At 32.2% G+C, this 115,343-nt stretch carries 113 protein-coding genes and 3 tRNA genes (1 of these 116 running past the window's edge); 51 read left to right on the forward strand and 65 right to left on the reverse strand.

Features of this window, described 5'->3' with window-relative positions; genetic code table 11:
* The 3 genes from Q4517_RS07035 to Q4517_RS07045 all read left to right on the forward strand — a co-directional run.
* Nucleotides 1–2,163, forward strand: a 2,163-nt coding sequence (locus tag Q4517_RS07035; RefSeq protein ID WP_303507825.1) for a gliding motility-associated C-terminal domain-containing protein, incomplete at its 5' end; no start/stop codon positions are given.
* 10 nt (nucleotides 2,164–2,173) lie between these two features.
* Nucleotides 2,174–3,094: a type IX secretion system membrane protein PorP/SprF gene (locus tag Q4517_RS07040; protein ID WP_303507828.1), complete on the forward strand. Its 921-nt coding sequence runs from the start codon at nucleotides 2,174–2,176 to the stop codon at nucleotides 3,092–3,094.
* A 13-nt stretch (nucleotides 3,095–3,107) separates the two neighbouring features.
* On the forward strand, nucleotides 3,108–5,015 hold the full coding sequence (locus Q4517_RS07045) for an OmpA family protein (protein WP_303507830.1): 1,908 nt from the start codon (nucleotides 3,108–3,110) through the stop codon (nucleotides 5,013–5,015).
* Nucleotides 5,016–5,070: 55 nt separating this feature from the next.
* Here Q4517_RS07045 and Q4517_RS07050 read toward each other — a convergent pair.
* Together Q4517_RS07050 and Q4517_RS07055 are read right to left on the reverse strand one after the other, a co-directional pair.
* Nucleotides 5,071–5,143: transfer RNA gene (locus Q4517_RS07050), tRNA-Met, on the reverse strand.
* A gap of 511 nt (nucleotides 5,144–5,654) precedes the next feature.
* Nucleotides 5,655–5,727, reverse strand: a tRNA-Met gene (locus Q4517_RS07055).
* A 139-nt stretch (nucleotides 5,728–5,866) separates the two neighbouring features.
* Between Q4517_RS07055 and era the strand changes: the two genes are divergently transcribed.
* Nucleotides 5,867–6,748, forward strand: coding sequence for a GTPase Era (gene era, locus Q4517_RS07060; RefSeq protein WP_303507832.1), 882 nt, complete (start codon nucleotides 5,867–5,869; stop codon nucleotides 6,746–6,748).
* On the opposite strand, the gene Q4517_RS07065 is transcribed toward era, so the two are convergent.
* On the reverse strand, nucleotides 6,745–7,257 hold the full coding sequence (locus Q4517_RS07065) for a GTP-binding protein (protein WP_303507834.1): 513 nt from the start codon (nucleotides 7,255–7,257) through the stop codon (nucleotides 6,745–6,747). The genes era and Q4517_RS07065 overlap by 4 nt on opposite strands.
* A 106-nt stretch (nucleotides 7,258–7,363) precedes the next feature.
* On the opposite strand from Q4517_RS07065, the gene der reads away from it, so the two are divergent.
* From der to Q4517_RS07080, 3 genes are all read left to right on the forward strand, one after another.
* Nucleotides 7,364–8,671, forward strand: a complete 1,308-nt coding sequence (gene der / locus Q4517_RS07070; RefSeq protein ID WP_303507836.1) for a ribosome biogenesis GTPase Der — start codon at nucleotides 7,364–7,366, stop codon at nucleotides 8,669–8,671.
* A 79-nt stretch (nucleotides 8,672–8,750) separates the two neighbouring features.
* Complete coding sequence (locus Q4517_RS07075) at nucleotides 8,751–11,525, forward strand: outer membrane beta-barrel protein (protein WP_303507838.1); 2,775 nt, start codon at nucleotides 8,751–8,753, stop codon at nucleotides 11,523–11,525.
* A 258-nt stretch (nucleotides 11,526–11,783) separates the two neighbouring features.
* A complete protein-coding gene (locus tag Q4517_RS07080; protein WP_303507840.1) occupies nucleotides 11,784–14,168 on the forward strand; it encodes a GAF domain-containing protein in 2,385 nt (794 codons plus the stop codon).
* 7 nt (nucleotides 14,169–14,175) lie between these two features.
* Here the strand turns inward: Q4517_RS07080 and Q4517_RS07085 are convergent, their stop codons facing one another.
* Nucleotides 14,176–15,402 carry a Pycsar system effector family protein gene (locus Q4517_RS07085; protein WP_303507842.1) on the reverse strand — a complete coding sequence of 409 codons (1,227 nt, stop codon included), beginning with the start codon at nucleotides 15,400–15,402 and terminating at the stop codon, nucleotides 14,176–14,178.
* Between the two features lie 97 nt (nucleotides 15,403–15,499).
* On the opposite strand from Q4517_RS07085, the gene Q4517_RS07090 reads away from it, so the two are divergent.
* From Q4517_RS07090 to Q4517_RS07105, 4 genes are read left to right on the forward strand one after another with little or no spacing between them, the layout of a single operon-like run.
* The gene (locus Q4517_RS07090; RefSeq protein WP_303507844.1) at nucleotides 15,500–16,519 is read left to right on the forward strand and encodes an XdhC family protein; all 1,020 of its coding nucleotides are present in this window, start codon (nucleotides 15,500–15,502) and stop codon (nucleotides 16,517–16,519) included.
* A 4-nt stretch (nucleotides 16,520–16,523) separates the two neighbouring features.
* Nucleotides 16,524–17,108, forward strand: coding sequence for a nucleotidyltransferase family protein (locus Q4517_RS07095; RefSeq protein ID WP_303507846.1), 585 nt, complete (start codon nucleotides 16,524–16,526; stop codon nucleotides 17,106–17,108).
* 45 nt (nucleotides 17,109–17,153) lie between these two features.
* A complete protein-coding gene (locus Q4517_RS07100) occupies nucleotides 17,154–20,813 on the forward strand; it encodes a ShlB/FhaC/HecB family hemolysin secretion/activation protein (protein ID WP_303507847.1) in 3,660 nt (1,219 codons plus the stop codon).
* A 12-nt stretch (nucleotides 20,814–20,825) separates the two neighbouring features.
* A complete protein-coding gene (locus Q4517_RS07105; RefSeq protein ID WP_303507848.1) occupies nucleotides 20,826–21,209 on the forward strand; it encodes a DUF423 domain-containing protein in 384 nt (127 codons plus the stop codon).
* 42 nt (nucleotides 21,210–21,251) lie between these two features.
* Here the strand turns inward: Q4517_RS07105 and Q4517_RS07110 are convergent, their stop codons facing one another.
* The 6 genes from Q4517_RS07110 to Q4517_RS07135 all read right to left on the reverse strand — a co-directional run bounded on the left by Q4517_RS07110 (nucleotide 21,252) and on the right by Q4517_RS07135 (nucleotide 27,712).
* Entirely contained in the window at nucleotides 21,252–22,742 is a 1,491-nt protein-coding gene (locus tag Q4517_RS07110; RefSeq protein WP_303507849.1) for a M48 family metallopeptidase, read from the reverse strand.
* An 11-nt stretch (nucleotides 22,743–22,753) separates the two neighbouring features.
* Nucleotides 22,754–23,914 (reverse strand): DUF6882 domain-containing protein, encoded by a 1,161-nt coding sequence (locus Q4517_RS07115; protein WP_303507850.1) that lies wholly within the window; start codon nucleotides 23,912–23,914, stop codon nucleotides 22,754–22,756.
* A gap of 19 nt (nucleotides 23,915–23,933) precedes the next feature.
* Nucleotides 23,934–24,575, reverse strand: a complete 642-nt coding sequence (locus Q4517_RS07120; RefSeq protein WP_303507851.1) for a hypothetical protein — start codon at nucleotides 24,573–24,575, stop codon at nucleotides 23,934–23,936.
* A gap of 27 nt (nucleotides 24,576–24,602) precedes the next feature.
* Nucleotides 24,603–25,013 carry a hypothetical protein gene (locus tag Q4517_RS07125; RefSeq protein WP_303507852.1) on the reverse strand — a complete coding sequence of 137 codons (411 nt, stop codon included), beginning with the start codon at nucleotides 25,011–25,013 and terminating at the stop codon, nucleotides 24,603–24,605.
* 91 nt (nucleotides 25,014–25,104) lie between these two features.
* The gene (locus Q4517_RS07130; protein WP_303507853.1) at nucleotides 25,105–25,854 is read right to left on the reverse strand and encodes a LytTR family DNA-binding domain-containing protein; all 750 of its coding nucleotides are present in this window, start codon (nucleotides 25,852–25,854) and stop codon (nucleotides 25,105–25,107) included.
* Nucleotide 25,855: 1 nt separating this feature from the next.
* The gene (locus tag Q4517_RS07135) at nucleotides 25,856–27,712 is read right to left on the reverse strand and encodes a histidine kinase (RefSeq protein ID WP_303507854.1); all 1,857 of its coding nucleotides are present in this window, start codon (nucleotides 27,710–27,712) and stop codon (nucleotides 25,856–25,858) included.
* Between the two features lie 141 nt (nucleotides 27,713–27,853).
* Here Q4517_RS07135 and Q4517_RS07140 point away from each other — a divergent pair, with 141 nt between their 5' ends.
* Nucleotides 27,854–28,306, forward strand: a complete 453-nt coding sequence (locus Q4517_RS07140; protein WP_303507855.1) for a hypothetical protein — start codon at nucleotides 27,854–27,856, stop codon at nucleotides 28,304–28,306.
* A gap of 74 nt (nucleotides 28,307–28,380) precedes the next feature.
* Here Q4517_RS07140 and Q4517_RS07145 read toward each other — a convergent pair whose 3' ends face one another.
* Nucleotides 28,381–29,235 carry a hypothetical protein gene (locus tag Q4517_RS07145; RefSeq protein ID WP_303507856.1) on the reverse strand — a complete coding sequence of 285 codons (855 nt, stop codon included), beginning with the start codon at nucleotides 29,233–29,235 and terminating at the stop codon, nucleotides 28,381–28,383.
* A 326-nt stretch (nucleotides 29,236–29,561) separates the two neighbouring features.
* Between Q4517_RS07145 and Q4517_RS07150 the strand changes: the two genes are divergently transcribed.
* On the forward strand, nucleotides 29,562–32,921 hold the full coding sequence (locus tag Q4517_RS07150; protein WP_303507857.1) for a toxin VasX: 3,360 nt from the start codon (nucleotides 29,562–29,564) through the stop codon (nucleotides 32,919–32,921).
* A complete protein-coding gene (locus Q4517_RS07155) occupies nucleotides 32,921–33,613 on the forward strand; it encodes a hypothetical protein (protein WP_303507858.1) in 693 nt (230 codons plus the stop codon). Before Q4517_RS07150 ends, Q4517_RS07155 begins: the two co-directional genes overlap by 1 nt.
* 235 nt (nucleotides 33,614–33,848) lie before the next feature.
* Here Q4517_RS07155 and Q4517_RS07160 read toward each other — a convergent pair whose 3' ends face one another.
* The 5 genes from Q4517_RS07160 to Q4517_RS07180 all read right to left on the reverse strand — a co-directional run bounded on the left by Q4517_RS07160 (nucleotide 33,849) and on the right by Q4517_RS07180 (nucleotide 36,728).
* On the reverse strand, nucleotides 33,849–33,998 hold the full coding sequence (locus tag Q4517_RS07160; protein ID WP_303507859.1) for a hypothetical protein: 150 nt from the start codon (nucleotides 33,996–33,998) through the stop codon (nucleotides 33,849–33,851).
* Between the two features lie 79 nt (nucleotides 33,999–34,077).
* On the reverse strand, nucleotides 34,078–34,512 hold the full coding sequence (locus Q4517_RS07165) for a hypothetical protein (RefSeq protein WP_303507860.1): 435 nt from the start codon (nucleotides 34,510–34,512) through the stop codon (nucleotides 34,078–34,080).
* A complete protein-coding gene (locus Q4517_RS07170) occupies nucleotides 34,466–34,609 on the reverse strand; it encodes a hypothetical protein (RefSeq protein ID WP_303507861.1) in 144 nt (47 codons plus the stop codon). The genes Q4517_RS07165 and Q4517_RS07170 overlap by 47 nt, the downstream gene beginning before the upstream one ends.
* A gap of 78 nt (nucleotides 34,610–34,687) precedes the next feature.
* Entirely contained in the window at nucleotides 34,688–35,104 is a 417-nt protein-coding gene (locus Q4517_RS07175; RefSeq protein ID WP_303507862.1) for a hypothetical protein, read from the reverse strand.
* Entirely contained in the window at nucleotides 35,058–36,728 is a 1,671-nt protein-coding gene (locus tag Q4517_RS07180; protein ID WP_303507863.1) for a hypothetical protein, read from the reverse strand. Before Q4517_RS07180 ends, Q4517_RS07175 begins: the two co-directional genes overlap by 47 nt.
* Nucleotides 36,729–37,449: 721 nt before the next feature.
* Here Q4517_RS07180 and Q4517_RS07185 point away from each other — a divergent pair.
* On the forward strand, nucleotides 37,450–38,175 hold the full coding sequence (locus Q4517_RS07185) for a DUF6261 family protein (protein ID WP_303507864.1): 726 nt from the start codon (nucleotides 37,450–37,452) through the stop codon (nucleotides 38,173–38,175).
* A 275-nt stretch (nucleotides 38,176–38,450) separates the two neighbouring features.
* On the opposite strand, the gene Q4517_RS07190 is transcribed toward Q4517_RS07185, so the two are convergent.
* The 6 genes from Q4517_RS07190 to Q4517_RS07215 form a co-directional block, all read right to left on the reverse strand.
* Nucleotides 38,451–40,154 (reverse strand): alkaline phosphatase, encoded by a 1,704-nt coding sequence (locus tag Q4517_RS07190; protein ID WP_303507865.1) that lies wholly within the window; start codon nucleotides 40,152–40,154, stop codon nucleotides 38,451–38,453.
* Between the two features lie 86 nt (nucleotides 40,155–40,240).
* Nucleotides 40,241–41,086, reverse strand: coding sequence for a YgcG family protein (locus tag Q4517_RS07195; protein ID WP_303507866.1), 846 nt, complete (start codon nucleotides 41,084–41,086; stop codon nucleotides 40,241–40,243).
* A 22-nt stretch (nucleotides 41,087–41,108) separates the two neighbouring features.
* The gene (locus tag Q4517_RS07200; protein ID WP_303507867.1) at nucleotides 41,109–41,546 is read right to left on the reverse strand and encodes a TPM domain-containing protein; all 438 of its coding nucleotides are present in this window, start codon (nucleotides 41,544–41,546) and stop codon (nucleotides 41,109–41,111) included.
* 6 nt (nucleotides 41,547–41,552) lie between these two features.
* Nucleotides 41,553–42,149, reverse strand: a complete 597-nt coding sequence (locus tag Q4517_RS07205; RefSeq protein WP_303507868.1) for a LemA family protein — start codon at nucleotides 42,147–42,149, stop codon at nucleotides 41,553–41,555.
* Nucleotides 42,150–42,168: 19 nt separating this feature from the next.
* Nucleotides 42,169–42,498, reverse strand: coding sequence for a MerR family transcriptional regulator (locus tag Q4517_RS07210; RefSeq protein WP_115900005.1), 330 nt, complete (start codon nucleotides 42,496–42,498; stop codon nucleotides 42,169–42,171).
* 21 nt (nucleotides 42,499–42,519) lie between these two features.
* Nucleotides 42,520–43,488 (reverse strand): M23 family metallopeptidase, encoded by a 969-nt coding sequence (locus Q4517_RS07215; RefSeq protein WP_303507869.1) that lies wholly within the window; start codon nucleotides 43,486–43,488, stop codon nucleotides 42,520–42,522.
* A gap of 153 nt (nucleotides 43,489–43,641) precedes the next feature.
* Here Q4517_RS07215 and alaS point away from each other — a divergent pair, with 153 nt between their 5' ends.
* A complete protein-coding gene (gene alaS, locus Q4517_RS07220) occupies nucleotides 43,642–46,257 on the forward strand; it encodes an alanine--tRNA ligase (protein ID WP_303507870.1) in 2,616 nt (871 codons plus the stop codon).
* A gap of 37 nt (nucleotides 46,258–46,294) precedes the next feature.
* On the opposite strand, the gene Q4517_RS07225 is transcribed toward alaS, so the two are convergent.
* The 17 genes from Q4517_RS07225 to Q4517_RS07305 form a co-directional block, all read right to left on the reverse strand.
* Nucleotides 46,295–47,581 carry a deoxyribodipyrimidine photo-lyase gene (locus Q4517_RS07225; protein WP_303507871.1) on the reverse strand — a complete coding sequence of 429 codons (1,287 nt, stop codon included), beginning with the start codon at nucleotides 47,579–47,581 and terminating at the stop codon, nucleotides 46,295–46,297.
* On the reverse strand, nucleotides 47,571–48,056 hold the full coding sequence (locus tag Q4517_RS07230) for an SRPBCC family protein (RefSeq protein WP_303507872.1): 486 nt from the start codon (nucleotides 48,054–48,056) through the stop codon (nucleotides 47,571–47,573). Before Q4517_RS07230 ends, Q4517_RS07225 begins: the two co-directional genes overlap by 11 nt.
* A complete protein-coding gene (locus Q4517_RS07235; RefSeq protein WP_408034051.1) occupies nucleotides 48,056–48,598 on the reverse strand; it encodes a glutathione peroxidase in 543 nt (180 codons plus the stop codon). Before Q4517_RS07235 ends, Q4517_RS07230 begins: the two co-directional genes overlap by 1 nt.
* A gap of 1 nt (nucleotide 48,599) precedes the next feature.
* The gene (locus Q4517_RS07240) at nucleotides 48,600–49,124 is read right to left on the reverse strand and encodes a CIA30 family protein (RefSeq protein ID WP_303507873.1); all 525 of its coding nucleotides are present in this window, start codon (nucleotides 49,122–49,124) and stop codon (nucleotides 48,600–48,602) included.
* Nucleotides 49,125–49,135: 11 nt separating this feature from the next.
* Nucleotides 49,136–49,813, reverse strand: a complete 678-nt coding sequence (locus Q4517_RS07245; protein WP_303507874.1) for an SDR family NAD(P)-dependent oxidoreductase — start codon at nucleotides 49,811–49,813, stop codon at nucleotides 49,136–49,138.
* Nucleotides 49,814–49,815: 2 nt separating this feature from the next.
* Nucleotides 49,816–51,234: an SDR family oxidoreductase gene (locus Q4517_RS07250; protein ID WP_303507875.1), complete on the reverse strand. Its 1,419-nt coding sequence runs from the start codon at nucleotides 51,232–51,234 to the stop codon at nucleotides 49,816–49,818.
* The gene (locus Q4517_RS07255) at nucleotides 51,231–51,845 is read right to left on the reverse strand and encodes a flavin reductase family protein (protein WP_303507876.1); all 615 of its coding nucleotides are present in this window, start codon (nucleotides 51,843–51,845) and stop codon (nucleotides 51,231–51,233) included. Before Q4517_RS07255 ends, Q4517_RS07250 begins: the two co-directional genes overlap by 4 nt.
* Nucleotides 51,845–53,155 (reverse strand): AarF/ABC1/UbiB kinase family protein, encoded by a 1,311-nt coding sequence (locus tag Q4517_RS07260; protein WP_303507877.1) that lies wholly within the window; start codon nucleotides 53,153–53,155, stop codon nucleotides 51,845–51,847. Before Q4517_RS07260 ends, Q4517_RS07255 begins: the two co-directional genes overlap by 1 nt.
* Nucleotides 53,152–53,805, reverse strand: coding sequence for a TetR family transcriptional regulator C-terminal domain-containing protein (locus tag Q4517_RS07265; RefSeq protein WP_303507878.1), 654 nt, complete (start codon nucleotides 53,803–53,805; stop codon nucleotides 53,152–53,154). Before Q4517_RS07265 ends, Q4517_RS07260 begins: the two co-directional genes overlap by 4 nt.
* 3 nt (nucleotides 53,806–53,808) lie before the next feature.
* Nucleotides 53,809–54,282: a TspO/MBR family protein gene (locus Q4517_RS07270; RefSeq protein ID WP_303507879.1), complete on the reverse strand. Its 474-nt coding sequence runs from the start codon at nucleotides 54,280–54,282 to the stop codon at nucleotides 53,809–53,811.
* On the reverse strand, nucleotides 54,269–54,970 hold the full coding sequence (locus Q4517_RS07275) for a lycopene cyclase domain-containing protein (protein WP_303507880.1): 702 nt from the start codon (nucleotides 54,968–54,970) through the stop codon (nucleotides 54,269–54,271). Before Q4517_RS07275 ends, Q4517_RS07270 begins: the two co-directional genes overlap by 14 nt.
* A complete protein-coding gene (locus Q4517_RS07280; RefSeq protein ID WP_303507881.1) occupies nucleotides 54,967–55,422 on the reverse strand; it encodes a sterol desaturase family protein in 456 nt (151 codons plus the stop codon). The genes Q4517_RS07275 and Q4517_RS07280 overlap by 4 nt, the downstream gene beginning before the upstream one ends.
* Complete coding sequence (locus Q4517_RS07285; RefSeq protein ID WP_303507882.1) at nucleotides 55,419–55,865, reverse strand: hypothetical protein; 447 nt, start codon at nucleotides 55,863–55,865, stop codon at nucleotides 55,419–55,421. The genes Q4517_RS07280 and Q4517_RS07285 overlap by 4 nt, the downstream gene beginning before the upstream one ends.
* On the reverse strand, nucleotides 55,862–56,704 hold the full coding sequence (locus Q4517_RS07290; protein ID WP_303507883.1) for a phytoene/squalene synthase family protein: 843 nt from the start codon (nucleotides 56,702–56,704) through the stop codon (nucleotides 55,862–55,864). The genes Q4517_RS07285 and Q4517_RS07290 overlap by 4 nt, the downstream gene beginning before the upstream one ends.
* Nucleotides 56,688–58,169, reverse strand: a complete 1,482-nt coding sequence (locus Q4517_RS07295) for an NAD(P)/FAD-dependent oxidoreductase (protein ID WP_303507884.1) — start codon at nucleotides 58,167–58,169, stop codon at nucleotides 56,688–56,690. The genes Q4517_RS07290 and Q4517_RS07295 overlap by 17 nt, the downstream gene beginning before the upstream one ends.
* A gap of 79 nt (nucleotides 58,170–58,248) precedes the next feature.
* Entirely contained in the window at nucleotides 58,249–59,208 is a 960-nt protein-coding gene (locus Q4517_RS07300; RefSeq protein ID WP_303507885.1) for a fasciclin domain-containing protein, read from the reverse strand.
* A gap of 214 nt (nucleotides 59,209–59,422) precedes the next feature.
* A complete protein-coding gene (locus tag Q4517_RS07305; RefSeq protein WP_303507886.1) occupies nucleotides 59,423–60,316 on the reverse strand; it encodes a MerR family transcriptional regulator in 894 nt (297 codons plus the stop codon).
* 111 nt (nucleotides 60,317–60,427) lie between these two features.
* Between Q4517_RS07305 and Q4517_RS07310 the strand changes: the two genes are divergently transcribed.
* Entirely contained in the window at nucleotides 60,428–61,378 is a 951-nt protein-coding gene (locus tag Q4517_RS07310) for a GSCFA domain-containing protein (RefSeq protein WP_303507887.1), read from the forward strand.
* Nucleotides 61,379–61,389: 11 nt separating this feature from the next.
* Here Q4517_RS07310 and Q4517_RS07315 read toward each other — a convergent pair whose 3' ends face one another.
* Both Q4517_RS07315 and Q4517_RS07320 read right to left on the reverse strand, forming a co-directional pair.
* Nucleotides 61,390–61,671, reverse strand: coding sequence for a rhodanese-like domain-containing protein (locus Q4517_RS07315; RefSeq protein ID WP_303507888.1), 282 nt, complete (start codon nucleotides 61,669–61,671; stop codon nucleotides 61,390–61,392).
* Between the two features lie 34 nt (nucleotides 61,672–61,705).
* The gene (locus Q4517_RS07320; RefSeq protein ID WP_303507889.1) at nucleotides 61,706–63,463 is read right to left on the reverse strand and encodes an aromatic amino acid hydroxylase; all 1,758 of its coding nucleotides are present in this window, start codon (nucleotides 63,461–63,463) and stop codon (nucleotides 61,706–61,708) included.
* 115 nt (nucleotides 63,464–63,578) lie between these two features.
* Between Q4517_RS07320 and Q4517_RS07325 the strand changes: the two genes are divergently transcribed.
* From Q4517_RS07325 to Q4517_RS07355, 7 genes are all read left to right on the forward strand, one after another.
* Complete coding sequence (locus tag Q4517_RS07325) at nucleotides 63,579–64,346, forward strand: M48 family metalloprotease (protein ID WP_303507890.1); 768 nt, start codon at nucleotides 63,579–63,581, stop codon at nucleotides 64,344–64,346.
* Nucleotides 64,347–64,424: 78 nt separating this feature from the next.
* Nucleotides 64,425–64,682 (forward strand): hypothetical protein, encoded by a 258-nt coding sequence (locus Q4517_RS07330; RefSeq protein WP_303507891.1) that lies wholly within the window; start codon nucleotides 64,425–64,427, stop codon nucleotides 64,680–64,682.
* A 10-nt stretch (nucleotides 64,683–64,692) separates the two neighbouring features.
* Entirely contained in the window at nucleotides 64,693–64,962 is a 270-nt protein-coding gene (locus Q4517_RS07335) for a hypothetical protein (RefSeq protein ID WP_303507892.1), read from the forward strand.
* A gap of 48 nt (nucleotides 64,963–65,010) precedes the next feature.
* Nucleotides 65,011–66,528: a 2,3-bisphosphoglycerate-independent phosphoglycerate mutase gene (gene gpmI, locus Q4517_RS07340; RefSeq protein WP_303507893.1), complete on the forward strand. Its 1,518-nt coding sequence runs from the start codon at nucleotides 65,011–65,013 to the stop codon at nucleotides 66,526–66,528.
* A 16-nt stretch (nucleotides 66,529–66,544) separates the two neighbouring features.
* A complete protein-coding gene (locus tag Q4517_RS07345; RefSeq protein WP_303507894.1) occupies nucleotides 66,545–67,075 on the forward strand; it encodes a thioredoxin family protein in 531 nt (176 codons plus the stop codon).
* A 29-nt stretch (nucleotides 67,076–67,104) separates the two neighbouring features.
* Nucleotides 67,105–67,923: a type I methionyl aminopeptidase gene (map, locus tag Q4517_RS07350; protein WP_303507895.1), complete on the forward strand. Its 819-nt coding sequence runs from the start codon at nucleotides 67,105–67,107 to the stop codon at nucleotides 67,921–67,923.
* 3 nt (nucleotides 67,924–67,926) lie between these two features.
* The gene (locus tag Q4517_RS07355) at nucleotides 67,927–68,697 is read left to right on the forward strand and encodes a class I SAM-dependent methyltransferase (protein ID WP_303507896.1); all 771 of its coding nucleotides are present in this window, start codon (nucleotides 67,927–67,929) and stop codon (nucleotides 68,695–68,697) included.
* Here Q4517_RS07355 and Q4517_RS07360 read toward each other — a convergent pair.
* Nucleotides 68,694–69,665 (reverse strand): FAD:protein FMN transferase, encoded by a 972-nt coding sequence (locus tag Q4517_RS07360; protein ID WP_303507897.1) that lies wholly within the window; start codon nucleotides 69,663–69,665, stop codon nucleotides 68,694–68,696. The genes Q4517_RS07355 and Q4517_RS07360 overlap by 4 nt on opposite strands.
* Before the next feature lie 131 nt (nucleotides 69,666–69,796).
* On the opposite strand from Q4517_RS07360, the gene Q4517_RS07365 reads away from it, so the two are divergent.
* From Q4517_RS07365 to Q4517_RS07415, 11 genes are all read left to right on the forward strand, one after another.
* A complete protein-coding gene (locus Q4517_RS07365; protein WP_303507898.1) occupies nucleotides 69,797–70,645 on the forward strand; it encodes an OmpA family protein in 849 nt (282 codons plus the stop codon).
* Nucleotides 70,646–70,837: 192 nt separating this feature from the next.
* Nucleotides 70,838–71,293, forward strand: a complete 456-nt coding sequence (gene rplM / locus Q4517_RS07370; protein WP_303507899.1) for a 50S ribosomal protein L13 — start codon at nucleotides 70,838–70,840, stop codon at nucleotides 71,291–71,293.
* 2 nt (nucleotides 71,294–71,295) lie between these two features.
* The gene (gene rpsI / locus Q4517_RS07375) at nucleotides 71,296–71,682 is read left to right on the forward strand and encodes a 30S ribosomal protein S9 (protein WP_115899978.1); all 387 of its coding nucleotides are present in this window, start codon (nucleotides 71,296–71,298) and stop codon (nucleotides 71,680–71,682) included.
* Nucleotides 71,683–71,826: 144 nt separating this feature from the next.
* The gene (gene rpsB, locus Q4517_RS07380) at nucleotides 71,827–72,579 is read left to right on the forward strand and encodes a 30S ribosomal protein S2 (RefSeq protein WP_115899977.1); all 753 of its coding nucleotides are present in this window, start codon (nucleotides 71,827–71,829) and stop codon (nucleotides 72,577–72,579) included.
* A 91-nt stretch (nucleotides 72,580–72,670) separates the two neighbouring features.
* Nucleotides 72,671–73,639 (forward strand): translation elongation factor Ts, encoded by a 969-nt coding sequence (tsf, locus tag Q4517_RS07385; RefSeq protein ID WP_303507900.1) that lies wholly within the window; start codon nucleotides 72,671–72,673, stop codon nucleotides 73,637–73,639.
* Between the two features lie 111 nt (nucleotides 73,640–73,750).
* A complete protein-coding gene (gene pyrH, locus Q4517_RS07390) occupies nucleotides 73,751–74,461 on the forward strand; it encodes a UMP kinase (RefSeq protein WP_303507901.1) in 711 nt (236 codons plus the stop codon).
* A gap of 47 nt (nucleotides 74,462–74,508) precedes the next feature.
* The gene (gene frr, locus Q4517_RS07395) at nucleotides 74,509–75,063 is read left to right on the forward strand and encodes a ribosome recycling factor (protein WP_303507902.1); all 555 of its coding nucleotides are present in this window, start codon (nucleotides 74,509–74,511) and stop codon (nucleotides 75,061–75,063) included.
* A 98-nt stretch (nucleotides 75,064–75,161) separates the two neighbouring features.
* Nucleotides 75,162–77,525 carry an RND family transporter gene (locus Q4517_RS07400; protein ID WP_303507903.1) on the forward strand — a complete coding sequence of 788 codons (2,364 nt, stop codon included), beginning with the start codon at nucleotides 75,162–75,164 and terminating at the stop codon, nucleotides 77,523–77,525.
* A 154-nt stretch (nucleotides 77,526–77,679) separates the two neighbouring features.
* Nucleotides 77,680–79,113, forward strand: coding sequence for an asparagine--tRNA ligase (gene asnS, locus Q4517_RS07405; RefSeq protein ID WP_303507904.1), 1,434 nt, complete (start codon nucleotides 77,680–77,682; stop codon nucleotides 79,111–79,113).
* An 83-nt stretch (nucleotides 79,114–79,196) separates the two neighbouring features.
* Complete coding sequence (gene rpoN / locus Q4517_RS07410; RefSeq protein ID WP_303507905.1) at nucleotides 79,197–80,660, forward strand: RNA polymerase factor sigma-54; 1,464 nt, start codon at nucleotides 79,197–79,199, stop codon at nucleotides 80,658–80,660.
* Nucleotides 80,660–81,259, forward strand: a complete 600-nt coding sequence (locus Q4517_RS07415; protein WP_303507906.1) for a hypothetical protein — start codon at nucleotides 80,660–80,662, stop codon at nucleotides 81,257–81,259. Before rpoN ends, Q4517_RS07415 begins: the two co-directional genes overlap by 1 nt.
* Here the strand turns inward: Q4517_RS07415 and Q4517_RS07420 are convergent.
* From Q4517_RS07420 to Q4517_RS07445, 6 genes are all read right to left on the reverse strand, one after another.
* Nucleotides 81,254–81,922 (reverse strand): porin family protein, encoded by a 669-nt coding sequence (locus Q4517_RS07420; protein ID WP_303507907.1) that lies wholly within the window; start codon nucleotides 81,920–81,922, stop codon nucleotides 81,254–81,256. The genes Q4517_RS07415 and Q4517_RS07420 overlap by 6 nt on opposite strands.
* Nucleotides 81,923–82,008: 86 nt before the next feature.
* Nucleotides 82,009–82,479 (reverse strand): biopolymer transporter ExbD, encoded by a 471-nt coding sequence (locus Q4517_RS07425; protein WP_115899968.1) that lies wholly within the window; start codon nucleotides 82,477–82,479, stop codon nucleotides 82,009–82,011.
* A 17-nt stretch (nucleotides 82,480–82,496) separates the two neighbouring features.
* Nucleotides 82,497–83,123: a biopolymer transporter ExbD gene (locus tag Q4517_RS07430; protein WP_115899967.1), complete on the reverse strand. Its 627-nt coding sequence runs from the start codon at nucleotides 83,121–83,123 to the stop codon at nucleotides 82,497–82,499.
* Nucleotides 83,124–83,129: 6 nt separating this feature from the next.
* Entirely contained in the window at nucleotides 83,130–83,567 is a 438-nt protein-coding gene (locus Q4517_RS07435; RefSeq protein WP_303507908.1) for a hypothetical protein, read from the reverse strand.
* Nucleotides 83,568–83,576: 9 nt separating this feature from the next.
* On the reverse strand, nucleotides 83,577–84,290 hold the full coding sequence (locus tag Q4517_RS07440; RefSeq protein ID WP_115899965.1) for a MotA/TolQ/ExbB proton channel family protein: 714 nt from the start codon (nucleotides 84,288–84,290) through the stop codon (nucleotides 83,577–83,579).
* 253 nt (nucleotides 84,291–84,543) lie between these two features.
* Nucleotides 84,544–85,575, reverse strand: coding sequence for an asparaginase (locus Q4517_RS07445; RefSeq protein WP_303507909.1), 1,032 nt, complete (start codon nucleotides 85,573–85,575; stop codon nucleotides 84,544–84,546).
* A 94-nt stretch (nucleotides 85,576–85,669) separates the two neighbouring features.
* On the opposite strand from Q4517_RS07445, the gene Q4517_RS07450 reads away from it, so the two are divergent.
* The gene (locus Q4517_RS07450) at nucleotides 85,670–86,368 is read left to right on the forward strand and encodes a zinc metallopeptidase (protein WP_303507910.1); all 699 of its coding nucleotides are present in this window, start codon (nucleotides 85,670–85,672) and stop codon (nucleotides 86,366–86,368) included.
* Between the two features lie 158 nt (nucleotides 86,369–86,526).
* Entirely contained in the window at nucleotides 86,527–86,796 is a 270-nt protein-coding gene (locus Q4517_RS07455) for a hypothetical protein (RefSeq protein WP_303507911.1), read from the forward strand.
* A gap of 94 nt (nucleotides 86,797–86,890) precedes the next feature.
* Here the strand turns inward: Q4517_RS07455 and lepA are convergent, their stop codons facing one another.
* The 4 genes from lepA to Q4517_RS07475 all read right to left on the reverse strand — a co-directional run bounded on the left by lepA (nucleotide 86,891) and on the right by Q4517_RS07475 (nucleotide 91,194).
* Nucleotides 86,891–88,687 (reverse strand): translation elongation factor 4, encoded by a 1,797-nt coding sequence (lepA, locus tag Q4517_RS07460; protein WP_303507912.1) that lies wholly within the window; start codon nucleotides 88,685–88,687, stop codon nucleotides 86,891–86,893.
* Between the two features lie 175 nt (nucleotides 88,688–88,862).
* The gene (locus tag Q4517_RS07465) at nucleotides 88,863–89,060 is read right to left on the reverse strand and encodes a hypothetical protein (protein WP_303507913.1); all 198 of its coding nucleotides are present in this window, start codon (nucleotides 89,058–89,060) and stop codon (nucleotides 88,863–88,865) included.
* Between the two features lie 9 nt (nucleotides 89,061–89,069).
* Nucleotides 89,070–90,461, reverse strand: a complete 1,392-nt coding sequence (locus Q4517_RS07470; protein WP_303507914.1) for a radical SAM protein — start codon at nucleotides 90,459–90,461, stop codon at nucleotides 89,070–89,072.
* Nucleotides 90,442–91,194: a prolipoprotein diacylglyceryl transferase gene (locus Q4517_RS07475; RefSeq protein ID WP_303507915.1), complete on the reverse strand. Its 753-nt coding sequence runs from the start codon at nucleotides 91,192–91,194 to the stop codon at nucleotides 90,442–90,444. The genes Q4517_RS07470 and Q4517_RS07475 overlap by 20 nt, the downstream gene beginning before the upstream one ends.
* 65 nt (nucleotides 91,195–91,259) lie before the next feature.
* Here Q4517_RS07475 and dusB point away from each other — a divergent pair, with 65 nt between their 5' ends.
* Nucleotides 91,260–92,261, forward strand: a complete 1,002-nt coding sequence (dusB, locus tag Q4517_RS07480) for a tRNA dihydrouridine synthase DusB (protein ID WP_303507916.1) — start codon at nucleotides 91,260–91,262, stop codon at nucleotides 92,259–92,261.
* A 5-nt stretch (nucleotides 92,262–92,266) separates the two neighbouring features.
* Here dusB and Q4517_RS07485 read toward each other — a convergent pair whose 3' ends face one another.
* The 5 genes from Q4517_RS07485 to Q4517_RS07505 form a co-directional block, all read right to left on the reverse strand.
* The gene (locus tag Q4517_RS07485) at nucleotides 92,267–93,469 is read right to left on the reverse strand and encodes an ABC transporter permease (protein WP_303507917.1); all 1,203 of its coding nucleotides are present in this window, start codon (nucleotides 93,467–93,469) and stop codon (nucleotides 92,267–92,269) included.
* A gap of 38 nt (nucleotides 93,470–93,507) precedes the next feature.
* Nucleotides 93,508–93,903 carry a 30S ribosome-binding factor RbfA gene (rbfA, locus tag Q4517_RS07490; protein ID WP_115899957.1) on the reverse strand — a complete coding sequence of 132 codons (396 nt, stop codon included), beginning with the start codon at nucleotides 93,901–93,903 and terminating at the stop codon, nucleotides 93,508–93,510.
* Nucleotides 93,904–93,924: 21 nt separating this feature from the next.
* Nucleotides 93,925–94,569 carry a response regulator transcription factor gene (locus Q4517_RS07495; RefSeq protein WP_320243541.1) on the reverse strand — a complete coding sequence of 215 codons (645 nt, stop codon included), beginning with the start codon at nucleotides 94,567–94,569 and terminating at the stop codon, nucleotides 93,925–93,927.
* Between the two features lie 55 nt (nucleotides 94,570–94,624).
* Nucleotides 94,625–95,374 (reverse strand): sensor histidine kinase, encoded by a 750-nt coding sequence (locus Q4517_RS07500; RefSeq protein WP_303507918.1) that lies wholly within the window; start codon nucleotides 95,372–95,374, stop codon nucleotides 94,625–94,627.
* Between the two features lie 606 nt (nucleotides 95,375–95,980).
* Nucleotides 95,981–96,673 (reverse strand): hypothetical protein, encoded by a 693-nt coding sequence (locus tag Q4517_RS07505; RefSeq protein WP_303507919.1) that lies wholly within the window; start codon nucleotides 96,671–96,673, stop codon nucleotides 95,981–95,983.
* Between the two features lie 400 nt (nucleotides 96,674–97,073).
* Here Q4517_RS07505 and Q4517_RS07510 point away from each other — a divergent pair, with 400 nt between their 5' ends.
* The 9 genes from Q4517_RS07510 to Q4517_RS07550 all read left to right on the forward strand — a co-directional run bounded on the left by Q4517_RS07510 (nucleotide 97,074) and on the right by Q4517_RS07550 (nucleotide 102,629).
* Nucleotides 97,074–97,667, forward strand: a complete 594-nt coding sequence (locus Q4517_RS07510) for a DUF2589 domain-containing protein (RefSeq protein ID WP_303507920.1) — start codon at nucleotides 97,074–97,076, stop codon at nucleotides 97,665–97,667.
* A 62-nt stretch (nucleotides 97,668–97,729) separates the two neighbouring features.
* Nucleotides 97,730–98,401: a hypothetical protein gene (locus Q4517_RS07515; RefSeq protein ID WP_303507921.1), complete on the forward strand. Its 672-nt coding sequence runs from the start codon at nucleotides 97,730–97,732 to the stop codon at nucleotides 98,399–98,401.
* A gap of 2 nt (nucleotides 98,402–98,403) precedes the next feature.
* On the forward strand, nucleotides 98,404–98,946 hold the full coding sequence (locus Q4517_RS07520) for a hypothetical protein (protein ID WP_073182101.1): 543 nt from the start codon (nucleotides 98,404–98,406) through the stop codon (nucleotides 98,944–98,946).
* A 30-nt stretch (nucleotides 98,947–98,976) separates the two neighbouring features.
* The gene (gene mce, locus Q4517_RS07525; protein ID WP_125065953.1) at nucleotides 98,977–99,381 is read left to right on the forward strand and encodes a methylmalonyl-CoA epimerase; all 405 of its coding nucleotides are present in this window, start codon (nucleotides 98,977–98,979) and stop codon (nucleotides 99,379–99,381) included.
* A 58-nt stretch (nucleotides 99,382–99,439) separates the two neighbouring features.
* Complete coding sequence (locus Q4517_RS07530; RefSeq protein ID WP_303507922.1) at nucleotides 99,440–100,318, forward strand: ABC transporter permease; 879 nt, start codon at nucleotides 99,440–99,442, stop codon at nucleotides 100,316–100,318.
* Nucleotides 100,319–100,325: 7 nt separating this feature from the next.
* Nucleotides 100,326–100,568 (forward strand): DUF3098 domain-containing protein, encoded by a 243-nt coding sequence (locus tag Q4517_RS07535; RefSeq protein WP_303507923.1) that lies wholly within the window; start codon nucleotides 100,326–100,328, stop codon nucleotides 100,566–100,568.
* A gap of 2 nt (nucleotides 100,569–100,570) precedes the next feature.
* Nucleotides 100,571–101,365 carry an undecaprenyl-diphosphate phosphatase gene (locus Q4517_RS07540; RefSeq protein ID WP_303507924.1) on the forward strand — a complete coding sequence of 265 codons (795 nt, stop codon included), beginning with the start codon at nucleotides 100,571–100,573 and terminating at the stop codon, nucleotides 101,363–101,365.
* Nucleotides 101,366–102,058, forward strand: a complete 693-nt coding sequence (gene truB, locus Q4517_RS07545; RefSeq protein WP_303507925.1) for a tRNA pseudouridine(55) synthase TruB — start codon at nucleotides 101,366–101,368, stop codon at nucleotides 102,056–102,058.
* Between the two features lie 34 nt (nucleotides 102,059–102,092).
* Complete coding sequence (locus tag Q4517_RS07550; protein WP_303507926.1) at nucleotides 102,093–102,629, forward strand: hypothetical protein; 537 nt, start codon at nucleotides 102,093–102,095, stop codon at nucleotides 102,627–102,629.
* Nucleotides 102,630–102,634: 5 nt separating this feature from the next.
* Here Q4517_RS07550 and Q4517_RS07555 read toward each other — a convergent pair whose 3' ends face one another.
* The 3 genes from Q4517_RS07555 to Q4517_RS07565 all read right to left on the reverse strand — a co-directional run bounded on the left by Q4517_RS07555 (nucleotide 102,635) and on the right by Q4517_RS07565 (nucleotide 104,876).
* On the reverse strand, nucleotides 102,635–103,117 hold the full coding sequence (locus Q4517_RS07555) for an ABC transporter ATPase (RefSeq protein ID WP_303507927.1): 483 nt from the start codon (nucleotides 103,115–103,117) through the stop codon (nucleotides 102,635–102,637).
* A 91-nt stretch (nucleotides 103,118–103,208) separates the two neighbouring features.
* On the reverse strand, nucleotides 103,209–103,799 hold the full coding sequence (locus tag Q4517_RS07560) for a thioredoxin family protein (RefSeq protein ID WP_303507928.1): 591 nt from the start codon (nucleotides 103,797–103,799) through the stop codon (nucleotides 103,209–103,211).
* Nucleotides 103,800–103,910: 111 nt separating this feature from the next.
* Entirely contained in the window at nucleotides 103,911–104,876 is a 966-nt protein-coding gene (locus Q4517_RS07565; RefSeq protein WP_303507929.1) for an NAD-dependent epimerase/dehydratase family protein, read from the reverse strand.
* A gap of 183 nt (nucleotides 104,877–105,059) precedes the next feature.
* On the opposite strand from Q4517_RS07565, the gene Q4517_RS07570 reads away from it, so the two are divergent.
* Complete coding sequence (locus Q4517_RS07570) at nucleotides 105,060–105,584, forward strand: hypothetical protein (protein ID WP_303507930.1); 525 nt, start codon at nucleotides 105,060–105,062, stop codon at nucleotides 105,582–105,584.
* On the opposite strand, the gene Q4517_RS07575 is transcribed toward Q4517_RS07570, so the two are convergent.
* From Q4517_RS07575 to Q4517_RS07595, 5 genes are all read right to left on the reverse strand, one after another.
* On the reverse strand, nucleotides 105,571–106,041 hold the full coding sequence (locus Q4517_RS07575) for a regulatory protein RecX (RefSeq protein WP_303507931.1): 471 nt from the start codon (nucleotides 106,039–106,041) through the stop codon (nucleotides 105,571–105,573). The genes Q4517_RS07570 and Q4517_RS07575 overlap by 14 nt on opposite strands.
* Nucleotides 106,042–106,111: 70 nt before the next feature.
* The gene (locus Q4517_RS07580) at nucleotides 106,112–109,576 is read right to left on the reverse strand and encodes an efflux RND transporter permease subunit (RefSeq protein WP_303507932.1); all 3,465 of its coding nucleotides are present in this window, start codon (nucleotides 109,574–109,576) and stop codon (nucleotides 106,112–106,114) included.
* A 22-nt stretch (nucleotides 109,577–109,598) separates the two neighbouring features.
* Complete coding sequence (locus Q4517_RS07585) at nucleotides 109,599–110,783, reverse strand: efflux RND transporter periplasmic adaptor subunit (protein ID WP_303507933.1); 1,185 nt, start codon at nucleotides 110,781–110,783, stop codon at nucleotides 109,599–109,601.
* A gap of 11 nt (nucleotides 110,784–110,794) precedes the next feature.
* Nucleotides 110,795–112,126 carry a TolC family protein gene (locus Q4517_RS07590; protein WP_303507934.1) on the reverse strand — a complete coding sequence of 444 codons (1,332 nt, stop codon included), beginning with the start codon at nucleotides 112,124–112,126 and terminating at the stop codon, nucleotides 110,795–110,797.
* A gap of 5 nt (nucleotides 112,127–112,131) precedes the next feature.
* Nucleotides 112,132–112,740 (reverse strand): TetR/AcrR family transcriptional regulator, encoded by a 609-nt coding sequence (locus Q4517_RS07595; protein ID WP_303507935.1) that lies wholly within the window; start codon nucleotides 112,738–112,740, stop codon nucleotides 112,132–112,134.
* Between the two features lie 126 nt (nucleotides 112,741–112,866).
* Here Q4517_RS07595 and Q4517_RS07600 point away from each other — a divergent pair, with 126 nt between their 5' ends.
* The 3 genes from Q4517_RS07600 to Q4517_RS07610 all read left to right on the forward strand — a co-directional run.
* Complete coding sequence (locus Q4517_RS07600; RefSeq protein WP_303507936.1) at nucleotides 112,867–113,838, forward strand: polyprenyl synthetase family protein; 972 nt, start codon at nucleotides 112,867–112,869, stop codon at nucleotides 113,836–113,838.
* A gap of 53 nt (nucleotides 113,839–113,891) precedes the next feature.
* A tRNA-Ile gene (locus tag Q4517_RS07605) sits at nucleotides 113,892–113,965 on the forward strand.
* 302 nt (nucleotides 113,966–114,267) lie between these two features.
* Nucleotides 114,268–115,343, forward strand: partial view of a hypothetical protein gene (locus Q4517_RS07610; protein WP_303507937.1) — the 5' portion only. 82 nt of this gene lie beyond the right edge of the window; 1,076 of the gene's 1,158 nt are visible here — the first part of the coding sequence; it begins with the start codon at nucleotides 114,268–114,270; its stop codon lies off the right edge, out of view.

The following is a 115,343-nucleotide window of genomic DNA, read 5'->3' on the forward strand; positions in this document are numbered from 1 at the left end:
AATATCATCCGCTGGGAGAGTTCTACCGATAACTTTACCACCGATACCGATATCGCCAATACCACTACTACTTTAACGGCTACAAACCTAACAACTACCACGCAATACCGTGCGGTCGTACAAAGTGGGGCGTGTGCGGAAGCGACTTCGGCTACGGCGACCATTACCGTAGGAGGAGTAGTTAACTTAACTATAAATGATATTACGGCAGACAACATTGTGAATGCCTCAGAAGCAGGAAGTACTATTCCAGTAACCGGAACCGTAGGCGGTGACTTCAATACAGGAGACACGGTAACTTTAACAATCAACGGAAACACCTATACAGGTACAGTAGATGCTAGTGGAAACTACAGCATTGATGTCCCTGGCTCAGACTTAGCAGCTGACCCAAACACCACTGTAGAAGCAAGTTTCCTGTCATATGCAACTTGCTCTGCCAACACGAATCATGTTTATAATCTAGACACGACGGCTCCAGTACCTACCATTAGTGTAGACAACATTACGGCAGACAACATTGTCAATGCCTCAGAAGCAGGAACAACCATTCCAATAACCGGAACCGTAGGTGGTGACTTTAACACAGGAGACACCGTAACTTTAACAATCAACGGAAACACCTATACAGGTACAGTAGATGCTAGTGGAAACTACAGCATTGATGTCCCAGGTTCAGAACTAGCAGCCGATCCAGATACCACTGTAGACGCCAGTGTTACTACGACTGATACTGCTGGAAATACCGCTTCTGCCACTGATACGCACCCATACAATGTAGGCACCACTGTCCCTACACTTTTTATTGTTATTGATGACATCACTCCAGACAATATCATTGACGCAACAGAAGCAGGAACTAATATCTCTGTGTCTGGAACTGTAACTGGTGATTTTAATACGGGTGATACTGTAACCTTGGTAATCAATGGAAACACCTACACAGGAATGGTAGACACTAGTGGAAACTACAGTATTGATGTCCCAGGTTCAGAATTAGCTGCCGACCCAGACACCACTGTAGACGCTAGTGTTACTACAACTGATAGTGCTGGAAATACCGCTTCTGCCACTGATACGCACCCATACAATGTAGTTACCACACCTCCTACCCTTTCTATTGTTATTGATGACATCACTCCAGACAATATCATTAACGCAGTAGAGGCAGGAACTAATATCCCTGTGACTGGAACTGTAACTGGTGATTTTAATACGGGTGATACTGTAACCTTGGTAATCAACGGAAACACCTACACAGGAACGGTAGACGCTAGTGGAAACTACAGCATTGATGTCCCAGGCTCAGACTTAGCAGCAGACCCAGATACAACAGTAGACGCTAGTGTTACTACGACTGATACTGCTGGAAATACCGCTTCTGCCACTGATACTCATTTATACAGTTTACTAGACTCTGATAATGATGGAGTTCCTGATATTACCGATATTGATGATGATAATGATGGAATTTTAGATACCGATGAAGGAGATGGTAACATAGATACTGATGAAGACGGAATTCCTGATAGCCTTGATACTGATAGTGATAATGATGGAGTCCCAGATGTTGTTGAAGGAAATGATGATAATAGTGATGGAATACCTGATAGTCTTCCTTCTGGTAATGACTCAGATGGAGATGGTTTGGATGATACTTATGATACAGATAATGGAGGTACTCCTGTAGATATTCCTGATAATGATGGAGATGGTATTCCTGACTTTCAAGATATTGATGATGACAACGATGGTATTATCACTTCAGATGAAAATCCTGGTAATCCTGACCCAACAATTAACGATGCTCTTGACACCGATGATAATGGTATTCCTGACTATCTAGACCCTAATACAAAACCATGTGGTACTCCCTATAATATCATGACTCCTGGTAGTGATGGTGATAATGATATTTTCTTCATCTCTTGTATAGACAGACCCGAATATAGTAATAATACTGTTGAGATTTTTAATAGATGGGGTAACACTGTATACAAAGCTTCTGGCTATAACAATAAAGACGTTGTTTTTAACGGAACTTCTAATGGAAGAACAACAATTAATGTTGATGAGAAATTACCTTCAGGCACCTATTTCTATGTTATCGATTTAGGTGATGGATCAAAACCAAAAGTAGGCTGGTTATACATTAATAGATAAAAAAAATAATATGAAATTAAAACACTTATACACATTAATATTCTTAATACAAATATTAATAAATGTAAATGCTCAACAAGATCCTCAATATACCCAATACATGTATAACACTATGAGTGTAAACCCTGCATATGCTGGGTCTAGTGGCCACACTATAATAAATGCTCTTGCCAGAACTCAATGGGTTGGTATTGAAGGAGCTCCTGACACTCAAACGCTAAGTTTCGATACTCCTCTAGGCTTTAGCGGTGTTGGATTAGGTATTAACCTTACTAACGATAGAATAGGCCCTGCCAATGAGATTTTTCTGGATATCAATGCTTCTTATACAGTTCGTACCAGTAATGAAGGAAATTTGGCTTTTGGGTTGAAACTTGGAGCAAGACATTTATATGTTGATTGGAACAAAGGTCTTGTTAAAGATAGAGACGATAAAAGTTTAACTGGAAACATTAATAGATTTTTACCAACTATCGGAGCCGGTATTTATTACTACACTTCTAACTGGTATTTGGGAGCAGCTATTCCTAACTTCATTAACACAGATCATTATGATGACTCTAATAATGGAGGTGATATCGCAAAAGAACGAATGCACTTATTTTTAATTGGTGGGTATGTATTTAATTTAAACGAAAATATTAAGTTCAAACCCGCATTTTTAACAAAAATTGTAAATGGTGCACCTTTATCCTTAGATGTATCGGCTAATTTTCTTTTCAATGAAAAATTTACAGCAGGTATAGCTTGGAGATGGGATGATTCTATTAGTGCTCTGATAGGACTTCAAGCTTCTAGAAATTTACATATAGGATTAGCATACGACCTCACTACTTCTAATTACAGCAACTACAATTCTGGAACCTATGAACTAATGATTAAATGGGAAATATTCAAAGAACTAGCAATGAAATCTCCTAGATTCTTTTAAATTATAAAATGAAATGAAAAAAGCAATACATTTTTTACTTATAATAGTATTTATACCAACCACCATTAACAGCCAACGAAAGTATGCTGCCAACAGATATTTTGAAGAGTTTTCTTACAAAAAATCTGCTGAATTATATCAGTCCATATACAACAAAGGAGATAATTCTTATACTGTATTAAGTAGACTAGGAGACTCTTATTACTTTAACTTTAAATATGTTATGGCAGAAAAAAACTATCAAGAATTAATGAAATTATACGAAAATTCTGCTGAACCTAAGCATATATTTAGGTACGCACAAGTTTTAAAAACTAATGGTAAAATAAAAGAATCTGATAAGTGGTTATTAAAATTAAATAAAAACGATAGTCGTGTGAAGGCGTTAGAAGAAAACACTAATTATTTTGTTGAATACTCTAATCGAGAAAAGACATATATAAACATCCACAACCTATCTAGCAACACTTCTTATTCAGACTTTGGTGGATACATTTATGATAATCATTTATATTTTTCTTCTACCCAACCCAAAACAGAAAAAGACAAAAAACTCTATCGATGGAATAAGCAACCATATTTAAACATTTATAAAGCAAAACAAAGTAACGATTCAATTTTAGATGTAGGTAAACCTGTCATTCTTGAAGGGTTGAGCTCTAAATATCACGAATCAAACATTGTTATTTCTAAAGATGGAAAAACAGCTTATTTCACCAGAGATAACTTTGACGGTAAGCGATTAATAGGGGATGAAAATAATATTTCTCATCTTAAAATTTATAAAGCTTCTAAAAAAGGAAACTTTTGGGGAGATATAAAAGAACTGCCTTTTAATAGTAATAGTTTTTCTTGCGGACACCCTGCTCTTAGCCCTGACGAAAAAACACTTTATTTTGTTTCTGATATGCCAAATGGCTACGGAGATACCGATATTTATAAAATAGCAATTTTAGAAAACAACACCTATGGAAAACCAGAAAACCTGGGTAAGACTATTAATACAGAAAGCAAAGAAATGTTTCCTTTTATAGGGAATGATAATGTTTTGTATTTTTCTTCTGATGGGCATATTGGCTTAGGAGGTTTAGATATTTTTGAGGTAAAAATCACGAGTAACTCTTATACAAAACCAGTAAATTTAGGAAGTCCTGTAAATAGTTCTTTTGATGATTTTGCTTTTATTATTAACGACAAACATACTCAAGGTTACTTTTCTTCTAACAGGAAAGAAGGTAAGGGAGATGATGATATTTATAGTTTTAGAATATACGATTGTAAAGAAAATATTAAAGGGGTTATATCTGACTCAAAAACAGGCAACCCTATTCCCAATGCTACCGTTCAGCTTATAAACAAGCAAGGAGAGCCTATTTTTACTAAAACAACCAATAAAGATGGTAGTTATTTATTTGAAAAAATAGATTGCGAAAAGAGCTTTGTAGTCATCGCTTCAAAAAAAGATTATCGAAACTCTCAAAAAAACACAAAAACACTTGACATTAACAAAAGGTTAATTACTGAGAACATCCAACTTGAATCTTTAATAGTAGATGATCAAATCATTATAAATCCTATTTACTTTGATTTTGACCTATATAATATTCGTGAAGACGCCGAATACGAGTTAGAGCATATCGTTTCTGTTTTGAAAGACAATCCTAATATTAACATAAGAATCGAATCTCATACCGACAGCAGAGGCTCAAAAGCATATAACAAACTACTTTCTAATAAAAGAGCTAAATCTACTAAAGACTACATTCTATCAAGAGGTATTTCATCAAAAAGGATTAAAAGTGCTATTGGTTACGGAGAAGAACAGTTATTAAACAACTGTAATGATCTAAATCAAAATAAGTGTACCGAACAAGAACATCAACAAAATAGAAGATCTTATTTTTATATCGAAAAAAAGTAATCTACACTAATAAAAAAACAAAAGGCTTTCAATTAAATTGAAAGCCTTTGCTTAGTAGCGGGAACTGGACTCGAACCAGTGACCTTCGGGTTATGAGCCCGACGAGCTACCTACTGCTCTATCCCGCGATTTGCGATTGCAAAGATAGTTTTTTTCTTTGTTCTATCCAAATAAAAAGCTAATAATTCTTACTTTGATTCTAAAGGTGGGATTCCTCCCTAACAAACTAAATAAAAAACAACATTAACCCGAAAACACAAGACATCAATCTAAGTGTAAAGGAACATTAGCTCTAAAAAACATCAAGGAACTATAATTCTGGAATAAAAACAGGTCTCTTTGAAATATGATAAAGTATATTTATGACTAGGTTATACTCAAACCACAGAAGAAAAAGTCAATGCTAGTACTAATACAATTATTCAACAGGAATGTAACCAAACGAGAACAAATATAGGTATATTTAAGCTTTCTAGTATTGAAATAAAACTCATAAGAAATATGTTTAAACACTAAAACATATCTACAATGAATTTCTAATTACAAAATATACATACAGTCTTTGTAATCAAAAACTATGATTCTATATCTATTACAAAAAAAGGCTTTCAATTAAATTGAAAGCCTTTTCTTTACTAGTAGCGGGAACTGGACTCGAACCAGTGACCTTCGGGTTATGAGCCCGACGAGCTACCTACTGCTCTATCCCGCGATTTGCGGTTGCAAATATACACTCTTTTTCTTGTTCTACCCAAATAAAAATAATTTATTTTTCATATAAGTATATTTACCTAGATAACAAGTCTATAAAAAATAAATACTTCTTACATAAAACAACCTATCTTTGCATCATGACACATAAAGCAGGATTTGTAAATATTATTGGAAACCCAAACGTTGGAAAGTCTACCTTGATGAACGCCCTAGTTGGAGAAAAGCTATCAATCATTACTTCGAAAGCACAAACTACTAGGCACCGTATTTTAGGTATTGTTAATGAAGAGGATTATCAAATTGTTTTTTCTGATACTCCAGGGATTATAAAACCTGCTTATGAGTTACAAGAATCTATGATGGATTTTGTTAAATCTGCTTTTGAAGACGCCGATGTACTTATTTATATGGTAGAGGTGGGTGAAAAGGAATTAAAAAACGAAGCCTTCTTTAATAAAATTATTCATAGTAAAATTCCAGTAATTTTACTACTGAATAAAGTTGACAAATCCAACCAAGAAGAAGTTGAGGCTAAAATCGAGTATTGGAAAAAGAAAGTTCCTAACTCGTTCGTATATGTTATTTCTGCTTTAGAGAAATTCAATGTAGATACCGTTTTTTACAAAATCATTGAACTACTTCCTGATGCTCCTCCTTTTTATCCAAAAGATCAGTTAACAGATAAACCTGAACGTTTTTTTGTGAACGAAAAAATTCGCGAAAAAATCCTTCAGCATTATAAAAAAGAAATTCCTTATTCAGTAGAAGTAGAAACTGAAAGTTTTGTTGAAGAAGACAATATTATTAAAATTCGTTCTGTAATCATGGTAGAACGTGATACCCAAAAAGGAATTATTATTGGGCACAAAGGAAGTGCCATTAAACGTGTAGGAACAGAGGCTCGTAAAGACTTACAACAATTCTTTGATAAAAAAGTTTTTTTAGACTTATATGTAAAAATCAATAAAAACTGGCGTTCTAATGACCGTCAATTAAAACGATTCGGATACAAAGATTAATCTCTTTTAATTGTTTGCAGCAATTGTTTGGTATATTCTTTCAACTCATCCATTTGTTTTTTTCCTGCTGATTTACCTAAACTACCAACCAAATATAACGTAACCCAGACAATGGGTAAAACAACTAACATCACCACTGGCAGCATTGTTATTTTTTTTAACGACCAGTTGCTATATGCTATAATGGCAAAAATTATAAAAGCTGTACCTACCAAAAAGTGCAAAAACATAAAAAAAGTCCAAACTTGTGGTTTTGGACCAAACAATCCTTTAATCTTTGACGAAGTATCTGATACTTCTTCTATTTCTATATGTAATTGAGGTGACCATAAATGAGCTTCTTTTTCCGGCACATCAATCACTACATGATTATCTACAACCTTCATTTTATACTTAGAAACATCGTTTAAGTGCTTCTTTACCTCTTCTAATAAAACCTGAGAGCTTATTTCATATTCTAATTGAAAACGAGGTTTTAAAAAAATCTGATTGTACAATCTATCATCCATTAAAATAACATATTAAAAGCCAACAATATAGCAAAAACTATATACTATCTAAAATTCATCATAAATCACCTACTAATATTGTATCTTTGCACAAATTTTTTGCAAAATGAGTATTATTGCGATTGTAGGAAGACCAAATGTAGGTAAATCCACTTTATTTAACCGACTAGTAAAACGTCGTGAAGCCATTGTTGATTCTGTTAGCGGAGTTACAAGAGACCGCCATTATGGAAAATCGGAATGGAACGGGAAAGAATTTTCTGTAATTGATACAGGTGGTTATATCGTTGGTTCTGATGATATTTTTGAAGGAGAAATACGTAAACAAGTTCAGCTAGCTATTGACGAAGCTGATATTATTGTTTTTGTAGTTGATGTTGAGCAAGGTATTACACCTATGGATGCTGAAGTTGCCAAAATTTTACGTCAGGTTGAAAAACCTTTATTCATGGCGGTTAACAAGGTTGACAATGCAATGCGTGATGCCGATGCTGTAGAGTTTTATAACCTTGGTTTAGGAGATTACTACACTATCTCTTCTATCAATGGAAGTGGAACAGGAGAATTATTAGATGCCATAGCACTAGAAATCCCTAAGCCTGATGAAGATGAGGATAAGGAAGATGAATTACCTCGTTTTGCTGTAGTTGGTCGACCTAATGCAGGAAAATCATCGTTTATCAATGCTCTAATTGGTGAAGACAGAAACATTGTTACCAATATTGCAGGAACTACTCGAGACTCTATCGACACAAAATATAACCGTTTTGGATTTGAATTCAATTTAGTTGATACAGCTGGTATTAGAAAAAAATCGAAAGTAAAAGAAGATTTAGAATTCTACTCAGTAATGAGAGCTGTTCGTGCAGTTGAACATTGTGATGTAGCTATATTAGTAATTGATGCTACTCGTGACTTTGAAGGACAAGACGAAAAAATATTTTGGTTAGCAGAGAAAAACCGAAAAGGAGTTATTATTTTAGTAAACAAATGGGATTTAGTTGAAAAAGAAACCAATACCATGCGTGATTTTGAAGCCAAGGTTCGTCAAGCAATTGCTCCTTTTACCGATGTTCCAATCGTATTTATTTCTGCATTAACTAAACAACGTATTTTTAAAGCTATTGAAACTGCTGTTGAAGTTTTTGAAAATAGAAAACGTCGTATTCAAACAAGTAAGTTAAACGAAACTATGTTGGAGATTATGGAACATAATCCGCCTCCAGCAACAAAGGGTAAATTCATAAAAATAAAATACTGTATGCAATTACCAACGCATACACCTCAGTTTGCTTTCTTTGCTAATTTACCTCAGTATATTAGAGACCCTTATAAGCGTTATATCGAAAATCAGTTACGCGAACATTATAACTTTAACGGGGTGCCAATTAGTATTTATTTCAGACAGAAATAAGTTTAACAATATTTAACTTTTAGAACGTAGTTTTTTCTCTTTATTTGTAGCTCTTTGAAAATCATTTTTGCTATAAATAATGAAAAAACTACTTTTTATTTTTGCCCTATTATTTACCAGTTCAATTTTTGCTCAATCTTATCAGTTTAAAATCACAGGTACGATTAACTCAGAAAAAGATAAAACTGCTATAGATGCAGCAACAATTCATCTAGAAAAAGCTAAAGATAGTTCTATTGTTACCTATACTATTTCGAACGACAAAGGAAAATTTTCTCTAGAAGGAAAATCTTTCAGCAAAGATGTAAAACTCTTTATTTCTTATGTTGGAATGGATAGCTACTCCAAATCAATACAACTAAACAAAATTTCTAACCTTGATTTAGGTACAATTTTATTAAAAGAGGAAAGTAACTTACTTAGCGAAGTAGTTATTCAGTCACGAGCTCCAATCACTGTTAAAAAAGACACTTTGGAATTTAATGTAAAATCTTTTAAAACTAAGAAAGATGCTAACGTTGAAGATCTTTTAAAAAAACTACCTGGTGTTGAAGTGGATGAAGATGGTAAAATTACGGTAAACGGAAAAGAAGTTAATAAAATTTTGGTTAACGGTAAACCTTTCTTCGGAAACGACCCAAGCATTACCACTAAAAACCTGACAAAAGATATTATTGAAAAAATTCAAATTACAGATACTAAATCTAAATCAGAAGCTTTTACTGGTGAAAAAGGAGACGCTAACAATAAAACCATCAACCTAACCATTAAAAAAGAAAATAATAAAGGTTGGTTTGGTAGAGTGTCTGGTGGTACAGGCACCGATAAACGCTTTGAAGGTGCCGCAATGGTTAACCGATTTGACAACAATCAACGATTTAGTGTATTAGCCAGTACTAACAATGTCAATTCTCCAGGGTTTAGCTTTGGAGAAATTCAAAAAATGTTTGGAGGGGGCGGTAACATTTGGATAGGTGGAAACGGTGGTTTTAATATTAATGGAAGAAGTTTTGGAGGTGGTAGCGGTATTATAAAATCAAAAACCGCTGGAGCAACGTATGCTGATGAATTTGGTAAGGGATTAGATGTAAATGCCAACTATTTTTACTCTGGAAGTACTTCAAACAACGAATCAAAAAGTAACAGAGAATATACGCTTCCCGATAGAAAATATTTTTCTAATTCAACTACTATTTCAGATGATGAAAATCACAATCATAGTTTTGATACTGATTTTGACATTGAAATAGATTCTACATTTTTAATCAACATTAAACCCAGTTTTGTATTTAATAAAAGAGAAGGAAGCAGTCGTAGACAAGAAGAGTCTTTAGATGAAGACAATACACTTACCAATAGTTACATGAGTTCTGCTTACTCTAAATCGGAAGCAAACAATTTTCAAAATAGATTAGATATTACTAAAAAATTAGGAGCTAAAGGTTCGTTTATTAAAGCCTCTGTAACCAATCATATAGACAAAGCAGATACTGAAGAGGTTAATAAATCTACAATTGAAACTTTTGGAAGCAACCCTAATATCGAAAATAGAGATCAAAAGAGTACTATTGAAAACAACTTAATGGGACTCACCACACACTTAACCTATCGTTTTCCTTTAATTGCTAAAAAATTCTTTTTAGATACCAAATATCGTTACCAACGTGATGAACGAAAAAACAAAGAAAACACCTTTGATTTCAACTCAACAACACAGCAATATAGTAGTTTTAACACTGATTTAAGTTCTGATTTCACATACAACGACATCACTAAGACTCCATCGTTAGAACTGATATATAGAACCAAAAAGTGGCGATTAAATTTTGGGACTGGTTTTGTAAATAGAACCATAGAAAACAATGACAAATTACGTCCTGAGTTAAGCTTAAAAAAAGAATATAACAATTTGGATTTAGATGCTAGTTTCAGATATAGATTTGACTCTAAAGCTTCTGTTTATTTTGACTATCGTTTAAATAACAATGCACCTAGTATTAACCAAATTCAACCTTTTTCTGATGTAACCAATCCTTCTAATATTGTTACTGGTAATCCAAATTTAAAACCAGCTCAAAATCACAGAGTATATATTAACTTTAACAAATTTAACTGGCAGGCTCGTACTGGATTTTGGTTTTATATAAGTGGTACTCTTTATGAAAATCAAGTAATAACAAATACCTCTATTGACGACGATTTAGTTAGAAAAACCTCTTACGAAAACAATGATGGTGGTTATGATTTATGGGGTGGTGGTAGTTATACAAAAAAAGTAAGGCTAGACTCTATTGCTAGTATTAAATTTAGAGCAGGTGGAAACATTAGTTCCAGTAAAAACTTTAATATTTTAAACAACATAAAGGAAGGAGCTAAAACAACTTCCTTAACCCCAAATTTTGGAATCATTTTAGAATGGGATAAACTGGCTTCTATAGAAACACAGTATCGTATTTCTTTTTCAAACACGAAGTATGATGTTAACCAAAATCAAAACCAAGACTTCACTAGACATTCTGTTAATATAAGAACTAAAACAAATATTCCTAAAAAGTTAGAATGGAGAAATGACATTCGTTATACATATAATCCCAATGTGATTGGGTTTAACAAAGCTGCTTGGTTTTGGAATGCTACTCTCGCCTACTCTATTTTAAAAGATCAAGGTACTATTAGCTTAAAAGCGTATGATTTACTGAATCAAAACACCAACGCCCAACGTAGAGCTACTTCAAACTATATAGAAGACTCTGAAAGCACTGTATTACAACAATATTTTATGCTTGGGTTTAGTTGGAAGTTTAATAGTTTAGGTAAAAAAGGAAAAGTTCGAGAGTACGGTTTAGCTTTCTAATAACACCAGTAGTTATAAACATCTTTCTTATTTCTTTATCTTTAAAAATGCAAGGAACACCTATAATAACCTCAATTATGGTATTAGGAAATCTTTATTTGCTTATTTGGCATTATAAAAACTATAAAACATTATTTATAAAGCCTATAATTAGCTTTTAATATTCTAAGAATTACTGTTTTTTGAAAGGGAGTAGTAATAAAAACGACTGATTACTTACAATTTTGTAAATTTGTATTGATTCATTTTTTTTACTCTATGAACATAAGACGAACAAAAGACATTCAAAATCTAGAGCTTCCTTTTAAACTTAAAATAAGTTTTGAGAAGATTGTTGCTTTATTTCAAAAATATGCAGCTAAAGAGTATGAAAACCACCCCTACCATGAATCTTCTATTAACATAGTTAGAGAAGCAAAAAAAGCTCATGAGTTAATTGATGGTTTTTCTGATGAATCTGTATTAGAAAAACACAGAAATACTATTGAATTATTACTAGAGCCCTTATTTCCTGAATTATTATTAGAAAATGAAATTAAAGCGGTAAGTATCCCCTTTACTTTTACATCTTTCAAATTCACAAGTCGATTTGAAAAAATTTTACAAAACGCTGGTGATGAATACGAATTAAAAGTTCGAAATTTTGAAAGTGACTTAATGTATAAATATGCTTGTAGTATTATATTAACTGATGTCTACAACTATTCTATCGACATAAAGCGTCCCTTTTATTTTGATATTCCTGATAAAACAACTAACACTATAAAAAAATATCGTGCGGCTTTTAATGCTGATTTTATGGAGATTTATCCAACCGAAAATGCTCCTAAAATCACAGAAGAAGACATTACATTTTTACTCGATAATTTTGAAGATATAAATATTTGGAAAGAAAAATTCCCTCCTGAATCTTATATTTTTAAAGGATTTGGAATTATGAACTTGTTTGACGTTACAACAGATGAAATTATTTCAGAAATAAGAACTAGCCTTATAAAAAAAGATGATAATTTAGTTCATACTTTAGAAGGCATCTTTCAAAGGTTTTTTGGAATTCCAGACTTATCTTTAGGATTTTCTATTTTTGAAACAGATTCTAATAACTTTTCTTCTTCACATATAAATAAAGAAGAAAGTTTAGTATTAAATTACGATAAAGATGCTTCTTGTGATTCTATTTTTTGTAACTACACTTTAGAAAAACTTTTCATAAACAATGAAACTCTTGCTATTTCTAATGTAGAAAAGTATGGAAATCAAGCTGAAAATAAAAACCTTTACCAACGTTTAAAAGACAAAAATATTGGCAGTATAATTTTGGTTCCTATACAAGCATCAACAAAAAACAGTATAGCTATTATTGAGTTTGCTTCTCCAAGACCTTTTGAACTAAACTCTATTAATCAAAATAAATTACAAGACTTAATTCCACTGTTTAAAATTGCGGTAGATCGTTTTTCAGAAGAGCATCAAAACGTATTGGAAGCTACAATTCAAGAAAATTACACTTCCATTCACCCTACTGTAAAGTGGCGTTTTTATGAAGCTGCTGAAAGGTTTCACAGAGAATCATTTGAGGCAAAAGAGAAGGTTAAAATTGAGGATATCATTTTTCCTGATATACACCCTTTGTATGGTCAATCTGATATTAAAGGTTCATCTATTGCCAGAAACACCGCTATTAAAGAAGACTTAACTACTCAACTTTCTTTAGCTATTTCTGTATTATTGGAAGCATGCAAAATAGAAACCCTTCCTATTTATAAAGAATTACGATTTAGGGTTGAAGAATATTTATTAGAAGTTAAAAAAGGATTAAAAGCTGGTGATGAAATAGCTATTTTAGACTTTTTAAAACGTGAAATTTATCCTGTTTTTAATCATATAAAATTGGTTAACGACGACTTAAACTCCTTAGTAGAATCATATATTAATCGTTTAGACCCTAACTTACAAGTAGTATACGAAAAACGAAAAACTTATGAAGATAGTGTTACTTTACTAAACGATAAACTAGCTTCTTTTATAGATATTAGACAAGAAGAAGCACAAAAGATGTTTCCTCATTATTTTGAACGCTACAAAACAGATGGTGTTGAGTATAATATGTACATAGGACAATCTTTAACAAAAGAAAAAAAATATGACGACTTATATTTATACAACCTTAGGTTATGGCAACTACAGGTGATGTGTGAAATGGAAAATATAGCTTTAAAAGCTGCTGAAAAAATGGAGCATAAACTTAGAGTAGCTTCTTTAATTTTAGTTCATAGCAATCCTTTAGCTATAAAATTTAGAATGGATGAAAAACAGTTTGACGTTGATGGTTCTTATAATATTCGTTACGAAATTATTAAGAAACGTATTGATAAGGCTCATATAAAAGGAACTGAAGAACGATTAACAGTCCCTGGTAAAATAGCAATTGTATATTCTCAAGACAAAGATGCCGAAGAGTATTACAAGTACATTAAATACTTACAATCTAAAAAGTTACTAGGTAACGTAGAAAAGTTAGATATTGAAGATTTACAAGGTGTTTCTGGATTAAAAGCTTTGCGTGTAGAAGTCATTTACCACAAAAACTTTAATACCCAAAAAACAATGACCATTGATGAGCTTATCCAAGAATTTAAGTAAACTACTATTACAATACTGAAACTATATCTCCTACTTTAGATGCTTGTTCTTGCATATAAAATGCAATTGCAAAAGCTATTACACTTACTAAAATACCAATCATAAAAACGGTATAGGTGACTCGTAATAATTTGTATTTTCTATTTAAAACCAATCCTAAGAAATATAAATCTTTGGTAAGTGAACCATATAAATAATCACGATCTTGCATCATCTCACTCATTCCCCATTCAAAATCTGGCAACTTCATTTGATGAAAGTTTCCAAAGAACAATAGGTTTACTTTTTTATTAGCCACATCTTCTTTTGTAAACTTTCCTTCGGTAACGTTTGGTCTAGTTGCTAAAATCGATAGTACAATTGATATTACTGTAAAAAGCACAAAAATTATGGTCGGGGTTATTAAGTAATGATTTGATGGGTTATCCAACTTTGGAATTAATGTTGACAATGTCATCGAAATAATAATTGCGTTTACAGATAGCAGAATATTTGCCTTTGTATCTGCAATATCGCTTAACGTAATATGATTACGAAGTGCCACACGAAACATTGTTTCAATACCTCTCTCAGGTAATTCAATCTTGTTTTTTTTATATGCTAACTCTTCTTTTTTCTGTTTTAGTTTAGCGGTTTCTTGTACCTCTTTTTGTTTTCTCTTTAAAAGTTGAGCTATATTTTTACTTTTTTGTTTTTCCCAAAGCTTAGACGCTTTGCTTGTATAAAAACGATGCATTGTTAAAAACTCAAGATTAGCATCATCCCATTCAACAGTTTTAATTTTTTTATTACATACTAGTTCTCTTTCCTTACGTAATAATTCATTAAAATCTGCATAATTTTTACTTCCTACATGAGAACAATCAGCATCCTTCAAAACCTTTTCTAATTCTGTTTGAGGTTTTGCTCCCATTTTAGTTGAAGCTATTAACCTAGACACTTCATCAATAACACTTCCTGATGCTTCTTTAGATTTTAAAAACTCTGTTGCTATTTTTATACTCTCCTCTTCATGATTTTCAGGATTAACTGTATATCCAACATCATGAAACCATGCTGCTAATGTTAAAATTTGTTGCTGCTCTTCTGAAAAACTCTCTCCTTCAATTAACTCAAGTGACTTCTCAACCACCCTTTGGGTGTGAGCTATATTATGATATACAAAGTTTTTATCTAAATTCTCATTTAATAAATCAATTACAAACTGCTCTGTTTCTTGTATCAAACTGTTCATGAAAAAGGTTTTTGCTAAAATAATAAATTATTAACCAGTATTAATTTTTAATAAAGTGATAAAAAAGCGTACTTTTAAAAGAGTATTTTTACACGAAATGACACACGAATTTAAAGAAATAATACAACAAACCTCTATAAATCAACAACAAGGCATACAAAATGTGTTAGCAACAGTTGTAGATTTAGACGGCTCTTCTTACAGAAAACCAGGAGTTAGAATGTTATTCTCTTCTGATGGAAGAATAATCGGTGCTATTAGCGGTGGTTGTGTTGAAAAAGAAATACAACGGAGAGCACAATCTGTTTTTGAAAACAACAAACCAAAAATAGTGACCTACGATGGTCGTTACCGTTTAGGTTGTGAGGGAATATTATATGTTCTTTTAGAACCCTTTTATCTTTCAACTGAATTTATTGATGCTTTTTCTAAAAATAGCAAAAAAAGAAAACCGTATAACATCACATCTTTCTTTCTAAAAGAAGATGAAACACATGGAAATTTCGGTTCTATAATTCAGTTTAACAATCAACAAATATTTACTTTCAACAAAGAATTTGATACTGAAAAATCAACTCATTTAATTTCTTTTAAACAAACTTTACAACCGCTGTTTCGCTTACTTATTATTGGGGGTGAACACGACGCTGTAAAGCTTTGCACACAAGCAACCCAATTAGGTTGGGAAGTTGATGTAGTTACCTCTATAAAAGACCCAAAAGAATTAACTGACTTTCCTGGAGCTAAGTCGGTAGTAGTACAAACCCCTGAAGTAATTCAACTATCACATGTAAACAACAACACTGCCGTTGTTATTATGAATCACAATTTCACATACGACTTACGTTGGTTGATTAAATTACAAGAACAAAACCCTGCTTACATAGGTATTTTAGGAGCTGCTAAACGACGAGAAAAACTATTTAACGAACTGTTTGAATTTTCACCCGATATTACTGATGAATTTTTAGATAAAATTCATACTCCTGCTGGATTAAATATTGGAGCAGAAACCCCAGAAGAAATTGCCTTATCAATCCTAGCAGAAATATTATCAGTTATTCGAAACAAGGAAGTGTTTTCTCTAAAAAAGATTACTGGACGAATCCATGACTAATACGATGCAAAAAACAGCAATTCTCATTTTAGCTGCAGGGAATGCTTCCCGAATGGGAAAAATAAAACAATTACTTTCTTACAAAAACACTACGTTACTAGAATGGACAATTGAGCAAGCCCAAAAATCAGTAATAAAAAATGTATTTTGTGTATTGGGAGCTAATAAAGAAACTATTGAAAAGGAGCTTACAACGAATGCTATTGAAATCATTTACAATCCAAATTATAAAAACGGATTAAGTACTAGTATAGTAATTGGAATTGATTTCTTACAAAAACATAACTTTGACAGTGCTTTAATAATGCTCGCAGATCAACCTCATATTACTTCTGAATATTTAAACTCCTTAATTGAAGTTTCAAAAAACAATCCTTCTAAAATAATTACTTCCAGTTACCAAGGCAGCCTTGGAGTTCCTACCGTATTTCCGAAAGGATATTTTAGTGATTTATTAAATTTAAAAGGAGATAAGGGTGCAAAGAATTTTCTATTAGAAAACAACAACAATATTATTAAAATAAATTCTTCTCAAAACTTACTAGACATTGATACTCCTGAAGATTATCAGTATTTATTAAAACAGTAGTTTTACTCTAAAAAGCCTTATTTTTACATAACTAAAAAATAAGACATGAACTTTACCAAGTTTTGCATGTATCTAACTATAATTATTGTAGTTAGTGCTTGTGCATCCTATAAAGCTAAGTACGCAGATAAGACTTCTCCAAAAACAATTCAAACAAATAAAGAATTGTTACACTCTTTTTATTTAATTGGAGACGCTGGTAATGCCGAAATGGGACAAACAACTCCTACCTTAACTTATTTTCAAAAAGAATTAACCAAAGCTCCTGAAAAATCAACTACCTTATTTTTAGGAGATAATATTTATCCTTACGGAATACCAAGTAAAGAACACAAAGATAGAGCCTTGGCAGAGCACCGTTTACAAACACAAATTGATGCTCTGAAAGACTTTAAAGGAAATACAATTTTTATTCCTGGAAATCACGACTGGTATAATGGTGTTGATGGCTTAAAAGAGCAGGAGCGATTGGTTGAAAAAGCTTTAGGTAAAAACTCTTTTTTACCTGAAGGTGGTTGTGGACTAGACAAAGTAAAAATTAACGATGACCTTACTTTAATTCTTATTGATAGTCGTTGGTTTATTATGAACTGGGATAAAGAGCCAAAAATGAACGATAACTGCGACATTAAAACTCGTGAACACTTTATTCAAGAGCTTTCTAGTTTATTTAAAAAGAATAGATCTAAAAATGTTGTAGTAGCTGTACACCATCCTTTATATAGTAATGGACCACATGGAGGAAGCTTTTCTGTAAAAGACCACATGAGTCCACTACCTGTTCTAGGCACTTTAAAAAATGCGTTACGTTCACATGTAGGTATACAAACCGATATTTTTAATAAAAGCTATAGTGACTTTGTTACTCAAATACAAACAGTATCTAATGATTTCACAGACAATGTTGTATTCGTTTCTGGTCACGATCACAACTTACAATACATAGAACAAGACGGGTTTAAACAAGTAATTAGTGGTTCGGGTTCAAAGCAATCAGCTGCTTTAGTTAGTTATGGAGCTCAATTTACCTACGGTAATCATGGATATGCTAAATTAAATTACTACAAAGATGGTTCAGCAATTATTGAATATTATGCTGCCAATACCAAAGATGGTCACAAACTTTTATTCAGTAAAGAAATTGTAAAACCAAAACAAACAAAAAACTATACTAGCTTTCCTGAATACGAAGAACATAAGAAGTTTGTAGAAACCTCTATTTATCCTCCAGAATCCACAGAGGTTAGTGGTATTCATGAATTTATGTGGGGAGATTTAAACAGAGACAAGTACGGTAAAACCGTTAAAGTTCCTGTACTAGAATTAGAGAATATCTATGGAGGTTTAACTCCTATCAGAAGAGGTGGTGGTAACCAAACCAATTCGTTACGATTAGAAAATCCTAATGGTAAACAATACGTGTTACGCTCAATGGTAAAAGACGGAAGTCGAATTATGGGTGGTATTTTAAAAGGCACTTTTTTAGTTGATGTGGTTCAAGATATTTTTACCATGTCGCACCCATACGCAGCTTTTGTTCTTCCTGATATGGCAGAATCCGTAAATATTTACCATACCAACCCAAAACTTTATTACATGCCTAAGCAACCCGCTTTAGGTAAACATAACGACATTTTTGGCGGACAGTTATACTTGTTAGAAGAACGACCTGCTGGCGACCGAAGTGAACTAGACAACTTTGGAAATTCAGACGATATTATTAGCACATTTGATGTGTTAGAAAAAATTAGAAAAAACGGTAAGCACTCTATCGACCAAGAATGGGTAATTCGCTCTCGCTTATTTGATATGGTTATTGGTGACTGGGATAGACATGAAGATCAATGGCGATGGGCTTCTTTTAAAACCAAAGATGGTAAAAAGTATTATCGCCCAATTCCAAGAGATAGAGACCAACCTTTTTCTAAGTTTGATGGAGTTATGATTCCGCTTTTTCAACAGTTCGCACCCTTAGTAAGAAATATGCAAACTTTTGACAACGATATCAAAAACATGAAATGGTACAACAATTATGCTCGCTTTTTTGATGCTGCTTTTTTAAATGAATTAACACTCAATGAATGGTATCAACAAGCTGAGTACATTCAACAATATTTAACTGATGAAGTAATTGAAAAATCAATCCAACAATTACCAAAGGTTATTTATGATATTGATGGAAAAGAAACCATAGCTAAAATTAAAGCTCGAAGAGATAAATTAAAAGAAATTGCTAAACGTTATTACACCAAACTAAACAAAGTGGTACATGTAGTTGGTACAGATAAAGATGATAAATTTATCATTGAACGTTTAAATGATGAGGAAACTAGCGTTACCATTTTTAGAAAAGAAAACAAGATTTATAACCGTGTTTTCAAAACAAAAGAAACCAAAGAAATACAAATTTATGGTTTAAATGGGGATGATGAGTTTTTAATTTCTGGTAATGTGCACGATGGAATTTTACTTCGAATTATAGGGGGGCAAAATCACGATGTATATACTGATAAATCATCCGTTGCTGGCTGGGGTAAGAAAACAAAAATCTATGATTTTAAATCAAAGAAAAACACCATAAACCCTAGTTCTGAAACTGCGGATTTACGTTCAAATAGTTACTTTAAAAACACCTATGATGCGCATGACATTAACAACAATACTACTGTTGTTTATCCGAGCTTAGGTAGCAATCCAGATGACGGTTTCTTTTTTGGTGCTTCGGTTACACATACACAACAAGGCTTTAAAAAACAACCCTTCGCTAGCCAACACACATTAGCGGCAAACTACTATTCTTCAACTAGTGGCTACGATTTAGAATACAATGGTGAATTTACAGAGTTAATTGGCAATTGGAGCTTACACTTACGTGCCAAAGCTACTAGCGATAACTATTCCTTTAATTTCTTTGGATGGGGAAATGAAAGTATTTACGACCAAAGTTTCAATTTGGATCATTATCGTGTTAAAAAAGAAGAAATTAGCTTTTCCCCTTCTTTATTAAAGCGCTTACGAGGCGGAAGTATCTTTAAAATTTCAGGTCTTTTTGAAGCTATTGAAATTGAAGACACACCTGGTAGATTTATTAATAATTTTGACAATCAGCCTACGGCTATTTTTGACACTAATTATTTTTGGGGAGGTGAGTTAAACTTTAATCACAATCGAGTAGACAATAGTAGTTTCCCTACCAAAGGTATGAACTTCGATTTAGCTGTTGGGGCTAAAGCCAACTTAGACGATTTCGACAGACGCTTTGGTTATATTAAAAGTTCTTTAGCTATGTATCAAAACCTAGTGTTCAACCGTTCATTAGTTTTTGCTTCTGAAGTGGGAACTCAAATTAATGTAGGAAACCGCTTTGAAATTTACCAAGCAGCTACTTTAGGCGGTGACCGTAGTTTACGTGGTTTTAACAGAGAACGTTTTTCTGGAACCGAAAGTTTTTATCATAGTAACGATTTACGTTTGCGTTTTGGGCGTATTCGTACAGGAATTATTCCTATAAAAGTTGGTATTACTGGTGGGTTTGATTACGGTCGAGTATGGTCTCCGTATTCTCAAAATTCAAAGAAATGGCATACTAGTTATGGTGGTTCTTTTTGGCTAAGTGGAATCGACTTATTCACAGCTAATATTTCATACTTTAGGGGAACTTCTCAAGAAGACAGAGTAGCTTTTAGTATTGGTTTTTCTTTTTAATTCTTAAAAAACATGACACAACAAATTGTATTAATTACAGGAGCTTTATTTGGTATGCTTGCTGTAACATTTGGTGCTTTTGGAGCACATGCCTTACAAAAAATTTTAACTGAAGAACAATTAAAATCATTTGAAACGGGTGTAAAATATCAAATGTATCATGCACTCGTTTTATTATTCGTTGGAAGTTATTTTGACGCACCTAGTTCAGCAATATATTACGCTTTTGTAATTGGAGTTATACTGTTTTCCTTTAGCATTTATGGTTTAGTATTATCAGACGCTAAAGGTAAAAAAATGACCTTTTTAGGTCCTATTACTCCTTTAGGTGGTCTACTACTAATTGTTGGATGGGGTCTTTTAATATATAACATAAGCCAAACCATACACAGTTAAATATGTATAGTTTGGCTAGCATGGTAAACAAAAATTATGTTATTAATCAACGCCTTGTGCGTCACTGATAATTCTATCAATAAATTCAGTTTTTATATATAGTTGCTTTGCTAAGTTATATAGCACCTCAACTTCTGAAGCATCTATGCTTCCATCAGCATACGAAATAATAGATAAATCTCTTAGAATATTTAGTTTTTGCATCACAGAAATTACGATATCTAATTCTTTAGCCAAAGCTATAATTTCATCAATAATATCTTGCTCTGTTAATCCTTTAATCGTTAACATACACTGAGCAAAAACCGACGGAGACACCACACTACTCAACGCCTGTATTTCAGAATCATCCACAACTCCATCTGCCTTTGAAATCATATAACCACCTAAGAACATAAAACGTTGAATTTTTTCTGAATGTTCAGTTTCGTTTCCTAAGTCTTCTGGTTCCATTAACGACATAATTCGTTGTATTTCTAGCTCCATCGCTTCCTCTGTTATTTCTCCATTAACTTCAGGATTGAATAACTCATATGTTTTACTCTTATTGAATAACTCTAACGCTTTAATACGAAGCGGACTAAACGGGTGACTGCTATACCAATCTGACGGATCGTGTGTCTCGTCATTTAAAACTTCTTCTAAATCTGAAAACTGATTGATATACTCGTTTAGTTTAAAATCTAAAGAATCAGAAGTTACTCCCGATGATAGTTTAAAAAATGTTCTTGCTGCCGCCTCAAAACTCTTACAACATAATAAACCAGCTCTATCTGCACTAATTTCAGCATTACGATTCCATGCATATAACTTCATCGCATGAATCGGCGCTAAATCATTTGCACCTTCGTCTAAAATATGTTTTACTGGATAATTAAAGTGTTCAAACAATACATGCCCTATTTCATGACCAATGACAAAAGCTAACTCGTCTTTTGTAAAACGTTCTAAAATTCCAGAGGTTAAAATAATGTATAATTTATCTTCATCTGGCGGATAACATGACGCATTGAATTTATCGTTCTGATACACAAAAAACTCAATATCAGCTTTCAATTTTAAAACCTCTTTACAATGCTCTCCAATTTCGTGAAGCACTGGAGCTAACATTTTTGTTAATCGCAAACTTGATTTTAACAAATGTCTTCTCGATTTAAAAACTGGATTGTTTTCTTTTATTCTTTCTAAGGTTTTTTGAATTAACTCATCTTCTTGAAACTCTAAAACGTAATCTCGATCACCGTCATACACCAATGCATTTAAGTCAATATCTGCTCTAGAGTTATCATACACCTCTTGAATGTTTTCTGTTACATTTTTAAGGTTTAACTCGTTAATTTCCTCAATACGTTTAGTGTATTGTTCTGCTAATTCTTTAGCTACGTTTTGAAAATGAACACTTGCCTGATGAATTAAATCGTTATCGCCATTCTGTTGTGCAAGATTTAAATCTTCCATCATCTTATTTTGCGCCTGAGTTAATGCATCTTGATGTTCTTTTTCTAGTTCTGATAATGTGGTTGATTGGTACATAGTTTTCTTTTTTAAGCTCCTACTGAAACTTTTGAATTAGATAATTTTAGTAATCTTCCTTTTAGGTCAAAAATCCCTAAAATTTGATCTTCTCCTTTTTTAGCAACGATATTATTTCCTGATACCTCAACTTCATATCCTTTTTGAACTAAATAGCAAAACAATGCATGCTTGTGTTCAAAATCCATTCGAGTAATTGTTTTTGAGAAGTGTGAACAAATTAAAGCCGGAATGTTTATCTCTTTTTCATCAACCATATCCGTATATAATAAAACATACACAGTAAGTCCTTTAAAAGGTAATGGTGCGTAACAACTTGCCTGATTTACTCCTGTTGCTACGAAAGAAAAATAATGACCAGGGTCGTGTTCTGTTTCTATTTTTGAGGAAAGTAAATCTTCTATTCCATGACGTTCTCCTAAAGCTTTCATTTGTAATGAAGCTTCTAAAAATTGTTCTGGAATACCGCTTTGTTTATTTGCCCAAGCCCATAACCATGATTGTTCGTTGTGAGAATAGGTTCCTAATACCTGCATTTTAAAGGTTAAATCACCGTAGGTTACCGTTCCTTGAAGCATATCACAAGTCCAAGGTAAATCTTCAACAACATCTGCTAAATTATCTTGCTTTTCAAAAGCTAAAGCTACATATTGGTTGTGCAGTTGAGGTAAACTTAATTTTATAGTGTTATCTACCTTTCCTCCTACAATATTATTTGGGTTTTCTGTACTTTCAACACTAGCTTCACTTCCTGCAAATTCTTCTAAGTGATTTTCTAAAAGGTGTACAATTCTTTCTGTTTTTTCTTCCACCTTATCTGCATTCATAATTGGGCTGTGATTAATGGTTAACACCCCATCTACAAAAGTGATTGCTCTTTCTAAATTGTGCTCGTTATTTTCATTAACAATTTTTACTTCTTTTAATCCATTTTTTAGCAATTCTTCACCTATTTTATCAATGTTTACAGCTTTGATTGCTTCAATTAACGGCTGAAAATATATTTTTGGAAAGGTATCGTTGTAAAGGTGAGAAAACTTATCTTCTACCAACGTATCCCATGCTATGTTTAATGATACATTAAACCCTGCTTTATTGTTTATTTCCGCTTCTAATGTTGGAAATGATTCGTTTTTAAATGTTTGAACTGCTCTCTTTTCTTTAAGACCCATTTTTAATAATTTTAGTATTCTACAATATTTCTTCTATCTTTTCTATAAAAAGACTATCTAACTCTTTTGGCAGTGCTTTAGTAATTTCAATACCAATTTTTAATACATTTCCTTCTTTACTTACCTGCAATTTTTCTGTGTTAGAAATAGCAACAGTTTTTACTTCTTTCCATGCAGCTAATCCCATTTCATCCTCTATTATTAATTGTTTCACTTTTAACAAACTTGTAATAACATCTTTACAATTTAATCGAGCATTCGCTTCTTGTAATACTGATTTTTCGAATGATAAGTTGATTGTTGCTTCTAGCAACGATTCTTGCTCTACAATCCATCTTTTTAACTGTAGAGTAGTTATGGACTCCTCTCCTAACGGACGACTGATACTTCCTTTAGATAAAGAAACAGCTATTTTTTTAGGGTGTTTAATTCGTAAAACGGATACTTCTTGGAGGTCGAAAAACAACACTTCTTGTTCTTCGGTTCTCATACATACAAATGTTTGGTATTCTTTTTTGGTAACATCAACCACAAACCCTTCTATATAAATTCCATTTTTTAATGACAAAGCAACTTTTAGTTGTTGCTTCTCATTAAACATATTTTGAATTATAACTGCTGGCGATTGTGCTTTAAACTGATTGATATAATCTGTTTCCATAGCAATTTTTTGTTATAGATTACTAGACTATAAGTTGTTTTCTAACAAATCAACAAGTACATCTGTTCTATTTTGAACTTGATCTGCGTTTAAAATCGGGCTATGGTTTACTTGTAAAACTCCTTCTTCAAAGGTGTAAGCACGTGAAGGATTATGATGATCGTCTTTATTGGTAATCACTACTTTCTTTAACGATTCTGCTAATGCTTCTTTACCCATATCATCTGCTGCAATGGCTGCAAAAGCATTGATAAGTGGTTGGAAGTAAATTTTAGGATAACTATCATCGTATAAGTGTAAAAACTTATCTTCAAACATGGTATCCCATTCTACATCTATTGTTACGTCAAAACCAGCTGCATTGTTTATTTGTTCTTTTAATGCAGGGTATTTTTCTTCTTGAAAAGTTTTCGTAAATCTTTTTTCTTTAAGTCCCATGTCGTTATATTTTTAAGGTTTTTTAAATTATTTACCTCAAAACTATAGGGAACTTATATACACTTTTAATAAGTTTTGTATGTGTTACTTTTTATTTTGTATTCGCATTAAAATTCTCTAAGAACTGTTTTAAATACGTTTTTTTTCTTGATGATAAGGGCACATTTTCTCCACTCGACAATCTAATTGTATTGGCACTTACCGAGGCTAAATATTTAATGTTTATTAAGTGAGATTGGTGTACTCTAGCAAAGGCATGTGTGCTTAAAATATTTTCGTAATACTTTAAATTTCGGGCACTCATTATTTTTTTATCAGTTGTATAAAAAACGGTATAACTTCCATCAGACTGGCAGCGTACAATATCATCTACATGCAAAAAGTATTGCTCTTCTGTAGTTTTTATAAGTAATGTTTTTTGTGCCTCTTTTTTATCTAATTCACTTATTTTATGTAGTGCTTGTGTATATTTTTCATCTTTTTCAAATTCGGTTCTAAAACGACCTACACAAGCATTTAACTCATCAGTATCTATAGGCTTTAATAAATAATCTACCGTATCAAACTTAATTGCTTTTATAGCAAACTCATCGTAAGCTGTGGTAAAAATCATTTTAAAGTTTATGGTTTCTAAAGCCTCTAATATTTGAAAAGCATTTCCTCCAATTAACTCAATATCTATAAACACCAAGTCTAAATTATTGTTACTCAAAAAATCTATAGCCTCATCTACATTATCAATTTTAGCTACAATTTCTATATCCTTTTGTGTGTATTGTAACAACTTTGTTAAGGTGTTTAGCGCATTAAACTCATCTTCTATTATAGCCGCTCTTATCATTTTATAACTTTAATTTAAATACAACTTTTGTTCCTGACGAATTTCCCTCTTTATCGTGTAAATCTTCTATTGTAAAAGATTTTTCTTCCCCTTTATTTCTTATCTGTAATCTTTCAATAAAAATATCGGTAGCGTGTAGATCTTTTGCTATTTTTTCTTGACTCTTTTTTTGCTTTCTTCCCACTCCATTATCTTCAATTCCAAAAAATAATTCTTGGTTTTTTTTATAAATACTTAAGCTTAACGTTCCTCCTGATTTCTTTTCTTTTAACCCATATTCAATAGCATTTTCAACAAAAGGCTGTAACAACATAGGAGGTACTTTTACTTGTTTTGTGTCACAATTTTCAGAAATATGTATGTGATAACTAAAACTATTGTTGAAACGTAATTGCTGTGTATCTATATAGTTAGAAATCATAGCTAGTTCTTCTTCTAAACTAATTTCTTCTTTCCGAACATAATCAAAATTTTGTCTAATCAGTTTTGAAAACTTAGCTATATAATTTGATGATTTTACCGGGTTTCCTTCTAACGTTATGTTTTGTATCGCCGCTAAGGTGTTGAATATAAAATGCGGATTCATTTGAGCTCTAAGCAATCGCTGTTCTAATTTAGATGCTTTGTTGGCTGCTCTTAATTTATTATTATATCCAATAAACAATGCTATAATTAAAATAAGTACCAACGAAACAATTACACTAATTCCTAACCACCAATTTTGTTTATTTATTTCTTTTTGATGTGTTAACGCTATTTCTTTTTCTTTTATTTTATAGTTTACATTGGCAAAATGAAGTAGTTTTTTATTTTGTTTTTGATTCTTTACCACCTCTATACTATCTCGTATAATTTGATGGTTAAGTGCTACTTCATACTGTTTTTTAAGTATGGCTATTGATATTAATTTATCTCGTATTTCTAATTCTTCTAAAAGGTTATTTTTACTCTTGTAAATTGACATCGCTTTGTTGTAATTTACCGCTGCCGAATCTAGCTTATTGGTTACTAAAAAAAGAGTTCCTAAACCTTTGTATGGAGCTCCGTTAATTGTTTTAATTTTTTGATTAAGCTTTGCTGCTCCTCGTAAAAACTTCTCCGATTCTTCAAAACGTTTTGCTTCCAAATACGTGTATCCAATATTATTAAGAACACTTACAATGGTTTTTGGATCTTTTGCTGATTTTCCTAAAGCCAATGCTTCTGAAAATTGTTTTAAAGCTTTGTTGTATTGTTTTAATTTTAAATAAACACCTGCTATATTACTTTTTATAGCAATTATAGAATTTGGATCGTTCGAATCGGTAAATAATTCTTCAGACCTTTTTATGTAAAACAATGCCTGTTCGTAGTCTTTTAATATAAAATGAAGATTAAATAGCTGATTATTTGCCTTGGCTTGTAATCTTGTATTTTTTATTTTCTCTCCTATTTCTATAGCTTCTAACGCATACTTCTGAGCCTCCTCTAGCTCATTTAATTTCATACAAGTAGCACTTAATGTTATTAAGCTTCTTCCTTTATTATAGTAGTCTTTTTGTTTTGTAAATAGTTTATAGGTTTCTAAGTGTATATTTTTAGCTTCAATTAACTTATCGTTCAGGTAAAATAATTCTCCTTTACTAAATAATAATAGCGCTTCGTTTTTAGAATTTTGTTTCTTTTCTAATAAACTATCAATTTTTCTTAACCCTTCTTTTGGTTTTTGCTGAGAAATGCTATCAATAGCATATAAATATTCTTGTAAATTTTCATCTACTTTATTTTTTGTACATGCTGTAAAAACAAGACAGACACCTATAATATATAAAAAGTAAGCTCTTGTAAACAAAGGTATTTTCTGTAAAAATTTAGGCAACTAAAGTAATTATATATTTTTACTCTGCCTCCATATCCTCCACTTTAACAAAACGTTTACAAAACAATTATACACGGTTATAAAACACCTAAAAGTAAAACACTAATTTCTAAGATATTTGACTAAAATAAAATGATAAAAATGAGTACAGTTGAAACTATAGAAAAAGTTATTAAAACAGGATCTTGTGATTTAACAAGTTTTGAAAAGATTGAAGAAATTTCTAAACCAAAGGTTAGTATTGATGGTGCCTATTTATTAATTTATAATTGGCCAGATGATCCTAGTGGTGCTAATACTACTATTCACGTTGACCTTACTTATTTGTTTATACATAACAACCAGAAATACAAAGCTATTACAAGAACTAAGTTTTATGATTTTGATGTTGCTAAATTTGAAAACCTACCTAAAAAATACTTTATAACCGAGTATCACAAATTGGTAGAGCAAGCTTTGACATTATCTAAACAAACAATAGAAGAGAAACTTGAAGAACCTTTAAGCTCTGTTATTCCGTTTAGTTTTAGCAGAGAAGATTCTATATTATTAGCTATAAATGCAGGTTATTCTAGGCAAATAGATTACGTATAAACACTTAAAATACATACCTAATTCCCCTCCCCTTTTTCAGTTATCATTGCACATAGCTTTGGTAACTGATTTTTTTAATCCTTTATTACAAATTCATATAGCTTGCTGTTTCCTCCTTTAGCGGCTTCATCAGTTATATAAAGCGTTGTATTATTTTTAAAAGTAACCCCTTCTTTTTGAGAAACATGATTAAATGAATGCTCTTTAACATCTCCGCTAAAAAAGTCATCTCCTTTAAAATTGGTATATACTAATACGGATTTATGTGTTAACAAAACCACTTTTTGTTTATCTGGCGATATTGCTGCCGCTGTAATTGCGCAATGTATAGCATCGCAATTTGTATACTCAGAGATATACTTGGCTATGTACTCTCCTTTTGTTGCTGGAACTTTATACAGCATTGTTTTTCCTTGCTTACTCTTAACCCTACTTTTGGTAAAAATGTACAGAAACCCATCTTTATAAATTAAGGATTCTGCATCAAAAAAACGGTCTTTCTTTTTGGGCGGAAACTTGGCTTGATTAGGGTACGAAAACTGTATTTTTTCCACCCCAACATTGTCTCCATTTAACAAGTTTTCTTGTTTAACTTTAAGAATTACCAAGTTCTTTCTTTTATTATTATTGTTACCAAAATCGGCGATGTATATGTTTCCTTCGTTATCAGAAGTTATGTCTTCCCAATCGTGATTTTTTACCGCTAATGCTCTTTTTTGTAAAATTTTTCCTTGCGTACTAACTTTAAATAATTCCGCTGCATTACCACTATCGTTATGCATCCATAGTACATTTAAGTCGTTACTTTTCTCTACTCCAGAAACTTCTTTTAAATCTTCCGATAAGTACGACACTAGCTTCAGTTGCCCATAATTGGTACAACTAGTAATTAATAAAGTGGTTAATAATAAGAGAACTAGCTTTTTCATATTATAAGTTTTATAGCTGTAAAAATAAAAAGATTTATGTTAAGATTCCCTCTTCAACCAGAAACATCTCATCTCTTTATAACACATGAATTCCTTTAACAAAACAACGCTATTTAGAAAAAAAATAAACTTTTTTTGATTAATAAACTTTCTATCTATACATTTGAAACATCAAAAGAGTACTTATTTAAAAAATTGCTAACGTGCTTTTTTGAAAAATTGTAATCCAAAAAAAATATTCTCCCCCTGTGCTATGCTGTAGCTATTATTGCTATGGTTGTGTTTTTGCTATACAAAAACATGAAAAAAAAAGAAAATAATAAATCATGAAAGAAAACATTGCATTAGAAAAAACGCAACAAAAAGACTCCTGTCAAAAAATTACTACTTACAGTTTTACTGCTCATTACAATGAAATTAGTAGTAAAGAACAACCCTCAATTATAACGGAACCACAAGGTGTTAGATTACACTTTTTACGTTTTGGTTTGTTTGACTATAATGTAGACCATAAAACATCTACCTACCATTCACCTGACACACAAGAGTTTTATAATAGTATCTTTTTAGATCAAAATAAAAAACCTGCCATTGGTAAGGTTGTTAAGGAAAAAGAAGCTAACAATACAACAAAAAACGACAACACTCAAAAAGTTACAATTCCTTTAGATGAGGTAATTCTTGAAAACACAATTAACCTACCTAAACTTGAGAATTTTTACATAGCTAGAACCCCATTACGATCAGGGTATGTATATATGATTAACGAGAAGAACCCAAAAGATGATTTTAAAGAATTTGAAGTTGATGAATTTGGGATGTTTGAAGAAGTTGAGTGGGAAAAGAATAAAGAAAACGGAAAATATCTAGATATTCGTAAAGCTACAGGAAAAAAGTTAATGTATAAAATACTTGAACCTAACGAGCAAACATATTGTTTAGCTTATTCACCTGTACAATGGAGTGTAAAATACGTTAATGAAATTTTAACCAATGCTGAAAAAAGAGCCGAACAATGTACCACTAAATTTGTGTGCAAAGGACTGCCCAAAAACAAAGAATCAAAAGATGCAGCTGTAACACATTATAAAGAAACCAGTATTGTTGTGCCTAACAATCACCCTATAGCTCACAAATACAAAGATATTTTATACAGTATTGCAGCAGATGAAAAGCAACAAGAAAAAAATGGAGATAACGAGTTACTTGAAGACCTCTTTATTACCTTAACTGACCCTATAGGTTGTGCAGACACCATATGTTTTGGGGTTGATAGAGAAATTGACCAGCTAAAAGCTATTATGGTAAGCCTACAAACAGGAAAGAGTCCACAGGAAGTATTTCCTTACATAAGAAACGAACAACAAGTACCTGTTAACCAATCTGAAGAAAGCAAACAAATACAATACCTACACAGGCTAACACAACTAACCTACGATTTTGTTTACAATAACCACGATAATGCAGAAAAGTACAACTCAGACCTTATAAAATCTACTACTGCCAACGTAGCCTTAGATTTAACTGTAGGCGGTTTACTAAGACCTTTTATTGAACAAAACGGAGTTGAAAAAAGCAAATTAGAAAAACTTCTAGGAGCAAAAGAAAGAGCCGAACAACGAGCTCTCATAAATAGCTATAGGGATGATCTAGGTAATGTAATGTTAAGCGAGTACTATCAAGACGCTAAAAAAGTGTATTTAACAAGTGCTGATGTTGTTGAAGACGGTAAGGATGTAACGGCTTCTCATTTTATTGTATTAGGACAATACCCTAATATGTATGACCGCCATTTAGATTTAAAGAAAGTTTACAAACTTAAAGAAGATACATGGTATAAAGAGATTAACGAAACCTTATTTAACAATAACCCAAGCAGATTTATAACTAGCACCAAAATTTTAGACTATCAAATAGATATACAAGATATTAAGGTAATAAGCTTCACAAAAAAAACAACAAAGGTTATTGAAAAAATAATAAAAGCCTATGCAAACCATGATGAACATGTGGGTAGTTTTCAAAAACTAAATGAAACTAAACTCCCTATTGCTGGTAAGGTATCTTATTTTAGAGATAAAAAAACACGGGTTGCTTTTCTTAAGTTTAAAGCGCTAGAAGGGGTTGAAGCCCAAATGAAAAAAACTAATTCTCGTTTAGAAATTAAAGGAGAGCCTGTTTCGTTACAAAAATATAAAAAACACTGGCACTTAGAGTATAAAAAAATGACACAAAAAAGTGCTGAGCAACTGGTAAACGATGGTAAGTTAGAAGTAAAAATAAAAGGTAATTATCCTAAGAAATTTAAAGCAGAAGCCGAAAAACTACTAAAATCTAACGCATTGTCAGGCATAGTAGTAGCCATTGAGGCGTATGTATGGGCAGGTGCAGTTAAGAAACTTGCAAATGAACCTTCATATAGCAGTTTTGGTAAGTTTAGTGTTGCAAGTATCAAATTAAGTGCAGCTACCATGAGTTTGATTCAACAAATGAAATTATATGATAAGAATCTTATCAATAAAGGGTTGACCCAAGAGGTTGTTGGAGTTAAATCAGAAAGATTTTCAAGAAATATAGGTGTTTTAAAGGTAGTGAGTTCCTCAATAACGGTATTTACGGCAGGTAGAGACGCCTATAATCATTTTTCGGTACGCGATAACGATGCCGCAACATTATATGCAATGGCTGCTGGTATAGGCGCAGTTTTTTTAGCGGCTGATGTATCGGCATTAATAGCTGGTGGAGCTACTGCTTTCTCAATCGGTTTTTGGCCTGCAGCATTGTTAGGTGGAGCGTTACTTGGTTGTTACTACTTGGCACAAAAATATTTTACAGATACCCAACTCGAAGCCTATTTTAAAAACTTTCCGTTAAGTGATTATGCACTATCTGTAAAATCAGACGAACTACCATACGAGTATATCAACAGGTTGGTAAGTAATCGTAATGAAACCGTTATAGATCCTTGGTTTGAAACCGTTAAAACCAAAGAATACAAAAGTTATAGCAATTTTGAAAAAGCCTATATTGCTTTTTTAGACCTTATTATACCTACCGTAGCTACGGTAGAGCTTGCTCCCAATGGGTATAACACCCCTAATAATGGTAATTTTGACAAACATCACACAACCTCCAACCGCTTTAAGGCTACTATTTATTCGGCTCAAGAAATTCAAGATTTTGATGACCTTGAAATGCAGGCATGGTTTTATCCGCATGGTATAAAAGCTCCATTAAAAGAAGGGAGGCGATTTGAAATTACCACCTTTATCCTTTCTACCGAAATACCTTACCCTAAAGAGTATAGCAATGAAGAATACATTATGCCAAATGCCACGGTAGAGTTTGGATTACCTACCCATTTTTATTGGGAATACATGAACTATCCTAATGGAGAAATATTATTTATATATAGAGTACGAGTACAAGACGAAGAATTTACTCCTACCGATTTCAACAACCAAAAACGCTTCGTTTTTGCATACGCTCAAATAAAAAACAAGAAAGAGTATAACTCTAGACACATGACAAGTATATTCTCTGCGCATAAATATGGGCAACGTGTTGGGGTACGTGATGTTAAGCTACAACATATGTCTGCAAAAGAAGCCCAACAAAAAATTAAAATTGTAGCCGAAAAAGATATAAAACACTTAGCTTCGTACAACCCAAAATTAGAAAACTAATGAGCATACCACATAAAATATTAGAATATCCTGAAAGCATAGATTTTGGAGTTATTGAAGGAAAAGGTATGTTTAGACGCATAGATGATAAAATTTATTTAAAGTCTTACGCTTCTTTTTTAAAATCTGATATTTATTTTGGGGGGGGGGCAATTCTATTAGCTTTTGGTTTTTTGTATTTCGCAGAAGAAACTACTCATTACATATTACCCATTTTATTAATACTTGGCGGAGGTTTTTGGGTGTTTTATGGTTTATACGCGAAAAAAAACTATAAAATATTTGAGTTAAATCGTTTAGAAGGTACGGTAACGTATCCTGACCGTTTTTTTAGACCTCCATTAAAAGGAAAATTTAAAGAGTTAAAAGCAGTTATTTCAGTAAGTGGTAACATAGATGGATATGTAGATACTGAGTACTTAAAATTTGTAAACACCTTTAAACCAAGAAAAATAGATTTGTTATATACCTTTTATAGAGATGAACCTCGCAGAGAATGGAGTTTTATGGTGTGGTATATGGATAAAAACAGACCGCTACCACCAGGCAATACATTCGACCCTTACAGGCAACAAGATTTTGAGCGTAGAAAAGCATTAGGCTTTCCAAAACCATTATATCCTAGTAACATTCCCACACCTGAAGCTACACCAGAACAACAAGCGGAAAGAAAACGTATTGGAGGATGGTAATTTTATAAATGTTAATTACATGAATAAGCAAAAAAAGCCTCCATACCAACCTCTTAGTATTACTACTATACCAACCACAATAAATAAAGAACAAGTCTATCCTAACAAAGGAGTTCTTATAAAAAAGGCTAATGATGAATTTTATATTTATAAGAGAACTGGTACTTTACTATTAATAGTATTTTTACTTGTATGGCACCCCATTATAAGTATACAGGTAAATAAATAGATAAAATTACGGACATTTAGTACTTTTGGCATCACTTTTTGTATATCGTTCATTGTTAATTATTTTTTGTATTGCTGCTTTTTTTGTGCTACTTAATGCTTTATATGCATCTGAACTTTCCAACCCTCCCCAACTCATGGCTGTATAATACTCCATAGGCTGTTGATGATTGTCGTGAATAGATAAGATTATAAAAAATATGCCTAAAAGTTAACTTTCAGGCATATTAGCTTTTTTAATACACAGGGCGATTGTCTTCTTTTAAATAAGCTTTAATCACTATAGAGTCTCCTTGATTTAATGTAAACTCTTTTACATTTACAGAATATCTAGAAGGGAAAAAGAACCTTACATTAAACTTATTTTTAGGACTAGCGACAATATGCAACGGAACTATTTTTTTTTCCTCATTAAAATTTAAATCATAGTAAATATTATTTATTGTTAAACCTGCATTTAAGTCATTTTTATATTCAAAATCATAAGCTTTAACATTGATACTTGAGAAACCACTTTTAGAGGTATATCTTTTTAAACTATAAGTACCCTCCTTTATGATATTAACTCTTTTAGTTACTTTACATGAAGCATAAAGAATTAAAAAGGCTAGAATCATAACTGTTTTATTTACACTTAGTACTTTTCGCATCGCTTCTTGCATATCTTTCATTTTTTATGATTTTTTCAATTTGTGTTTTATTCGGTAGTTTTTTATAAGCATCTGACGATTCTAATCCTCCCCAGCTCATGGCTGTATAATAATCCATAGATTGTTGATGATTGTCGTAAGCGGAATAAAAAGAATAGATTTAAATAAGGAGTAGAAACCTACTCCTTATTTATGTTTAATCAACTATTGGTGTAGGGTCTTGCTTTAAGTAGGCATTAATAACTATAGAATCTCCTTGTTTGATAACCAAGTCTTTTATATTTATAGTTATTTTACCTATGAAAGCTATTTCCACATTATGCTTACCAACTCCAACATTAAACAAATTATTATTTAAAAAATGAATATTATTTAGCACGACTATTGGTGTAATTGGCTCACTATAAAAGTCTTTATCAAAAGTATTTACTTTAAGTAATGTTTCTCCATTTTTAGACTTATAGCTTTTAATAATGTAATTACTACTATTAATTTGTTTTGTTCTTTTATTAAGAACTGAAGAACAGGAACTTAAATAAAATAAAATAAAATAAAATAAAATAACCTTATTTACATTTAGTACTTTTCGCATCACTTTTTGCATATCTTTCATTTTTTATAATTTTTTGTATTGCTGTTTTTTCTGTGCTACTTAGTGCTTTATATGTATCTGAACTTTCCAATCCTCCCCAGCTCATGGCTGTATAATAGTCCATAGATTGTTGATGATTGTCGTAAGCGGATAAAGAATACGCCATTGCTTCTACATACTGACTTATAAATTGATGTTGCGTTAAATTATTCGCTACATCATCAGGATAACTTACTCTATACTTTTGATAGTACTTATTTAATAAAATTGCTAAACTTGGTTCTCTATCTTGATATGTTTTAAAATTAATATATACATGCAAACTTTCATGTATTAAAGTTTTGGCTATAGAGAGTTTAGTAGCATCTTTTACCAAATCGGTATCTAAGGTAATACTTTCAATTCCGTTGGTTTCAGCATTTTTAGGAAAACCTTGAGAATTAGTACCTAATTGTGCTACATCAATTACTAAATCGTAATTTTTACATTTACCAAACAAGTCGAGTACCATTTCAGAAAGATGCCCTTTCCCTTTTAAATCGGGCACCAAAGCACCATACGTATCTTTTTTCTGTAGTTCTTTTATAATATCGCCTACACAAGGGTTGTTGGTGTCGTCTATAATGTCGTCATCATAACTTTCAACAATTTTAACGCAATTATCTCCTACTTTTTCAAAACCGATAGGGCATGGTAGTTCATAACCGTTATTTCCACCTCCACTTGAATATTCCCTATCTTCACCATCATATGCAGGTCCTCCTCCTGAAGGACTATTGGAATTATAAACATCTACATAACGATCGCCTCCACTTGAAACCCATACCCAACGCGTGGTTGAACCATTATACTTAGTATGCACATAAATATAATTTATACCTCCATAATTATATATTTTCCCATCATTACTGCTACATGAATCACATCTGTTATACCAGTCTGTATAATGACGAGTGGTTTCTGTAACATAACCTCCTCCTGAACCAGAACCTGAACCTCCCCCTCCATTACATCCTTTTAATGGCTTTCCATTCAAATCTAAACAGCTATCAAATTCTGAATCGTCCATTTTTGGGTAAAGAATATTTTTGTGCTTATCTATTCTATCTGATTTTGTCTCATTAAAAGAACTTATCTTTTTTCCTAATTTATAGGTATAAATATCCTCTAATTCAGCCAATTCATTAAAAATAAACTTCATTCCACTAAATCCTTCCTTTGCTATCTCGCTAGGTGCTGTATTTAAAGATTCCTTAAACGGCTCGTACCTATATATCTGAACATCTTCTACAACTCCTTCTTTTTCTCTTACAATTAGTTTAAGCGTAAGTTTATCTACAAATAAATTTGAATTATTGGATACGGGCTCCTTTTGCTCTATATCGTATTGATAAACCCCTCCTTGATTTTTTTTGTCTAGAACCAAAATTGTTGGTTTATCCCATCTTATAAATATGTTATTCTCTCCTAAACCTAGTTTTTGACTTACAAGTTTGGTGTTTACTAATGAGGCTTGCTTATATAATTCTACCTCTGTTAAACCTTCTGTTTTATCATCTTCACAGTTCCACAGCAACAGTGAAAACCCAAACAGGAAAACGCCTAGTTTTAAAAGATTAGCAATTTGTTTCTTTCTTTTTTTCATGATATTTATAGTTTTAAAATTAGTTACAATTTTTTTTAAAAGTAGCTATTCATGGTTTTTTACACAATAAGGGGTTTCCCTAATTGTTTTAACTTCTTCTCAGGGGTATCCCTGAGTTTTCTTTAACATTTTTAGCGTAAAAACCTAACATACTGCTACTTGACTCCAAAGTAAAGCATAAAAAATTAGAAACTGGTAAGTCAGTGACCTACTTTTTCAGTACGTTAATTGTACGGGTATCAGTATTTTAACTCTCAAAAAAAGGCTTTTTTGTACATTTTCATAGAAACCATCAGCGTGATGCGCTGAACAATCCTCAACGCAACGTAACCATCAGCGTGATGCGCTGAACAATCCTCAACGCAACGGAACCATCAGCGTGATGCGCTGAACGTTCCTCAACACAACGGAACCATCAGCGTGATGCGCTGAACGTTCCTCAACACAACGGAACCATCAGCGTGACGCGCTGAACATTCCTCAACACAACAAAACCATCAGCGTGACGCGCTGAACGTTCCTTTAAATAACAAAATTCTCCACAAGTCTCCTTACAGTGTACCCTATTAACTATAGTAACCGTATGTAAACCTCGATTAGTAAGTAAACTTTAACAAATGTTAACTTTTTTAAAAACTTTTATACTCTTAAATTGCTATCGCTATGAAAGTTATCAAATCACTTTCTACAAATATTTAATATTAATTTTAAAAATTAGCTTATGAACAGTCCGTATTTAAACCGGTACCGTAATGGTGAATATCTACAATACATGAAAGATATTCTACAACTTGTAAACTTACAAGACGTTGATGCGTTAGCATTAACAAACCCCACTAACGAATTAACAACTATTGTTAATCGTATTGATGTTTTATACCAACAAGTGCAGGGAAGCACCCTAACACAAGAAATTATAACTCTTGACACTAGAAGGGATAAAGCTATTTCTGGAATTAAAATGATTTTAAATGGTTATGAGAACCATTTTAACGAAGCTATAGTAAGTGCCGCCAAAGCACTACTTGCTACTATAAATGCACATGGTACTAATATTATTCGCAAAAGTTACCAAGAACAAACCGCTATTTTAGATAGTATTTGTAAAGATTTTGAAACTGAACCTGAGCTTATTCAGGCTATTTCTTTGCTTGATATAGCTACTTGGGTTGCTGAATTAAAAAATGCCAATACCGAGTTTTCTGCCAAGTATATTGAGCGTGTAGGTGAAACAGCGGCTTCACCAGAAAACAATATTGAAGAGTTGCGTACTGAAGCTACGCTTATTTACAGAAAACTTGTATTACACATTGAAGCGCATACAACACTTTCTGAAAACGAAGCCTACCCAACCTTACTTAATGAGATTGATGTGTTGGCTAAGCAATATAATTTAGTAGTGGATAATAGGTCTAAATCTAGTACTCCAACTACCGAAGAAGTATAACATTAGATGATTTCGTATTTCTTTTATAGCATACAAAAGGCTCCTGAATAATTCAGGAGCCTTTTAATATATTGGTAATGCTATGTAAACCTTGTACATTTTGAGTAAAATTTGTCAATTCGAGTGAATTTTGCGGGTAAAAACCCGTAAAATTAGTATCGAGAATAAAATTTTACATCTTAGATTGTTGTTCTCTATACGATTTTCTATCGAAAATCACTCGAACAGACATTCTTTCGACAAAAAACTTCAAAAATGCACAACAGGTTATGTAATTATAAAGTTACCGTTTTCCCTATACTATTTGAGTAGGTTTTGTTGGTAACAGTATCTACATAGTTCCAGTCAGTTTGTATACCTGCTGCTGTTACTGTAAGTTTCATATAGCCTCTTTGAGAGAAATTACTGTATTGTAAATCGTCTATTAACAAGCCTAAGGCGCCTTCTAATTCTGTTGCAGATGCTCCTAAGTAAGTTTCTAATCCTGGCGATGATACTGAACTTGTAGCTACCTCTACGGCTACTTTTTCTCCAGAATTATCTTTTAAATCGCTATACCACGCATTGTGAGTATCTCCTGCCAGCACTACTACATTTTTATTTTTAAAGCTTGCTAAAATGCGTTCTCTCTCCATAAAATAGCCATCCCAAGCATCTAAGTTATATGGCAATACGGTTTGTACTCTTGCTTTTTCTTCTGCTGTTAACGTAGGGTCGTTTTGTAAAACTCTTGTTTTAATAGTTACTAATTCTGTTATCGTCTTTTTAAATTGATTAAAAGTTGCTTCACTTGCCCCACCTGTTGCCGATGCTTCTGCCACTACTGTTGCTAAAAGTGTTAGTAGTTCAGCAGGAATTAACATTTTTCCCATTAAAACTTGCTGTCCTATAATTTGCCACGTACTATTACTAGCTGCTAATTCACTTTCTAACCATCCTAATTGGGTAGTTCCTAAAAGTGTAGGTTGTGGGTTTAACCATGCTTGCTGAAAAGCCGCTGCATCAAACGCTCCTTTTTCATCATAATACGCTGAATATTCTAGCTGCTTATCTCTACCAACAACACGCGTATCTAACATAATTAAATCTATCAAACTTCCAATTTTCAAGTTTCTGTAAATAATTGAATTATCTACCAAATTCGTCATGTTAGGTAAGTATTCGCTATACGCTTTTAAGGCACTTTGTTTTCTTGAAGTAAAACTACCTTCATTTTCTTGATGATTTTCCGCTCCGTCTTTATACGTATCGTTAGCTACCTCATGGTCATCCCAAACACAAATAAAAGGTTTGGTTCTGTGCAATTCTTTTAATTGCTCGTCTGAACGGTATTGGCGGTAGCGGATACGATAATCATCTAACGAAATAATTTCACCTTTAGGCTCTGGTGTTCTAAACGAACCGTAAGTGTTCTCTCCGTATTCGTATATATAATCTCCTAGGTGGATGACAACATCTGCATCCGATTTTTTTATTTCTTCATATACGTTAAAGTAACCGTAGGCAAAGTTTGCACAAGATGCTACTGCTAGTTTTACTTCACTAATTGATTCGCTAAACGTTAAGGTTTCTCCTACTGGCGATGTTGCTTTATCATCAACACTTACAAAACGGTAGTATAGTTTTTGTCCTGCATCTAAGTCTTTAATTTCAACAGCTACGGTAAAATCTCTTGAAGCATCAGTAGTTATTTCTGCTTGACGAACAACGTCTTTAAAGTTTTTATCTTTTGCCAGTTGCCAAATTAAGGTTGCTGAAGCGTTTTGGGTGGTGTAACGAGTCCAAATAATAACTTGCGAGTTTGTAGGATCAAAACTAGCAACTCCTTGCTCAAAGTTTTTCTCTCCTAAATTATCTGGAATAGGTAATTCATCAATATCATCATCTTTGCAACTAATAAAGTTAGGGACTAAAAGTAGTCCTCCAGTTACTAATAATGAGTTTCTTAAAAAGTTTCTTCTTTTAATGTTAGTCTTCATACATAGGGGTCTTTTAATTTCCCTGCATAAGTACTATTTCAACGTTGCTTTAACGTTACCTAACCTTTACTAAATAAATGAAGTTACTACCAGCCACCTGTGGCTCCACCACCACCAAAGCCTCCGCCTCCGAAACCTCCGCCGAAGCCGCCTCCGCCTCCAAAGCCTCCTGACGATCCTCCACCGAAGCTTCCGCCGCCAAAACCGCCTCTACCAGCGTTGCTTAAAATAATGGTTTCTAAAATACCTCTTGCTACATCCGATTTTCTGTAGCCTCTTCCTCCTCCACGGTTTCCTTTACTTCCGCTTGAGATAATGATAAAGAATACTATTAGAATAATGATAAAGATAATAAACCCAAAGTTGGTTCCTTTAGATTCTTTTCTACTTCCCTTATACTCACCACTCATTACCTTAAAAACAGCATCTACTCCACTATTTAACCCAGCATAATAGTCACCTTGTTTAAAATAAGGAATAATATCGTACTCTATAATTTGTCGAGAAACATAATCGGTTAATAGGTGTTCGGTTCCATAACCTGTTCGGATGGTTATTTTATGATCGTCTTTTGCCAACAACATAAATACTCCGTTGTCTTCCTTTTCTTGTCCTATTCCCCATTCATGCGCCCAATTGGTTGCTAAGTAGCCTATTTCTTCTCCTTTTGTAGAGCTTATAATTGCTACCACTACTTGTGTTGAAGTGGTATCAGAATACTTAATTAGCTTATTTTCTAAGCTTGCTTTTTGACTTGGTGATAAAAGGTTTACATAATCGTAAACACTTGTTTGCTCTTTAGGTGTTTCTGGAATTTCAAATCCTTGTGAAAAAAGAGTGTGTCCGCATAAAAATGCAATAAAAAAAAGAACAACTTTTACGTTTTGTAACTTGCTTGTTCTTTTATATAATGACGTTATATTCTTTATCATATTTCTTCCTTCTGTGAAGGTTTTAGCCTTTTGATATTTCGTTGCTTAGCTCATCTTCATCATCTGTAGTCCACGGAAAGTGAGCTTGTAATTCTTTTCCTGCTTTTAGCACACCATCTATAATTCCTTGTTTAAAATCTCCTTGTTTAAATTGGTTTTGGATGGCTTCTTTGGTTGTTTCCCAAAAGTTATCGGGAACCACGTTGTTAATACCTTCATCACCGTAAATTACAAATATATGATCGTCAACAGCGATGTACAACAACACACCGTTTCGTTGCTGGGTATTAAACATTTTAAGCATTTGAAATACTTCTAGTGCTCGGTCATAGTGAGAACCTTCCGTAGTTCTCTCTATATGTACACGAATTTCACCAGAAGTATTTCGTTCTGCTTCTCTAATAGCCTGAACGATTTCCTCTTCTTCTTTGGCAGTAAGAAAATCTTCTACTTTAGACATATATTTTTAGAATTTAAAATCTACATCAGGCGCATTCTCTGAACCTGCATCAGCCTTGTAACGTGCCATTTCAGTTAAGTTAAACATCCCCGCTAACAAGTTACCAGGAAACATTTTAATATGCTTGTTATACTTATTAACGCTTTCGTTATAACGGTCACGTGCTACGTTAATTCTATTTTCTGTTCCTTCTAACTGACTTTGTAATTCTAAGAAGTTTTTGTTTGCTTTGATATCTGGATAACGCTCTACAGATACTAATAACTTAGATAAAGCTCCGCTTAACCCTGTTTGTGCTTGTTGAAATTGTGCCATTTTATCTGGTGTTAAGTCACCAGTATTAATGTTTACAGAAGTTGCTTTTGCTCTTGCATTGATTACCTCTGTTAACGTACTTTTTTCAAAATCGGCTGCTCCTTGTACTGTTTTAATTAAGTTCTTAATTAAATCACTTCTTCGTTGATAAGAACTCTCTACATTAGACCATGTAGTTTTAGCATCTTCTTGGTATGTTACTGCGGTATTATAAAATCCTTTTGCCCATGAATAAATTCCAAATACTAGAACTCCTATAATAATTAAAGGCACTAACCATTTTTTCATAATCTTTGATTTTTTGTAATTATAATTGATTTTTGATTTTAATTAATTCTGCTTTTACAGTTTCTAATCTACTAATAATTTCCTGATTATTTAAGACTCCTGCTGGGTTTTTCTTTAGCTTTTGTTTTGCGCCGTCTAAAGTAAACCCTCTTTCTTTTACAAGGTTGTAAATAATTTTAAAGTTTTTTACGTCTTCTTGTGTAAACAACCGATCACCTTTAGCATTTTTTTTAGGATTGATGATTTCAAACTCTTTATCCCAAAACCTAATGAGTGAACTATTTACCCCAAAAGCTTTAGCGACTTCACCTATTCTATAATATCGTTTATCAGGTAAGTCTACATACATTTTTCACAGCTTGTTATGTGTTTAGTCATACGACTGACCTTTTTGTTGTGAAGCTTTTTGCATGGCTGCAAATTCTTCTGGAGTTAAATCTCCGTAATAATAGTAAATAGGATTTACAGGTCTACCGTTTTTATGTACTTCGTAATGTAAGTGTGGTGCTGCAGAACGTCCTGTGTTTCCAACATACCCTATTAAATCACCACGCTTTATTTTCTGCCCTCTCTTTGCTATAATTTTACTCATGTGAGCATAAATGGTTTGGTATCCGTATCCATGATTTATATAAACCACTTTACCAAAAGTAGAACTTCTATGTGCTTTTTTAACAATACCGTTTCCTGATGCAAAGATTGGCGTGCCTGTTGGTGCGGTAAAATCCATTCCATTATGCATACGCCACGACTTTAATATAGGGTGTAAACGCATTCCATACCCCGATGCCATTCTTTTTAAATCTTGATTTTTTACAGGCTGAATAGCTGGTATAGAAGCCAACATTTTTTCTTTTTCTTTGGCTAATTCAACAATCTCATCCAACGATTTTGATTGTACTACCATTTGCTTTGATAAAATATCTAGCTCTTTGGTTACCTTTTTTACCATAGAGCTGTTATCAAAACCATCTAAATGTTTATATCTATTTACACCTCCAAAACCTGCTTTTCGTTGCTCTTCTGGTATTGGACTTGCCTCAAAATATGTTCTATAAATATTATTATCTCTTTTTTGTAAATCAGTTAAGATTTCAGCGCTTTCTTCCATCTTTTTTGAAAGCAACTCATAATGTAATTTTAAGTTTTCTAATTCTCTTTTTTGAGCGCGCTCTTTTGGAGACATTAAAAACTGACTAAAACCTATAAAACCAAAAAAAGCAATTAATAAAAAACTAAGTATTCCAAAAAAAGTTTTTTTATACTTTTCACTTCTCCTAACCTCTATCTTTCTATACGATAAAGTGTCTGGGTCATAATAATATTTTACTTTTGCCATAATCCTAAATGTACTATTTTTGTGCTTTTTAAATGAAGCATCCTAAGGGGATGTACAATTTGAAAACCCACAAATTTACAAAATCTTTTAAAACTTCTTTTTACAAGCAGTTTTTTAAATATATTTTAACAAAATACAGATACCCAGAGTTGTATGAAATCTCAAGATATTAGAGCTAAATTTTTAGATTATTTTAAATCAAAACAACACGAAATAGTTCCTTCAGCACCTATGGTGTTAAAGAACGACCCTACTTTAATGTTTACCAACGCTGGTATGGTGCCATTTAAGGAGTTTTTCTTAGGAAACTCTACTCCTAAAAATGGCAGAATTTCTGATAGTCAAAAGTGTTTACGTGTTTCTGGTAAACACAACGATTTGGAAGAGGTTGGTTACGATACTTACCACCACACCATGTTTGAGATGCTAGGTAACTGGAGTTTTGGTGATTATTTTAAGAAAGAAGCTATTGCTTGGGCTTGGGAATTGCTGACTGAGGTTTATAAAGTAGATAAAGATATTTTGTACGTAACTGTGTTTGAAGGTGATGAAAGTGATGGTACAAAAATGGATCAAGAAGCATACGATATTTGGAAACAGTACATTGCTGAAGATCGTATTTTAATGGGGAACAAAAAAGATAACTTTTGGGAAATGGGTGAACAAGGTCCTTGTGGTCCGTGTTCCGAAATTCATGTTGATATTCGTTCTGCTGAAGAAAAAGCTAATGTTGATGGAAAATCGTTAGTGAATGAAGACCATCCTCAAGTTGTAGAGATTTGGAACTTAGTTTTTATGCAGTACAACCGTAAAGCTAATGGTTCTTTGGTAGATCTTCCTTCAAAACATATTGATACTGGTATGGGGTTTGAGCGTTTATGTATGGTATTACAAGGCGTTCAATCTAATTACGATACTGATGTATTTACTCCTTTAATTCGTGAAGTTGAAACAATTACTGGATCTAAATACGGTAAAGATGAAAAAATTGATATTGCTATTCGTGTGATTGCTGACCATGTTCGTGCGGTTGCATTTGCCATTGCCGATGGTCAATTACCAAGTAATAACGGTGCGGGTTATGTAATTCGTAGAATTTTACGTCGTGCAATTCGCTACGGATTTACTTTCTTAAACCAAAAAGAACCTTTTATTTATAAGTTAGTGGAAACCTTAGCCCACCAAATGGGTGATGCTTTTCCTGAGATTAGAAAGCAAAGTAACTTAGTACATAATGTTATAAAAGAAGAAGAAAGTTCTTTCTTACGTACCCTAGACCAAGGATTATTATTATTAGACCAAATTATTACGACAACTAATGGTAAAGTTGTTTCTGGTAAACGTGCTTTTGAACTATATGACACCTATGGATTTCCTTTAGATTTAACGCAGTTAATTGCTCGTGAAAAAGGATATGAAATCAATGAAGAAGAGTTTAATGCTGGAATGAAAGCTCAAAAAGAGCGTTCTCGTGCTGCTTCTGCTAGCGAAACTGGCGATTGGGTTGTTTTAATTGAAGATGATGTAGAAGAGTTTATTGGCTACGATATGTTGGCTGCCAACGTAAAACTAACTCGTTACAGAAAAGTTACCACGAAAAAAGATGGAGACCAATATCAACTGGTATTCAATATGACTCCTTTTTATCCAGAAGGTGGTGGACAAGTTGGTGATAAAGGACATATAGAGTCTCCAAATGGGGATGTTATTCACGTATTAGACACTAAGAAAGAGAATAATGTAATTATTCATTACACCAAACACCTACCTAACAATTTACACGAGACCTTCAAAGCAATTGTTAGTAATGATTTTAGAAAATTAGCAGCAAGTAACCACTCTGCAACACATTTATTGCACCAAGCTTTACGCACTATATTAGGTGAGCATGTGGAGCAAAAAGGTTCTTTAGTTAGTCCAGAGCATTTACGTTTTGATTTTTCTCACTTTTCTAAAGTAGACAAAGATCAATTAGAAGCTGTTGAGGAATTTGTGAACGCTCGTATTCGTGAAAACCTTCCGTTACAAGAGCAAAGAAATATACCAATGCAACAAGCTATTGACGAAGGTGCCGTAGCTTTATTTGGTGAAAAGTATGGTGATAGTGTTCGTACCATCCGTTTTGGACAATCAATGGAATTATGTGGTGGAACACATGTACAACAAACAGGTGATATTTGGTATTTTAAAATAAAATCGGAAGGTGCTGTTGCTGCTGGAATCAGAAGAATTGAAGCGATTACGAATGTAGCTGTTGGTGATTACTTTGAAGGCGTTGAGCGTAACTACGATGCGGTAAAACAATTATTAAAAAACCCTAAAAATGTTGCTAAATCGGTAAATAGCTTACAAGATGAAAATGCTGCTTTAAAAAAGCAAGTTGAGCAACTATTAAAAGATAAAGCTAAAAACATGAAAGGTGAACTTAAAAACCAGTTACAAGAAGTAAATGGGGTTCAGTTTTTAGCAACTAAAGTAGATTTAGATCCTAATAGCATTAAAAATTTATTATTTGAGTTAGGAGGAGAAGTCAACAATTTATTTGTGGTATTTGCTACTGCTCCTTCTGCTGAAAAGGCTATGTTAACTTGTTATATTTCTAAAGACTTAGCTAACGAAAAAGGATACGATGCTGGAAAGGTTGTTAGAGAATTAGGAAAACTAATCCACGGTGGTGGTGGTGGACAAAACTTCTTTGCTACTGCAGGAGGTAAAAACCCTGGAGGAATTCCAAAAGCATTAGAAAGAGCAAAAGACTATATTGCTTAATACATACAAAAAAGGTTCAGAAAATTCTGAACCTTTTTTATTGTAATGCTTTTTTATAGGTACTTATCGCTCGTTCTCTCGCAAGTTTGTGTTCTACCATTGGTTGCGGATAGGTTAACTCATCAAAGTCTTTTACCCATTTTTTAACATAGTGTAACTCTTTATCAAACTTTTTTAACTGAGATTCTGGGTTAAACACTCTAAAATACGGAGCTGCATCGCAACCTGTACCTGCTGCCCATTGCCAATTCCCGTTGTTTGCCGACAAATCATAATCTAACAATTTTTCGGCAAAGTATGCTTCTCCCCAACGCCAATCTATCAATAAATGCTTGCATAAAAACCCTGCGGTTATCATTCGTACTCTGTTGTGCATGTACCCTGTTTCGTTTAGCTCTCGCATACCAGCATCTACCATCGGATACCCAGTTTTACCTTCACACCATTTTTTAAATTCTTCTTCGTTGTTCCTCCAAGGAACTGCATCGTACTTTTGTTTGAAGTTCTGGGTAACTACTTTTGGAAAGTGATATAAAATCTGCATAAAAAACTCACGCCAAATCAGTTCACTTAAAAAAGTTTGGTTAGTTTTTAAAGCAAAACGAACCATTTTTCGAGTACTTACCAACCCAAAACGTAAATAAGGTGACAAATACGAAGTTTTATCTTCAGCAGGAAAATCCCTCACCTCATCATACAAATCCAAATTAGATAAGTTATATGGTTTTACTTTAATTGTACTTTCTTCAAAACCTATGGAAGCTAATGATGGAAATTCAGATGAAAAATGATAAAAGTTAGCAAAGTCGATCGTAAACTCTTGCGTATCTTTCTTTTCTGAGAAGTTTTGCAACCACTTGTTTTTATAAGGTGTGAAAACTGTATATGGAGTTCCATCGTTTTTTAAAACTTCGTTCTCTTCAAAAATTACTTGATCTTTAAAAGCATTAAATCTTATTCCTTTTGATGCTAAAAAGTCAGCTACTTCTTTATCTCTTTTAATTGCATAAGGCTCGTAATCTTTGTTGGTATAAACTGCTTCAATTCTATACTCTTTGGCTAGTTCTTTCCAAATTGCTAAAGGTTTTCCTTTTTTAAGGATAAGAGATGATTGATGGGTTTTTAACTCCTCATCAAGCTTTTGCAACGTTTGGTAAATAAACGTTACGCGTGCATCATCTTTAGGAAGACTTTCTAAAATATCTTCATCAAAAATAAATAACGGAACTACTTTATTTCCTGATTGCAGTGCTTCATACAAACCTTTATTATCTTCTAAACGTAAATCTCGACGAAACCAAAAAATCGATACTTTATCTTCCATTAAATAATTTTTCTAACGTACTATAACGGTGTTTAAAAATTCCTTTTAACTGCCTTTTTATAAAGATTGATTGGGCGATATGCCCTAAAAAACCAAAAGGTATTTTGTATGAAATTTTGTCTTTCATTAACGTTTTTCCTTCTGACAACCCTTCAAACCAATGTTCGTGATGCCACATGCTATAAGGACCAAATCGCTGTTCATCTATAAAAAATTGTTGTTCTTTTACTTGTGTAATTTCAGTAACCCAACTAGACTTAATACCTGGTAAAATTCCTACTTTGTAGGTAATTATTTGTCCTGCATAGGCTTTTTTATCAACCTCTGAAGTAATTTGAAACCCCATGTGTGAAGGGGTTATTTTTTGCAAATTTCCTGGAGCACTGAAAAATTTCCATGCTTGCTTCAACGGAACGTTTAAAATCTGCTCTGTTGATAAAGTATAAATTCCTGAATGTTTTTTGAAATGAATCATTATAACAGTTTGGTGATTTTCTTACTCATTGGCTTGGTTATTGAATAAAAAACATCAACTAACCTTCCTTCTTCATCTACCAAATATTTTTGAAAATTCCATTTTACCGAAGAACTCATTTTTCCGTTTTTCTCTTTTTGTGTTAGCCATTGGTATAACGGATGTTGATTTTCTCCTTTAACCTCAATTTTTTCTGTCATAGGAAAACCTATTCCATAGGTTACACTACAAAAAGATTGAATTTCTTTTATTGTTCCTGGTTCTTGGCCTCCAAATTGATTACATGGCAATCCTACAATTACTAATTTATCCTTATGTTTTGTGTATAGTTCTTGTAAACCTTCATACTGATTTGTAAAACCACATTTTGAAGCTACGTTTACAAATAATATTTTCTTCCCTTTGAATTGATGAAGATCTAGGTTATCTCCATTAATACCTTCAATTTTTATATCGTATAACGATTCTTTAGGCTCCACGGTTTGTGCTTTGCCTGAAAAACTAAATAATGCCATGATTAAAAATATTTTTACTGTGTTCATTTTATTGAATTGCTATTTTTATGATTTCTAACGAAAAATCTTCGTCTTTTTTATTTCCTATTAAAATTGCTACTTCTTTTATTTGGTTAGCAGAAAAATTACCAAAGTTTAACTTTCTACCTCTAAAAGCAGGATAAAACCCTGTTAGTGGTAATATAATTTCTTGTTCTTGTGTATTTGTTCTAAATACTTGTACATAAGAGTAACGCTGAGACTCATTTGATTTTAATCGTAGTTGATACTGTTTTCCATCTCCTTTTACTCTTAATATAATCTTTGAGTGTTGTTTGTTTAAATTTATGTCTGTTGGCATTCTCGTCATAGCAAATCCACCATTATTTTCAGTAGAAACTCTTCCTGAAAAAGCTAAACGTCCTTTCTCATTAATTTTTACAGAAGAGCTAGAAATACCTCCCATTACAGCATCGTTAACGATATACCATCTTTGAGCGTTATTATCTTTATCAAAAAATATAATTTCATCATTCAAAAACATAAGAAAACTTAGAATTAAAAGCCATTTCATTCTTTACTTTTTTAAATTTTTACACTTACAATTCCTGCATCCATAGGAATTATTTGCCCAGTAATTGCTGATGCTTCGTCAGACAATAAATAAGCGGCTAAACTTGCCACTTCTTCTGCTTTTAAATATTTTTTTAACGGATGTCTGTCCTGCATACTCTCTTGTTGCTTTTCATTTCGCAACAAACGAGCTGCCAAAGGTGTATCTGTTACCGTAGGAGCAATTGCATTGAATCTAACTTTAGTCGCATATTCTGCCGCTAGTGATTTTGTAAGTCCTTCTATTGCCGATTTACTTGTTGCAATGCTTGCATGAAAAGGCATTCCTAAAAACGAAGCTACAGTGCTAAACAACACTACACTTCCATTATTTTGAGCCAGCGAGCTTTCATAAGCTTTCAATGTTTTAATTGCTCCAAGAACGTTGATATCTAAATCGGATTGAAAGTCTTCTAATTTTAATCTTGAAAAGGATTTTAGATTGATACTACCAGGACAATAAACTAATCCGTGAACTTCTTCTAATTCTGGAAGTTCATCTTTGGTAACATCACATGTGTAATGTTTTATATTTTCATGAGTTTCTGGTACTGTTCTACTAATGTTTATAATGGTGTATGAGTCTTTTAACTTATTAATAATAGCTTTTCCTATACCGCTACTCCCTCCTACTACTACAATTGTTTTCATAATTACGCTTTTACCAAATGATTAATCATTCCTTTAAATACAAATGCGTGAAAAGGTAAAACAGCATACCAATACATTCTTCCCCAAATTCCTTTAGGTCTAAAAACTGCTCTTTGATATAATTTGTCTTTTACTATTTTAAACTCTAACCATGCTTCTCCAGGTAATTTCATTTCAGCAAATAAAATCAACCGCTTATTCTTTTTATCTGCCAATAACACTCTCCAAAAATCGAGTGGGTCTCCTGGCTCTAATTCTGCTGGGTGCCTTCTTCCTCTTCTTAAACCTACACCTCCAAAAAATTTATCTACATATCCTCTTATCTTCCAAAGAAAATTGAATTTATACCATCCTGTTTCTCCTCCTATACTCCAAATTTTATGTAGTGTCTCTGTTTCATTTTGCACTTCTCTAACTCTAATGTCTTTAAAACATCCGTATTGAGGTATTTGAATATGTTTTGCTAATTGGTCATGAAAAACACCACTACTCATAGCATCTTTCCAACTAGAAATTACTTCGTTTTGTTCTATTTTTTGAAAAGCTAATGCTACCGCTTCTTTATAGGTTATTGGCGCTACATTAAGTAACGTATTAATAGCACTTGGTTTTGCTATTACTTCAACCTTCATACTATCCACTAGGGCTTGCGCCAGGTTAAAAGAGGTTGATGTTACAAAATATAACCAATAAGAAGACAGCTTTGGTGTTAAAACTGGGAGTGTGTAAATATATCTTTTAAAACCTCTTACCTCAGCAAACTGTAATAACATTTCTCTATAGGTTAATATTTCAGGACCGCAGACATCAAAAGATTTATTGTTGGTTTCTTTAACCTGTAAACTATTTTCTAAAAAAGCTAATACGTCTCTAACCGCAATAGGTTGTGTTTTTGTTTTTAGCCATTTAGGAGTTACCATTACTGGAAGTTTTTCTACAATATCTCTTATAATTTCAAAAGAAGCACTTCCGCTTCCTACAATAATTCCTGCTCTAAAGGTTGTTAATGCATAACTGTTTGATTGTAGCTTTTTTTCTACTTCGTATCTTGACTGCAAATGTTTAGATAATGAATTATCATTTACAATTCCGCTTAAGTATACAACTTGTTTACAGTTGGTAGGCTCTATCAAACTTTTAAAGTTCTCTGCACAGGTTAACTCTAAGTTTTCAAAGTTTTCTGATGTTGTAGCCATCGAATGTATTAAATAATACGCTGCATTGATATCTTTTGGAAAACTTGTGTTTTCTGTATTTAAAAAATCTACTTTTATAAAAGTAATATTCCAATTATTTTCAAACTCATCTGGTATTCTATCTAAATCACGGACACAACAAACCAATTGGTGATTGCTTTCTAGCAACCTTACAATTAACCGTTTTCCTATATAACCTGTTGTGCCTGTAACTAAAATTTTCATTCCTTTGGTCTTTGATATGATAATCTTGTATAGTTTTCTGCAACCATATAAGTATCTAATCCATTAATGGCTGCTATTTTTTCTTCGGATAGATTTAAAAAACCATCTTCTGAAAGCATACTGTCTTTAAAAAACAAATCAGTTACTTCTCCCAGAACTAAAATAGTTCCGTTAGCTTTAATATGATATTCTTCTAAGAACTTCATTCCTATTTGTAAAGGGGATTCTGCTACAAATGGAGCGTGAAAGTTACTTTTAAATTCTTCTGATAGTCTTGTTTTATCAAATTCAGAAATTTCCGAAGGATATTTAGCCGAGGTATGATGCGCTTCTTCAATTATTGCTTCATTAATAGCATTGATTGTATAATATCCTGTTTCTTTTATATTGTTATACGTATTCCTAACAACGGTTGTAGGACGTAATACAAACCCTAAAATTACTGGGCTTGAACCATAATGCACTACCGAACTAAAAACTGCAACATTGGTTATGTTGTCATTAGATTTTGTTGCAATAAGGTTTGCTGGTTTATAACCAGAAATGCTATTCATCAAATTTATTTTATACAAATGAGAAAACTCGTCTATTTGTTGACGTGTGATGTGCATTATATCGTGTTAAAATTATTGATTTTTACCTTATTTGCTTTTAAGTCATGCATTAAGTTATACAAACCAAAAAATGTTCGGTTGATATAAATAAAGTGTTTTGAACCTCTATTTCCATTCATCTTTTTAAGCTCGGTACTTTTAGCATATTTCTGACCTAAATCTGCTATCTTCCCGAAGAACTCCTCGTCTGAAAAATCAAATTCTTCTTGCTGAAAAGGTTGTGTAAAAAGCGATAACATTTCATAAAACAATGCTTTAAAAAATGTAATTTCTTCAGGCGTATCGTCTTTTCTTAAGATTTCTAATTCATAGAGTTTACTTTCAAAAAAAGCTGGATTATCTATATTATCTCTTTTCGCTAGTTCGAAATAAGGCACATAAAAACTTTCAGGAACTTCTTTCATACATCCAAAATCTATAACAATCAATTCATTTGATTTGGATACTAAAAAATTCCCTGGATGCGGATCTGCATGTACTTTTTTTAGCTTGTGCATTTGATACATGTAAAAGTCCCACAAAGCTTGTCCTAGTTTATTTGCAACGTCTTCAGTTTGTTCTTCTTTAGTAAATTCTGACAGGTGTACTCCATACATCCAATCCATTGTTAAAATTCTATCTGATGACAAGTCTGGATAGTATTTTGGGAATTTTAAGTTTGGAATATGTTTACAGGCATCAGCGATTTCATTACTCTGTGCAAGTTCTAATTCGTAATTAGTTTCTTCCAAAAGCTTTTCTTCAACTTCTTTAAAGTACTCATCTGAACCTTCTCCCTTAATGTTAAACATTTTCATCGCAATAGGTTTAACCATTGCCAAATCTGTCGAAATACTATCAGCAACTCCAGGATATTGAATTTTTACAGCTAGTTCTTTTCCATCTTTTGTAGCTTTATGAACTTGTCCTATGCTTGCTGCATTTACAGATTCTGCTACAAACGTATCAAAAACTTCATCCGGTGTTTTGTTGAAGTTTTTTTTAAACGTTTTGGTTACTAAAGGCCCCGACAATGGCGGAACCGAAAACTGTGATAATGAAAACTTTTCTACATAAGCATTGGGTAAAATATTTTTTTCCATACTTAACATTTGTGCTACTTTTAATGCGGACCCTTTTAGTTCTTTTAATCCATCGTAAATATCAGTAGCATTATCTTCGTTGAGCTGTTTTTTTGCTTCCTCTTCTGATTTGGTGATTTTATTTCCGTAGTATTTAGCATAATTTACACCAACTTTTACTCCTGTTGAAACTAACTTCGTAGCTCGTTCTATTTTTGACGTAGGTATTTTGTTTAAGGTTTTCATGTCATTGGTGATTTTTCTTTCCACAAAAATTTCGCTAAATCAATCACACTTTTTACAGGTCCTATTTGTTGAATATCAAAACTAGCCTTTACTGACTTCTCTATAAAAAGATCTGTTTTTTCAAAATTAAGAGATTCGTCATCAATCCAAAATTTTAAGATCATTAGTAACTGCATCCAATATCCTTCTGTAACAGTTTTATCTTGAATTTTATTTACTTTTTCATTTTTAAAGTCAATTTTTTCAAGATCTAATCCGTTTACAAAATCAATAAATTCTACTCGCAACTCTTTCAATATAGATAATCTTGAAAAGTCGGTTTTCATTTCCTTGAATTGCAACAATACGTACGATCTGTTAGCTGTTAACAGTTCAAAAAAAGTAAAGTAAAAACTTAATAGTTTATCTTTTGATGAATAGTCTTTGTATGCTTCTGTTTTATGCAATAAGTGAATAGTTTCTTTTGCAAAAACTCCGAAAATAGCTTTTTCTAAACTTTCAAAACTTGAAAAATGTTTGTAAAAGTCTGCCTCTTCAAAGTTGTTTTCTTGCGCGAAAGAAAATATGGAGTTTGGTTTACCTGCTGATAGTACAGCGTTCATATACCATTCTATTATTTTTTCTTGAGTTATATTCTTTTTTTTTGCCATGATTTAATTGTTTAATACAATGTATGCGTTGAGACTAGTTGCAATCGTCATCCATATTAAATACGGAAGAATAAATAGTGTATACCATTTTACTTTTTTTACATACTCAAAAGTGAAATAACCTACGAGTATCCACAATAAAGCGATTACTACTAAACCTAGTTTTGTTAAATGTTGATTAAAGAAAATATAGTTCCAACTTACGTTTAAAATCCATTGGTCTATATATAAAATGAGTACTTTTTTGTTTAAAAATTCATGTTGAAAACTCACTTTAGTCATATATACAGAAAACAATACCATAATGGTTGTCCATGCTGCTCCAAAAACCCAACCTGCCGGTGTCCATGGAGCTTTGTTTAAAGATAAGTACCAATCTGTTCTTGGCCCTTCGTTCATTAACCAAGCTCCAATAGCTAAAGCTGAAAAATTAGCTATTAGGAATATTAAAAATCGTATGTATTTATTTTCTTTCAAGTTTTTTTCTTTTTAAAGAATTGAAGATTAATTGTACTGAAAACAACATTGTAAATGCATAAAAAATGTCTTCAAAGGGTATGGTGAAAATTCTAAATCCTAAGTTTTCTGAGTTGTTATACCAAACAACTGGTTCTTCTATAAAACTTCCTGTTAAAATTCCGTTGACGATTAAAAAAGGAACTAATATTACCAAGAAGCTTGGATAATATTCTTGTAACGTATTCAAATGATATTTTAACGCATAAGCCAACAGCAATAGGAATAGCATAAAGTTAACTGTTGTATACCACTTTCCGAAGTTAAAAACCAATAATAAACTCACTAAAACTATGAGTAAAAAGCTTATGATTACTGTCATTGACTTTGACATTTTAAACTTTGGAAATAAAAATTTTAATGCTTCATGTGTAAATAAACATGCATAAGGTATACAAAAGAAGAACATCCATTCTTCTATTGGCATGTGCAGTAATTTTAAGGATAAATAGTAATCAGGGTTAAAGCCCCACACTCCTATTTGCGTAAACCAACTGTCCCAAATCAAAAAAAACAAGGCAACTAACAAAATACTAAGCGCTGCTTGTTTGAAATATTGTATAAAGTGTAGTTTTTTTTCAAAAACACTATACAATAGCGGAATACTTAAACTGCCTAGGTTTAATATTAGATATAAATACTGACTCACTGTCTTTTATTAAAATATTTAAAGGGTACAAACAACATTCCGAAACATTCTCCGTCGTGTTTTCCCATATGTTTGTGATGAATTTTATGTGCTTTTCGTAATCCTTTTAAGTATTGGTTATGTGTTTTGTCAAACCACTTAAATCTTCTATGAATTAACACATCATGTACCAAGAAATAAGCAATACCATACAACAGAATACCTAATCCTATAAAAAACAAAAAATTTAACTCTGGTCGAATTCCGAAATAAAATAATAAGATACTAGGAATTGCAAAGACCACGAAAAAAGCATCGTTTTTTTCAAAAACATGTGGATATCCTGATTGATGGTGGTCTTCATGTAAATACCAACCAAAACCGTGCATCACATATTTATGTGTGCACCAAGTAACACCTTCCATAACAATAAACGTTAGTATAGTTACTGCTATATATATTGCTATATTCATAATGATGTATTGTTAATTATATATGTGTGTAAATAACTTACACTGTCTTTTTTTTGAAGCACCTCTTTTAAAAACTGCTTGTCTTTTTTAATAGAAGATGTATATCCTAAAATACCTGGTGTATTTTCTTGTATTACTAATCTTATATACCTTAGATGGATATTGTTAGGGTTCTTTAAAATTAATTCTTCTAATTTGTTTTTATTAGTGTTAAAAACTTTTAGTTTACTCCAAGGCATTGTTTTATATTTTGCCTGCTTCATTTCAAGAGAAATTACATACCCCTGAATACTTACTTCTTTACTGTTTTTATATTTTTTTATGTAAGATAACTCTGCTTCTTTAGTAGTTAATTCATGGTATTCTTTAACAAAATTAGGTGCATTATTGAAGCCTATAATCGACATAAAGAACAGCACTCCTAAGATACCACTTTTTATCATAGAAAGTTTAATTTATACCTTACATAACTTCTTGCTAGAAGATTAATTTTCATCGGGTTTGAAATTCGAATTCTTGTATCCATGATTTTTGTTGAAGGTGTATTTTTTAGCTTTTTTAATAGTTTTTTGTAATATCTGTATGCCATATACACTCCAAATTTTGCTTCAACAGGCAACTTTAAAATTCCGTTTTTGTAAGCAATATCAAAATCATCTTCTATTTCTTTAATAATTGTATTTTTTCCTTCTGTACTTAAATCCCCAAAATTGATATTTGGAAAGTAAGACCTATTCAATTCGTTAAAATCTTCTTTTAAGTCTCTTAAAAAATTTACTTTTTGAAACGCTGACCCTAAACGCATTGCAGGCTCTTTTAGTTCCTCATATTTTTGCTGATTCCCATTTACAAAAACCTTTAAACACATTAACCCAACAACATCAGCAGAACCATAGATATATTTATTATACTCTTCTGTAGTTGTATATACTGTTTTGTACAAATCTGCTTTCATACTTTTTAAAAAAGCCTGAACCTGCTCATCAGAAATTTTGTACTTATTTACAGTGTGTATAAACGAATTTAAAATAGGGTTTAAACTAATTCCTCTATTCTTAGATTCGTAATAATCTCTTTCAAACTTTAATAATAATTGTTTCTTATCGTACTGATGAAAAGAATCAACTATTTCATCCGCAAAGCGTACAAAACCATAAATATTATAAATATCTGTACGTATTTTTGGTGATAACATCTTCGTGGCTAACGAAAATGAGGTGCTGTATTTTTGAGTTACTAACTTACTACATGCATAAGAAACCTCATCAAATAATTGTTTCATCTTTGTACGTTTTTAAAATTAAATCTGAAGCTATTTTTCCTGAAATTAAAGAAGGAGGAACTCCTGGTCCTGGCACCGTTAATTGTCCTGTAAAAAATAAACTCTTTACTTTTTTACTCTTTATCTTTGGTCTTAAAAATGCTGTTTGTGTTAAAATATTGGCTAACCCATAAGCATTTCCTTTGTACGAATTATACTCTTTCACAAAATCATTAACACAAAAACTTTCTTTAAACAATACATGTTCTTTTACTGATTGCCCTGTTAACTTTTCTAACCTCTCTATTATAACATCAAAATAGTGTTCTCTCAACTCTCGTGTATCTTCTAAACCTGGAGCTAACGGAATTAAAAAAGTGGCTGCTTCTTTTCCATTTGGCGCAAAAGAACCATCTGTAATAGAGGGAAAGCTCGCATAAAATAATGGTTCTTTTGGCCAACTAGGAACATCATATATTGTTTTTGCATGCACATCAAAATCTGTATCAAAAAACAGTGTATGATGACATACATTTTTTAATCTCTTATCAAACCCTACATAAAAGAGTAATGATGAAGGTGCAAATGTTTTTTTATCCCAATAACTTTCTGAATATTGTCTTAGATATTTAGGTAGTAAAGTTTCTGTATGATGATAATCTGCTCCACTTAACACTATATCAGATTCCATTAATTTTCCATCAACCGCAACCCCAATCGCTTCTCCTTTATCATTTACTACAATTTCTTCAACATTTGCATTGGTTTGAAACTCTACTCCTAAGCTAGTAGCTAGAGTTGTCATAGCCTCAACAACTTTGTACATTCCTCCTTTTGGATGCCATGTACCTAAGCCAAAATCGGCATAATTCATAAAATTATAAAAAGCAGGTGTATTACTAGGTTTTGCTCCTAAAAACAATACTGGGAACTCTAAAATTTGAATTAGCTTTTTACTCTTAATTTTCTTTCTTACTTCATGTCTGATAGTAGAAAAAAACTGAAATATTTTCCCCATAGTAACAGGAGTCACAAGCTCTAGAGGAGAAATCCCTGGTTTATAAACTAAGTCGTTTATAGAAACATCATAATTATATTTTGCTGATTTTAGAAAAGACTTCAGGTGTTTTGAACTTCCTTTTTCTTCTTTTTCAAAAACCTCATAAATCTCATCTAATGTTCCTGGAATTATAATTGAATCTTTTTTTCCAAAGTACACTTCATAAGCAGGACTTAACCTTTCTAACTCGTAGTAATCTGAAGGCAGCTTTCCAAAGTCTGCAAAAAAATTTTCAAAAACATCTGGCATCCAATACCATGTAGGACCAATATCAAAAGTAAAACCGTTTTTTAATAATTGTCTCGCTCTACCTCCAATTGTAGCATTTTTTTCCAATACTACTACTTCATATCCAGCCTTAGCTAAATAACATGAAGCTGATAAAGATGAGAATCCTGAACCTATTATGTATACTTTTTTTTTCAAATTATTTCTTATAAATATAATTAAATTAACTATAAACGAGAAATATTTCTCGTTTATAGTCAACAACTTAACACCTTAACTAAGGCAAAAGAACACTATCTACTACATGAATTACCCCATTCGTTCCTTGTACATCGGTCAATGAAATTACAACAGACTGTCCTGAACTTGTATCTAATTTTGCTCCACTTGATAAATCAACTGTAACCACATTACCATCAAACATTGTGATTTCTTGATTATCGCTTAATTCGTCTGACTGCACATTCCCTCCTGCAAATACATGATATTTTAAAACCGCTTCTATGGTTCCTATCGGAATATCTGCTAACGAATTCCAAGAATCGTTACTATCTAACAATGCTTGAAATGCTGCATTTGTCGGAGCAAATATTGTATATGGTCCTTCTTGACTTAATAAAGAAACAAAATCAGTAGCATGGCGGTTATCTGTTAAAGCTGCAACCAAAGAGGTAAAACCACTGTTATTTAATGCTAAAGTCACTACATTAGCTGGCAACATTACTTTATCTATTGTATGTATAACCCCATTTGAAGCCATAATATCTGTTGCAATTGGTTTTGAATCTCCATTAAATTCTACAGCTCCATCAACTTCCACTTGCAATGACAACATCTCATCGTTTGGACCTGTAGACAACGTATTTACATACGTATTGGATAAATCAGCTGCTTTTACTTCTCCACTTATCACATGAAATAACAACACTGATTTTAATGTTTCTGCCGGAATATCATCTAAAGAACTCCATGAGTCATTACTATCTAACAACACTTGAAACGCTGCGTTTGTAGGCGCAAAAACCGTAAAAGATCCTTCGGCTTGTAAAGCAGATACTAAATCAGCCTTTTGTAAAGCAGAAACAAGAATACTTAAATTGGAATCTGCAACTGCCACATCAACTATGGTTTTGGGCTTTTCTACCACTGGATCGTCATCATCGCTACACGATGTTAACAAACCAAAACTTAAAAACAGCCCCAAAAAAAACACAGAAGTTAAATTTTTTACTTTCATAATTATACACTTTAAAATTAATGCTTACTCTTTTTATTTTTATAGTCTATTTTTCAGCCTCGATAGACTTTGTTTATTTTTAAACAAAAAACATTAAACAAAATAAGTTTTATTAAAAAAATATGTCTTGAAAATCAAAACATTAGTCAAAATTACATTTTTTGTTTAATAAAAACAAATAAAAAATAAACAAAATAAAATAATTCAAAAAAAATTAGAGTTTATTTAGGAATACTTTTAACGAAGAATACACTGTTATTTTCGCTTTAAAATCAACATTATCAACTGCCATAGCTTTATTCCCTATTGCTATCAATTCGTGATTTGTATTTTCAAGCACCTCCTCAATTTCTGAAAAATATTCCTCTACCTTATCATCATACGGTTGAACAGTCATAGAAGTAATGAAACAGACCTTCTCTTTACTTTTAAAAAAACAATCTAAGTTATCTAAAGGTAAGCTTTGTCCTAAATAAATTGTATTGTACCCCCTTAATATAAGCTCGTAATTCAAATACATCAACCCTAGTTCATGAATTTCATTTTCAGGCAAAAACAACACATAGCTCACTTCTGAATTACTATTAGAATACTCTAATTTCTCTATATTAATTTGAATTTTCTGCACTATTAAGTTAGAAATAAAGTGCTCATGAGCAGGCAACAATGTATCTGTTTGCCACAACAGACCTATATGATTTAAAAAAGGCACAAAAACATCCTTAAAGATCTCTCTAAACGTTTTTCTTTTAAGCAATCTATTATAAGCATTGTTAAATAATGTTTTATCAAATTGAAACATTGCTAACTTAAAAGAATTTATTGCTTCATCATTTACAGCCATTTTAAAAGCTAGCTCTCTGGCTTTTAAAACAACTGTATCATCAGACATTTCTGCTATTTTAGAAATCTTAATATTGTTTTTATTCAACAGTACAACATTTAGCAATTTTTGTAAATTCTCTGAAGAATAATAACGAATATTGGTATCCGTTCTCTCTGGCGATAACAAATTATAGCGTTTTTCCCAAATTCGTATCGTATGAGCTTTTATTCCTGAAATATTTTCAAGGTCTTTAATCGTGAATGTCGATTTAATATTGTTCAATTTATTTTAAATTCTTTTGAACAAATATACAAATTTTAACGAATTACAAATCTACATCACTTCTTATGAAGATTTTATACTTATTTTTGATTGTTATTTTTCTTAAAATTTATGAATCTTCAAACGCAAATACCACTTACTAAACAAAAGCATAATCAAATTAATTATCAGTCAAAACTACTTTTACTTGGTTCTTGTTTTTCTGAAAATATTGGCAACATACTGAACTATTATAAGTTTCAATCAAAACAAAATCCTTTTGGTATTTTATTCCACCCTAAAGCAATTGAAAACTTAATTACAAAAACATTGAACAAAGAAGAATATACTGACAAAGATATTTTTTTTCACAATGAACGCTGGCACTCTTTTGAAGCACACTCTAGCTTAAGTACTTCTGACAAGGATGAGTTATTAAACAACTTAAACTCATTAATCCAACAAACTTTTCAGCAACTAAGAAACGCCACACATCTTATTATCACTTTAGGTACTGCTTGGGTTTATCGAGAAATTACTTCAGATATTTTAGTTGCCAATTGTCATAAAATTCCGCAAAAAAAATTTTCAAAAGAATTATTAACTGTTGAAGAAATCTCAGAGAGTATGAAAGCTATTAATTCTTTAGTTAAGTCAATAAATAAAAATATTACTATTATTTACACAGTATCACCTGTACGACATTTAAAAGATGGCTTTATAGAAAATCAACGTAGTAAAGCACATTTACTTTCTGCCATACATCAAGTAGTAGAACCTAGAAACAATTTTTATTATTTCCCTTCATATGAGATTATGATGGATGAGTTACGTGACTATCGTTTTTATAATGAAGACATGATCCACCCAAACAAAACCGCTATAAATTATATCTGGGAAAAATTTAAAGAGGTTTGGATTACAGAAAAATCTAACCAAACTATGCAAGAAATTGAAACCATTCAAAGAGGCCTAAATCATAAGCCTTTTAATCCTAGTTCAGAAGCACATCAATCATTTTTAAAAAAGCTGCAACAAAAAAAAGAAACACTTTTACAAGCATTTCCTTTTATAAACTTTTAATCTTTATGTATTTATTTTACTAAAAATTGATCTACATTTTGCCAAGGGCCTCCATTAATTACATCTATTCCATGATTTTCTAAAAACTCGGCTGCTTGTCCGCTTCTACCACCACTTCTACATACTGCAATTACTGGTTTGTTCCACGATTTAATCTCCTCTACATTTGTAGGAATCGTAGCTAACACAATATGCTTAGCCCCTTCGCTATGCCCTTCATTCCATTCTGCTAAAGTTCTTACATCTAATACAACCGCTCCTTTAGCTAAATATTCCTGTATTTCGTTACTCATATTTTTCTTTCTAAATAAATTAAATAATCCCATTTTATACTTCTTGGTAATTTTCCAACAAAAGTAAACCGTTTTCAATTAACGTAGTGTAACTCTTGTTACTTTTCATATTTTCAATGTATTCACGTAACGTTTCTTTTATTGAAAAATTGTTTAGCACAGCTAACTCTAACAACTCTAATGGCAATAACCAATCGTTTTTAAACTGCGTGTTTACTTCTTTAAAAATTTCCTGAATTTTTTCCTCAGAAACCATGCCATTTTCTCTTATCTCTCTTACTTTGTCATACAAACTATATAACCTTTTATCTGATTCAGAGTACTGAATTTTGTGTGTTTTAGTTTCCGATACTTTTCCTACATCTCCAAAAGAAACCACATCTGCTGATCCAGCAAAAGCTGATACTATCTCAACTCCAACCGCCATATCATAAATTCCCCAATCTGGGTGAAATAACAATGTGTCACCATGAGTTACAGTACAGTTTTTAAAAGAAATTAGTAAAATTCTACCACGTAAATCTCTAGTTCCAGTAATAACTTCTCCTACTACTTTTATTCCTCCTTCAAACTCTAACGTAACTTGCTCTCCTTCATAAATTCCATAAGCCTTCAAATCACGCGGACTCATATTTTCTATCGGAATATTAATTCCTTTTAACTTCCCTATCGGACTTCCAAAACCTTCTGCATGATAAGTAATCCCGTGACCTATTAATTCTTTATCTCTATTTGCTAACGCAGTAGGACCTGTCGTTTGCACATAAATAGCTTTGTTATTCTCTTCTGTTATTACATTTGTAAAAACACCCGATATCTGAATACCAGTACTCAACTCAATAGTTCCTAAATTTTTAGAGTCTATTAGTTTTTCTATCCCTTTTAATCCCCCTGTTCGTATTGCCATTTTATTAGCAAACTGTTCCAACACCAAACTCAAGTGAGCAAAATCTGGCGTAACAAACAATTGAGGTTGCGGCTTAGTAATATCAAAACTTACGTTGGCAGCATCTAATGTATACGGAACTTTTTCTACCTCATTTTTCATACACCACTTACTTTCTCCGATAGAAGATAGCAATCCTGCTCCATAAATTTTGGGGTTTTCAAGAGTTCCAATCAATCCATACTCAACCGTCCACCAGTGTAAGTTTCTTATTTGAGCCATTTCAGAAAGCTCACCCATATTATCTTGTAACCACTCCACTTTTTCTTGCGCTTCATCAATATCTTTTTGAGTAGAGTTAGGATCTTCTTTTAAAATAGATAACAAACGAATAGCTTCATACATTTCATAATCTTTTGCAGAAGAAATTGCTTTTGCTCCTATTTCTCCAAAACGCCTTAAATATTCAGCGTACTCTGGATTTGCGATAATTGGTGCATGCCCTGCTGCTTCATGAATAATATCAGGAGCAGGCGTATATTCAATATGATCTATAGTACGCATGTCAGACGCAATCACTAACACGTTGTATGCTTGGAACTCCATAAAAGCATTTGGTGGTATAAAACCATCAACAGATACTGCTGCCCAACCTATTTCTTTTAAAATACGGTTCATTCCTTGCATATGAGGAATTTTCTCTACTGAAATACCTGTTTTTTTCAGCCCTTCTAAATACGAATCATGTGCTACTTTTCCTAAATAATCTACATTCATACGCATCACATAACGCCATACAGCTTGGTTTTGAGCCGTATATTCATTATATGGCTGTTGTACCACAAATTTATGTAAGTGCTTGGGTAACTTCTTAGTAACTTCATTTAACTCAAAGTGAGGCTCCATAATGTTGTTTGTTTTGCTGTGTAAATTTAAGTTTTTTATAGTTCACAAAAAATTGATATCCGTTAAATTATATATTTTGTATTTTTACTTTCGGGACTAATAAAACAACATATTGATGAAAATTAAAGGAGGTTTTAAGACTCGTTTACTTATAGGGATAGCTATTGTAGCTTTTGCTTATTTACGTAAATGCAGTCAACAAGAGGTAAATCCTTACACAGGAAAAACACAAGCTGTTAGCTTATCTTCAGAACAAGAAATCGCTATCGGACTACAACAAGCTCCTGTAATGACTCAACAGCATGGAGGTTTATACCCTAACAAAAATGCTCAAGCACTTGTAGACAAAGTTGGTGCAAAACTTATAAACAACACTGTAGCTAAAAAATCTGGCTATCAGTTCGATTTTCATTTATTAAGAGACGAAAAAACTATTAATGCTTTTGCTTTACCAGGCGGACAGGTTTTTATTACTCATGCCCTGTTTTCTCAATTAAAAAACGAAGATCAATTAGCAGGAGTTTTAGGGCATGAAATAGGCCATGTATTAGGAAAACACTCCAATGAACGAATTACTGATGCTAACTTTTGGAAATTACTAACCATGGGGACTTCTGTAGGTGCTGATTTGGGACAATTAGCCAATAACATCGGACAACAAACTTTGTTAAAGAACGGTCGTGGTGATGAACTAGAAAGTGATGAATTAGGTGTTAAGTTAATGATTGATGCTGGTTATAACCCTGAAAGCTTAATTGGGGTCATGGAAATTTTAAAAGCAGCAGCTGGCCCTAATAGAGTCCCTGAATTTCAAAGCACACACCCTGACCCTGAAAACAGAATTGAAAAGATTAAAGAAGCTATTCGTAAATATAAAAAGTAACAACCGTTAATTTTTAATATGTTTGTAACAAAAAACCGATTAAAGCTAATTAATTGGTATAATCTAAAATTACTTGCTATGAGTTTTGGTTTTGGTCCAGCATCAGAAATGAACAAAACTGTTCAACGTCTTAAAAGAAGCAAACCTGATACATTTAAAAAATTAGGTCAATTAAACAATCAAAATAATTACACGATAACAGACAAAAAGGCCACTAAAAAACAGCTTAGCAAAATTAGAGAAAAAATAAAAAAAGAAAACAACAAAGCTTTACTTAAGAAAGCTTTGTTTTTCACCCTCTTTCTAGTTCTTTTTATTTACTTTATATACTTTTAAAAATTTGCATATGAGTTTCGGAGGTGCGGTATCAGCAATGATTACCAGTTTAAAAAACAATAAAAGAAAAAGAATCAGTGCTTTTGACAAGCTAGAGCGTTTTCAAAAAGAAAACAGTGATAAATTATATTTTAATAAATCCGCAAATAAAAAAGAACTAAAGAAGATTCGTCTACAAACTCTAAGAGGAAATACAAACCGATTTATTAAAAACAGTATTGCTTTTCTCATAATCTTCTCTCTACTACTATATATTGCGTTTGTTTTCGTGAATTCCTAAAATATTCCCCAAAAATCTTTCTTACTTTTGCAATGCAACACACAACAAATGAACAAGAAAGTAATTTTAATGATTTTAGATGGATGGGGAATTACCCAAGATCCAAAAGTATCGGCTATATACAACGCAAAAACTCCATTTATAAATTCGTTATACGATAAATTTCCGCATGCCCAGTTAAGAACTGATGGTACACATGTTGGTTTACCTGAAGGGCAAATGGGAAATTCGGAAGTTGGACACATGAATTTAGGTGCTGGTAGAATTGTATATCAAAACTTGGCAAAAATAAACAAGGCTGTAAAAGAAGGCACTTTAGCACAAGAAAAAGAACTTCTAAACGCTTTTGAATACGCAAAAACGAACAATAAAAACATCCACTTTTTAGGATTGGTATCTAACGGAGGAATTCATTCGCACATAGAACATTTAAAAGGCTTGCTAACAGCAGCAGACAACTATGATTTAAAGAACGTGTATTTACATGCTTTTACTGACGGTCGTGATTGTGATCCTAAATCAGGAAAGTATTTCATCAACGATATTCAAGAACACATGCAAAAAACTACGGGTAAATTGGCAACAATTACTGGTCGTTACTATGCAATGGATCGTGATAACCGTTGGGAACGTGTGCAACTTGCTTACGAAGCTTTAGTGAATGGAAAAGGAACTTTTTCTTCAGATGCTTTAGCGAGTATTCAACAAAGCTATGATTCAAATATTACTGATGAGTTTATCAAACCAATAGTAATGGTTGATGAAAATCAACAACCAAAAACCATAATTAAAGAAGATGACGTTGTTATTTTCTTCAATTTTAGAACCGATAGAGGTCGTCAGTTAACAGAAGCTTTAAGCCAAAAAGATTTTCCTGAATTAAACATAAAAAAACTACCGTTATATTTTGTTACCATGACAAGCTATGACGATACTTTTAAAAACATTCATGTTATTTACGACGGGAAAAATATTGAAAACACCTTAGGTGAAGTGCTAGAATCAGCTGGAAAAACACAAATAAGAATTGCAGAAACAGAAAAGTATCCGCACGTAACTTTCTTTTTTTCTGGGGGAAGAGAAAAAGAGTTTACAGGAGAAAAACGTTTGCTTTGTCCATCTCCAAAAGTAGCTACTTATGATTTGAAACCTGAAATGAGTGCCTATGAAATTCGAGGTGCAATTGTTCCTGAATTACAAAAAGGAAATGTAGATTTTGTCTGCTTAAACTTTGCAAATGGTGATATGGTAGGACATACAGGTGTTTTTGAAGCTGCTATTAAAGCTTGTGAAGCTGTTGATAATTGTGTAAAAGATGTAGTAACCACAGCACTAGATAACGACTACACCACTATTCTGATTGCTGACCACGGAAACTGTGAAACCATGATTAACCCAGACGGAACACCACATACAGCACACACCACTAATCCGGTTCCTATGATTTTAATTGACAACGAATTAAAATCAATAAAAAGTGGTATTTTAGGCGATGTCGCTCCAACAATTTTAAAATTAATGGGTATTGAACAACCTAAAGAAATGACACAACATTCGCTTATTTAAAAATAAAATCAAACAGATGAAAAAAATCATATACCTTTTTGTAGCCTTATTAATTGTTTCTTGCGCATCAACACCAAAAAACCTTGCCACTAAAAATAAGAATGGAAATTTAGTTGGTATTGCTACCAAAAAAGATTTTCAACAAGAACCTTACGGAAGTGAGTGGTTCAACGATTTTTATTCATATTACGAAACTGATAAAGGCACCGTAGAAAAGCTAAAACCATATTTAAAAGACATAAAAATAAAAGGTTTTATGGGAACTTGGTGTGGAGATAGTAAAAGAGAGATCCCTAATTTTTATAAAATTTTAGACGAAGCTGAATTCGAGTACAAAAACCTTGAATTGGTTACGGTTAATCGCCAAAAAAAAGCAGACGGATTAGAAAAAGGATTCAACATCACTCGTGTTCCAACCTTCATTTTTTATAAACACGGAAAAGAAATTGGTCGTTTTGTAGAACATGCTATTGAAGATAACTCTGTTGAAGAAGATTTTTTAAAAATACTATCTGGTCAAGAATACAAACATCCATATCAAAAATAACTGTAAATTTGCGCCTCAATATTTTTACCATGATTAAACCAAAAACTAGAGAAGAAATTGAATTAATGCGCGAAAGTGCTTTAGTAGTATCAAAAACCTTAGGTATGCTTGCCAAAGAAGTAAAACCTGGAGTTACTACATTGCAACTTGATAAACTTGCCGAAGATTTTATTCGTGAGCAAGGAGCTATTCCTGGTTTTTTAGGCTTGTACGATTTTCCAAATACACTTTGTATGAGCCCAAACTCACAAGTAGTTCACGGAATTCCCAATAACACTCCTTTGCAAGAAGGTGATATTATTTCCATTGACTGTGGTGCTGTAAAAAATGATTTTTACGGAGATCATGCTTATACGTTTGCTGTGGGTGAAATTGAACCTGAAACACAAAAATTACTAGACATCACTAAAGAAAGTTTATACGTAGGTATTCGTGAACTTAAAACAGGAAATCGTGTAGGTGATGTAGGTTTTGCTATTCAAAACTTTACTGAAAAACATGGTTATGGTGTTGTTCGTGAGTTGGTAGGACACGGATTAGGGCGCAAGATGCACGAAGATCCAGAAATGCCTAACTACGGACGTAGAGGTCGTGGTAAAAAGTTTATAGAAGGTATGGTCGTTGCTATTGAGCCTATGACTAATATGGGAACTCACAAAATTCGTCAACACAGTGATGGTTGGACAATTACTACCTTAGATGGTAAACCATCTGCTCACTTTGAGCACGACGTAGCTATTGTTAATGGTAAACCTGAATTATTATCTACCTTTAAATACATATACGAAGCTTTAGGTATTGAAAGTACTGAGGAAGATGAGTTTAGACAGCAACCTTTAGTTATATAATTCGTGTCTTTATTCAAAACGATACTTAATACTATTCCTAGACCAATTTTAATTAAGGCCAGCTACCTAGCAAGGCCTATTATCGCTTGGTGGTTAAAGGGTGATAACTTTACAGACCCTATTGACGGAAAATCATTTAAGAAGTTTTTACCTTACGGGTATGGAACTCAACGTGAAAATGCCCTTTCTCCTTCAACACTGTCGTTAGAGAGACATCGTTTGATGTGGCTTTTTTTACAGCGAGAAAGCATTTTTTTTTCTTCTGATAAAAGGTTAAAAGTATTACACATTGCTCCTGAACAGTGTTTTTTAGACCTTTTTAGAAAGCAACAAAACTTAGAATACACTACTTCTGATTTAGAGTCACCTATTGCAGATGTAAAAGCAGATATTTGCGATCTTCCTTTTGAAAACAACTCTTTCGATGTTGTTTTTTGCAACCATGTATTAGAACATATTTCTGATGACACCAAAGCAATGCAAGAATTGTATCGTGTGATGAAAGTAGGTGGATTTGGTATTTTTCAAATTCCGCAGGATTTATCTAGAGAAACTACTTTTGAAGACGATTCTATTACCGAACCTAAAGAGCGTGCAAAAATATTTGGTCAGTACGACCATGTTCGTGTGTATGGTCGTGATTATTTCGACAAACTACGTTCTATCGGATTTACAGTTGATGAAATTGACTACACAAAAAAAATCGCTCCAGAAAAACTAGAACGATTTGCGTTAATGAAAGGTGAAATTTTGCCTGTATGTTATAAAAACTAGTTAGTATACTCCGCTAGCTCATCCGTATCACTATGATATAGTAATACTACTTTTAACTCTGGATGCTCTTGTAAGAATGCTTTGGTTTTTTCTAATCCCATAGCTAAAAAAGCAGTTGCATACGCATCTACATCAGCACAGTCTCCTTTTAATCGAACTGACACACTTAGTAGGTTACTCTCTTCTGCCAATCCTGTTTTTGCATTTATAGTATGTACAATCTTTTTCCCTTCGCTATTCACTTTAAATTTTCTATAGTTACCTGAAGTTGCCATAGATTCATTATCCAACTCTATTATTTTTTGAACCGATCTAGTTCCGTCAATATTTGGTTTTTCAATGGCAACTTTCCATAGTTCACCATTCTTTGTTCCCCTTGCTCTAATCTCTCCTCCTATTTCCACTAGATAATCATGAATGTTTTTCGACTCTAAAAATCTTCCAACCACATCTACCCCATACCCTTTTGCAAAGGCATTTACATTAAACTCAATATTTTCACTTTCTCTGTAAACCTTTCTATCTTTTAAAACAACTTTATCAAAACCTACATTTTCCATCAATCCTTTAATTTCTTTAGAAGTTAAACTTTTCTTTTCTTTACCAGAACCAAAACCATAAGCATCGATTAATTTCCCTATGGTAGGATCAAAATAACCATCTGTTTCTTTATAAATTCTCTTTGCCTTTTCAAACACTTCTACAAACATATCATCAACTACTACAGTTGTATCTCCTTGATTAATTTTTGAGATATCAGAAGTAGGTATATATGTTGATAACGATTTATTGACCAAGTTAAACAAGCTATCAATAGATTCTTGATAATCAGCCTTATTCAAATAAGTTATGTGATAAGTAGTACCAAAAACGGCTCCTTGCAATTTAGTTATATGTTGTCTTTTTTCTTCCTTACAAGCTATTACCAACAATAATGAAACTACTAAAAGCGTTATCCTTTTAATCATCTTTAAAAATTTAGTCACAAAAATAATGTATTCACACTTCATAAAAGATTGTTAATTCTCTTTTTTGTGTCTTCATTTTTATAAATTTGCTTAACTATTAATAAATACATCTAAAAAAAAATCAGAATAAAATGAGAAAAGTATTTTTATTCCTTACCGCTTCAATTTTACTAGCATCTTGTGCTTCTACAAAAGAATTAGAAGCAATAAAAGCTAAACACGAACAAACAAAAGAAGAGTTACTAGCTGTAAAAGCTAACTTAACAAAATGTTTAGTTGAAAAAGAAAACTGTGAAGACAAAGCTTTTTCTTTAGAATCTAGAGTTACAGAACTAAAAAGAGATAAAGAAAACACTTTACAACAAGTTGAAAACTTAACAGTGTTAACTAAGGGTGCTAATGACAATATTAAAGAAACACTATCTCAATTAAGCAAAAAAGATAAGTACATCAACAAAATTAGAGAAGCTGCTTCTAAAAAAGATTCATTAAATTTAGTTGTTGCTTTCCATTTAAAGAGAGAACTACAAGATGGTATTGATGACGAAGACATTGAAGTAAATGTTGAAAAAACTGTAGTTTTTATTTCAATTTCTGATAAGTTATTATTTAAAAGCGGAAGCTATACTATTAACGACAAAGCTTCTAAAGTGTTAGAGAAAGTTGCAACTGTTGTTAACGGACAACCTCAAATGGACGTTATGGTTGAAGGACATACTGATAATACTCCTGTAAGTGCTGGCTCATCATTAAAAGATAACTGGGGATTAAGTGTATTACGTTCTACAGCTATTGTTCGTGAATTACAAGGAAAATACAATGTAGCTCCTCAAAGGTTGATTGCTGCTGGTAGAAGTAGTTATGTTCCTTTAGTGGAGAATAACAGTCCTGCTAACAAAGCTAAAAACAGACGTACAAAAATTATTATCTTACCAAGGTTAAATCAATTCTTTGATTTATTAGATCAAAAAGTAGAATAGTTTTTAAACATACAATTTCAAAAAAGCGTGCTTGAAGCACGCTTTTTTTTATGAAGTTCATTTTAGCTAAAGTAAGCAGCTTAAAAATTAAACTAACACGCTATTTGTCAATCAAATAATTAATCGTACATTTGCAGACCTTTTTAAAGGAGAAAAAATCATTATTAATAGACAAAAACTAATCGTGTAATTATGAACACATTAAGTTACAAAACAGTATCAGCTAATAAAGCTACCGTAAACAAAGAGTGGGTTTTAGTTGATGCGGACGGGCAAACATTGGGTCGTCTAGCTTCTAAAGTTGCAAAACTTATTAGAGGTAAGTACAAGACTAATTATACTCCTCACGTGGATTGTGGAGACAACGTTGTTATTATCAACGCTGAAAAAATCAACCTAACTGGTAAAAAATGGACAGATAAATCTTATATCCGTCACACAGGTTACCCAGGAGGTCAAAGATCATTAACTGCTACAGAAATGTTCGAAAAAGATCCTACAAGATTAATCGAAAAAGCAGTAAAAGGAATGTTACCTAAAAACAAATTAGGTAGTGCGTTATTCAGAAATTTATATGTTTACGCAGGTACAGAGCATGATCAAGAAGCTCAAAAACCTAAAACTATTAACCTTAACGATCTTAAATAATTATGGAAACTGTACACAAAATAGGTAGAAGAAAAACAGCTGTTGCTCGTGTTTATGTTTCTCAAGGAAGTGGAAACATCACTGTCAACAAAAGAGAGTTTAAAAACTATTTCACTACACCAACTTTACAATACAAAGTTCAACAACCTTTAATGTTAACTGAAAACTTAGAGGCTTACGACGTTAAAGTAAATGTATATGGTGGTGGTGTTACTGGTCAAGCTGAAGCTATTCGTTTAGCGATTACTAGAGCATTAGTAGCTATTAACGAAGAAAACAAAGCTGTATTAAAACCAGAAGGACTATTAACTCGTGATCCAAGAATGGTTGAACGTAAGAAATTCGGTCAGAAGAAAGCACGTAAGAAATTCCAGTTCTCTAAACGTTAATATTTTACACTGGACTTGTTTCAGTGTTCAAATGTTTTGAGACTGTTATTTATAAATCAATTTTTAACAGTTTAGTATCTAAATATTTCAGACTTAATAACTACTGAAATATTGCGAAAACAGAACGTAAACACATTTATCAAAATGGCAAACATTCAAGAATTATTAGAAAGTGGCGTACACTTTGGTCACTTAACAAGAAAATGGAACCCTAACATGGCTCCATACATTTATACAGAGCGTAATGGTGTTCACATCATCGATTTGTACAAAACTTCAGCTAAAATTGACGAAGCTTCTGCTGCGTTACAAAAAATAGCTAACTCAGGACGTAAAATCTTATTCGTTGCAACTAAAAAGCAAGCTAAAGATATCGTTGCTGAAAAAGCTAAAGCTGTAAACATGCCTTACATTACTGAGCGTTGGCCAGGTGGTATGTTAACAAACTTCGTTACTATTCGTAAAGCCGTTAAAAAAATGACTGCTATTGATAGAATGAAGACTGATGGTTCTTTTGATGCATTATCTAAAAGAGAAAAATTACAAATCACTCGTCAACGTGAGAAATTAGAAAAGAATTTAGGTTCAATTTCTGATATGACTCGTTTACCAGGAGCTTTATTTGTAATTGATGTAAAGAAAGAGCACATTGCTATTGCTGAAGCACAAAAATTAAACATTCCAATCTTTGCAATGGTTGATACAAACTCTGATCCTAGACCAATTGATTTTGTAATTCCTGCAAATGATGATGCTTCTAAATCTATCGATAAAGTATTATCGTATGTAACAGATTCAATTGCTGAAGGCTTAACTGAAAGAAAAGCTGACAAAGAAAAAGCTAAAGCTGATAAAGAAAAAACAGCTGAAGCACCAGCAAAAGAAGAAGCAAAATAATTTTTAATTTAAAGGTTTCATTACATTGGAACCTTTAAATTTTTACAACTTTGTACAACAATATATTTACAACTAAAAAATAACGATAGAAATGTCAGTAAAAATTAGCGCTGCAGACGTAAAAAAATTAAGAGAAACTACCGGAGCTGGTATGATGGATTGTAAAAATGCATTAGTAGAAGCTGAAGGTAATTTTGATAAAGCTATTGAAATTTTACGTAAAAAAGGACAAAAAATCGCTGCTAAAAGAGCCGATAGAGAGTCTACTGAAGGTGTAGCTATTACAAAAATTAGCGATGATAACACTTACGGTGTTGCTATCGTATTAGCATGTGAAACAGATTTCGTATCAAAAAACGATTCTTTCAAAGAATTAGCGCAAGAATTTGTAAACATCGCTTTTAACTACAACACAAAAGAGGAGTTCTTAGCTGCTGATTTTGGTGGAGTAACTGTTGCTGAAAAATTAATCGAGCAAACAGGAGTTATCGGTGAGAAAATCGATATTACTGCTTTTGAAAAAATCGAAGCACCGTATGTAGGAGCCTATACTCACGTTGGTAAAATTGCTGCTATAGTTGGTTTAACTGCTGTTGTAGATAATGCTGCTGAGTTAACTAAAGACTTAGCTATGCAAGCTGCTTCAATGGGAGCAACTTCTTTATCTTACAAAGATTTTGATCCTGCTTATGTAGCTTCTGAAACTGAAGCTAGAATTGCTGCAATTAAAAAAGACAACGAAGAGTTAGTACGTTTAGGTAAAACTTTAAAGAACGTTCCTCAGTTTGTTTCTCGTTTACAGTTAACTGATGAAGCTATCGCTAAAGCTGAAGAAGAAGCTAAAGAGCAATTAAAAGCTGAAGGTAAACCAGAACAAATCTGGGACAAAATCTTACCAGGTAAAATGGAAAGATTTATCTCTGACAATACAACTTTAGATCAAGAACAATGTTTATTAGATCAAAAGTTTATTAAAGACGAAAAGAAAACTGTTGCAGAATACGTTTCTACTTATGGTGACGTTGAAGTTAAAAACTTCGTAAGAGTTACTTTAGGATAATTCTCAACAACAATTTTTATACGAAACCATCCATTTTTGGATGGTTTTTTTTTATGTGTTAAAATTAGAATAAAAAAAATATGTAGCTTTGCACAACTTTCAATAAAACAAATGCAATATAAAAGAATCCTTTTAAAATTAAGTGGTGAAGCACTGATGGGAGAGCGTCAATATGGAATTGACCCAAATAGACTTAAAGAGTATGCCCAAGAGATAAAACAAGTTATAAATAAAGGCGTAGAAGTAGCCATTGTTATTGGTGGTGGAAATATTTTTAGAGGAGTTGCTGGTGCTAGTCAAGGTATGGATCGTGTACAAGGTGACCACATGGGAATGTTAGCTACTTGTATTAACGGATTAGCATTACAAAGCGCTTTAGAAGATGAAGGAATTCATACGCGTTTACAAACTGCTATTGAAATTAAAGAAATTGCAGAGCCGTATATAAAACGTCGTGCAAACCGTCATTTAGAAAAAGGGCGTGTGGTAATTTTTGGTGGAGGAACAGGAAATCCGTACTTTACAACCGATACAGCAGCTGTATTAAGAGCTATTGAAGTTAATGCTGATGCTATTTTAAAAGGCACACGTGTTGATGGTATTTATACAGCAGATCCTGAAAAAGATAAAGATGCGGTTAAGTATGAAAACATTACCTTTAAAGACGTTATTGAAAAAGGTTTAAAAGTAATGGATATGACAGCATTCACCTTAAGTGAAGAAAACAAATTACCAATTATTGTTTTTGACATGAACAAACAAGGAAACCTATTAAAACTAGTTTCTGGAGAAAATATTGGAACAATAGTTGATAACAAATAAATCGAAAATTATCCTCAGACTATTTGAGGTTTTTAAATACGAACAAAATGAACGAAGAGATTGATTTTATTTTAGATTCGACAAAAGAGGCAATGGATAAAGCTATTAGCCACTTAGAAAAAGAATTAGCAGGAATTAGAGCTGGTAGAGCCACTCCTGCTATGTTAAGTACTATTATGGTAGATTACTACGGTTCTCAAACACCATTATCACAAGTAGCAAACGTAAATACTCCTGATGCTAGAACTATTTCTGTTCAGCCTTGGGAAAAGAATATGTTACAAGAAATTGAAAAAGCTATCATGCTTGCAAACATCGGTTTCAATCCAATGAATAATGGAGAAAATATTATAATCAGCGTTCCTCCATTAACAGAAGAGCGTCGTAAAGGATTAGCAAAACAAGCTAAATCTGAAGCAGAACACGCTAAAGTCGGAATTCGTAATGCACGTAAAGATGCTAATAACGAAATTAAAAAAGTGGACATTTCTGATGATATGAAAAAAAATGCTGAGGCTGAAGTTCAAACATTAACTGACGATTATGTAAAAATAATCGACGAAAAGTATACCGTAAAAGAAAAAGAGATTATGACTGTATAATTTCTTTATTATAGAATAGTTAAAAAAGAGCGTCATATGACGCTCTTTTTTTCGTTTAATTCATTCATTTAGCATAACTTTGCTGAAATTTTTTTTGGATGACTTTTTGGACTAAAATCGCAGGCTTCTTGTTGCGAAATCGTTACTTAGTTTTAATTACTATTGCTATAATTACAGGACTTTTAGTCACTCAGATGAAATATATGCGCTTCTCCTATACAGAAGCCAATTTACTTCCTATCGATCATGAGGTTAATGTTGAGTACAACAAATTTTTAGAAATCTTTGGAGAAGAAGGTAACCTTATTATTTTAGGCGTAAAAGACTCTACAATATTTACACCTGCTAAATTTAACGCATGGAATAAGCTTGTTAAAGATTTAGATAGTTTACCACAAGTAGATTTTACTGTTTCTGTTGCAGATGTTCAGCAATTAAAAGCTGATAGAAAACAAAGAAAATTTGTTGTTGAACCTCTTTTTGAAGAAGCTCCTTCAACCGATGAAGAGATAAAAAATATAAAAAAGCAACTTTTTGAAAAACTTCCATTTTATAATAATTTACTATATAACGATAAAGGCACTTTACAAACAGCTATTTATTTAAATAAAGATATTGTAAACACCCCCATCCGTAGAGATTTTGTTTTTGACATCCTTATTCCAACTATAGACTCTTTTGAAAAAGATCATAAAATAGATGTTCGTGTTTCTGGTATGCCCTACATTAGAACCTTAAATTCTCAGAATATAACCGATGAAATGGGAATTTTTGTAATTGGTGCTTTACTAATAACAGCTATTATCTTCTTCTTTTTCTTTCGTTCATTTAGAGCTACATTTATTACTTTACTAGTAGTAAGTATTGGAGTTACTTGGGCTTTTGGTTTTATGGGTTTATTCCGTTATGAAATCACTGTATTATCAGCTTTAATCCCGCCTTTAATTATTGTAATTGGAGTACCTAATGCAGTTTTTCTGATTAATAAATACCAACAAGAAGTAAAAAAACACGGAAACCAAGCAAAATCATTACAACGTGTAATTTCAAAAGTTGGAAATGCAACATTGATGACCAACATTACTACTGCTTCAGGTTTTGCTACTTTTATATTTGTTAAAAGTAGACTAATGCGAGAGTTTGGTGTTTTAGCTTCAGTAAACATTATTAGTATTTTTGTTTTAGCATTATTAATCATTCCGATTATATACAGTTTTATGCCTCTTCCAGAGAAAAAACATTTAAACCATTTAGAAAAAAAATGGATGGGTAATGTTGTTTCTTGGATGGAACGCATGGTAAAAAAACAACGAATAGCCATTTATATTACTACAGTTTCTGTGATTATTTTAAGTATGATTGGGCTGTATATGATTCGTGTATCAGGTAGTTTGATTGAAGACATGCCTAAAGGGAAACAGTTTTATAAAGACATTAAGTTTTTTGAATATGAATTTGGAGGGATTATGCCCCTAGAAATTTTAATTGACACCAAGAGAGAAAAAGGTGTTATGAAACTTTCTACACTGAAAAAGATGGAAAAGCTCAATGAAACCATTGAAACTTTCCCTGAATTGTCTAAACCTATCTCTGTCACCAACCTAGTAAAGTACTCTAAACAGGCCTACTATAATGGAAACCCTAAGTACTATCAACTACCAACAAGTCAGGAGAAAAGCTACATTTTTTCGTACACTAAAAACTCAGATAGTAATTCAGGAATGCTGAAAAACTTTGTGGACAGTACCGGACGTTACGCACGTATAACTACCTTTATGAAAGATATTGGTACTGATAAAATGGACATCATCCAAGAACGACTACAGGCTGTAATCAATAAACAATTTCCAGATGAAAAGTTTAATGTTTCACTAACAGGTAAAGCACTAGTTTTCTTGAAAGGAACCAATTACCTGATTAAAAACTTAGTTATTTCACTATCGTTAGCAATCATATTAATTTCAATATTTATGGCATGGATGTTCCGTTCGCCTCAAATGATATTAATCTCATTGATTCCCAATATGCTCCCACTACTAATTACTGGTGGATTAATGGGATTCTTTGGCATTCCTATAAAACCCTCCACAATTTTAGTTTTTAGTATTGCCTTCGGTATTTCGGTAGATGACACTATTCACTTCCTTGCTAAATATCGACAAGAACTACTAGCTAATAATTGGAAGATAAAGCCTGCTGTATATTCAGCTTTAAGAGAAACAGGAGTAAGTATGTTCTATACATCTATTGTACTATTCTTCGGGTTTTTAGTGTTTACTGTTTCAAGTTTTGGAGGTACTATCGCCTTAGGAGGTTTAGTTTCAATAACATTATTGTTAGCTATGGTTTCAAACTTATTGTTGTTACCTTCTCTCCTACTTTCGTTTGAGAAGAAAATAGCAAACAAGAAAGTTTTAAAAGAAACTAAGTTTAAAATATTACCTCCAAAAGAAGACAAATAAGATTCGTCTCAAGAAAGTCATATTTTACTCATAAATACTTGTTTTTTCTATTAAACTTAGCATCTAAAAGTTAACTCTTTATTCTTCGATTTCTATTATTGCTAATTAACAGCAAAAAAGTATCTTTGCTTGATTTTATTGAAGATATAAAGACATGAAAAGAAGTAGCGTTAAAGATTTATTACAATCTGACAATTTTTTACAAGAAGTACACGTAAAAGGGTGGGTAAGAACTTTTAGAAGCAATCGTTTTATTGCTTTAAATGATGGCTCTACTATTAATAATATTCAGTGTGTTGTAGATTTTGAAAATACCGACGAAACTTTATTAAAAAGAATAAATACTGGAGCTGCTGTTAGCATACAGGGTACTTTAGTTGAAAGTCAAGGTAAAGGACAAACAGTAGAAGTTAAAGTAACTAATTTAGAAATTTTAGGAGATTCAAATCCTGACGAGTATCCAATTCAGCCTAAAAAACATAGTTTAGAATTCTTACGCGAAAATGCTCATTTACGTGTAAGAACTAACACTTTTAGTGCTGTAATGCGTTTGCGTTCTGCATTATCATTTGCAGTACATCAATATTTCCAACAAAACGGATTTTACTATGTAAACACTCCAATTATTACGGGTTCTGATGCTGAAGGTGCTGGAGAAATGTTTAAAGTAACTCAATTTGAGGCAAACAAAGCTCCTGTAAACGAAGAAGGTAAAATTGATTATTCTCAAGATTTCTTTGGAAAAGAGACCAACTTAACGGTTTCTGGTCAATTAGAAGGTGAGACCTATGCTATGGCATTAGGTAAAATATATACTTTCGGCCCTACTTTTAGAGCTGAAAACTCTAATACTACACGTCACTTAGCAGAGTTTTGGATGATTGAACCAGAGGTAGCCTTTAACGATTTAGATGCTAACATGGATTTATCTGAAGACTTTATCAAGTACGTGTTACAATATGTATTAGATAACTGTAAGGATGATTTAGCTTTCTTAGACAATCGTTTAGCGCAAGAGGAAAAAACTAAACCTCAAGCACAACGTAGTGAAATGGGCTTAATTGAAAAATTAAAGTTTGTTGTAGACAACAACTTTAAGCGTGTAAGCTATACAGAGGCCATTGATATTTTAAGAAACTCTAAACCTAACAAAAAGAAAAAATTTCAATTTCCTGTTAACGAATGGGGAGTTGATTTACAATCTGAGCACGAACGCTATTTAGTTGAAAAACACTTTAAGTGTCCTGTAATTTTATTTGATTATCCAGCAAATATTAAAGCGTTTTACATGCGTTTGAATGAAGATGGTAAAACAGTTCGTGCCATGGATGTTTTATTCCCTGGCATTGGAGAAATGGTAGGAGGTTCAGAAAGAGAAGAACGTTTAGATGTTTTAAAAGAAAAAATGGCGGAATTAGATATTCCTGAAGAAGAATTATGGTGGTATTTAGACACTCGTAAGTTCGGTACAGCCGTACACTCTGGTTTTGGTTTAGGTTTTGAGCGTTTAGTTTTATTTGCTACTGGAATGAGCAATATTCGTGATGTAATTCCATTTCCAAGAACGCCACAAAACGCTGATTTCTAAAAAAATCATAAAACTTATAAATAACAATCGTCATTCCTTTACGAATGACGATTTTTTTTGTCCTATTTCATATCTTTGTATATATGCTAAAACAAAGTTTACATCAGAAGTTACTTCAAAAATTATCTCCACAACAAATACAGTTGATGAAGTTAATTCAACTGCCTACGCAAGCTTTTGAAGAACGTTTGAAACAAGAAATTGAAGAAAACCCTGCATTAGACACGGGTAAAGATGAGCCTGATAATTTTGAAGACACTTTAGCCAATGATGTTGATTATGACGATTCGGGTAATGAAAAGATAGATGCAGACGATATAAATATAGATGAGTATTTAAGTGACGATGAATACCCAAGTTATAAAACACAAACTAACAACTATTCTTCAGACGATGAAGATAGACAAATTCCTTATGCAGCAGGTACTAGCTTCCATCAATCTTTAAAAAATCAATTAAATACTTTTAGAATTAACGAAGAAGAGCGTGCTATTGCTGAGTTTTTAGTGGGTAGTATTGATGATAGCGGGTATATTCGTAGAGATATTATAGATTTAGTGGATGACTTAGCTTTTACTCAAAATGTTTTTACTGCTGAGGAAAAAGTACAAGATGTTTTGGTAAATGTTGTTCAAAAGTTAGATCCTACAGGTGTTGGTGCTTTAAATTTAAAAGAGTGTTTAATTATTCAATTAAAAGCTAAATCTGAAAATGAAAGTAGAGTTTTAGCAATAAGAATTTTAGAAGAAGCTTTTGATCATTTTGTTAAAAAGCATTACAAGAAACTTCTAGAAAAATTCAGTATTTCTGAAGAGCAATTAAAAGAGGTTATCAACGAAATAAGCAAACTAAACCCAAAGCCTGGAAGTTCTTACGCTGGAAACAATAAAATAGCAGAGCAAATAGTTCCTGATTTTTCAATTAAAATTATTGATGGTAATTTAGACCTAACTTTAAATGCCCGTAATGCTCCAGAATTACATGTTTCTAGAGAGTATAACAATATGTTAAAAGGGTATCAAGATTCTAAAGAGAAGACTAAATCACAAAAAGATGCAGTACTTTTTATAAAACAAAAATTAGATGCCGCAAAGTGGTTTATAGACGCTATAAAGCAACGTCAACAGACACTTTTAATAACTATGAGTGCAATTATGCATCGTCAGACAGCATATTTTTTAACAGGCGATGAGCGTAAGTTAAAACCTATGATTCTAAAGGATATTGCCGATGAAATAGGTATGGATGTATCAACTGTTTCTCGTGTTGCTAGTAGCAAATATGTTTCTACACCTTATGGTACAAAGTTAATTAAAGAGTTCTTTTCTGAATCGATGAAAAATGACCAAGGAGAAGATGTTTCTACTAAAGAAATTAAGAAAATTCTAGAAACTGTAATTAAAGAGGAAGACAAGCGAAAACCTCTTACTGATGAAAAATTATCAAAGATTTTGAAAGAGAAAGGATATCCTATTGCAAGAAGAACAGTTGCCAAATACCGTGAACAATTAGACATTCCTGTCGCTAGATTGCGCAAAGAAATTTAATGCGTTTGCATAAATTCATATCAACTATTCTGCACCCTATTGTAATGCCTACTATAGGTATAATTTTATATTTTATACTTTCACCAATAAGCTTAAACAAGCAACAAAAATATACAATATTATCAATAGTTTTTGTTGCTACTTATCTTATACCAATGCTTTTGTTAGTTTTTTTAAAGTCTATTGGTTATATAAAATCTTTTCGCGTACACAGTATTAACGAACGAAAGTTTCCTATTTTCTTTATGATGACTTTGTTTTTAATTCTAGGAAAAATGTTCGCTAGTATGAGTGTTGTAAAAGATATTAGCTATCTATTTTACGGGACTGTATTTGGTTTAGGCTTTATTTACTTACTTTTTCCTTTTAAGATTAAAGGAAGCCTTCATTTGTTATCTATGGGGGTTGCTATTGGATATTTCTTATTATTTCAACAGATACAGGCTGTTTATGTACTTCCTATAATTGTAACTTTTATTTTCTTGTCTGGAATTCTTGCAAGCTCTAGGTTGCGCTTAAAAGCTCACAATGTAAGAGAAGTGTACTTAGGTTTTTTTATTGGCTTATTTAGCCCTTTTATAGCTTATTACATATTATAAAAGATAAAAACTTAAACCAAGTTTAACTATTTTACTATCTATTGATTTTCCATTAAGACTCACATCTTTAAACATTGGAGACAGTCCATAATACACATGAAAGTTAAATGTACCGTAACCTGCAGATAACGTTACACCTGTTTGCCATTTATTATACTTTTCTGCATTTGAAAAACTAACTTGTCCTGATGGTAAATCGTATCGATAGTTATTACTTATGTTATAAGAAACTTTAAACCCTACATAAAAACGCCAAAACGAGTAAGTATTTACATCAGAAGATCGCCATCTAAACTGAATTGGAAGCTCTAAATTATGAAGTTTTATTTTATTAGATGTAATATCAGCCTCTGTTTCATACTCTTCAACATTACCTTCTAACACTTTTAATCCGTGACTAAATGAATCATAGTTATAACCTAAACCAAGAGCAATAGCTGTTTTTCCTTTTCTGTTAAAGGGTATATCTTTCATATATCCGGCTGCTAACCCGTATGAAAAACCTGTTCTACCTATTTCATCAGGTTGATCTTGTAATAAATTATAAGTAATATCAATATATAATTGATCTTCCCAATATTTATCACCTAACTGTAGAGAGTCTTTCTGACTAAAAAGCTGTAAAGACATAAAAAACATTAAAAAACTTACGATGTACTTCATAGATAATTATCTAACGATAAATATACCTTTTTTGTATAAAAAAAGAGCAATCATTAGATTGCTCTTTTTGTTTTATTTAAAAGTAATTACTTCTTAATAACATCTCCTTTGTGAGTAGATAAACTTAATTTAAGAGCGTTAACATCTCTTAACTTCTCACGAATATCGGCTAATGTACCTACACTCGATTCTCTATCTGCCTTTATTGAAGTTGTCATAAAAGGTACTTCTGCTTCAGAAACATTATCTCTTTCAAGATAGATAAACGACGGCACCTCATCTGGAGTAGCTATTTTGTCGTTTAACTGAATTCTGTTATATCCTGTACCATATTTTGGATCCTTTGCTTTACCAACATAAATTGTACTCACCAAACTTTTACGTTCAAGTTTTTTTACTTCACTTGCACTAGGTAAACGAGGTGATTCAACCTGTAAATCTGTTTCTCTCATGGTAGTAGTTACCATAAAAAAGAATAATAACATAAAAACAATATCTGGTAAAGATGCCGTAGATACAGCTGGCAATCCTTTTTTCTTCTTTTTAAATTTAGACATACTCTATTGTTTTACTATTATTGAACGTTTGTTGGGTCTGTATCAGAAATAATTTGAGGATAACTTGACTTGATATCTTCTACTTTTCTTCTTAATGACTCATCTTTTCTTGCGCTGTCTTTAAAAGCTTGTTCTAATTCAGTAAAGCTCATACCATATTTCTCTTGGCACAATCTATTACGTAATTCAGTATAAGCTCTTAACAACTCATTTTGTACAGCAACATAAGTACCATACTCAGTACCTCTATCACTTTCAACAGAGATTACTGCTTTATTTGGATGATCTGATGATTCAGGGTCTTTTTCACCTTTACAGTAATTACAAGTAGCTCCTGCTTCTTTTCCTGGCATTGGGTTACCAATACCTCCACCATTATCAATAAATTTTATAGCTGCATCTTTTAAGTCTTTCAACTCCATTACCTGATCCTCAACTAAAAGTTGATTATTACGGTTGATGCTAACTTGAAAAATATTTTTTTCTTTAATAATTGGTGGTTTTACATCAGTTTTTTCAGCTAACTTTTTAGGGATACCTGAATCTACATCCATCGTTGTTGTTACAAGGAAAAAGATAAGTAGCAAGAAGGCAATATCTGCCATCGAACCTGCATTAATTTCTGGGTTTTCTCTTCTTGCCATATTAACTTATGATTTAACGATTCCTTTTAATAAATCCCAAACAAAGAATGCACTAGCTATTACTCCTAAGAAAACGCTGTAAGTAATTCCTGTTCCTACCCATTTAGATGTACTCCCTTGCGCTGCTAATTCTGCTCCATCTGCTCCAATTACTTGTGCATCTGAAGATAAGAAATAAGACACTGCAAAAAGAACTGCTAATGCTAAAACACCTAATAATACTTTTTTTAATGCTGCAGGGTTTTTAAGCATCCCCCACATAGAGGCTACAACTGCTGTTACTACTACCCCAATTAACAACCAGAAAGAATAGGTTACTAAAGGAGAAACAGCACTTGACACTGCCTCTAAATCTTCTTTATCTATTCTTGCTACATTTAAAAATAATGCAGCACCGATAAGTGAAATTGCAGCTACTAGTAATGTTAATATTTTACTATTCATATTGATTGATTATTTTTTATACTTAGCTAATAAGTCGATTAAAGAGATAGATGCATCTTCCATGTTGTTAACGATACTATCAATCTTCGAAATAATGTAGTTATAGAAAATTTGTAAAATAATTGCTACAATAAGACCAAATACTGTTGTTAATAACGCAATTTTAATACCCCCTGCAACTACCGCTGGAGAAATATCATTTGCTACAGCAATTCTATCAAATGCATCAATCATACCAATTACAGTTCCCATGAACCCTAACATTGGTGCTAACGCGATAAATAAAGATAACCAAGAAACGTTTTTCTCTAATAATCCCATTTGTACTCCACCGTATCCTACAACAGCTTTTTCAGCAGCATCTAATCCTTCATCAGCTCTCTCTAAACCTTGGAAAAAGATAGAGGCAACAGGACCTTTTGTATTTCTACAAACTTCTTTAGCAGCTTCTACACCACCTGAACTTAATGCTTCGTCAACGCTAGCTACTAATTTTTTAGTATTTGTTGTAGCCATGTTTAAATAAATAATTCTTTCAATTGCAATAGCTAAACCTAAAATTAAGGCTACCAATACAATTCCCATAAACTTAGGGTCTCCTTCAATAAAACGTTGCTTTAACTCTTGGTGAAAAGTTTTCTCAGCTTCTTGAGCATAAGTTGATTGAATAGCTCCTAAAAACATAAATCCTGTAATCGTTAGGATATTTACTACTTTTTTCATTTTGTTATAATTAATTTTAAATAGTTAACGGGTTAAAAATACAAATTTTACTATGAATAACTTAAATTTTTACAAAATAAGTAATTCTTTACTTGTACTTATTACGCTTTTAATTTTACAGAGTGGCAAGTAACAAAAAAATGTTGGTACATTAAAAAAAATCTATATGATTTCTATTAAACATCCCTTTTTTAACTCTTTTCTATACTATTTCAAGCAGTTACAAGCACAAAATTAACGATTTATTTACAAACTAAACCATTTCTCCTCTAAGTGGTGTTTGAAAATAATGTGTAAATTCTTCTTTTGAAAGCTTTTCTCCCAATAAATACATCATTTTTGCAATGGCTGTTTCTGTTGTAATATCCTTACCATCAACAATACCAATGCGTTTTAATTCTGAACTTGTTTCGTAATGTCCTAAAATTACGCTTCCTCCTTTACATTGAGTTACATTAACAATATAAATTCCTTTATTTACTGATTCTTCTAACAAATCAACAAACCATTTTTCGGTTGGCGCATTACCTGATCCGTAAGTTTCTAAAATAATTCCTTTTAAATTTGGAATATTCATAAAACTTCTAACTACTGATTCTGTAATACCTGGAAATAACTTTAAAATAGCTACGTGATTATCTAAATTCTTTCTTACTACTAAATCATTTTGATTTTCTTTCGGCTTAAGTAATAATGGATAATTAAAGTTTAGATGTACTCCGCTTTCAGCTAATGGTGGGTAATTCATAGAAGCGAACGCTTCAAATTGCTCGGCATTTATTTTTGTAGTTCTATTTGCTCTATACAGCTTATATTCAAAATACAACCCTACTTCTTGAATGATTGGCTTTCCGTTTTCATAGGCTGATGCAACTTGTATAGATGTTATTAAATTTTCTTTAGCATCTGTACGTAAATCTCCAATAGGTAATTGTGAACCTGTAAAAATTACAGGTTTTTGCAAGTTTTCAAACATAAAACTAATTGCTGATGATGTATACGACATCGTATCTGACCCTGTTAACACAACAAACCCATCAAACTTGTCATAGTTTTCTGCGATTATTTCAGCAATTTGAATATAGTAAGCTACACTCATGTTTGATGAATCAATTGGTTCAACAAACGAAATAGTTTCTATTTCGCAATTTAGCTGCTGTAACTCTGGTATTTTACTTGATATTTGACTGAAATCAAAAGCTTTTAGCGCTCCTGTGTTGTAGTCTTTAACCATACCAATAGTTCCTCCAGTGTAGACTGTTAAAATTTTAGGTTGATTTGTCATTTTGACATTTTTTTATACCGTTAATAATTTGGAATAATTTATGTTGTAAATTTAACCAACAAAAATGACACAAAAATTTAAAACTATATAGATTATGATAGGATTTTATATTCTAATTGGTATTATATCGCTATTCAGTTGGTTAGTGAGCAATACGTTAAAACGTAAGTTTAAAAAATACTCTCAGGTTCACTTACGTAATGGGATGAGTGGTGCTGAAATTGCTCAAAAAATGCTAGCTGATCACGGTATTTCCGATGTTCAGGTAATTTCTACACCAGGTATGTTAACCGACCACTACAATCCGCAAAACAAAACTGTAAACCTAAGTGAAGCTGTATATAACCAACGAAATGCCGCTGCTGCTGCGGTCGCTGCTCACGAGGTTGGCCATGCTGTACAACACGCTAGAGCTTACCTATACTTACAAATGCGATCTAAACTGGTGCCAATGGTAAGTATTACTTCTCGTTTTTCTCAATGGATGGTGATAGGTGGTATCGCTTTTGGTGCTGCTTCTGGTAGTACTGGTATTGGTTTTTATATTGCTCTAGCTGGTTTAGCTTTTATGGCTTTAGGCACCATTTTTAGTTTTATAACCTTACCTGTTGAATATGATGCGAGTAATAGAGCCTTAGCTTGGTTAGAAAATAAAAATATGGTAACTCGTGAAGAGCTGGCAGGCTCTAAAGATGCTTTAAAATGGGCTGCAAGAACTTATTTAGTTGCTGCTCTTGGTTCTTTAGCAATGTTATTATACTGGGGCTTGCAAATTTTAGGAAATAAAGATTAAGTCAATATAGAAATTTAATCATTAAACCCTCGTTTTGAATCTATCAAAACGAGGGTTTTAATTTAGTTCTGAATATTTTTTTTAAAAAATTTACACTCACAGCTAACTCTTAAATGAATATATTCGCGCCACAAATATTAATTATTCAATTTTAAACTATGAAAAAAATTATTTTATCGATTGCTATGTTAACATCAGTGGTTTTAGTTTCTTGTTCTGACAATGATGAAAACAACACAACTTGTAGAAAATGTGTCTTTGAAAGATTTGATCAAACACTTAACACAGAGTATTGCGATAATGGTGATGGAACAATCACTATGACTGTAGAAGGGGGCCAAACAGTTACAGATGAAATTCCAGAAGGAAGCTCTTTTGAAGAGGTTATGAAAGCTGTTGAAGCTAATGGATCTACTTGTGATAAATAGGTTTCAATAGTCATAAATTCCAATAAAAAGAGCATCAAAACTTTCATTTTGATGCTCTTTATTTTTATATCTGTTATTTTTTAGCTCAAAATAACTAGTCGTTTAATTTTAATACTGCCATAAACGCTTGCTGTGGAATTTCTACATTACCAACTTGACGCATACGTTTTTTCCCTTTCTTTTGTTTTTCTAATAATTTACGCTTACGAGAAATATCTCCTCCGTAACATTTTGCAGTTACATCTTTACGTAAAGCTTTAACTGTTTCACGAGCGATGATTTTTGCTCCAATCGCTGCCTGAATAGGAATATCGAACTGTTGACGTGGAATTAATTCTTTTAACTTCTCACAAATACGCTTTCCTATTGAATAGGCATTATCAGCATGTAATAACGCAGAAAGCGCATCAACCGGCTGCCCATTTAACAACATATCTACACGAACTAACTTCGATTTTTGCATTCCTATCGGATGATAGTCAAATGACGCATATCCTTTTGAAACTGTTTTTAACCTGTCATAAAAATCGAAAACAATTTCTGCCAATGGCATATCAAAGATCAACTCAACTCGCTCTGGAGTTAAATAGGTTTGATTTACAATTTGTCCTCGTTTCTCAATACAAAGCGACATTACTTGACCAACAAAGTCAGATTTTGTAATAATTGAAGCCTTAATAAAGGGTTCTTCTACTCTATCTAGTTTAGATGGGTCCGGTAAATCTGTTGGGTTATTAACGATGATAATTTCATCTCGGTTTTTATGCGTAAATGCGTGATAACTTACGTTAGGAACGGTAGTAATTACTGTCATATTAAACTCACGCTCTAAACGTTCTTGAATAATTTCCATGTGTAGCATTCCTAAGAATCCACATCGGAATCCAAAACCAAGTGCAGCTGAACTTTCTGGTTGAAACACTAACGAAGCATCGTTTAACTGAAGCTTTTCCATAGAAGCACGTAATTCTTCATAGTCCTCTGTATCTACAGGATAAATTCCTGCAAACACCATTGGTTTTACATCTTCAAACCCTTCTATTCTTTCACCTGTTGGATTTGCAAAATCTGTAATGGTATCACCTACTTTTACTTCTTTTGCTGCTTTAATTCCTGTGATTAAATAACCAACATCACCTGTTTTTATTTCTTGCTTTACAACCTGACTTAACTTTAGCGTTCCTACTTCATCGGCACCATATTGTTTTCCGGTTGCCATGAATTTTATTTGTTGGTTCTTTTTAATAGATCCATCAATCACTCTAAAATAGGTTTCAATCCCTCGATACGAATTATACACCGAGTCAAAAATTAAAGCTTTCAATGGAGCGTCAGGGTTACCTTTTGGAGCTGATATTTTTTTGATAATAGCTTCTAAAATATTATCAACACCAAAACCTGTTTTCCCACTAGCATGTATCACATCTTCTGGCTCGCACCCTAATAAATCAACAATATCATCAGTTACTTCTTCTGGGTTAGCTGAAGGTAAATCTACTTTATTTAATACTGGAATAATTTCCAAGTCATTTTCTAAGGCTAAATATAAGTTCGAAATCGTTTGTGCTTGAATACTTTGTGCTGCATCAACAATTAACAAAGCTCCTTCACAAGCTGCGATTGAACGAGAAACTTCATATGAAAAATCTACGTGACCTGGAGTATCAATTAAGTTTAAAATATACTGCTCTCCTTCATAAACATAATCCATTTGAATTGCATGCGATTTAATGGTAATTCCACGTTCTCGCTCTAAATCCATGCTATCTAACAGTTGGTTTTGCTTTTCACGTTCTGTAACCGAACCTGTATAATCTAACAACCTATCGGCAAGGGTACTTTTACCGTGATCAATATGTGCAATAATGCAAAAATTTCTGATATTTTTCATTCATCTAAAGTTTCTCAAGCCATTTCTAGACATGTAACATAAATTTTTGTTTACTTGATATCTAGCATGGATTCATTCGTCGTAATTCTAACTACTTCTAATTTGCAAAGATACTTTATTTGTAGGCTACTGCAAACAAAATAAATAGCGAAATCAAACAGCTTCTTTAACTTGTTTAAGTAAGCATACTACCACATATACCTAATCCAATTATCAAGTATAAAACAGCTAGTATATAAAATATTTTTGAGGCTGTTTTACTTTTTTTCCTAATAGCTGCTCCAATAATAGCAAGTAATACTGGTGGACCAAACATGATTAATCCAATAATTATAAATAAACCTGAAAGGTCACCTACTTCTAAAAATATCATATCTTTTTCTTATATTTCTTTTCTTAACTCTTCTAAATATTCTTTTTTATCATCCCTGTAAAATAGATTCATTGTTTCAAAAGGAATAATTTTATTATCTTTATTTACAATATGCACGCATGATTTTTTTACTGCTCTTACATCAAAATTATAAGCATCAATAAACTGCATGATTATAATTCTAAATAAGTTATCATAACCTAACTCTGGTGCATCAATATTAGGCAGACAACACATTATTGATTTTAAATTCTCTTCTGCCACTTCAACAGAATTTCCTGTACTGAATAACTCTACCATTTTTCCATGTAACGCTTCATCTTGCTCATAAATAATGGTATTTTTACTATTATCTAATAAATCATTTGGATTAATATAACGTGTTAGCGGAAACACTTCTCCTCCTAATTTAAGCGCATATCCCATTACCAAAGCATCAGGATTACAGGGTACAGGTATTAAATCATCTGCGTTAAAAACATCAGTTTGTTCCATGATTTTTCTTCTAACTTCTGTAAGCGTCATTCTATCTGTTTCTGGATTAAAACTTTCTAACCTTCCTGCTATTTGTGTTGGCTGAAACGTAACTCCTCTCACACATTTTTGCTGCAAAGCGTAATCGATTACTTTACCTATTTCATGATCATTTAATCCTTTTTGAAGCGTAACCACTAAAGTTGTTGATAAATTTAACTTATTCAAGTTATCAAGTGCTTGCTTGCGAATACTATTCAATTCTGCTCCTCTCAACTCTCTCAATACACTATCTTCAAAAGAATCAAACTGTAAGTAAATTTCAAAATCTGGTGTATAGGTTTTCAATCGTTCAGCAAAAGCAACGTCTTTCGCTATTTTAATCCCGTTAGTATTCAACATTAAATGCCGAATGGGAAGTGATTTTGCATAGTCTAAAATTTCCCAAAATTGTGGATGTATCGTTGGTTCTCCTCCACTAATTTGTACCACATCGGGTTCTTTTTCATTTTTTACCACAGCATCTAACATTGCTTTTACCTCTTCTAACGTCCGATGGCGACCATAAGTAGGTGATGACCCAGCATAACAGGTAGGGCACGTTAAATTACACCTATCAGTAACCTCAACAACGGTTAAACATGAATGCTGTTCATGATCTGGACATAACCCGCAATCGTAAGGACATCCATAATCTGTTTTTGTATTAAACGTATAGGGCATTTCACTAGGTTTGTTATAGTTTCTGATATTTTTATAATATTCAACATCATCTGCTATTAACACTTTTGAGTTTCCGTGTTCTCTGCAACGTTTAAGCATGTAAACCTTGTCGTCTTCAAATACAATTTTGGCATCTACTCTTTTTAAACATTCAGGACATAAACTCAATGTAAAATCGTAGTAGTTATATTTTCTTTCTGGCATTTTTTATTTTTAGAATTATAAATTTCGTGTAATATACATAACAAACTATACATAATATTTGAATAGTACTTAAACTAAGTATAAAGAAAGTATTTGGTTTTAAAAATTCTATGAAAAAGCGAAAACCAAAGTAGGCTAACATAAAAAACTTAAAAAGTTCTCCTGATTGTAAAATGTATTCTTTCTTTAGGTATTTTAAGCTGATGAATAATATTATTAAAAACACCAACTCATATAACGCTACCGGATGTCTTAAAATACCGTCACCTAAATTCATTCCAAAAAAGAACTTAGTTTCTATTCCGTAGGTAAATTCATTTATTCCTGAAAGAAAGCATCCAATTCTTCCTATGAAAATCCCTACAATTATTGGGAGCACAAACAAATCACCAGACGATTTTGTTTCTCCTATTATTTTTTTCGCAATTTCAACACCTAACAAACCACCAAACAAGCCTCCCATAATTGTTTTTGTATTCAAAATTTGAAGCATGTTTTCTGTAGAAAAAGTGACTAAAGGATTTTCTAACACTCCCACTAACCGAGAACCTATCAAAGCCCCAGCTGCTGCACCTAAAATAATAGACAACCTATTATGAGAAGAAATATAATCTTCTTTTTTCTTACGCAAGAAAACATAATAACGAAAGGCTAAAAAAAATGCTAAATATTCTAAAATAAGATGAATATTAAGTGTATAACCAAATAAAATAGGTTCAAAAGGTAGTTCCAATAAAAAAGTTTGTGAGTTAAAAAGCGAAATATACGTAATTACTCAAAAAAAAGTAACTTTGCAGCATGGTAAAAATAGGTAACATAGAACTTCCTGATTTTCCGCTGTTATTAGCGCCAATGGAAGATGTGAGTGATCCACCGTTTAGAGCTTTATGTAAAGAAAACGGTGCTGATGTGGTGTATACTGAATTTATTTCTTCGGAAGGATTGATTCGCGATGCAGCAAAGAGTGTAATGAAGCTAGATATTTACGAAAAGGAGCGCCCTGTGGGGATTCAAATTTTTGGCGCAAATTTAGATTCTATGTTACGTTCGGTTGAGATTGTTGAAAAAACGAATCCAGATATTATCGATATCAATTTTGGGTGTCCTGTAAAAAAAGTAGTTTCTAAAGGGGCTGGTGCTGGAATTTTAAAAGATATTGATTTAATGGTTTCTCTTACCGAAGCCATGGTTAAACACTCCAACTTACCTATTACTGTAAAAACTCGTTTGGGTTGGGATCATGATTCTATCCGAATTATTGAAGTTGCCGAACGTTTACAAGATGTTGGCTGTAAAGCTATTTCAATTCACGGACGTACACGTGCTCAAATGTACAAAGGTAGCGCTGATTGGGCTCCAATTGCTGAAGTAAAGAACAATCCGAGAATGCATATTCCTGTATTTGGAAATGGGGATGTTGATTCTCCTGAAAAAGCCATGGAAATGCGTGACAAATACGGATTAGATGGCTGTATGATTGGTCGTGCTTCTATTGGATATCCTTGGTTTTTTAATGAGGTAAAACATTTTTTTAAAACTGGTGAACATTTATCTAAACCAACCATTTCTGAACGTGTTGATATGGCTCGTCGTCATTTAGAAATGGCTATTGACTGGAAAGGTGAACATTTAGGTGTTGTAGAAACAAGAAGACACTACACAAATTATTTTAAAGGAATTCCACATTTTAAAGAATACAGAATGAAAATGGTTACTTCTGATGATCCTAAAGATGTTTTTGCTGCTTTTGATGAAGTACAAACTAAATTTGGAAATGCAACAATTCCTGAAATAGGATAAATATTCTATCGCTCAATAAAATTTTTTGAAATTCTAGAACTTGCTATCTTTGCAGCTAAATAACCTAGAACTGAGATTGTGATGACTACTATCAGCAGGTTTAACCATTTAAACTCTACTGGATATGCTAAATTTTGTGTAATCATTAACAATTCAAATCGTTGTTGGATTAGCACAATAATTACCCCTAAAACAATTCCTATACTCATTCCTACCAATGTTAATAAAAAACCTTGTAGTACGAATATTTTTTTTATATCGTTTATACTACTTCCTAAATTAAACAGCGTTTTTAGGTTTTGACGTTTATCGATAATCATCATTATGATTGACCCGATGACATTAAACAAAGCAATAGCAACAATTAAAGTAAAAATTAAATACGAAATAAAGTTTTCAGTATTAATTACTTTATAATACAAGGTATTTAACTGTGCACGGGTTTGCACTTTTAATTCATCTCCTAAAACATTTTGCAAATTCTTTTGGAATGTACCAAAATTCACCCCTTCTTTTAAACGAAGTTCAACACCTGTAATTTGATTATCATCATACCCTAACAACTCTTGAGCAAGTGAAGCCTCTGTAAAAACGTATTTATTCTGAAATTCTTCTGAACCTGTATACACACCTACTATTTGTGTTGACACAGATCTAAAAGCATTGTTCGCATTAATAAATCCTTTTCCTGGCTTTGGAACTAAAACTTGAAGTGCTTCACCAAAATTAAAAATCCCTAACGATAATTTATACGATATTCCGTACCCTACTACTGCTGTATTCTTATATTTTTCATCAATCCAAGTACCTACTGTTAACAAAGAGTCTGTTGGAATAATTTTTGAATAATTTGAATCTACCCCTTTTATTTGGGCAATATGCTCCTTGTCTTTATACTTTAAGAAAACACGTTCTTCAACAACTTTTGAAGCTACTTCTAGCTCTTTATTTTGTTGCAAGACACTATCTAATTCTTGTGAATATTGAAAAGTTTTTCCTTTAGATGCTGTAATTTTTATATCTGGATCAGATGCATTTAGTAACGAATCACTAAACGTTTTTAACCCTGAAAAACCAGACAATACAACAAACAAGGCTAAGGTACCAACCACAACACCAAAAACAGCTATTGCTGTAATAATATTAATCGCATTAGTACTTGTTTTTGAAAACAGGTATCGTTTAGCTATGTATAAAGAGAAGTTCAAGCATTAATAAATTTAGCTAGCCAATGTAACAAAAATTATTAACGTTTTTGACGACGAGGTAAAACATCTGGGTTTTTTATCGGATCTACATCTTTTCCTTTTAAAGACTTATCAATATCTTCAATATAATCCAAACTATCATCTCCAAAGAACAACAGTTCTGGCATTCTTCGTAATTGATTTTTTGTTCGTTGTGCTAATTCATGACGAATTAAAGGTGTATTTGATACCACTCCTTTAATAATTTCGTCTCTTTTATCAGAAGGGAAAACACTTAAGTATACTTTCGCCACCCCTAAATCTGCAGTAACCGAAACTTTAGAAACCGATATAATCACCCCCTTCATTCCATCTTGAGCAGCACGTTGTAAAACGTCTACCAAATCCTGTTGCAACACTCCTGCTATTTTTCGTTGTCTATTTGTTTCTTCCATGCTGCAAATTTAAGGATAAAATTACGGAGTGTAAATTTTATTTTTTATGGCGTACATAACTAAGCCAACTCTGTTTCTTACGTTTAGTTTCGTAAACAAACTATCTCGATAGCCATCAATAGTTTTTGGACTTAAAAACATTTTTTCTGCAATTTCTTTATACGTCAATTCAGAACACGCTAACTTCATAAAAGTTATTTCATTATCCTTAAACGCAAAGTTATTTCTTGAATTTTTCCCTGAAACTGAATCTAACAAAAGAGTGGTAACATTCCTAGTATGATAAAATCCACTATCCATCATTTCTAACAGTGCTTTCTCTAGAATTTCTTTTTTGGTATCTTTTAACAAGTACCCTACAGCACCTGCTTTTAACATTTTTAAAATAGTTCCATCTGTATCTTCTACAGACAATGCCATAACATGAACTTGTGGATAATTATTCACTATCCATTCTGTAGTTTCAATACCATTCATCACCGGCATATTTACATCTACTAAAACTAAATCTGGTATATTTTTAGGCGATGCTAAAAACTTTTCTTCGACTTCTTTACCATTTTTGCAAGTATAAAGCACCTTAAATTTATCAAAAGTGTTTACCATACCTTCGATAGCTTGTGACAATAACGTATGATCATCTACAACAACAACTGAGTATTTCATGATTTCTTAGGTTATATTTAGTTAATTAGTTGTTGGGGAAATACACTAAGGTTCTTTAAATATAATAATTTATTATTAAACTCGTGCCTTTTTGCGGCTCTGACGTAAACTTTGCCTTTGCATTAATTAGCTTTGCTCTTGCTTTTATATTTTGTAGTCCTAAACCTTTTAATCTGGCTCTTTCCATGTCAAAACCTACCCCATTATCTTGAGCTTTTACCTCTATTGAATCTTCTTTATAGCTTAAAAAAACTTCCAATTTAGATGCTTTAGAGTGCTTTATCGTGTTAGAAAAAAACTCTTGAAGAATTCTAAAAATAATTATTCCATGTTTTTGATTTATCTCTTGTTCTTCTCCTGTTACTATTAAACTTGCTTCGATATAATTCAACCTATTAAATCGTTCAATCTCTAACTCTAAAGCTTCTCTTAATTTTATGTTATTAATAAAATCAGGATTAATTATTTTTGATAAGGCTCTTACTTCTGTTAAGCTTTTTGCTATAATTTCAGAGATTTCTCCCATATTTTCTGGAGAGGCATGTTGTAATTGTATTTTTGCTAATGTTAGGAGTTGCCCTATGTTATCATGCAACTCCCAACTAATATTTCTTAAAGTTTCTTCTCTTATTTCTATTTGAGTCTCAGCAATTTCACGTTCGTAACGTTTTTTATTTTTATCTCGCTCTTGCAACAATTTATTCTTACGGCGTTGAAACACCGTAAACAATGTCACCAAAAAAACAATAATAATAACAATTACTATTGTGGTAACAATTAATATTCTACCTTCTTGTTGCTCCATAGTAATCCAAAAGATATAATGATATTCATCAAGACAATTAACGAGTGTAAAATTGGTAATAAATCTCTATTTTTCATGTAACTCCAAAAACTAAAAAAGGGAATCGCCGGTAAATGAAAAACAAGAAATCCTACGGATACCCAAAAAGGCAGTAATTTTTTATAACTTAATATCTCATTTGACAATAATAGTTCTCTTAAATATAGAAATATCATAACCCCTACATTAAAAGAACCAACTATACTAGTATAGTATATATAGTTTTTATCAAAAAAAGTAATAACCCACAAAAAAACTAGAACAGAAAGTAAGATATATGAAATTTTTAGATATTTACTTTTTTTTAATAAAACTCTATATAAAAAGAAAATCGTAACGTGTTCAAAAATTAAATGAAAATGATAAATTATAAAATTAGGCTTTTTTAATCTAATTAACTCCCAACCTACTAGCTCAACAAAAAATGTAATCACAAGAAATAGAGTTAATAGCTTTATAAAGATTGTTTTCTTTTTTAGAAAAAAAACACAGCTTAGTAAAGCTACTAGAAACTCTGAATACAGGTACAAAGGAAAACTAAATAGATTCATTAATTTTTTTTTTCGTTTAGTATGGTGGAGCTAAACTTCCTTGATTCCCAGCTCCACTTAATAATTCATCATCTTGAGGTGAAGCAAACATAAACCCTGCTTTGTTTTCTCTCACTGTTTTAATTCTATAATTGTAATCATCTCTTTTCCCCTTCTCAAACTCTTTTTTTGTATTATATATCCATTTGTATCCATGCTTTTCTAGCATTTCTTTAAACGTTACTAATTTTCCTTGTTTTGCAGATTGTACAGGGTCAAAAGCTATTTGTTTGCCATTAACTGTAGTCGTAGGAATATAAATTAGACTGCTATAGCTATTCCCTGTATCTTTATGATTTTCTTTAGCTGTAGAGATAAAACTAATTCCCGTAATTTTAATTTTTGCTTTCTTACTAAGGTTTTCTACGTGTCCCAAATACTTTTTAAATTGTACAAAGTCAAATGTGTTAGCACGTGTATCTTCATAGCCTAAGGCCTCTTCTAGTGGTGCAATTCTTGTTCTATCATAGCTTGATAGCATTTGAATGATTTCCTTATAGTTTAACATTTCTTTTGTTCTTCCTTCATCAGAGTAACAAAAAGTACCTTCTGGCACTTGAGACTGCCAATCGTCACAGTCACATTTATTTCCATTTATCTTATCACATGAAATAGCAAAACTCATTACAAGAGTTAACAATAATAATTTAAGTTGGTTAGTGTTTTTCATAATAAAATTGATTTTTTGATTTTCTAAATATAACGGCTTATTTCTTAATAAAAAAAACGGAATTACTCAGAAACCCTTTAAAGCCTCAGTTATCAACTAGTTACTTAACATACAACAACCCACAAACAGGAAAAACCCCTTATCTCTACAAATGTTTTAACTATTGCTTTTTCATGACATAAACTCTTGTTTTTTTTTAATAAATCTCATTTTTTATTCCCTAAAGCTTACAAAGGGAAAAACCTTCTTAAAAACCTAGGATTATTACAATGTTTTTACAGTTATACTCCTCGAAAATATACTTCAGGTTTATTTCAATTTTGCCTTCAGTTATTTCGAAATACTAGGCGAACACCGAAAAGCCTAATTATAAACAGAGTAGGTACACAAAATAAAAAATATGCCAAATTTAGTTCCAGAATTAAACAGTTTAGACTTCAACGTATATGTTGGGGGTCCTTTACAGGCTGCAATACAAGCACAAACAGCAGCTTCAATGGCCACTGTAAATTTTATTAAAGAAGTAGGTTTTGAAAAAGACAATAACCCTACTAATCCAGATTCATTACGTTATGTTGATTTTCAATATGAAAAGTCAGTACCTAACCCTGATTACGATCCAAATGAAGCCATTGGTCCTGACAATCTAAAATTCATAAAAAGCGAAATTGAAATCAAAGTACCATTTTTAACAATGCTTACCATTCCATCAATTCGTATTGATGAAGTAAACATTGATTTTAATGCACGCTTGAGTTCTACTGAAACAAGAAACGTATCGTCTGAGTTTGCAGCTAGTGCAGAATTAGGAATCAATTACAAAATTGTAAACTTTAAAGCTTCTGCTTCATACAAAAGAAACACATCTCAAGGCGTTAAGGTTGATAAAACATATAATCTTGGGGTAAAAGTTCGTGCCGTAAACGACGAGTTACCTGAAGGATTAAGTAGAATTTTAAATATGCTAGAGGACAGTATTGCTGCTGTAGCTTAACATTCATAACTACGAGGTTGTACCGTACCAAACCGTACAACCTCTTTTTAAAAATTTTTATTATGGTAAATTTAAATGAATATTTAGGGGGAATCGCCACCAGCATTGCAGAAGCACGTTTAATGTCTGATTTGAAATCTTTAGAGATTGCTGAGAAGTTTTCACGCCATGAACTCTTGAAACATTTTTCTATTCCTCGTTTTAAAGCACAAAATATTGAACTCACCATTCCTGTAGCGATTGGAGAATTAGAAGAGACTTATGAAGCCGATTACGAACCTATTGATAATGTTACTTTCAATTCACAAGCCTATACAATTTTAAAAGATGCTTCAAAAATTACTTCTTTTGACAGAAAAACATCTACTATGCTTCGCTCAATAATAGCACAAAGAACAGATGAACTTGAAAAAAACATAAAAGCAACTGGTGAAATCGACCCTGTATTATCAAGGTTTTCACAACAATTATCTGAAGAGTTTATCTCTATTTATAATGAAAAAGTAAGTTACGACATATTAGTTAAAAAACTTAATTCAGAATTAAGACCATCTATTAAAAGTAGACAAATAACACAAAAAAACACGAAAGTTATTGTAGAAGCTCATAAACTAAACGAAATCAAACCTGAAAATATAGTTCAGATTAAAATGACTTTAAATGAAGAAGGCATGGAGTGGTATACTTCAGAAAATGAAGATGGTGTAAGAGAAACCAAATTATTACCAGAATAGTTATGAGAAAATCAATTACAAAAATAACCAATCAACTCAAAACTCAATTGAATGAAATACATGAATTGGCGAATCAAATTGAGAAAAAAAATACACAAAGCGCTAAAAATATTCGCAATTGGTTGTTAGCTACAGAAGAAGTATTAAAAGCACTTAACTTACCAGATTCATCCAAATTTGCAGTTAAAAGAGCCATGTTAAGTTCATTCATCCCAAATAGTAGAAATAAGAAAAAAGAGACTCTACAATTAGGAGCTTCAACATTAACAGAAGCTCAACAAGACTTATGGGAAGTATACACTCCCTATGCTACTATTTTAGATAATTCAACAACCTTGATAGAGCAACTTTTAGCAGTAATTTACCAAACCAAGCAGTTTAAATACGACACAAATGAAGATTTTACGCAATTCCTAGAACAAGTTTGGAGGTTTTGTTGCAATCATGAACAACTTAAAGGGATTAGTTCACAAATACTTTCAATGATAAATCAATCAGACGTACTTATTATTATGGCTGAAAAAATAGCAATAGAAAGTTTATAAATAGTTCGCTATATTTTTTACTTTTACCTTATGAACAAAATCGAACATATTGGTATAGCCGTTAAAGACTTAGAAAAATCTAACTCATTATTTGCTTCTCTTTTTGGAGAATCACATTATAAAATTGAAGAAGTTGCTAGCGAAGGAGTAAAAACTTCGTTTTTTAAATCTGGTCCTAATAAAATTGAATTATTAGAAGCTACGAAACCTGACAGCCCTATAGCCAAGTTTATAGAAAAAAAAGGAGAAGGAATTCATCACATTGCTTTTGCTGTTGATAACATAAAAGAAGAAATTAAGCGTTTACAAGGTGAAGGTTTTACTGTTTTGAATGAAACTCCTAAAAAAGGAGCCGATAATAAACTAGTAGCTTTTTTGCATCCTAAAACTACCAATGGTGTACTTATTGAGTTATGCCAAGAGATAGAAGAATAGGAACAGTTTAAAAATTAAATATTTGTATCTTGCAACGCCTTAAAATCAGTATTTACTAATGACAACCTCTTTTGATTCTTTTCAAAAACGCCGATTACAATCTTCATACATATCAGTAGTAGTAAGTATTGCTTTAGTACTTTTTATGATTGGTGTTTTAGGTTTAGTTCTTTTAAAATCAACAAAAGTTGCAAACCACTTTAAAGAAAAAGTAGTTATGACGCTTTTCTTAAAAGATGAAGTAGCTGATAAAAACATTAAAAGTCTTAAAGAATCAATTAAAAAAGAGACGTTTGTTAACAAGGTAGTCTATATTTCTAAAGAAGACGCTGCCAAAGAATATAAAAAAGATTTAGGTGAAGATTTTTTACAGTTTTTGGGAGACAACCCGTTAAAAAATGGAATAGACATTTACTTGAAAGCAGATTTTGTGACTCCTGAAAAAATGAGTGAACTTGAAAAGTCTTTTGATAAAAATAAATTTGTAGCCGAAGTAAGTTACGACAAACCATTGGTACAATTACTTACCAAAAACATCCAACGCATTAGCTTTTGGTTATTGGTATTAAGTGGTTTTTTTGGGTTAGTTGCTATTATTTTAATTAACAGCTCTATCCGATTATCAATCTACTCAAAACGATTCAACATAAAAACCATGCAAATGGTTGGTGCCACTAAGAGTTTTATTCGTAGACCTTTTATTTGGCAAAGTATCAAACTAGGTTTACTAGGAGCTTTTATATCTATAAGTGGATTGGGTGTTTTAATTTATTATGTAGACAAATATATCCCTACATTAGAACTACTTACAGATTATGCTGCTTTAGGGTATGTAGCTGGAGGAGTTATACTTGTTGCATTTTTTATTACATGGATTAGCACCTTCTTTGCTACACAACGATTCTTAAACTTACAAACCAACGATTTGTATTACTAAATTATTTATGAAAAAAGATAATTCATCAAAACAAGAATTTCTATTCGGTAAGCGAAATTATATCATCATGCTTATTGGTATCGCTGTAATTGCCTTAGGGTTTATTTTAATGGCAGGTGGCGGTAGCGACGACCCTAACGTGTTCAACTCTGAAATATATGGTTGGCGTAGGATTCGTTTAGCTCCTACCTTAGTAATTATCGGATTGGGTATAGAAATTTATGCTATTTTTGCCAATCCTAAAAAATAAACATGGATTTATTAGAAGCAATTATCCTTGGAGTCATTCAGGGACTTACTGAATTTTTACCAGTTTCATCTAGTGGTCATTTAGAGTTAGCAAAAGCTTTATTTGGAGATACTTCTGTACCTCAAGAAAGCCTAACATTTACTGTTGTTCTACACGCTGCTACAGCACTCAGTACTATTGTAGTATTTAGAAAAGAAATTGCTGAAATTCTTAAAGGGCTTTTTCAGTTTACATGGAATGAGGAAATGCAGTTTTCTGTGAAAATTATTCTTTCTATGATTCCTGCTGTAATTGTAGGTCTAGCCTTTGAAAAGGAGTTGGAAATTTTTTTTGGAGGAAAAATTTTATTAGTAGGTTTTATGCTTTTAGTAACTGCTGTATTGCTTTTATTGGCTGATAAAGCTAAGAACACTAATAAAAGTGTTTCTTTTAAGAACTCTGTAATTATAGGAGTCTCTCAAGCAATTGCCATGTTACCTGGGATTTCACGTTCAGGAGCTACTATTTCAACATCAGTTTTATTAGGTGTAGACAGAACCAAAGCTGCTCGTTTTTCTTTTTTAATGGTTGTACCGTTAATTTTAGGAAAAGTAGCTAAAGATATTTTAAGTGGAGACATTAATTTTCAGAGTTCAGAAATTGTTCCATTATCAGCTGGTTTTATCGCTGCTTTCATCTCTGGATTGTTAGCATGTACTTGGATGATAGCCTTAGTTAAAAAGAGTAAGTTATCTTATTTCTCTTTATACTGTGCTATTGTAGGTTTAATTGCCATTGGCTATTCTTTATTTTTTTAGATGACTGCAGAAGATTACAAAAACGGACAAGTTTTATTAATTGATAAACCTTTAGAATGGACTTCTTTTCAAGTCGTAAACAAACTACGTTGGCATATTCGTAAACGTTTTGATATCAAAAAAATTAAAGTTGGGCATGCTGGAACTCTAGATCCTCTAGCTACTGGTTTGCTAATTATTTGCACTGGTAAACAGACCAAAAACATTAACGAATATCAAGGACAGGTAAAAGAATATACGGGTACATTTGTTATTGGTGCTACCACACCTAGTTACGATTTAGAAACAAAAATTAACGAAACGTTTCCTACGGAACATCTTACGGAAGAATTACTACACAAAACTACTGAGCAGTTTACAGGAAAAATTCAACAAAAGCCACCTATTTTTTCTGCGATTAAAAAAGACGGAAAGCGCTTATATGAATTAGCTCGAAAAGGTGAAACTACCGAAATTAAAGCTCGTGAAGTTGAAATCAATGAATTTGAAATCACCAATATTGATTTACCTAACGTAGAATTCCGAATTGTATGTAGTAAAGGAACTTATATTCGTTCTATTGCCAACGATTACGGAGAAGCGTTGAATTCTGGAGCACATTTATCTGTTTTAAGAAGAACTAAGATTGGAGATTTTTTAGTTGATAATGCTCAGAGTGTTGATGAGTTTATCAACTCTTTAGAAATGGAATAATTTTTACTTATCAAATCGAAAATTATTTATTACTATGAAAAAAAAATTACTTCTGTTAATCATTCTATTAACAGCTCAATTCACTTTTACTCAAGAAAACTACAAAAAACCTTATTTTACAGGAAGTATTAGCACAACATTCGCTATAAATGAAAATTATACATTAGACCCTGATGATGATGAATCTTTTTTAGAACCTGCTTCTCTTTTAATTCGCCTAGGTGCTGGATATCAACTTCACAGGCGTTGGCAAATTGGTATAAATGCTGGTTTTGACCATCACTTTAGATTTGGCATCAACGCTATCCCTTTATACGGTAGCTTACGTTATAATATTGTTGATAAAGACAACGATAATTTTTTCATTGAGTATAACCAAGGGAAAATGTGGAGACCTTCTTCTAAATATGAAAATGGTAATTACTACGGATTAGGGGTTGGGGTACAAGTAACGGGAGCAAGTAGGTGGAATACTATTGTACGTTTAGACTATCACAAAAAAGCTATTCAAAACTTTAAAAACGGTCATTTAGATAGTGTGTCTATCGGTATTGGTTTTTCTTTCTTTTAAAAAAATTATTTTAAAAATCTACTATACCAACTTTCTGTAATTGGTACTTCCCAATAATTTTCTAATTCTACTTTAGTTTGTACTAAATTATCAAAAACTATTGTTTTAGCTGATACAGACTTCTTTTTAAGCAGCTTTTTAAACTCTTTGACGTCTTTGTACTGAGTAAATTCTCCTTGCTTAAAACACACATTCATTTTATCTAACAGCTCCACTTCGTATTCTTGCTGTAGTTGTAAAATAAATGCTACTTGTTTATCAATATCTGCATTCGTTAATATTAAACCTTCTTCCACAGAAAAGATAATAAAACGATTATATTTCAGCTCAAAAGAAGCTTTGAAGTCAGTATCTTCAGACTTCCATCCATCAATAAAGCCTTGTAACTTTTCTTTTAGTCCGTCAATTTCTTGCGGATAAAATTTTCGACTTGATGGATATACCCAAACTTTTGCCTCTTCTGATAAACTACTGAATTCTACAAACATATTTATTCCTTATGAACGCAAAGATACAGAAAACAATTCCCCTTTTTAACAAAAACAAAAAGGGGAATTTCTAGCTTTTTTATGTACTTTATTACTGAAGCATTGATACTAAATCTTCTTGTGTATTTTCTCCTTTATTTTTGTTGTACCAAACTTGTAAATCTGTTTTAAAGTCAGCATCCAAGCTACCATGTTTTTCTTTATAATCAACAACCATTTTAGTTGCTGTGGTAGGTCTTGGCCCCCATGTGTTGATTACTTCGTTCTCCTGATTTAAAGCAATTAACTTAGGTATTGATCTTCCTCCATTTGTTAAAAATTCATCCATCAACTCTAGGTTTTCATCTCGTAAAACTAGTTTTAAATTGATGTTTGGATTTTCTTCTGCTATTTTATTAATTACAGGTAAGTTTTGTGCTGCATCACCACACCATCCTTCCGTTAATACTAACCAAGTTTGTGGTTCTTTTACATCTTTAATTTTAGCAAGCGTTTCTTCAGTAAGTTTTACCGTTTTGTCTAAACGCTTCATACGTTTATCATTTAACTTACTATAGTTTAATAAATCATCTGATTGATTAGGTCCAGTAGATTTTCCTTGTGCTAATAAGTCACTTACTAAATCTCTATATTCACTGTAAGAGAGCGCCTTTTCTAAGCTATTTTGGATAATTTTTTTCATCGTAAATGTATTGTTATTACAAAAGTATTTTATCTATAGTAAACCTTAGGTAACCCAAGTTACAATTCACTATAAAACTTGAATAACATAGACGAAAACATAAATACAACCTTACACTTCTGCTGACTCTTCAGTTTTAGCTTGTAAATTGGTAATAATATCTTTAGTCATAGAAGCTAAGTCAAACTGATGCCTCCATCCCCAATCTTTTCTTGCCGCTGAATCATCAATTACTTGAGGCCAACTATCAGCAATCACTTGTCTAAAATCTGGATTATACGTTATGGTAAATTCTGGAATGTATTTTTTAATTTCAGTCGCTATTTCAGCTGGGGTAAAACTAATTGCCGCTAAGTTGTATGAAGTTCTTGTTTTAATATTTTCTTCATCCGCTTGCATTAACTGTACAGTTGCATTGATAGCATCGTCCATATACATCATTGGTAAACGTGTATTTTCTGATAAAAAGCACTCAAAAGTTCCTTTTTTTAAAGCATCAAAATAAATATCAACAGCATAATCGGTAGTTCCTCCACCTGGTAAGGTTTTCCAGCTTATAATTCCTGGGTAACGAATGCTTCGTACATCTACCCCATATTTATCGTGGTAATAATTACACCAATGCTCTCCTGCTACTTTACTTATTCCATAAACCGTAGAAGGTTCCATAATGGTTTGCTGTGGTGTATTCATTTTTGGTGATGTTGGTCCAAAAGCTGCCATTGAACTAGGCCAATATATTTTTTGAATATGCTTTTCTTTTGCTAACTCTAACACCGCTAATAACGAAGTCATGTTTAAATCCCAGCCTTTTAATGGGTACTTTTCTGCAGTTGCTGATAACATTGCAGCCATTAAATACACTTGGGTTACTTTATATTTTTGAACAACACTTAAAATTTGCTCTTGATTGGTAGCATCAATGATTTCAAAAGGCCCTGAGCTCATCATTTCAGCATTTCCTTCTCTAATATCGGAAGCTATTACATTATCTGTCCCATAAATAGAACGTAATTTTTGGGTTAATTCTGTTCCTATTTGCCCGCAAGCTCCTAAAATTAATATCGTTTCACTCATTTTAAATTATTCAAAAATAGATGTTTGCAAAGTTATTAAATTTAAGATTTCGCAAAAAGTATTTGCTCTTTTTTAACTATCTACAAAAGAGATAGCTAATCTACTGATTTCAAACTTCTAATTTAATTCTGTAAAGAATACCAAGTAAAATATGTACTTTTATCCCCTAATTATTTTATTGAAATGGGTCGTTTTTTATTTGTTATTGCTTCATTATTTTTTTTAGTTACTTCTTGTGAAAAAAAAGAAAAACAAAAGGAAGTGTTACCTACTAAAACTGAAATGAATATTTCGGTTAAGCATACTGATTATTCTGAAATAAACGAAAAGTACATTGACGAAATTAAACCTTGGAAAGAATATTTTACTGTTGAAGATTTTTTACAAGAATTAAAAAACACTACTCCTATTGAGGCTTTAAATAATGCTTTAGAACTAAAGACACTTACTAAGCAATTTAAAGATAGTTTAAATATTGAAATACTTAAAACACCTGCTTTTAAAGCTCGTATTAATGTTTTTGAAAATGAAACTTTACGTTTAGCTGATATGACCTTTATTCCATCTATTTCAGCACACCAAGTTAACAGTCAGGTTGAAAAAATTATGATGCTTTTTAGTAGTGTTAATGATAAGATTAATACAGTTTACACTAAGAAAAAGTTTGATAGTGAAATAAATCTTGATAGCCTATTTAAGAATCAATAGTTTTTAAGGCTTCGTATATTAAACTACTTTCAAACCCTCTGTATAAAAGATAGTCAGCAATTTTCTTTTTTCGTTTAAAGTGATTGGTTTCTGAAACTGATTCATTTTTTTTCTCCACCAAATTGTATAAAGTTTTAATGTATTCTTCTTCATCTATTTCTTTTAAGGCTGACTTTATATTATAAGCAGAAATATCTCTAAATTTCAATTCTCTAACGATTCGGTCTTTTCCCCATTTTTTAATTCTGAATTTCCCTCTAGCAAAACTTTTCGCAAAACGTTCTTCATTTAAAAAATTATGCTCTAGCAAGTGTAATAAAATATGTTCTCTTGCTTCTGGAATTAAGCTATAATCTTTAAGTTTTTTCTCTACTTCTTTATGACATCGATCTTGATACACACAATACTGCTCAATCTTTCTTTTTATTTCTTCAACTGTAAAAACGGGTTTATTCATAGCACGAAAATATAAAAAAGGGTTAAAAGAAACTTACTTTTAACCCTTTTTACAGTTAACAAAAAATCAATTATAAAACGCTACGTAACCACATTTTAAACTTAGTGATTAAGTAGAATAATATCGGTACTACAATTAATGTTAAGAAGGTTGCTATGAATAATCCATAAATAACAGTCCACGCTAATGGACCCCAGAAAATCACATTATCCCCTCCAACATATATGTGCGGATTTAACTCACTAGCTAAGGTAAAGAAATTAATATTCAACCCTGTTGCTAATGGAATTAATCCTAAAATAGTTGTTATTGCTGTTAATAATACTGGGCGTAAACGTGCTTTACCTCCTCTAATCACAGCTTCTCCTAAAGTGTTTACATCTAAATAATCATCAGAAGACAACCCATGCTCTACTTTCTTTCTATCTATTAGTAATTGAGTATAGTCGAGCAGTACTACCCCGTTATTTACTACAATTCCCGCTAGCGAAATAATCCCCATCATAGTCATCATAATTACGAATGGTTTTGCCGTAATAATTAATCCTCCAAATACACCTATTAAACTTAAGAAGATTGCTAGCATGATGATTGCTGGCTTAGAAACAGAGTTAAACTGGAAAATTAAAATCAAGAAAATTAATCCTAGCCCTCCAAAAAATGCTTTCAATAAAAAAGCCATTTGCTTTTCTTGCTCTTCTATTTGCCCTGTGTAATCAACTTTTACTGAATCTGGTTGTTCAGTAAACGTTTTCATTTCATTTCGGATTTGTGATACAATGGCTGCTGCATCTGTATATCCTGGAGCTAAAGCTGAATATACCGTTACCACTCTTTTTACATCTTTGTGTTTAATAGCGCTAAACCCAGAGGTATTTGTTTGTTCTGCTACTGCTGATACAGGAATTTCTTTAATTGTTCCTGAAGACATATCTCTAAAAGTAATTTTCTGATTGAAAATCGCGCTTTTATTATATCTGTTTTCTTTATTAAAACGAACGTAAATATCATAATCATCACCATCTTCTTTATAAATACCTGCTTTAGATCCAAAAATAGCATTACGCAATTGATTTCCTACTTGTGATGAACTTACCCCTAATTCTCCTGCCTTTTTACGATCAACATTTACCAACATTGATGGTTTAGATTTGTTTACATCAATCTTTAACTCATCAATTCCTGCAATACTTTTTGAGTTGATAAAATCACGCATTTTTTCAGCAGTATTGATTAATTCTGCATAATCATTTCCTTCTAACTCAATATTGATAGGATATCCTGCTGGTGGACCTACTGCTTCTTTTTCTACTGAAATTTCTAACCCTGGGTAAATTCCTCTTAATGCTTCGGTTACTTTTCTTTGTAACTCTTTACTATCTGCTCCCCTACGAAATTTGTACTCACGCATTGAAGCCGTAATTTTTCCTTTATGAGGCATTTCTGCTGTTGAACCTCCATCAGTTTGCGGGTTACCTGAACCTGCTCCTACTTGAGATACCGCACTTTCTACTAAGAAATTATAACCATTATCTATGTATTCTGGTAAATTTAACACTTTGTACACGCGTTCTTCCAAATCTTTCATAATCAGATTTGTCTTTTCTATATCAGTTCCTTGTGGATATTCGATATACACAATAATCTGATTCGGTGTATTATCTGGGAAAAACTCAACTTTTGTGCGCTGACTTCCTATTGAAGCTCCAAATCCTCCAAAAGCAACAAATAATAAAACTAACGTACCTAAAGAAATAATGTACGGTCTCCAACCTCTCAAGGCAGCTCTTAACATTCTCTCATAAAAACGTTCCCAACGCGGTAACACTGTATTTTGAAAACGATTTGCCCAAGGACGTAACGCTAATCGGTAAACCCATAACATAATAGCTGTAAATACCATCACCGTACCCAAAGCTCTATAAGTCCCTCCTAAAAAGGCTATTAATAAACCTATTATTGCCATTATAGCTGATAAAATAATAATCCGCTTTAACGGCATATTTTTATCCTCAACACTCATAAATTTAGATACTAGCACCGAGTTAAAAAATATTGCCACAAATAACGAAGAACCTAATACTACAGATAATGTTACAGGAAAATAAATCATAAACTGCCCCATAGTTCCTGGCCACATTCCTAAAGGAATAAATGCTGCTACTGTTGTTGCTGTTGAGATAATAATTGGAAATGCTATTTCACCGATTCCTTTTTTTGCTGCTTCAATTCTTGGCATCCCTTCATCCATTAAACGGTATACATTTTCAACAACTACAATACCGTTATCTACTAACATTCCCAGTCCCATAATTAATCCAAAAAGAATCATAGTATTCATAGTGTATCCTAGCCAACTCAATATCATTAATGACATAAACATTGACATTGGTATTGCAAATCCAACAAATAGGGCATTTTTGAACCCTAAGAAGAACATTAATACTAAAACTACTAGGATAACCCCAAAGATGATGTTATTTACCAAATCATCTACCTGACCAATAGTTTTTGAAGATTGATCGTTAGCGATGGTTACTTTTAAATTACTCGGAAATATGTTAGCTTTGGTAGCTTCTACAATTTTCTGTATTTTTTCAGCAGCCTCCACCATGTTTTTTCCTGAACGTTTTTTAACATCCAGCATTACTACTGCTTCTCCAAACTCACGTGCATAGGTAGTTTTATCTTTATCTTTAAAAGAAACCTTTGCTATGTCTTTAAGGTAAATTGAGTTTCCTTTTTCTGATTTTACGACAAAGTCTTGTAATTCTTGCGGATCTTCAATCTCTCCTAAAATTCTAACAGTACGTCGTTGTCCACTAGCAATTAAATTACCTGCAGACATTGTTAAGTTTCCTCCATTAATTGCATTAATTACATCTTGGAAACTTACTTGCGCTGCCATCATTTTGTAAATATCAACTGCTACCTCAACTTCTTTTTCTTCAGCACCACGGATATCTACTTTTTTTATTTCTTGTAAATCTTCAATTTCGTCCTCCAAATACTCACCAAATTCTTTTAATTTATCTACTGGGTAATCTCCCGAGATATTGATATTTAGAATTGGCATTTCTTCAGAAATACTTAGTTCAAAAACATTTGGTTCTACTTTAGCTCCGTTAAACGTGGGCCAATCTTCTCCAGACGTTTCTTGATCTATTTCATCTTTTACTTTTTGTTTAGCTTGATCTACTGATATGTTTTCATCAAACTCAACAACCACCATTGAGTAGTCTTCTTGAGATGTAGAGGTTATTTCTACTACATTACTTACCGTTTTAAGTCTATCTTCTAACGGATCGGTAATTAACTTCTCTATGTCTTCAGCTGTATTTCCTGGATACAGAGAACTTATATAAATTTTGGTTTCTCTAATTTCTGGGAAATTTTCTCTTGGCATACTTAAAAAGGCAGAAATACCTGTTATAAGTATCATAACCATCATTACGTAGATAGTTGTTTTATTATTTATTGCCCAAGAGGATAAACCAAACTCTTTATCTACTTGTTTTTTTTGTTTTTCAGTCATTAGACGGATAGTTTTTGGTGTGTTACTTTGCTTCTTTTGAAAGAGTTAATACCTTAACCTCTTGTCCGTTTTTTACACTACGAGCTCCTTCTTCAATAATTTTTGTTCCGTTTTCAATTCCGCTTAAAACTTCAATAATATCTCCTTGCGTTTTCCCTGTAGTTATAATTATTTGTTTAGCGGTTCCTACCTGATCTTTTATGTTTTCTACCACATACACATATTGTTCACCTTTAGCATTCTCTGAAATAATACTTTGAGGAATTAAAATTGCTTTTTCATTAGAGTAATCATTGATTTTTAACTTCGCTGTTAAATTCGGTTTTATGCTTCCATCTTTATTTGGAACTTCAACTTCAACCTTGAATGTTCTGTTAGCTGGGTTTATAAAGTTACCTGCTTGACGGATTTTAGAAGTTAACTTCTCTCCTAATACAGGAAACTCAACCTCAACATTTTTTCCTTTTTTAATAGATGTAATATAACTTTCAGGCACATCTGTTTCGATATACATGTTTTTTAAGTTTACTATTCTAAAAATCTCAGACCCCATTCCTGGCGCCACTACAGTTCCTTGCTCTTTTATTACATCGTCAATTACTCCTGAAAAAGGTGCTGTAATTACTGATTTTGCTAACTGTCTTCTTAACTGACTAACAGCACTGGTTTGTGCTTCATAATTAGTTTTTGCTTGTAAAAACTGAATTTCTGATCCTATTTTTTGATCCCATAAACGTTTCTGGCGCTTATACGTTGTTTCTGCTAATGCTGCTTGTGCTTCAATCTGTGCTAATTGATTAGCTAAACCTCCATCATCAATTTTTGCTAAAGTTTGTCCTTTTTTAACATACTGTCCTTCTTTTACATAAATGCGGGTTAAAAGCCCTGGCATTTCGGGATAGATGAGTACATTCTGCTTTGTTTGTACAGCTCCTTGTAGTTCTAAATAATGATTAAAAGCTTCTTTCTTTGCCGAAAGAACTGTAATTAAAGGAACTTTTTTATTGGTATCTAATTCAGAAATTTTATCATTTAAAATCTTTATTTCATCAGATAGTGTTTGCATTTGTGTATCTAACGATGCTTTTTTCTCTCTAATTTTAGTTAAATCGTTAGATGCTATTACGTCTTGTATAGACTGCTCTTTTTTACCTCCACATGAGGCTAAAAGCAATGTAATGGCGAATAGTGAATATATTTTCCTCATTATAGTTGATTTTATTTTAGTGGTATGTTTAATGCGTTTTCTAATTGTGCTTTTTTAGCAATTACGTTTAACATTGATTGTACGTAATTATTTTGTTGTGTGTATAACTGGTTTTGTGCTTGTAGCAAATCAAAGCTTGAAGAAATTCCTTCAAAAAACTTTACTTGTTGCTTTTTTTCTATTCGTTCAGCTAGTGCTAAGTTTTTCTTAGCTGTTTCGTGATTTTCAATTCCTAATTGATACTCACTCTTAGCTCTCTCTACCTGTAAGTTTAGCTTTTGTTTTGCTTCTTCTAATCGAATGTCTGCATTTTCTAATGCTATTTTTGCTTGTTTCACTTTTGAGTTTCTTCCAAAAGAACTAAAAATTGGTACGTTTAAACTAACTCCTAACAAAGAAGACCCCAACCAACGTTGATTACTATCTAAAAAAGTAAATGAATCAGAAAAAGCTGTCACACCATAATTCACAAAAGCTGACAATGTTGGTAAATATTTACTTTGTTCTAACTTCATCAATAAACGTTTACTTTCCCTGTCATTCTGAGCAATTTTAAAATCAATATGATTATCAATATTAAATTGAGTAGCTAATAAGCTCAAATCAGTATTATCAACAACTAAATTATCTAGTGTAGAGGTTAATGTTAATTTAGTTTCAATTGAATTCCCTAAAGAAACATTTAACATTTGATATGCTATTTCTTTTAATCGTTCAGCATTTCTTAAGTTACTATCAACGTTTCCTAAAGTGATTTGTAATTGCTCTACGTTTTCTAACTCTGTTAACCCATTATCGTAGGTTTTTTGAGTTTCATTTAAGTTTTTCTCAAGTATTTTCTTATTATTTTCTAAAATATCAATTGATTTTTCAGTAACTAACACATTACCGTACGCATTAATAATAGCTTCACGTGTTGCTAGTTCTGTTTTTTCTTTTGCTTGTTCAGAGATTTTTAAATATGTTTTTGCTGATTGTAACCCTACCAAATACGAACCATCAAATAATAATTGACTTAAAGTAACAGATGCTTTAGTTGTTTGTTTTTTCGTAAAAATAAGTTCTTCATCCACCCCATCACTATTAAAATCAACCAATTGCACTTGCTGCTTTAACCAGTTTTGATAATCTACAACTCCATTAATTTGTGGTAAACCTATAGTCGTAGTCTCCCACTTTTTCTTTTTTGCTGCTTCTATATCGTTTAAGGACACTTTATTGTCGTAACTGTTTTTTATAGCATAATCAATTGCTTCTTGCATTGATAAACTCATTTCTTTTTCTTGAGCAATTATATATCCCGTAAAAAAGAACACAAATACACCATATATGTATTTCCTCATTGTTTTTAGTTTTGATTTATTTTTCTTAATTGTTTTTCTAATTCTTGTACTCCTTTTGGAGTAGCTATTGCTCTAATATGATATTCTAAAATTTCATACTCAATCTCCATAACCTCCTGCATATCATTACTATACAATTCACTTTCAAACACACCAAAGACTAGTGTGAAATAAAAATTGACTAATAGTTCTCCTTTTATCTTGGCTCTATACAAACCTTGCTCAACACCTTTTTTCAAGTTATCTACATTACAATCTCTAAACATACACACCTCACGTTCTACCAACTTTGTATATGTTTCTGGGTAATATTTTTTTAACTGATACATTGGTGAAGTTTTTGCATTTTTAAACATTTCTTTAAAAATTGCTTTCACTGCAAATTCTTCTTCTACGGCATTGTAATTTTGACTTTTAACTCTATCAATCGTTTCGCTAATTGTATTATGAACCGACTCTGTACTGGCATCTACCAAAGCTGTTTTATTTGAAAAATACTTGTACAATGTTTTTTTAGACATTCCAAGTTCTTTCGCTATATCGTCCATCGTTGTGCTTTTAAACCCTAAGGTTAAAAACATTTCTCCTGCTTTATTAATTATTTTATCTCTCATAATTGTTTGCAAATGTACAACAGGAAACTCTAGAAACAAAAAAAGTTTCCAGAGTTTTAATCTTTTTTTAACATTACGTTGTAGCTAAAATTTATGTTTACCTTATTTTTACAAAAATTTTCAGATTTGGACATATTATCATATCAATCAGACTTTATAGCTTTTTTAGAATCTCAGAAGTTCTCAAGAGAACCTAAAAACCTTTATGAACCAGTAGATTACATCTTAAGATTAGGAGGCAAGAGAATTCGCCCGATGTTAACCTTAATTGCTGCTGATGTTTTTTCAAACGATTATCAAAAGGCATTACCTGCTGCATTCGCTGTTGAAGTTTTTCATAACTTTACTTTAGTACACGATGATATAATGGATGATGCACCTTTAAGAAGAGGTAAGGAAACTGTACACGAAAAATGGAATATAAATACGGGTATTTTATCTGGTGATGCTATGCTTATTTTGGCCTATCAATATTTTGAAAATTATGAACCTGAAGTTTTTCGAAAGCTCGCACAATTGTTTAGCAAAACTGCTTTAGAGGTTTGTGATGGCCAACAGTTAGATGTTGACTTTGAAACTAGAAATGATGTAACCATTAATGAATACATTGAAATGATTACGTTAAAAACATCTGTTTTAGTTGCTGCTGCTTTAAAAATGGGGGCTATTGTTGCTAAAGCTGATGAAGAACAAGCGCAACATTTATATAATTACGGTTTAAACTTAGGAATTGCTTTTCAGCTACAAGATGATTATCTAGATACCTTTGGCGACCCAGAATCTTTTGGAAAACAAGTTGGTGGAGATATTATTGAAAACAAGAAAACATTTCTTTATTTAAAGGCTTTAGAAGTGGCTAATGATGCTGACAAAGAAAATTTACTAAATCTTTACAGCAAAAAACAAAAAAATAACACTGAAAAAGTGACTACTGTTTCAGCTATTTTTAAGAAAAACAACATCCCGAAAGAAACCCACAAACTTATTGAGTACTACACAGATAAGTCTTTCGAAAGCTTAAGTTATCTTACCATTTCTGGTAAACATAAAGAAGGTTTACGTACTTTTGGCAAAAATTTAATGAGTAGAAAAGTGTAAAAAAATAGGTGTTTATTTAAAAAAGTTTTTATTTTTGCAATCCAAATTTAACTGGTCCTATAGCTCAGTTGGTTAGAGCACCTGACTCATAATCAGGGGGTCCATGGTTCGAGCCCATGTGGGACCACTCTTAAACTCAAGCACTTACATATTATTTGTAGGTGCTTTTCTATTTACTTCTACAAAATTTTTCTTTTGAACCTCCTTTTTAATCAGTACCTTTGTAGCCTTATGATAAAAAAACTCAAAGACAAAAAGAATAAACGAATATTCAGTTTTAACTTTTTAGTTTTTAGAAATCAATCAGATAAATTCATTCCTCCTTCAAAATAATCATCTTTTTTTAAGCTAAAAAGAGGCTTCTCTTACCCTTTCACTTGAAAATGTGCTTTTACGAGTACGCTTTCTTCACATTTATTAAAATTAACAATGAATTTCACAAAAAAAAGCCTAGTCTTAGTTGCTTTTTCTTTTGTTACAGTTATGTTTTCACAAGAAAAGCCTGAGGTTAAAATTGGCGGAGCACTACGATTTAACTATAACCTATCTTCTTGGAAAGACGGTCAAAAAAAGCGTGGAGGCGATTTCGGCTTCGACGTCTTTAGAATTAACGCTAAAGCAAAATACAAAGGAATAAAGCTAAATGCTGAATATCGCTTTTACTCACAAAGTTTTGGAGGCGGTATGCTAAAACAAGGATGGTTAGGGTACGACTTTAACGAAAAAGACAATATTCAATTAGGATTAACACAAGTGCCTTTTGGTATTACTCAATACAATTCTCATAGTTGGTTTTTTGGTATTAATTATTATTTAGGACTAGAAGACGACCATGATATGGGAGTAAAATTTACCCATAAAGGAGAGAAATGGGAATATGCCTTGGCTTTTTTTAAAAATGCTGAAGAACTTAATTTCGGAAGCAACTCTAATGTTTCTAATAGCCGATACTCTTACGATGTTGCCTCTATAGACATTGATGGAGATGGAAACCTTGATTTAAGATATAAGGAAACAAACCAATTAAATGGTAAAGTAATTTATCATTTCGGAAGTAAAAACACACAGCACCAAATAGGGTTTTCTGCTCAATATGGAGGGCTTTATAATTTAGATACTGAAGATACTTCAAGTCACCATGCTTTTGCCTTACATTACCAATTAAACGTAAAAAACTTTGATTTAAAAGCACAAGTATCTACTTACAAGTACAATACTAAAAACACTACCTATAGCGATCTTATCGCTTTAACTGCCTATGGAGCTCCTTACCTTACCGCTACAGAAGCAACAACGTATACTTTAGGTGCTGCTTATACTTTTCCTGTAAAATGGAAACCTATCTCTAGCATACAAGTATATAATGATTTTGGTTACATGGATAAAGCAGCTGAAAACTTTGAAGACAGTTTAATGAATGTATTTGGTTTCTTAGTAACAGCTGGTAATGTGTATACTTATATAGATTTTGCCGCGGGAAAAGACCATCCTTGGTTAGGCCCAGT

This window comes from Tenacibaculum sp. 1_MG-2023 (genome assembly GCF_030547425.1).
Lineage (GTDB): Bacteria > Bacteroidota > Bacteroidia > Flavobacteriales > Flavobacteriaceae > Polaribacter.

What these genes read in the sequence shown, in the direction of transcription:
- Q4517_RS07400 (WP_303507903.1), top strand. Translation starts at nt 75,162, where the DNA reads ATGACTTTTTGGACTAAAATCGCAGGCTTCTTGTTGCGAAATCGTTAC.
- Q4517_RS07205 (WP_303507868.1), bottom strand. Translation starts at nt 42,149, where the DNA reads ATGAAAAAATGGTTAGTGCCTTTAATTATTATAGGAGTTCTAGTATTT.
- Q4517_RS07535 (WP_303507923.1), top strand. Translation starts at nt 100,326, where the DNA reads ATGAAAAAAGATAATTCATCAAAACAAGAATTTCTATTCGGTAAGCGA.
- mce (WP_125065953.1), top strand. Translation starts at nt 98,977, where the DNA reads ATGAACAAAATCGAACATATTGGTATAGCCGTTAAAGACTTAGAAAAA.
- asnS (WP_303507904.1), top strand. Translation starts at nt 77,680, where the DNA reads ATGAAAAGAAGTAGCGTTAAAGATTTATTACAATCTGACAATTTTTTA.
- Q4517_RS07335 (WP_303507892.1), top strand. Translation starts at nt 64,693, where the DNA reads ATGAGTTTCGGAGGTGCGGTATCAGCAATGATTACCAGTTTAAAAAAC.
- era (WP_303507832.1), top strand. Translation starts at nt 5,867, where the DNA reads ATGACACATAAAGCAGGATTTGTAAATATTATTGGAAACCCAAACGTT.
- Q4517_RS07445 (WP_303507909.1), bottom strand. Translation starts at nt 85,575, where the DNA reads ATGACAAATCAACCTAAAATTTTAACAGTCTACACTGGAGGAACTATT.
- rpsB (WP_115899977.1), top strand. Translation starts at nt 71,827, where the DNA reads ATGGCAAACATTCAAGAATTATTAGAAAGTGGCGTACACTTTGGTCAC.
- Q4517_RS07575 (WP_303507931.1), bottom strand. Translation starts at nt 106,041, where the DNA reads ATGAATAAACCCGTTTTTACAGTTGAAGAAATAAAAAGAAAGATTGAG.
- Q4517_RS07080 (WP_303507840.1), top strand. Translation starts at nt 11,784, where the DNA reads ATGAACATAAGACGAACAAAAGACATTCAAAATCTAGAGCTTCCTTTT.
- Q4517_RS07585 (WP_303507933.1), bottom strand. Translation starts at nt 110,783, where the DNA reads ATGAGGAAAATATATTCACTATTCGCCATTACATTGCTTTTAGCCTCA.
- Q4517_RS07300 (WP_303507885.1), bottom strand. Translation starts at nt 59,208, where the DNA reads ATGAAAGTAAAAAATTTAACTTCTGTGTTTTTTTTGGGGCTGTTTTTA.
- Q4517_RS07185 (WP_303507864.1), top strand. Translation starts at nt 37,450, where the DNA reads ATGAACAGTCCGTATTTAAACCGGTACCGTAATGGTGAATATCTACAA.
- dusB (WP_303507916.1), top strand. Translation starts at nt 91,260, where the DNA reads ATGGTAAAAATAGGTAACATAGAACTTCCTGATTTTCCGCTGTTATTA.
- Q4517_RS07440 (WP_115899965.1), bottom strand. Translation starts at nt 84,290, where the DNA reads ATGAAAAAAGTAGTAAATATCCTAACGATTACAGGATTTATGTTTTTA.
- Q4517_RS07240 (WP_303507873.1), bottom strand. Translation starts at nt 49,124, where the DNA reads ATGAAATGGCTTTTAATTCTAAGTTTTCTTATGTTTTTGAATGATGAA.
- lepA (WP_303507912.1), bottom strand. Translation starts at nt 88,687, where the DNA reads ATGAAAAATATCAGAAATTTTTGCATTATTGCACATATTGATCACGGT.
- Q4517_RS07255 (WP_303507876.1), bottom strand. Translation starts at nt 51,845, where the DNA reads ATGCACATCACACGTCAACAAATAGACGAGTTTTCTCATTTGTATAAA.
- Q4517_RS07265 (WP_303507878.1), bottom strand. Translation starts at nt 53,805, where the DNA reads ATGGCAAAAAAAAAGAATATAACTCAAGAAAAAATAATAGAATGGTAT.
- Q4517_RS07215 (WP_303507869.1), bottom strand. Translation starts at nt 43,488, where the DNA reads ATGGCAAAAGTAAAATATTATTATGACCCAGACACTTTATCGTATAGA.
- Q4517_RS07555 (WP_303507927.1), bottom strand. Translation starts at nt 103,117, where the DNA reads ATGTTTGTAGAATTCAGTAGTTTATCAGAAGAGGCAAAAGTTTGGGTA.
- Q4517_RS07065 (WP_303507834.1), bottom strand. Translation starts at nt 7,257, where the DNA reads ATGGATGATAGATTGTACAATCAGATTTTTTTAAAACCTCGTTTTCAA.
- Q4517_RS07520 (WP_073182101.1), top strand. Translation starts at nt 98,404, where the DNA reads ATGAGAAAATCAATTACAAAAATAACCAATCAACTCAAAACTCAATTG.
- Q4517_RS07230 (WP_303507872.1), bottom strand. Translation starts at nt 48,056, where the DNA reads ATGATTCATTTCAAAAAACATTCAGGAATTTATACTTTATCAACAGAG.
- der (WP_303507836.1), top strand. Translation starts at nt 7,364, where the DNA reads ATGAGTATTATTGCGATTGTAGGAAGACCAAATGTAGGTAAATCCACT.
- tsf (WP_303507900.1), top strand. Translation starts at nt 72,671, where the DNA reads ATGTCAGTAAAAATTAGCGCTGCAGACGTAAAAAAATTAAGAGAAACT.
- rpoN (WP_303507905.1), top strand. Translation starts at nt 79,197, where the DNA reads ATGCTAAAACAAAGTTTACATCAGAAGTTACTTCAAAAATTATCTCCA.
- Q4517_RS07150 (WP_303507857.1), top strand. Translation starts at nt 29,562, where the DNA reads ATGAAAGAAAACATTGCATTAGAAAAAACGCAACAAAAAGACTCCTGT.
- Q4517_RS07435 (WP_303507908.1), bottom strand. Translation starts at nt 83,567, where the DNA reads ATGAATAGTAAAATATTAACATTACTAGTAGCTGCAATTTCACTTATC.
- Q4517_RS07495 (WP_320243541.1), bottom strand. Translation starts at nt 94,569, where the DNA reads ATGAAATACTCAGTTGTTGTTGTAGATGATCATACGTTATTGTCACAA.
- Q4517_RS07570 (WP_303507930.1), top strand. Translation starts at nt 105,060, where the DNA reads ATGGGTCGTTTTTTATTTGTTATTGCTTCATTATTTTTTTTAGTTACT.
- Q4517_RS07190 (WP_303507865.1), bottom strand. Translation starts at nt 40,154, where the DNA reads ATGAAGACTAACATTAAAAGAAGAAACTTTTTAAGAAACTCATTATTA.
- Q4517_RS07360 (WP_303507897.1), bottom strand. Translation starts at nt 69,665, where the DNA reads ATGATTAAAAGGATAACGCTTTTAGTAGTTTCATTATTGTTGGTAATA.
- Q4517_RS07155 (WP_303507858.1), top strand. Translation starts at nt 32,921, where the DNA reads ATGAGCATACCACATAAAATATTAGAATATCCTGAAAGCATAGATTTT.
- Q4517_RS07045 (WP_303507830.1), top strand. Translation starts at nt 3,108, where the DNA reads ATGAAAAAAGCAATACATTTTTTACTTATAATAGTATTTATACCAACC.
- Q4517_RS07160 (WP_303507859.1), bottom strand. Translation starts at nt 33,998, where the DNA reads ATGGAGTATTATACAGCCATGAGTTGGGGAGGGTTGGAAAGTTCAGAT.
- Q4517_RS07450 (WP_303507910.1), top strand. Translation starts at nt 85,670, where the DNA reads ATGATAGGATTTTATATTCTAATTGGTATTATATCGCTATTCAGTTGG.
- Q4517_RS07250 (WP_303507875.1), bottom strand. Translation starts at nt 51,234, where the DNA reads ATGAAAATTTTAGTTACAGGCACAACAGGTTATATAGGAAAACGGTTA.
- Q4517_RS07235 (WP_408034051.1), bottom strand. Translation starts at nt 48,598, where the DNA reads ATGAACACAGTAAAAATATTTTTAATCATGGCATTATTTAGTTTTTCA.
- Q4517_RS07505 (WP_303507919.1), bottom strand. Translation starts at nt 96,673, where the DNA reads ATGAAAAACACTAACCAACTTAAATTATTATTGTTAACTCTTGTAATG.
- Q4517_RS07465 (WP_303507913.1), bottom strand. Translation starts at nt 89,060, where the DNA reads ATGATATTTTTAGAAGTAGGTGACCTTTCAGGTTTATTTATAATTATT.
- rbfA (WP_115899957.1), bottom strand. Translation starts at nt 93,903, where the DNA reads ATGGAAGAAACAAATAGACAACGAAAAATAGCAGGAGTGTTGCAACAG.
- Q4517_RS07210 (WP_115900005.1), bottom strand. Translation starts at nt 42,498, where the DNA reads ATGTATGTAGACTTACCTGATAAACGATATTATAGAATAGGTGAAGTC.
- Q4517_RS07200 (WP_303507867.1), bottom strand. Translation starts at nt 41,546, where the DNA reads ATGTCTAAAGTAGAAGATTTTCTTACTGCCAAAGAAGAAGAGGAAATC.
- Q4517_RS07100 (WP_303507847.1), top strand. Translation starts at nt 17,154, where the DNA reads ATGAACTTTACCAAGTTTTGCATGTATCTAACTATAATTATTGTAGTT.
- Q4517_RS07540 (WP_303507924.1), top strand. Translation starts at nt 100,571, where the DNA reads ATGGATTTATTAGAAGCAATTATCCTTGGAGTCATTCAGGGACTTACT.
- Q4517_RS07530 (WP_303507922.1), top strand. Translation starts at nt 99,440, where the DNA reads ATGACAACCTCTTTTGATTCTTTTCAAAAACGCCGATTACAATCTTCA.
- Q4517_RS07425 (WP_115899968.1), bottom strand. Translation starts at nt 82,479, where the DNA reads ATGTCTAAATTTAAAAAGAAGAAAAAAGGATTGCCAGCTGTATCTACG.
- Q4517_RS07075 (WP_303507838.1), top strand. Translation starts at nt 8,751, where the DNA reads ATGAAAAAACTACTTTTTATTTTTGCCCTATTATTTACCAGTTCAATT.
- Q4517_RS07315 (WP_303507888.1), bottom strand. Translation starts at nt 61,671, where the DNA reads ATGAGTAACGAAATACAGGAATATTTAGCTAAAGGAGCGGTTGTATTA.
- Q4517_RS07510 (WP_303507920.1), top strand. Translation starts at nt 97,074, where the DNA reads ATGCCAAATTTAGTTCCAGAATTAAACAGTTTAGACTTCAACGTATAT.
- Q4517_RS07430 (WP_115899967.1), bottom strand. Translation starts at nt 83,123, where the DNA reads ATGGCAAGAAGAGAAAACCCAGAAATTAATGCAGGTTCGATGGCAGAT.
- Q4517_RS07090 (WP_303507844.1), top strand. Translation starts at nt 15,500, where the DNA reads ATGACACACGAATTTAAAGAAATAATACAACAAACCTCTATAAATCAA.
- Q4517_RS07500 (WP_303507918.1), bottom strand. Translation starts at nt 95,374, where the DNA reads ATGGAGCAACAAGAAGGTAGAATATTAATTGTTACCACAATAGTAATT.
- Q4517_RS07110 (WP_303507849.1), bottom strand. Translation starts at nt 22,742, where the DNA reads ATGTACCAATCAACCACATTATCAGAACTAGAAAAAGAACATCAAGAT.
- Q4517_RS07595 (WP_303507935.1), bottom strand. Translation starts at nt 112,740, where the DNA reads ATGAGAGATAAAATAATTAATAAAGCAGGAGAAATGTTTTTAACCTTA.
- Q4517_RS07420 (WP_303507907.1), bottom strand. Translation starts at nt 81,922, where the DNA reads ATGAAGTACATCGTAAGTTTTTTAATGTTTTTTATGTCTTTACAGCTT.
- Q4517_RS07415 (WP_303507906.1), top strand. Translation starts at nt 80,660, where the DNA reads ATGCGTTTGCATAAATTCATATCAACTATTCTGCACCCTATTGTAATG.
- pyrH (WP_303507901.1), top strand. Translation starts at nt 73,751, where the DNA reads ATGCAATATAAAAGAATCCTTTTAAAATTAAGTGGTGAAGCACTGATG.
- Q4517_RS07290 (WP_303507883.1), bottom strand. Translation starts at nt 56,704, where the DNA reads ATGAAACAATTATTTGATGAGGTTTCTTATGCATGTAGTAAGTTAGTA.
- truB (WP_303507925.1), top strand. Translation starts at nt 101,366, where the DNA reads ATGACTGCAGAAGATTACAAAAACGGACAAGTTTTATTAATTGATAAA.
- Q4517_RS07580 (WP_303507932.1), bottom strand. Translation starts at nt 109,576, where the DNA reads ATGACTGAAAAACAAAAAAAACAAGTAGATAAAGAGTTTGGTTTATCC.
- Q4517_RS07170 (WP_303507861.1), bottom strand. Translation starts at nt 34,609, where the DNA reads ATGGATTATTATACAGCCATGAGCTGGGGAGGATTAGAATCGTCAGAT.
- Q4517_RS07105 (WP_303507848.1), top strand. Translation starts at nt 20,826, where the DNA reads ATGACACAACAAATTGTATTAATTACAGGAGCTTTATTTGGTATGCTT.
- Q4517_RS07040 (WP_303507828.1), top strand. Translation starts at nt 2,174, where the DNA reads ATGAAATTAAAACACTTATACACATTAATATTCTTAATACAAATATTA.
- Q4517_RS07130 (WP_303507853.1), bottom strand. Translation starts at nt 25,854, where the DNA reads ATGATAAGAGCGGCTATAATAGAAGATGAGTTTAATGCGCTAAACACC.
- Q4517_RS07280 (WP_303507881.1), bottom strand. Translation starts at nt 55,422, where the DNA reads ATGAATATAGCAATATATATAGCAGTAACTATACTAACGTTTATTGTT.
- alaS (WP_303507870.1), top strand. Translation starts at nt 43,642, where the DNA reads ATGAAATCTCAAGATATTAGAGCTAAATTTTTAGATTATTTTAAATCA.
- gpmI (WP_303507893.1), top strand. Translation starts at nt 65,011, where the DNA reads ATGAACAAGAAAGTAATTTTAATGATTTTAGATGGATGGGGAATTACC.
- Q4517_RS07470 (WP_303507914.1), bottom strand. Translation starts at nt 90,461, where the DNA reads ATGCCAGAAAGAAAATATAACTACTACGATTTTACATTGAGTTTATGT.
- Q4517_RS07330 (WP_303507891.1), top strand. Translation starts at nt 64,425, where the DNA reads ATGAGTTTTGGTTTTGGTCCAGCATCAGAAATGAACAAAACTGTTCAA.
- Q4517_RS07085 (WP_303507842.1), bottom strand. Translation starts at nt 15,402, where the DNA reads ATGAACAGTTTGATACAAGAAACAGAGCAGTTTGTAATTGATTTATTA.
- Q4517_RS07165 (WP_303507860.1), bottom strand. Translation starts at nt 34,512, where the DNA reads ATGAAAGATATGCAAGAAGCGATGCGAAAAGTACTAAGTGTAAATAAA.
- Q4517_RS07175 (WP_303507862.1), bottom strand. Translation starts at nt 35,104, where the DNA reads ATGAAAGATATGCAAAAAGTGATGCGAAAAGTACTAAATGTAAATAAG.
- map (WP_303507895.1), top strand. Translation starts at nt 67,105, where the DNA reads ATGATTAAACCAAAAACTAGAGAAGAAATTGAATTAATGCGCGAAAGT.
- Q4517_RS07140 (WP_303507855.1), top strand. Translation starts at nt 27,854, where the DNA reads ATGAGTACAGTTGAAACTATAGAAAAAGTTATTAAAACAGGATCTTGT.
- Q4517_RS07515 (WP_303507921.1), top strand. Translation starts at nt 97,730, where the DNA reads ATGGTAAATTTAAATGAATATTTAGGGGGAATCGCCACCAGCATTGCA.
- Q4517_RS07180 (WP_303507863.1), bottom strand. Translation starts at nt 36,728, where the DNA reads ATGAAAAAAAGAAAGAAACAAATTGCTAATCTTTTAAAACTAGGCGTT.
- Q4517_RS07550 (WP_303507926.1), top strand. Translation starts at nt 102,093, where the DNA reads ATGAAAAAAAAATTACTTCTGTTAATCATTCTATTAACAGCTCAATTC.
- Q4517_RS07095 (WP_303507846.1), top strand. Translation starts at nt 16,524, where the DNA reads ATGCAAAAAACAGCAATTCTCATTTTAGCTGCAGGGAATGCTTCCCGA.
- Q4517_RS07285 (WP_303507882.1), bottom strand. Translation starts at nt 55,865, where the DNA reads ATGATAAAAAGTGGTATCTTAGGAGTGCTGTTCTTTATGTCGATTATA.
- Q4517_RS07120 (WP_303507851.1), bottom strand. Translation starts at nt 24,575, where the DNA reads ATGGAAACAGATTATATCAATCAGTTTAAAGCACAATCGCCAGCAGTT.
- Q4517_RS07310 (WP_303507887.1), top strand. Translation starts at nt 60,428, where the DNA reads ATGAATCTTCAAACGCAAATACCACTTACTAAACAAAAGCATAATCAA.
- frr (WP_303507902.1), top strand. Translation starts at nt 74,509, where the DNA reads ATGAACGAAGAGATTGATTTTATTTTAGATTCGACAAAAGAGGCAATG.
- Q4517_RS07325 (WP_303507890.1), top strand. Translation starts at nt 63,579, where the DNA reads ATGAAAATTAAAGGAGGTTTTAAGACTCGTTTACTTATAGGGATAGCT.
- Q4517_RS07260 (WP_303507877.1), bottom strand. Translation starts at nt 53,155, where the DNA reads ATGAAAACCTTAAACAAAATACCTACGTCAAAAATAGAACGAGCTACG.
- Q4517_RS07560 (WP_303507928.1), bottom strand. Translation starts at nt 103,799, where the DNA reads ATGAAAAAAATTATCCAAAATAGCTTAGAAAAGGCGCTCTCTTACAGT.
- Q4517_RS07225 (WP_303507871.1), bottom strand. Translation starts at nt 47,581, where the DNA reads ATGGAAGATAAAGTATCGATTTTTTGGTTTCGTCGAGATTTACGTTTA.
- Q4517_RS07320 (WP_303507889.1), bottom strand. Translation starts at nt 63,463, where the DNA reads ATGGAGCCTCACTTTGAGTTAAATGAAGTTACTAAGAAGTTACCCAAG.
- Q4517_RS07345 (WP_303507894.1), top strand. Translation starts at nt 66,545, where the DNA reads ATGAAAAAAATCATATACCTTTTTGTAGCCTTATTAATTGTTTCTTGC.
- rplM (WP_303507899.1), top strand. Translation starts at nt 70,838, where the DNA reads ATGAACACATTAAGTTACAAAACAGTATCAGCTAATAAAGCTACCGTA.
- Q4517_RS07115 (WP_303507850.1), bottom strand. Translation starts at nt 23,914, where the DNA reads ATGGGTCTTAAAGAAAAGAGAGCAGTTCAAACATTTAAAAACGAATCA.
- Q4517_RS07125 (WP_303507852.1), bottom strand. Translation starts at nt 25,013, where the DNA reads ATGGGACTTAAAGAAAAAAGATTTACGAAAACTTTTCAAGAAGAAAAA.
- Q4517_RS07145 (WP_303507856.1), bottom strand. Translation starts at nt 29,235, where the DNA reads ATGAAAAAGCTAGTTCTCTTATTATTAACCACTTTATTAATTACTAGT.
- Q4517_RS07590 (WP_303507934.1), bottom strand. Translation starts at nt 112,126, where the DNA reads ATGAGGAAATACATATATGGTGTATTTGTGTTCTTTTTTACGGGATAT.
- Q4517_RS07245 (WP_303507874.1), bottom strand. Translation starts at nt 49,813, where the DNA reads ATGAAAACAATTGTAGTAGTAGGAGGGAGTAGCGGTATAGGAAAAGCT.
- Q4517_RS07565 (WP_303507929.1), bottom strand. Translation starts at nt 104,876, where the DNA reads ATGAGTGAAACGATATTAATTTTAGGAGCTTGCGGGCAAATAGGAACA.
- Q4517_RS07195 (WP_303507866.1), bottom strand. Translation starts at nt 41,086, where the DNA reads ATGATAAAGAATATAACGTCATTATATAAAAGAACAAGCAAGTTACAA.
- Q4517_RS07365 (WP_303507898.1), top strand. Translation starts at nt 69,797, where the DNA reads ATGAGAAAAGTATTTTTATTCCTTACCGCTTCAATTTTACTAGCATCT.
- rpsI (WP_115899978.1), top strand. Translation starts at nt 71,296, where the DNA reads ATGGAAACTGTACACAAAATAGGTAGAAGAAAAACAGCTGTTGCTCGT.
- Q4517_RS07455 (WP_303507911.1), top strand. Translation starts at nt 86,527, where the DNA reads ATGAAAAAAATTATTTTATCGATTGCTATGTTAACATCAGTGGTTTTA.